This window comes from Citrobacter sp. Cf072, from assembly GCF_030334485.1.
Classification (GTDB): domain Bacteria; phylum Pseudomonadota; class Gammaproteobacteria; order Enterobacterales; family Enterobacteriaceae; genus Citrobacter; species Citrobacter freundii.
In genome coordinates this window covers 1-115,343 of sequence record NZ_JAOWDX010000026.1, presented here as the reverse complement: position 1 = coordinate 115,343, position 115,343 = coordinate 1, and the positions used below count along the sequence as shown (strand labels likewise).

98 protein-coding genes, 1 tRNA gene and 1 riboswitch (1 of these 100 running past the window's edge) are annotated in these 115,343 nt (G+C 51.4%); of the genes, 47 read left to right on the top strand and 52 right to left on the bottom strand.

Annotation, left to right across the window (positions count from 1 at the left end; genetic code table 11):
* A protein-coding gene (locus tag OGX66_RS02175) for a VOC family protein (RefSeq protein WP_003846865.1) crosses the window boundary here: on the bottom strand, positions 1-146 show its beginning. It extends 259 nt beyond the left edge of the window; 146 of the gene's 405 nt are visible here — the first part of the coding sequence; the start codon lies at positions 144-146; its stop codon lies beyond the left edge, outside the window.
* A gap of 396 nt (positions 147-542) precedes the next feature.
* Here OGX66_RS02175 and dsbA point away from each other — a divergent pair, with 396 nt between their 5' ends.
* From dsbA to OGX66_RS02155, 4 genes are all read left to right on the top strand, one after another.
* On the top strand, positions 543-1,166 hold the full coding sequence (gene dsbA / locus OGX66_RS02170; protein ID WP_088902473.1) for a thiol:disulfide interchange protein DsbA: 624 nt from the start codon (positions 543-545) through the stop codon (positions 1,164-1,166).
* 193 nt (positions 1,167-1,359) lie between these two features.
* The gene (cbpA, locus tag OGX66_RS02165) at positions 1,360-2,280 is read left to right on the top strand and encodes a curved DNA-binding protein (protein ID WP_003035957.1); all 921 of its coding nucleotides are present in this window, start codon (positions 1,360-1,362) and stop codon (positions 2,278-2,280) included.
* Positions 2,280-2,573, top strand: coding sequence for a chaperone modulator CbpM (cbpM, locus tag OGX66_RS02160; protein ID WP_003836827.1), 294 nt, complete (start codon positions 2,280-2,282; stop codon positions 2,571-2,573). Before cbpA ends, cbpM begins: the two co-directional genes overlap by 1 nt.
* 121 nt (positions 2,574-2,694) lie before the next feature.
* The gene (locus OGX66_RS02155; protein WP_003846869.1) at positions 2,695-3,381 is read left to right on the top strand and encodes a Crp/Fnr family transcriptional regulator; all 687 of its coding nucleotides are present in this window, start codon (positions 2,695-2,697) and stop codon (positions 3,379-3,381) included.
* Between the two features lie 44 nt (positions 3,382-3,425).
* On the opposite strand, the gene OGX66_RS02150 is transcribed toward OGX66_RS02155, so the two are convergent.
* The 3 genes from OGX66_RS02150 to deoD all read right to left on the bottom strand — a co-directional run bounded on the left by OGX66_RS02150 (position 3,426) and on the right by deoD (position 6,255).
* On the bottom strand, positions 3,426-4,259 hold the full coding sequence (locus tag OGX66_RS02150) for a nucleoside-specific channel-forming Tsx family protein (RefSeq protein ID WP_061548782.1): 834 nt from the start codon (positions 4,257-4,259) through the stop codon (positions 3,426-3,428).
* A gap of 86 nt (positions 4,260-4,345) precedes the next feature.
* Positions 4,346-5,509 (bottom strand): MFS transporter TsgA, encoded by a 1,164-nt coding sequence (tsgA, locus tag OGX66_RS02145; RefSeq protein ID WP_003846872.1) that lies wholly within the window; start codon positions 5,507-5,509, stop codon positions 4,346-4,348.
* 38 nt (positions 5,510-5,547) lie between these two features.
* Positions 5,548-6,255: a purine-nucleoside phosphorylase gene (gene deoD, locus OGX66_RS02140; protein WP_003035940.1), complete on the bottom strand. Its 708-nt coding sequence runs from the start codon at positions 6,253-6,255 to the stop codon at positions 5,548-5,550.
* Positions 6,256-6,572: 317 nt separating this feature from the next.
* Here deoD and OGX66_RS02135 point away from each other — a divergent pair, with 317 nt between their 5' ends.
* The 8 genes from OGX66_RS02135 (at position 6,573) to OGX66_RS02100 (ending at position 13,766) form a co-directional block, all read left to right on the top strand.
* Positions 6,573-7,082 carry a GNAT family N-acetyltransferase gene (locus OGX66_RS02135; protein WP_016149892.1) on the top strand — a complete coding sequence of 170 codons (510 nt, stop codon included), beginning with the start codon at positions 6,573-6,575 and terminating at the stop codon, positions 7,080-7,082.
* 242 nt (positions 7,083-7,324) lie between these two features.
* Positions 7,325-7,548, top strand: a riboswitch (cobalamin riboswitch).
* A gap of 221 nt (positions 7,549-7,769) precedes the next feature.
* Complete coding sequence (locus OGX66_RS02130) at positions 7,770-8,822, top strand: ABC transporter substrate-binding protein (protein ID WP_003035934.1); 1,053 nt, start codon at positions 7,770-7,772, stop codon at positions 8,820-8,822.
* A gap of 66 nt (positions 8,823-8,888) precedes the next feature.
* Positions 8,889-9,956: a FecCD family ABC transporter permease gene (locus tag OGX66_RS02125; RefSeq protein WP_088902475.1), complete on the top strand. Its 1,068-nt coding sequence runs from the start codon at positions 8,889-8,891 to the stop codon at positions 9,954-9,956.
* On the top strand, positions 9,953-10,768 hold the full coding sequence (locus OGX66_RS02120; protein WP_061548786.1) for an ABC transporter ATP-binding protein: 816 nt from the start codon (positions 9,953-9,955) through the stop codon (positions 10,766-10,768). The genes OGX66_RS02125 and OGX66_RS02120 overlap by 4 nt, the downstream gene beginning before the upstream one ends.
* 10 nt (positions 10,769-10,778) lie before the next feature.
* Positions 10,779-11,219, top strand: coding sequence for a pseudoazurin (locus tag OGX66_RS02115; RefSeq protein WP_003035925.1), 441 nt, complete (start codon positions 10,779-10,781; stop codon positions 11,217-11,219).
* 27 nt (positions 11,220-11,246) lie between these two features.
* Positions 11,247-11,798, top strand: coding sequence for a ubiquinol-cytochrome c reductase iron-sulfur subunit (petA, locus tag OGX66_RS02110; protein WP_003846882.1), 552 nt, complete (start codon positions 11,247-11,249; stop codon positions 11,796-11,798).
* Between the two features lies 1 nt (position 11,799).
* Positions 11,800-12,960, top strand: a complete 1,161-nt coding sequence (locus OGX66_RS02105) for a cytochrome b (protein WP_088902476.1) — start codon at positions 11,800-11,802, stop codon at positions 12,958-12,960.
* Between the two features lie 2 nt (positions 12,961-12,962).
* A complete protein-coding gene (locus OGX66_RS02100; RefSeq protein ID WP_008320240.1) occupies positions 12,963-13,766 on the top strand; it encodes a cytochrome c1 in 804 nt (267 codons plus the stop codon).
* Between the two features lie 154 nt (positions 13,767-13,920).
* Here OGX66_RS02100 and OGX66_RS02095 read toward each other — a convergent pair.
* Together OGX66_RS02095 and OGX66_RS02090 are read right to left on the bottom strand one after the other, a co-directional pair.
* A tRNA-Ser gene (locus OGX66_RS02095) sits at positions 13,921-14,008 on the bottom strand.
* Between the two features lie 142 nt (positions 14,009-14,150).
* Positions 14,151-15,779 (bottom strand): ABC transporter substrate-binding protein, encoded by a 1,629-nt coding sequence (locus tag OGX66_RS02090; RefSeq protein ID WP_003035920.1) that lies wholly within the window; start codon positions 15,777-15,779, stop codon positions 14,151-14,153.
* A 271-nt stretch (positions 15,780-16,050) separates the two neighbouring features.
* Between OGX66_RS02090 and yccA the strand changes: the two genes are divergently transcribed.
* Together yccA and tusE are read left to right on the top strand one after the other, a co-directional pair.
* Positions 16,051-16,710 carry an FtsH protease modulator YccA gene (gene yccA, locus OGX66_RS02085; RefSeq protein ID WP_003035917.1) on the top strand — a complete coding sequence of 220 codons (660 nt, stop codon included), beginning with the start codon at positions 16,051-16,053 and terminating at the stop codon, positions 16,708-16,710.
* Between the two features lie 88 nt (positions 16,711-16,798).
* The gene (tusE, locus tag OGX66_RS02080) at positions 16,799-17,128 is read left to right on the top strand and encodes a sulfurtransferase TusE (protein WP_003035914.1); all 330 of its coding nucleotides are present in this window, start codon (positions 16,799-16,801) and stop codon (positions 17,126-17,128) included.
* On the opposite strand, the gene yccX is transcribed toward tusE, so the two are convergent.
* On the bottom strand, positions 17,125-17,406 hold the full coding sequence (gene yccX / locus OGX66_RS02075) for an acylphosphatase (protein ID WP_003035911.1): 282 nt from the start codon (positions 17,404-17,406) through the stop codon (positions 17,125-17,127). The genes tusE and yccX overlap by 4 nt on opposite strands.
* Before the next feature lie 94 nt (positions 17,407-17,500).
* Here yccX and rlmI point away from each other — a divergent pair, with 94 nt between their 5' ends.
* Positions 17,501-18,691, top strand: coding sequence for a 23S rRNA (cytosine(1962)-C(5))-methyltransferase RlmI (gene rlmI, locus OGX66_RS02070; protein WP_088902477.1), 1,191 nt, complete (start codon positions 17,501-17,503; stop codon positions 18,689-18,691).
* Between the two features lie 57 nt (positions 18,692-18,748).
* Positions 18,749-19,066 carry a heat shock protein HspQ gene (gene hspQ, locus OGX66_RS02065; RefSeq protein WP_003035905.1) on the top strand — a complete coding sequence of 106 codons (318 nt, stop codon included), beginning with the start codon at positions 18,749-18,751 and terminating at the stop codon, positions 19,064-19,066.
* Positions 19,067-19,127: 61 nt separating this feature from the next.
* Here the strand turns inward: hspQ and OGX66_RS02060 are convergent, their stop codons facing one another.
* Entirely contained in the window at positions 19,128-19,541 is a 414-nt protein-coding gene (locus tag OGX66_RS02060; RefSeq protein ID WP_003035903.1) for a CoA-binding protein, read from the bottom strand.
* Positions 19,542-19,713: 172 nt separating this feature from the next.
* Between OGX66_RS02060 and csgI the strand changes: the two genes are divergently transcribed.
* Positions 19,714-20,376 carry a curli synthesis inhibitor gene (csgI, locus tag OGX66_RS02055; protein ID WP_003836835.1) on the top strand — a complete coding sequence of 221 codons (663 nt, stop codon included), beginning with the start codon at positions 19,714-19,716 and terminating at the stop codon, positions 20,374-20,376.
* 93 nt (positions 20,377-20,469) lie between these two features.
* Entirely contained in the window at positions 20,470-20,928 is a 459-nt protein-coding gene (gene mgsA / locus OGX66_RS02050) for a methylglyoxal synthase (protein WP_003035897.1), read from the top strand.
* A 32-nt stretch (positions 20,929-20,960) separates the two neighbouring features.
* Here mgsA and helD read toward each other — a convergent pair whose 3' ends face one another.
* Positions 20,961-23,015: a DNA helicase IV gene (gene helD, locus OGX66_RS02045; protein ID WP_088902478.1), complete on the bottom strand. Its 2,055-nt coding sequence runs from the start codon at positions 23,013-23,015 to the stop codon at positions 20,961-20,963.
* 125 nt (positions 23,016-23,140) lie between these two features.
* Between helD and OGX66_RS02040 the strand changes: the two genes are divergently transcribed.
* Both OGX66_RS02040 and yccS read left to right on the top strand, forming a co-directional pair.
* Positions 23,141-23,587, top strand: coding sequence for a YccF domain-containing protein (locus OGX66_RS02040; RefSeq protein ID WP_088902479.1), 447 nt, complete (start codon positions 23,141-23,143; stop codon positions 23,585-23,587).
* 18 nt (positions 23,588-23,605) lie between these two features.
* Positions 23,606-25,759, top strand: coding sequence for a YccS family putative transporter (gene yccS, locus OGX66_RS02035; protein ID WP_032939270.1), 2,154 nt, complete (start codon positions 23,606-23,608; stop codon positions 25,757-25,759).
* Here the strand turns inward: yccS and OGX66_RS02030 are convergent.
* Complete coding sequence (locus tag OGX66_RS02030) at positions 25,737-26,351, bottom strand: TfoX/Sxy family DNA transformation protein (protein WP_003035889.1); 615 nt, start codon at positions 26,349-26,351, stop codon at positions 25,737-25,739. The two genes, yccS and OGX66_RS02030, sit on opposite strands and share 23 nt — an antisense overlap.
* Positions 26,352-26,568: 217 nt before the next feature.
* On the opposite strand from OGX66_RS02030, the gene sulA reads away from it, so the two are divergent.
* Both sulA and ompA read left to right on the top strand, forming a co-directional pair.
* Positions 26,569-27,078 carry an SOS-induced cell division inhibitor SulA gene (gene sulA, locus OGX66_RS02025; RefSeq protein WP_088902480.1) on the top strand — a complete coding sequence of 170 codons (510 nt, stop codon included), beginning with the start codon at positions 26,569-26,571 and terminating at the stop codon, positions 27,076-27,078.
* Between the two features lie 357 nt (positions 27,079-27,435).
* The gene (ompA, locus tag OGX66_RS02020) at positions 27,436-28,494 is read left to right on the top strand and encodes a porin OmpA (RefSeq protein WP_088902481.1); all 1,059 of its coding nucleotides are present in this window, start codon (positions 27,436-27,438) and stop codon (positions 28,492-28,494) included.
* 89 nt (positions 28,495-28,583) lie between these two features.
* On the opposite strand, the gene matP is transcribed toward ompA, so the two are convergent.
* Positions 28,584-29,036 (bottom strand): macrodomain Ter protein MatP, encoded by a 453-nt coding sequence (matP, locus tag OGX66_RS02015; RefSeq protein WP_003035881.1) that lies wholly within the window; start codon positions 29,034-29,036, stop codon positions 28,584-28,586.
* A gap of 185 nt (positions 29,037-29,221) precedes the next feature.
* Between matP and OGX66_RS02010 the strand changes: the two genes are divergently transcribed.
* Both OGX66_RS02010 and fabA read left to right on the top strand, forming a co-directional pair.
* The gene (locus OGX66_RS02010) at positions 29,222-30,982 is read left to right on the top strand and encodes an AAA family ATPase (protein WP_094544804.1); all 1,761 of its coding nucleotides are present in this window, start codon (positions 29,222-29,224) and stop codon (positions 30,980-30,982) included.
* A gap of 68 nt (positions 30,983-31,050) precedes the next feature.
* Positions 31,051-31,569 carry a bifunctional 3-hydroxydecanoyl-ACP dehydratase/trans-2-decenoyl-ACP isomerase gene (gene fabA, locus OGX66_RS02005; RefSeq protein ID WP_003035875.1) on the top strand — a complete coding sequence of 173 codons (519 nt, stop codon included), beginning with the start codon at positions 31,051-31,053 and terminating at the stop codon, positions 31,567-31,569.
* Positions 31,570-31,676: 107 nt separating this feature from the next.
* Here fabA and rmf read toward each other — a convergent pair whose 3' ends face one another.
* The 6 genes from rmf to rlmKL all read right to left on the bottom strand — a co-directional run bounded on the left by rmf (position 31,677) and on the right by rlmKL (position 39,602).
* Complete coding sequence (gene rmf, locus OGX66_RS02000) at positions 31,677-31,844, bottom strand: ribosome modulation factor (RefSeq protein WP_003035871.1); 168 nt, start codon at positions 31,842-31,844, stop codon at positions 31,677-31,679.
* Between the two features lie 256 nt (positions 31,845-32,100).
* Positions 32,101-32,664: a membrane integrity-associated transporter subunit PqiC gene (gene pqiC / locus OGX66_RS01995; protein WP_003035868.1), complete on the bottom strand. Its 564-nt coding sequence runs from the start codon at positions 32,662-32,664 to the stop codon at positions 32,101-32,103.
* Positions 32,661-34,301: an intermembrane transport protein PqiB gene (gene pqiB / locus OGX66_RS01990; protein ID WP_003836843.1), complete on the bottom strand. Its 1,641-nt coding sequence runs from the start codon at positions 34,299-34,301 to the stop codon at positions 32,661-32,663. Before pqiB ends, pqiC begins: the two co-directional genes overlap by 4 nt.
* Positions 34,302-34,305: 4 nt before the next feature.
* Positions 34,306-35,559, bottom strand: a complete 1,254-nt coding sequence (gene pqiA, locus OGX66_RS01985) for a membrane integrity-associated transporter subunit PqiA (protein WP_003035862.1) — start codon at positions 35,557-35,559, stop codon at positions 34,306-34,308.
* 14 nt (positions 35,560-35,573) lie between these two features.
* Positions 35,574-37,481, bottom strand: coding sequence for an ABC transporter ATP-binding protein (locus OGX66_RS01980; RefSeq protein WP_003836846.1), 1,908 nt, complete (start codon positions 37,479-37,481; stop codon positions 35,574-35,576).
* Positions 37,482-37,493: 12 nt separating this feature from the next.
* Positions 37,494-39,602, bottom strand: coding sequence for a bifunctional 23S rRNA (guanine(2069)-N(7))-methyltransferase RlmK/23S rRNA (guanine(2445)-N(2))-methyltransferase RlmL (gene rlmKL, locus OGX66_RS01975; protein ID WP_087879486.1), 2,109 nt, complete (start codon positions 39,600-39,602; stop codon positions 37,494-37,496).
* A gap of 98 nt (positions 39,603-39,700) precedes the next feature.
* Between rlmKL and OGX66_RS01970 the strand changes: the two genes are divergently transcribed.
* The gene (locus OGX66_RS01970; RefSeq protein WP_044700763.1) at positions 39,701-40,807 is read left to right on the top strand and encodes a YcbX family protein; all 1,107 of its coding nucleotides are present in this window, start codon (positions 39,701-39,703) and stop codon (positions 40,805-40,807) included.
* Here OGX66_RS01970 and zapC read toward each other — a convergent pair.
* Together zapC and pyrD are read right to left on the bottom strand one after the other, a co-directional pair.
* On the bottom strand, positions 40,804-41,346 hold the full coding sequence (zapC, locus tag OGX66_RS01965; RefSeq protein WP_003035852.1) for a cell division protein ZapC: 543 nt from the start codon (positions 41,344-41,346) through the stop codon (positions 40,804-40,806). The two genes, OGX66_RS01970 and zapC, sit on opposite strands and share 4 nt — an antisense overlap.
* Before the next feature lie 165 nt (positions 41,347-41,511).
* On the bottom strand, positions 41,512-42,522 hold the full coding sequence (gene pyrD, locus OGX66_RS01960) for a quinone-dependent dihydroorotate dehydrogenase (RefSeq protein ID WP_044701565.1): 1,011 nt from the start codon (positions 42,520-42,522) through the stop codon (positions 41,512-41,514).
* 242 nt (positions 42,523-42,764) lie between these two features.
* On the opposite strand from pyrD, the gene ssuE reads away from it, so the two are divergent.
* From ssuE to ssuB, 5 genes are read left to right on the top strand one after another with little or no spacing between them, the layout of a single operon-like run.
* Positions 42,765-43,340: an NADPH-dependent FMN reductase gene (gene ssuE / locus OGX66_RS01955; RefSeq protein WP_003035849.1), complete on the top strand. Its 576-nt coding sequence runs from the start codon at positions 42,765-42,767 to the stop codon at positions 43,338-43,340.
* On the top strand, positions 43,333-44,307 hold the full coding sequence (locus OGX66_RS01950; RefSeq protein ID WP_270921788.1) for a sulfonate ABC transporter substrate-binding protein: 975 nt from the start codon (positions 43,333-43,335) through the stop codon (positions 44,305-44,307). Before ssuE ends, OGX66_RS01950 begins: the two co-directional genes overlap by 8 nt.
* On the top strand, positions 44,304-45,449 hold the full coding sequence (gene ssuD, locus OGX66_RS01945; protein ID WP_044701566.1) for an FMNH2-dependent alkanesulfonate monooxygenase: 1,146 nt from the start codon (positions 44,304-44,306) through the stop codon (positions 45,447-45,449). The genes OGX66_RS01950 and ssuD overlap by 4 nt, the downstream gene beginning before the upstream one ends.
* A 10-nt stretch (positions 45,450-45,459) precedes the next feature.
* Positions 45,460-46,251, top strand: a complete 792-nt coding sequence (gene ssuC / locus OGX66_RS01940; RefSeq protein ID WP_003035843.1) for an aliphatic sulfonate ABC transporter permease SsuC — start codon at positions 45,460-45,462, stop codon at positions 46,249-46,251.
* A complete protein-coding gene (gene ssuB, locus OGX66_RS01935; protein WP_003035840.1) occupies positions 46,248-47,015 on the top strand; it encodes an aliphatic sulfonates ABC transporter ATP-binding protein in 768 nt (255 codons plus the stop codon). The genes ssuC and ssuB overlap by 4 nt, the downstream gene beginning before the upstream one ends.
* A gap of 71 nt (positions 47,016-47,086) precedes the next feature.
* Here the strand turns inward: ssuB and pepN are convergent, their stop codons facing one another.
* Positions 47,087-49,699: an aminopeptidase N gene (pepN, locus tag OGX66_RS01930; RefSeq protein ID WP_149911504.1), complete on the bottom strand. Its 2,613-nt coding sequence runs from the start codon at positions 49,697-49,699 to the stop codon at positions 47,087-47,089.
* 266 nt (positions 49,700-49,965) lie between these two features.
* Between pepN and pncB the strand changes: the two genes are divergently transcribed.
* From pncB to aspC, 4 genes are all read left to right on the top strand, one after another.
* On the top strand, positions 49,966-51,168 hold the full coding sequence (gene pncB, locus OGX66_RS01925; RefSeq protein WP_003836860.1) for a nicotinate phosphoribosyltransferase: 1,203 nt from the start codon (positions 49,966-49,968) through the stop codon (positions 51,166-51,168).
* A gap of 167 nt (positions 51,169-51,335) precedes the next feature.
* Positions 51,336-52,736, top strand: a complete 1,401-nt coding sequence (gene asnS / locus OGX66_RS01920) for an asparagine--tRNA ligase (RefSeq protein ID WP_032936329.1) — start codon at positions 51,336-51,338, stop codon at positions 52,734-52,736.
* A gap of 600 nt (positions 52,737-53,336) precedes the next feature.
* On the top strand, positions 53,337-54,413 hold the full coding sequence (gene ompF, locus OGX66_RS01915) for a porin OmpF (RefSeq protein ID WP_016149871.1): 1,077 nt from the start codon (positions 53,337-53,339) through the stop codon (positions 54,411-54,413).
* 183 nt (positions 54,414-54,596) lie between these two features.
* A complete protein-coding gene (aspC, locus tag OGX66_RS01910; protein WP_044712521.1) occupies positions 54,597-55,787 on the top strand; it encodes an aspartate transaminase in 1,191 nt (396 codons plus the stop codon).
* 53 nt (positions 55,788-55,840) lie between these two features.
* Here aspC and OGX66_RS01905 read toward each other — a convergent pair whose 3' ends face one another.
* The 7 genes from OGX66_RS01905 to cmoM all read right to left on the bottom strand — a co-directional run bounded on the left by OGX66_RS01905 (position 55,841) and on the right by cmoM (position 66,503).
* Positions 55,841-56,488: an MBL fold metallo-hydrolase gene (locus tag OGX66_RS01905; RefSeq protein WP_003035823.1), complete on the bottom strand. Its 648-nt coding sequence runs from the start codon at positions 56,486-56,488 to the stop codon at positions 55,841-55,843.
* A gap of 28 nt (positions 56,489-56,516) precedes the next feature.
* Complete coding sequence (mepK, locus tag OGX66_RS01900) at positions 56,517-57,065, bottom strand: peptidoglycan L,D-endopeptidase MepK (protein WP_003035820.1); 549 nt, start codon at positions 57,063-57,065, stop codon at positions 56,517-56,519.
* Between the two features lie 177 nt (positions 57,066-57,242).
* Complete coding sequence (gene ldtD, locus OGX66_RS01895) at positions 57,243-58,994, bottom strand: L,D-transpeptidase (protein ID WP_003836872.1); 1,752 nt, start codon at positions 58,992-58,994, stop codon at positions 57,243-57,245.
* Between the two features lie 245 nt (positions 58,995-59,239).
* The gene (gene mukB / locus OGX66_RS01890) at positions 59,240-63,700 is read right to left on the bottom strand and encodes a chromosome partition protein MukB (protein ID WP_003846984.1); all 4,461 of its coding nucleotides are present in this window, start codon (positions 63,698-63,700) and stop codon (positions 59,240-59,242) included.
* On the bottom strand, positions 63,700-64,404 hold the full coding sequence (gene mukE, locus OGX66_RS01885; protein WP_003035809.1) for a chromosome partition protein MukE: 705 nt from the start codon (positions 64,402-64,404) through the stop codon (positions 63,700-63,702). Before mukE ends, mukB begins: the two co-directional genes overlap by 1 nt.
* A complete protein-coding gene (gene mukF / locus OGX66_RS01880) occupies positions 64,385-65,707 on the bottom strand; it encodes a chromosome partition protein MukF (protein ID WP_286510814.1) in 1,323 nt (440 codons plus the stop codon). Before mukF ends, mukE begins: the two co-directional genes overlap by 20 nt.
* Complete coding sequence (gene cmoM / locus OGX66_RS01875; protein ID WP_003035803.1) at positions 65,700-66,503, bottom strand: tRNA uridine 5-oxyacetic acid(34) methyltransferase CmoM; 804 nt, start codon at positions 66,501-66,503, stop codon at positions 65,700-65,702. The genes mukF and cmoM overlap by 8 nt, the downstream gene beginning before the upstream one ends.
* Before the next feature lie 135 nt (positions 66,504-66,638).
* Between cmoM and elyC the strand changes: the two genes are divergently transcribed.
* Complete coding sequence (gene elyC, locus OGX66_RS01870; protein WP_088902486.1) at positions 66,639-67,403, top strand: envelope biogenesis factor ElyC; 765 nt, start codon at positions 66,639-66,641, stop codon at positions 67,401-67,403.
* A 117-nt stretch (positions 67,404-67,520) separates the two neighbouring features.
* On the opposite strand, the gene OGX66_RS01865 is transcribed toward elyC, so the two are convergent.
* The 14 genes from OGX66_RS01865 to OGX66_RS01800 all read right to left on the bottom strand — a co-directional run bounded on the left by OGX66_RS01865 (position 67,521) and on the right by OGX66_RS01800 (position 83,392).
* A complete protein-coding gene (locus tag OGX66_RS01865; RefSeq protein ID WP_003035798.1) occupies positions 67,521-68,414 on the bottom strand; it encodes a YcbJ family phosphotransferase in 894 nt (297 codons plus the stop codon).
* 164 nt (positions 68,415-68,578) lie between these two features.
* Positions 68,579-69,325: a 3-deoxy-manno-octulosonate cytidylyltransferase gene (kdsB, locus tag OGX66_RS01860; protein WP_003035796.1), complete on the bottom strand. Its 747-nt coding sequence runs from the start codon at positions 69,323-69,325 to the stop codon at positions 68,579-68,581.
* Positions 69,322-69,504, bottom strand: coding sequence for a protein YcaR (gene ycaR, locus OGX66_RS01855; protein WP_003035793.1), 183 nt, complete (start codon positions 69,502-69,504; stop codon positions 69,322-69,324). The genes kdsB and ycaR overlap by 4 nt, the downstream gene beginning before the upstream one ends.
* 51 nt (positions 69,505-69,555) lie before the next feature.
* Positions 69,556-70,788 carry a winged helix-turn-helix domain-containing protein gene (locus OGX66_RS01850; protein ID WP_088902487.1) on the bottom strand — a complete coding sequence of 411 codons (1,233 nt, stop codon included), beginning with the start codon at positions 70,786-70,788 and terminating at the stop codon, positions 69,556-69,558.
* Positions 70,789-70,829: 41 nt separating this feature from the next.
* Positions 70,830-71,807, bottom strand: a complete 978-nt coding sequence (gene lpxK / locus OGX66_RS01845) for a tetraacyldisaccharide 4'-kinase (RefSeq protein WP_044701579.1) — start codon at positions 71,805-71,807, stop codon at positions 70,830-70,832.
* Positions 71,804-73,552, bottom strand: coding sequence for a lipid A ABC transporter ATP-binding protein/permease MsbA (gene msbA / locus OGX66_RS01840; protein WP_003035784.1), 1,749 nt, complete (start codon positions 73,550-73,552; stop codon positions 71,804-71,806). Before msbA ends, lpxK begins: the two co-directional genes overlap by 4 nt.
* Positions 73,553-73,588: 36 nt before the next feature.
* Positions 73,589-75,853: a ComEC family protein gene (locus tag OGX66_RS01835; protein WP_088902488.1), complete on the bottom strand. Its 2,265-nt coding sequence runs from the start codon at positions 75,851-75,853 to the stop codon at positions 73,589-73,591.
* A gap of 206 nt (positions 75,854-76,059) precedes the next feature.
* Positions 76,060-76,344 carry an integration host factor subunit beta gene (gene ihfB / locus OGX66_RS01830; protein WP_003035780.1) on the bottom strand — a complete coding sequence of 95 codons (285 nt, stop codon included), beginning with the start codon at positions 76,342-76,344 and terminating at the stop codon, positions 76,060-76,062.
* Between the two features lie 159 nt (positions 76,345-76,503).
* Complete coding sequence (rpsA, locus tag OGX66_RS01825) at positions 76,504-78,177, bottom strand: 30S ribosomal protein S1 (protein ID WP_003035776.1); 1,674 nt, start codon at positions 78,175-78,177, stop codon at positions 76,504-76,506.
* Between the two features lie 113 nt (positions 78,178-78,290).
* Entirely contained in the window at positions 78,291-78,974 is a 684-nt protein-coding gene (cmk, locus tag OGX66_RS01820) for a (d)CMP kinase (RefSeq protein ID WP_003035772.1), read from the bottom strand.
* Positions 78,975-79,145: 171 nt separating this feature from the next.
* A complete protein-coding gene (gene loiP / locus OGX66_RS01815; RefSeq protein WP_286510810.1) occupies positions 79,146-79,907 on the bottom strand; it encodes a metalloprotease LoiP in 762 nt (253 codons plus the stop codon).
* A 138-nt stretch (positions 79,908-80,045) separates the two neighbouring features.
* Entirely contained in the window at positions 80,046-81,329 is a 1,284-nt protein-coding gene (gene aroA, locus OGX66_RS01810) for a 3-phosphoshikimate 1-carboxyvinyltransferase (RefSeq protein ID WP_016149864.1), read from the bottom strand.
* Between the two features lie 69 nt (positions 81,330-81,398).
* On the bottom strand, positions 81,399-82,487 hold the full coding sequence (serC, locus tag OGX66_RS01805) for a 3-phosphoserine/phosphohydroxythreonine transaminase (RefSeq protein WP_003847007.1): 1,089 nt from the start codon (positions 82,485-82,487) through the stop codon (positions 81,399-81,401).
* Positions 82,488-82,699: 212 nt separating this feature from the next.
* Complete coding sequence (locus tag OGX66_RS01800; RefSeq protein ID WP_003847009.1) at positions 82,700-83,392, bottom strand: DUF421 domain-containing protein; 693 nt, start codon at positions 83,390-83,392, stop codon at positions 82,700-82,702.
* Positions 83,393-83,528: 136 nt separating this feature from the next.
* Between OGX66_RS01800 and ycaO the strand changes: the two genes are divergently transcribed.
* The 4 genes from ycaO to pflA all read left to right on the top strand — a co-directional run bounded on the left by ycaO (position 83,529) and on the right by pflA (position 89,820).
* Positions 83,529-85,289: a 30S ribosomal protein S12 methylthiotransferase accessory factor YcaO gene (gene ycaO / locus OGX66_RS01795; protein ID WP_016149860.1), complete on the top strand. Its 1,761-nt coding sequence runs from the start codon at positions 83,529-83,531 to the stop codon at positions 85,287-85,289.
* A gap of 405 nt (positions 85,290-85,694) precedes the next feature.
* On the top strand, positions 85,695-86,552 hold the full coding sequence (gene focA / locus OGX66_RS01790) for a formate transporter FocA (RefSeq protein ID WP_003035756.1): 858 nt from the start codon (positions 85,695-85,697) through the stop codon (positions 86,550-86,552).
* 59 nt (positions 86,553-86,611) lie between these two features.
* Positions 86,612-88,894 (top strand): formate C-acetyltransferase, encoded by a 2,283-nt coding sequence (gene pflB / locus OGX66_RS01785; protein WP_003035753.1) that lies wholly within the window; start codon positions 86,612-86,614, stop codon positions 88,892-88,894.
* A 185-nt stretch (positions 88,895-89,079) separates the two neighbouring features.
* On the top strand, positions 89,080-89,820 hold the full coding sequence (gene pflA / locus OGX66_RS01780) for a pyruvate formate lyase 1-activating protein (protein WP_003035751.1): 741 nt from the start codon (positions 89,080-89,082) through the stop codon (positions 89,818-89,820).
* A gap of 43 nt (positions 89,821-89,863) precedes the next feature.
* On the opposite strand, the gene OGX66_RS01775 is transcribed toward pflA, so the two are convergent.
* A complete protein-coding gene (locus OGX66_RS01775) occupies positions 89,864-91,285 on the bottom strand; it encodes an amino acid permease (protein ID WP_003035749.1) in 1,422 nt (473 codons plus the stop codon).
* A gap of 213 nt (positions 91,286-91,498) precedes the next feature.
* The gene (locus OGX66_RS01770) at positions 91,499-92,647 is read right to left on the bottom strand and encodes an MFS transporter (protein WP_003836902.1); all 1,149 of its coding nucleotides are present in this window, start codon (positions 92,645-92,647) and stop codon (positions 91,499-91,501) included.
* 385 nt (positions 92,648-93,032) lie between these two features.
* On the opposite strand from OGX66_RS01770, the gene ycaC reads away from it, so the two are divergent.
* Positions 93,033-93,659 carry an isochorismate family cysteine hydrolase YcaC gene (gene ycaC / locus OGX66_RS01765; RefSeq protein WP_003035746.1) on the top strand — a complete coding sequence of 209 codons (627 nt, stop codon included), beginning with the start codon at positions 93,033-93,035 and terminating at the stop codon, positions 93,657-93,659.
* A 109-nt stretch (positions 93,660-93,768) separates the two neighbouring features.
* On the opposite strand, the gene OGX66_RS01760 is transcribed toward ycaC, so the two are convergent.
* The 8 genes from OGX66_RS01760 to lrp all read right to left on the bottom strand — a co-directional run bounded on the left by OGX66_RS01760 (position 93,769) and on the right by lrp (position 106,095).
* Positions 93,769-94,632, bottom strand: a complete 864-nt coding sequence (locus tag OGX66_RS01760; protein WP_057102372.1) for a dimethyl sulfoxide reductase anchor subunit family protein — start codon at positions 94,630-94,632, stop codon at positions 93,769-93,771.
* Position 94,633: 1 nt separating this feature from the next.
* The gene (locus OGX66_RS01755; protein ID WP_003035741.1) at positions 94,634-95,251 is read right to left on the bottom strand and encodes a DMSO/selenate family reductase complex B subunit; all 618 of its coding nucleotides are present in this window, start codon (positions 95,249-95,251) and stop codon (positions 94,634-94,636) included.
* 10 nt (positions 95,252-95,261) lie between these two features.
* A complete protein-coding gene (gene dmsA, locus OGX66_RS01750; RefSeq protein WP_048219186.1) occupies positions 95,262-97,706 on the bottom strand; it encodes a dimethylsulfoxide reductase subunit A in 2,445 nt (814 codons plus the stop codon).
* 236 nt (positions 97,707-97,942) lie between these two features.
* On the bottom strand, positions 97,943-99,235 hold the full coding sequence (gene serS, locus OGX66_RS01745) for a serine--tRNA ligase (RefSeq protein ID WP_088902490.1): 1,293 nt from the start codon (positions 99,233-99,235) through the stop codon (positions 97,943-97,945).
* Positions 99,236-99,327: 92 nt separating this feature from the next.
* Positions 99,328-100,671, bottom strand: a complete 1,344-nt coding sequence (gene rarA, locus OGX66_RS01740) for a replication-associated recombination protein RarA (protein WP_003836910.1) — start codon at positions 100,669-100,671, stop codon at positions 99,328-99,330.
* A gap of 10 nt (positions 100,672-100,681) precedes the next feature.
* Positions 100,682-101,293: an outer membrane lipoprotein periplasmic chaperone LolA gene (gene lolA / locus OGX66_RS01735; RefSeq protein ID WP_003831898.1), complete on the bottom strand. Its 612-nt coding sequence runs from the start codon at positions 101,291-101,293 to the stop codon at positions 100,682-100,684.
* Between the two features lie 111 nt (positions 101,294-101,404).
* Positions 101,405-105,466 carry a DNA translocase FtsK gene (ftsK, locus tag OGX66_RS01730; RefSeq protein WP_286510806.1) on the bottom strand — a complete coding sequence of 1,354 codons (4,062 nt, stop codon included), beginning with the start codon at positions 105,464-105,466 and terminating at the stop codon, positions 101,405-101,407.
* Positions 105,467-105,600: 134 nt separating this feature from the next.
* Entirely contained in the window at positions 105,601-106,095 is a 495-nt protein-coding gene (lrp, locus tag OGX66_RS01725) for a leucine-responsive transcriptional regulator Lrp (protein WP_002439523.1), read from the bottom strand.
* 547 nt (positions 106,096-106,642) lie between these two features.
* Between lrp and trxB the strand changes: the two genes are divergently transcribed.
* The 5 genes from trxB to infA all read left to right on the top strand — a co-directional run bounded on the left by trxB (position 106,643) and on the right by infA (position 112,467).
* Complete coding sequence (trxB, locus tag OGX66_RS01720; RefSeq protein ID WP_003035727.1) at positions 106,643-107,611, top strand: thioredoxin-disulfide reductase; 969 nt, start codon at positions 106,643-106,645, stop codon at positions 107,609-107,611.
* Between the two features lie 114 nt (positions 107,612-107,725).
* Positions 107,726-109,492 (top strand): heme ABC transporter permease/ATP-binding protein CydD, encoded by a 1,767-nt coding sequence (cydD, locus tag OGX66_RS01715; protein ID WP_088902491.1) that lies wholly within the window; start codon positions 107,726-107,728, stop codon positions 109,490-109,492.
* Positions 109,493-111,214, top strand: coding sequence for a heme ABC transporter ATP-binding protein/permease CydC (gene cydC / locus OGX66_RS01710; RefSeq protein ID WP_003847023.1), 1,722 nt, complete (start codon positions 109,493-109,495; stop codon positions 111,212-111,214).
* 44 nt (positions 111,215-111,258) lie between these two features.
* Positions 111,259-111,963 (top strand): leucyl/phenylalanyl-tRNA--protein transferase, encoded by a 705-nt coding sequence (gene aat / locus OGX66_RS01705; RefSeq protein WP_032948928.1) that lies wholly within the window; start codon positions 111,259-111,261, stop codon positions 111,961-111,963.
* A 285-nt stretch (positions 111,964-112,248) separates the two neighbouring features.
* The gene (gene infA / locus OGX66_RS01695; RefSeq protein WP_002211347.1) at positions 112,249-112,467 is read left to right on the top strand and encodes a translation initiation factor IF-1; all 219 of its coding nucleotides are present in this window, start codon (positions 112,249-112,251) and stop codon (positions 112,465-112,467) included.
* 79 nt (positions 112,468-112,546) lie between these two features.
* Here the strand turns inward: infA and OGX66_RS01690 are convergent, their stop codons facing one another.
* The gene (locus OGX66_RS01690; protein ID WP_003847025.1) at positions 112,547-113,458 is read right to left on the bottom strand and encodes a LysR family transcriptional regulator; all 912 of its coding nucleotides are present in this window, start codon (positions 113,456-113,458) and stop codon (positions 112,547-112,549) included.
* Positions 113,459-113,566: 108 nt separating this feature from the next.
* Between OGX66_RS01690 and OGX66_RS01685 the strand changes: the two genes are divergently transcribed.
* Together OGX66_RS01685 and OGX66_RS01680 are read left to right on the top strand one after the other, a co-directional pair.
* On the top strand, positions 113,567-114,427 hold the full coding sequence (locus OGX66_RS01685) for a pirin family protein (RefSeq protein WP_003847027.1): 861 nt from the start codon (positions 113,567-113,569) through the stop codon (positions 114,425-114,427).
* A gap of 16 nt (positions 114,428-114,443) precedes the next feature.
* The gene (locus OGX66_RS01680) at positions 114,444-115,121 is read left to right on the top strand and encodes an isochorismatase family protein (protein WP_016149852.1); all 678 of its coding nucleotides are present in this window, start codon (positions 114,444-114,446) and stop codon (positions 115,119-115,121) included.
* Positions 115,122-115,343: the final 222 nt, after the last annotated feature.

The following is a 115,343-nucleotide window of genomic DNA, read 5'->3' as shown; positions in this document are numbered from 1 at the left end:
TGATTGCCAAAGACGAAGGCTTTCCGACCTTGTGCGAAAGTTTCCAACCTCATGCCTAAAAGCTCGACATAAAAACGAACGCAAGCCTCTTCATGATTGGTGGTTAGTACCAGGTGATCCAGGTGGTCGATCATAGTGATATCCATTTGGGTTGCTCGTCTCTGACACTTACCCTATTCATTCACGCGCGACAAGAAAAAGACAATCTACAGGGGTATTTGCAGAACTTAGCGAAATACCTTGCCATTCACGCTTTAAAGGCGAAATGATAATTAATCATATTTTCGTCTTTGTTTATTACACTATAACATTGCTCAAAACACCCCTGAAAATATCACGGAAGTTATCATTCACTATTTACGAAGAATGCCAGAGAATATTTCAATGCCAGCACACAAATAATGCCCGCTACGTACTGATGCGTAAATGAAAGTAAGGGTCAGCGCATTTTCAGGGGATTTCCTTATTATATCCATACGCAATGAATAACGTATTCATTAGCAGATAATTTGTTTATCAAATGTTATTTAGAGTATATGGAAATGAAAAAATATTTATTACCCCTGATTGGGTTACTTTTTACAGTTAGCGCTCAGGCAGCATCATTTACCGACGGTAAAGAGTATATCACCCTGGAAAAACCCGTCGCTTCCGCCCCAGCTGCGCTGAAGTTTTTCTCATTTTACTGTCCTTCCTGTTATCAGTACGATGAAGTTTTTGAAATCACGGATAACGTGAAAAAAGTACTGCCTGCTGATGTCAAACTCACCGAATACCACGTCGACTTTTTAGGTCCGCTGGGGCAAGACATGACGCACGCCTGGTCCGTCGCCATGCTGTTAAACGTACAAGATAAAGTTAAACCGTTGCTTTTTGATGCCGTTCAGAAAAAACAAACCGTTAAAACAGCGGATGATATTCGTAACGTATTTATCAGCGCGGGCATCAGCGCCAGTGATTATGATGCCGCCTGGAACAGTTTTGCCGTGAAATCCCTGACCGCAAAACAACAAGAAATGGCTAAAGCGGTAGATTTAACCGGTGTGCCCGCCATTTTTATCAACGGTAAATATATGATCAATCCAAAAGGACTGAAATCTGACGACCTAAACTCTTTTGTGAAGAGCTACGCGGATACGGTTCGCTATCTGATCACCAAATCCTGACATTTCGCTAATCTCACTTTTCGCACCACACAACAGTCAAAAGCGCTGTTGGTGGTGCGCAATCACATCATTTAGACCAATATCCTTTCTTCCCGGTTGGCATTCGCCGTTATCAGGATTACCCTAAACTTAGCGGTGTTACCTGTTGTCGGGGTACACCTTCTTCAAGTGTTGATTTACACGAGAGAACGCTATGGAATTAAAGGATTATTACGCCATTATGGGCGTGAAACCGACAGACGATCTCAAGACAATCAAGACCGCCTATCGTCGACTCGCCCGTAAATACCATCCTGATGTCAGCAAAGAGACTGACGCTGAGGCCCGGTTTAAAGAGGTTGCTGAAGCCTGGGAAGTCCTGAGTGATGAACAGCGACGTGCCGAGTACGACCAACTGTGGCAGCATCGCAACGACCCTCAGTTCAGCCGTCAATTCCAGCAAGGAGAGGGGCAAAGCTACAGCGCCGAAGATTTCGACGATATCTTCTCCTCCATTTTTGGTCAGCGTGCGCACCAGTCGCGCCAGCGCCCTGCCAGCCGCGGGCACGACATCGAAATAGAAGTTGCCGTCTTCCTCGAAGAAACGCTTACTGAGCATAGCCGCACTATCAGTTACAACCTGCCAGTCTACAATGCGTTTGGCATGGTAGAACGAGAAATTCCTAAAACACTGAACGTGAAAATTCCGGCTGGCGTCGGTAACGGTCAGCGTATCCGCCTGAAAGGTCAGGGCACGCCCGGCGAAAACGGTGGGCCGAACGGTGATTTGTGGCTGGTGATTCATATTGCGCCGCATCCGCTGTTCGATATCGTTAATCAGGATCTGGAAGTTGTCGTTCCTCTGGCGCCGTGGGAAGCTGCGCTGGGTGCGAAAGTAACCGTTCCGACGCTGAAAGAGAGCATCCTGCTGACCATTCCTGCAGGCAGCCAGGCCGGTCAGCGGCTACGCATTAAAGGCAAGGGTCTGGTAAGTAAAAAACATACCGGCGATTTGTATGCGGTGATCAAGATCGTCATGCCACCGAAACCTGACGACACCAGTGCCGCCCTGTGGCAACAACTGGCGGATGCACAAAAGACCTTTGATCCGCGCAAAGAGTGGGGGAAAGCATAATGGCTAACGTTACCGTCACTTTTACCATTACCGAATTTTGTCTGTACACCGGTGTGTCAGAAGAAGAACTGCATGAGGTTGTCGGCTTAGGGGTGATAGAACCCCATGAAGACGAGACGTTTGACGATCATGCGCTGACCGTAATGCGTCGCGCGATGCGCCTGCGTCAGGAGCTGGAACTTGACTGGCCAGGGATTGCCGTTGCATTGACGTTGCTGGAAGAGAACGCTCAGTTACGTCAGGAAAATCGCCTGCTGCGCCAGCGATTGTCCCGTTTTATCAGCCATCCTTAGTGCGTCAGGGCCAGCATGGTGCTGGCCCTTTTATTGTCCGCCCCGCGCTCTTAATGACATTAAGCAGTAGATAGCATACAGTCAGAGATAAGAATTATCTCAAACAATAAGACGTTGAGCCATGCAGCTTAAGCCCCTCACAAAAGGTCGTTTTCACAATATCTGGCAGCAAGATGATGCCTTAATTGAGAAGATATTCCAGGAACTGCTCTCTGAAACGCAGATGATCCACGAAGATGAGTATCTCTATCGCCAGGGACAAGTAGTCGATCGACTTATCATGGTGCAATCAGGCAGAATTTCCCTGCGTTACAGCGCGGAAAATGGTCGCCGTTTTCAGTTGGGCGCAATGGAATGTGATGAGCAACTATTTGGTGAAATGGAGTTTTTTACCGGGTATCGCTGCCAGCTTGATATCGTGGCCGAAGAGCCGTTGACCGTGGCGGTGTGCAGCTGTGATCGTCTTGAAGAAGCGCTAAACCAGCACCCGAGACTGGCGATATTTTTTGCCAGTGCGATGGCGATTGATTATCAGGATATGCTGGAAATCTTCCTGCACCGGATGCTCTACCCTATCGTTCATAACGTGGCGTATGATTTGTATCGCCAGCATCAGAACAAACAGCCGATGGATGGTTTCCATAAAAAATACCAGGAAGCAGAACGGTTCGGCACCACCGATCGGGTCTATCGGCGGGCGGTTAAAGCCCTGACGGATGCCGGACTGGTAACGCGCACGAAGCAAGGACTGGAAATTAAGGATCTGGATGGGCTGCGTAAATTCCTCGGCAATGACATCATTGACTGACACACCATCTCCGTAGAGAAGGTTGGTGTGTCAGTTCAGCGCAATCAGAATTTATAGGTAAGGTTGAAGTAGTGACCGAGTCCGGTGGTGCGCCCTGCTCCGCCATGATTTTCCATCAATGCCATATTGCGGAAATACTTCAGGCCATAACCCACCGCATAATGCTCTGAATGCCAGTAGATACCGTTATACCATTCAATCGCGTTATTGCTGTATAACGGTTGATTAGCAATCTTGTTAGCGGCGAACTGATAGTCAAAGTAACCCTGATAGTTCAGGTAGCTGCCGTTGGCAAAGGTATAGAACGGCGTCGACCAGTTGGTCGAGAACATGTAGCCATCCCACTTGCCTTCGTTATCCGCACCGTAGTTTTCACGCACATAATGCGCATAGATGTTCATTCCCACCAGACCAAACCACGGAACCTTAACATCTGTGCCCAGACCGACATAATGTTCAAATAATTCCCGGTCGCCAATGTTATTTACCGTTGCGATATAGAATTCGTTAAATGGCCCAACGGATAAATCTTTATTTAAAATAGCATCCAGGGAAAACCGTGGGGATATCTTGGCGAAAAAGTTATCGCCACCATGGCGGTCATCCTGCTTGCGGTCAAAAATATCAAAGAAATCGACATAACCATACAGATCGATAATTCCGGAACGCGCCCCAAACTCCAGTTCCAGATAAGTGTCATTACGAATACCATAAGGCACTTTCGCATCCACACTTTGCATTAAGTTCATCTGCATCCAGTTAAAATCATTTTTACGGACGTTGCCATCGGTATAATCAGCAGCAAGCGCTTGCGTACAGCTCATTGCAACGATTGCGCCCAGAACTGTTTTTTTAATCATTGATTTATTCTTCATCATTTTCAATTCCTTTGAGCAAGGTTGAGTGTCGCCTCACCAAATAAATGGCGTGGCGACTGACTATCTAATTAGAGAGGTAAGTGTTATTACTGTGCTTTGTTACGTTTAAGTTTTAATGTACCCATCAACATGATAAAGATTATTAAATATAATACTGGTATTGCGTACATAATTTTCTGCAAGCCCATTGTTTTTTCCATTAGCGCACTGATCGCTGGACTAAACATAGCCCCGGCGCTACCGCTAATTAAAATATATGAAACATTCTGACTACTTGCGCGCTTCACAAATGAAACTCCGTAGGCAATAAAGGAGTTATACAGCGCCGCACAGACGAATCCGTAACTATAAGCCAGATAATCAAGCCCCGAGATGTTTTCTTTCGTTACAATAATGGTCGTAATAACGCAAGCGAGCAAAATAATACTCAACAGGAAATAATGTATCCTCACTCGAGAAACAATAACAGTTGATACTAGCGCCCCAACCAACGCCGCTCCCCAGTATTGCGTAATAATATTACCGGCTTCTTCAAAAGGAATGCCAAATTTGTTCTTCACAAATAATGGTGCCCAAGTCAGGAAGGTATACAGCGCCAGCATACCTAAGAACAGACCAATACCTCCGCTAATAATCCCTGGGTTCCACTCAGACTTCACCGCGTCTGTCCGCTCCTCCGCAGACGCGGTTTCACAGGCAGTAAAACGAGTGAGCGCCACCACACCTAACGTAAGTAAGGCCACCATGCCAACACTTAGATAGCTGTAACTCCATGACATATTGTGCGTCAGGGCGTAGGTGGTGATCAGCGGGAAAACCACGCCTGCGACGTTAAAGGTGGCGTCTTGTACCACCAACATTGTACTTTGAATGCGATCCTGCCATACCGAAACGACAATCGTTCCTGCCACACACAGGCCAATCCCACCGCAAAAGCCCACCAAAGTCATGGCAACCATCACTGGCCATAAGCCGGGGCTTAAGTGCATTGCCAGCGAACAGAGGAACACTATCGAATAGATAATAAACGTCATTCGCTTGACGCCAATTTTTTCTATCAGGAAAAAGGCGGCGATGGTCCCCGCTAATGCCCCACCGTTAAGCAGCGAAAATATCGAGGCAACGGTATTCACATCAGCACTGTAACGTACCGCAATCGGTTCAATCAGCATTCCAAACTGACTGGCAAACCCCGCCATAATAAAATTTGCCAGAAAACTAATCAGTGTAAGTGCTATTTTATTCTTCATATAATGACATCCCTGATTGGTTCAATTAAAAGCCAATGCTAAGCCGTAACGGCTGTATTTAGCGCCAGCTCAATCATATTTTTAAAAGTTAATTGTCGTTCCTCTGCCGTGGTTTCTTCGCCTGTCAGGCAATGATCGGACACCGTTAAAATAGCCAGTGCTTCAATATTAAATTGGTGTGCTAAGGCGTATAAGCCGGCCACCTCCATATCCACACCCAGTACACCAAACTTTTCCAGTGCAGGAATGAGGTTTTCGTCAGGATCGTAATAAAGATCGCCACTGAAAACATTACCGACCTTAATGTCGATTCCGGCCTTCTGTGCCAGCATCCACGCCTGTTGTAGTAATGGGAAGTGAGCGGACGTCGCCATCGTGTAGCCCGCGCTACGTTTTAAATTTGTGACAGAGTCAGTACCGGCAGCGAGAGCCAGAATAATGTCGCGCATTTTGACATGCGGTTGTGTTGCCCCCAGACTACCGACGCGAATAATTCTCTTCACATTAAAATCATGTACCAGCTCATGGGCGTATAGCGTCATAGACGGAATACCCATACCGTGTCCCATCACCGAAACAGGTTGACCAAAATAAAGACCGGTATAGCCCAGCATATTACGCACGTTGGTAACTTCGCGGTAATCCATGAGATAATTTTCGGCAATAAATTTTGCGCGCAGCGGATCGCCCGGCATAATCACAGTTGGCGCAAAATCACCCGCTTTAGCATTAATATGTGCAGTCATAACAATTCCTGAATTATGGGTATTGGAGATATGCAGGGATTGTAACCAGACGTTTGCAGAGGATTGAGGACAAAAGTCCTGCTCAAAGGATCGGCCTCTCATTTCTGAGAGTTAGAGTTGCAGGCTTAGGATGCAGAGGAAAACTATGCCTCGGCAACAGTTAGGAAAAGCAAGACCCAGGACAATAAAAGAACAGATTAGCCCCCAAATCGCTGGTGACTACCGCGTTGGCGCGAGTAGCCATAGCAGCGTCAATATTGTTTTGAAAGTGGTCTTATTGTTATTATCGTATTCCACTCTAAGCTTGGATGCCTGCCATGACCCGATTAAGGTTTAGTGAGATGACTCACGCCGATATACCTGCTGTTCAGTCGTTCCTTATTAAGCATCTTAATTTGTTCTTCAATGCCGGGAGAGTCATGCCTGCTGCCGAAGAAGATATCTTCGATCTCAAGCAGCAGTATATTTTGCAAGAAAGAAATCTATTACTTTGCGCATGGAGTGAAAAACAAGAGCTCATCGCTACACTTGCTGTATGTCAATATGATGATCGTATCACTGAGCTACGTGGGCACTATAATTTGCCTGAAACGGCAGAAATTTGTCGTTGCTACGTGGATGCGCGCTACCGCAGACAGGGAATCGGAAGCCGGTTGTTTGCTTTAGCTCAAATGTTCTGCCAGCAGCAAAAATATAAAACCTTATATCTTCATACTCATCATTTCTTGCCTGGAGGGTATCATTTTTGGTTGCGTAAAGATTTTAGCGTCGTTATGGATATGCAGGATGAATGGCAATTGGTACATATGCAGAGATCACATTATTAAATTAACCCAACGCTAATTAACTGCGTTATTGATAACGATCAATATGATTAAATTGAAAAAATAAAACTGTGTTTATAGTTTGATCAATATCAATCAATTCTCATTTAGCTTTTTATTGTTATTTTCATGTAGACCTCCGAGATAAAGGATTTAAGCATAACCAACTGTAAAATATAACAATTTTAACAGATGTGTGAGGTTTTCCCTATTTATTCATACGGTTGACCTCGTTAACAATTGCCGTTAGAGTCGCTTTTGACAGCATTTCATTACATTTTTGTATATGAATAGGAATATGGTGAGAATTATTCAATTCAATTCCATAACTGCCCCCGCAACTGTAGGCGGATGCAGAATATCCTTGTGTGGTTAATAAGCCACAGGTCACTGTAAAGCTCGTCTTTATGGGAAGGCTGATATTCTGATTACCGTGAGTCAGGAGACCTGCTGTCAACGATGTATACCATTAAGTGGACGGGATGGTCCATGGGATGAATTATTTGACGTAAGCAGTAGTGTATTTATGAATAAGATTTTGGCTAAGTAAGGCTTATTTGCATTTGTTGCATATCTTCATTCTTAAAATTCACGATTTAATGTCATCTATCTTCATGTCTCCTCCCGATATATGGAATGAAATGAGCCATGACCAGACTTTAAGATTCTGGCATCAACGGGACGATGATAATGCACGCTAATTCTACATTTTTCTCTTCTAAAAAAACGCTTCTGGCTATTGTTGGAACCACTGTACTGTTGACTTCCGGTTTTTCTAACGCGGCAAAAACCGAATATCCTCTGACGATTAAAAACTGTGGACGCGATATTACCTTTAATCAGGCACCAACGCGCGTGGCAACCGTGGGTCAGAACAGTACCGAGATTCTCTATTCACTGGGGCTGGCCGATCGCGTCGTGGGTACTTCGTTGTGGTTTGGCCCGGTACTGGATGCTTACAAAGCAGCAAATGAAAAAGTTGCCGTCATTGCGCAAAATATTCCCAGCTTTGAAGGAATTGTGGCTAAAAAACCAGATCTGGTCGCCAGCCAGTTTGAATGGCAAATCGGCCCTGCTGGCACAGTTGCATCATACGAACAGTTTAGTGAACTGAAGGTGCCCGTTTACACCGCGCCAGCTGACTGTGCTAAGGATAACGAAGATGGGGGTGATGGTGTTCGTAAGGGCATGTTTGATATTGCTATGGTGTATCAGGAAGTCGCCGATCTGGCAAAAATTTTTGATGTTCAGGATAAAGGCGAAGCGCTGATTGCCAGCCTTAAAGCGCGTGAATCAGCAGCAAAAAATAAAATTACCGGCATGGATAAGAATGTTTCTGCCGTGTTCTGGTTCTCAAGCGCCGATTTACAGCTCGATCCTTACGTTGCCGGGAAGTTTGGCCCAGCAGCATGGATAGCCCAAACGCTGGGTGTGAAAAATGTCATTGATTCTGCTGAAGAGTGGCCAACGGTGGGCTGGGAAACCATCGCTAAAGCTAACCCTTCTGTCATTGTGCTCGGTGAGATGAGCCGCCGACGCTTCCCGGCAGATGACTGGAAGATCAAGATGGAATACCTCCAGTCCGATCCTGTCACCAAACTGATTCCTGCCGTCAAAGAAAACCATCTGCCGGCCATTGACGTACAGACAATGAATGCCGGGATCAGAACTATTGATGGGGTGGAAAAACTGGCTGACGCTCTGGTTGAATATGGCTTAGCGCATCCGCAGGCTGCTCATTAATCTACATTTTGCGCTATATCACGGCACGGTATAGCGCATCTCCGTTACTCAGGAACGCAGATAATCATGAGTGATTCTCGCAGGATGCGTCGCGCTGTTGGTCAGCTTGCGGTGAGAGTCGGTGGTCATGCCGTTTGGGTCAGTGCGCTGATGTGTTGCGTACTGCTGGCGGGCATTTCCATCGGCGAAACGTTTATCCCCTGGCGGCACGTACTCAGCACGTTGGCAAATCATCTTTTCGATACCCACTATCCTGTCGATGCACTGGATGCCGGGATCGTCTGGAACTACCGACTGACCCGAGCACTGGTCTCAGCCAGCTGCGGCGCCTGCCTGGCTGTTTCCGGCGTAGTGTTGCAGTCGTTGCTACGCAATGCGCTCGCCGAACCTTATCTACTGGGGATTTCTGCCGGAGCATCTACCGGTGCGGTGCTGATTGCGCTCACGGGACTGGGGGCTGGCATCATCAGTATGTCTTTAGGGGCGTTCATTGGTGCGCTGACGGCATTTCTGTTCGTTGCGCTATTGGCGATGGCCGCTGGCGGTAAACAAGGCGGCGGGATTACAACCCAAATCATTCTTGCCGGGATCGCCAGTTCGCAACTGTTCAATGCGATTACGTCGCTTATCATCACCCGCTCAGCAAACGCCGAGCAAGCACGCGGAATTATGTTCTGGTTGTTAGGCAATTTGAGCGGTGTACGCTGGCCCGATGTTGTCTTAGCTATTCCTACCGCTCTGGTCGGTATTGCGCTGTGCTTCTGTTATGTCCGCCACCTTGATGCGTTCTCCTTTGGCGCTGAATCCGCGGCATCGTTGGGCATTCCGGTCAAACGTACCCGCGCAGTACTGATTGCTGCCGTCACCGGCATGACGGCGATTATGGTCTCCATTGTTGGTGCGATCGGCTTTGTCGGTCTGGTGATCCCTCATGCCGCTCGTTTGCTGGTCGGCAACCAGCATCATCGACTGCTGCCGGTTAGTGCGCTTACCGGCGCCATTTTCCTCATTATCGCCGATGTTATTTCCCGCACGTTACTACCCGGCCAGGTACTGCCCATTGGGGTAATCACGGCTTTGGTCGGCGCGCCTGCGTTTTCAATCATTCTGATAAGAGGAAACCAGAACAAATGACGGTAAACCTCGTACAGCCACTTGTTGCCTCTGCGCAAGCCGTTATTGAAGCCTGCAATCTGCGTTGGAAGGTAAAGGGTAAGACGATTGTTGATGATATTTCTCTCCGCGTAACTCCCGGCGAGTTTGTCGGTATCATCGGTCCCAACGGCTCGGGCAAAACGTCACTGATTTCACTGCTGGCCGGTTTGCTGAAGCCGACTTCCGGGCACATCACTCTGCGGCAAAAAGCGCTCCAGCACTATTCGCGGCGTCATCTTGCGCAACAGGTGGCGCTGGTCGAACAACAGGCTGAAACCAGCGAGCGGCTTACCGCTTTACAAGCCGTTTCTCTGGGACGGACCCCCTGGCTTAGCCTGCTCACCCCCTGGTCTGCCAAAGATGACGATATCGTACAAACGATGCTGGAGAAGGTCGATCTCAGTGAATTACAGCACCGCTGCTGGCATACCTTTTCCGGGGGAGAAAAACAGCGCCTGCATATTGCACGGGCGCTGGCGCAGCAGCCGCAATTGTTGCTGATGGATGAACCCACCAACCATCTCGACATTCAACATCAGATTGGCCTGCTGAGTCTGGTTAAACGTGAAAAGCTCACGGTGATTGCTGCTCTGCACGACCTTAATCATGCCGCAATGTTCTGCGATCGCATCATCGTAATGACCTCCGGACAAATGGCGATGCAGGGTAAACCTTGCACCGTTTTTACCCGCGAAAATCTCCATGCCTGGTTTGGTATCGACGCCGTTGTCGAACATGAAGCGGGTAGTGAAAACTGTTTTATTCGTTATCAAAGACCTGATGAATTTTAAGGAAGAATCGATGAAATACCTCAAACAGAGTCTGAAAGTTTTGTGTTTACTCGCCCTCGCCTCTTCAGCCTTCGCGCAAACTCACGAAGTGTTGATGAAGAATCGTGGGTCTGCGGGGCCGATGGTCTACGAGCCGGATTATCTGGAGATCCAACCCGGTGATACGGTGAAGTTTATCCGTAAGCATAAGAGCCACAACGCGGCTTCAATTGCTGAATTGTCTCCAGCTGACTATCCCGGTTTCATGGGAAAAATAGATGAAGAGATCGAGGTGACTTATGACAATCCCGGATTTTACGGCATCAAATGTTCACCGCATTACGCTCAGGGCATGGTGATGATGATTAAGGTTGGCGATACCACGTTACCGGACAGCTATCGGGCATTCAAAGCGCCAGGTATTGCTGATAAGCGCTTTCAGGAAATTTACGCGCGTATCGACAAACAATAATCCGCATTACTCTGGGAGAAATACAAGGTGGCAGATAAAAAACTTGCAGATGGAGAAATCCAGGAACAGCGTCGGGAATGCCTGTGTAAACTGACGAAATTCGTCGGCGCGGCGGGCGTCGCGGCTGCCGTGTGGCCGCTGGTTTCGGCCTTGAGCCCGGATGAGAAAACGCTAGGGGAAAATGAACCGATTGATGTTTCTCTTGCGGGTGTTGCTGCTGGACAAACCATCAGGCGCATATGGCAGGGAAAGCTGATTCTTATTCACCACCGCACGCAGGAAGAGATTGTCGCCGCCAGAAATACCGACTGGCATACGCTTATTGACCCACAGTCTGACAGCGAGAGGGTCTCTGCGGTTCATCCCCAATGGCTGGTGGTTCAAGGGTACTGTCCACATGCCGGATGTGTCCCCAACGCCCAGCCGGGAGGGCTGGGCTGGATTTGTCCGTGCCACGGCTCGGAATTTGATACCTCCGGGCGCGTGACGCGCGGCCCCGCAACGGCCAACCTGGCAATCCCGGATTACGCCTTTCATTCTGATGGTCAGATCGTGCGTATCGGCACTAAGGAAGCCTGACATGATGAGTGAGCGCGTCTATTCGCTTCGCTGGCGAATTCCTTTTCCTCGTTCGATTGCCGGACTCTGGCTGTTCGCTATCGGCGCAATCCTGCTGGTTATGCTCGGCGTGCAGATCCTGACAGGTATCGTACTGGCGATGTTTTACGTGCCGACAGCCGGGCTGGCATTTGACTCCATTATTCATATTATGCGTGCGGTTCGCCACGGAGAACTGATACGCAATATGCATGCTATTGGCGCATCGCTCTTTTTCTTTGCCTGTTATCTGCATATTTTTCGCGGTATGTACTACAACGTGTACCGCAAGCCCTGGACAACAATGTGGTTGATTAGCGTCACGCTGTATATCCTCCTGATGATAACCGCATTTCTTGGTTATAGTCTTATCTGGGGGCAAAAAAGCTACTGGGCGGCAACGGTCATTACTCGCTTTGTCCAGGCCATTCCGCTAGTGGGTGATACGTTATACGCATATTTAGTCGGTAGCCATACGCCGGGAACACCGATGCTTGGCCGCTTTTTTGTTATCCACTTTATTCTTCCTTTTATGATTGTTGTGGCAACGGTTTTTCATATACGTACCGTACAGTCAGCGTTTGCCCAGGCGATGAAAAAGAGGTTCAGCGAGAAAGAGTCCAGGAGCCTGTTGTTCGATTACAAAATTACCGATCTCGATGCCATCAAAATCACCCTTTTTATGATGCTCTTCGCCTGGTTTTTATTCTTTGCTCCGCACTATCTGAGCAGCGCCGATAACTTTATTCCCGCAGACCCAACGATTACACCAGCGATTGTTGCGCCAGAATGGTATTTCCTTCCCTTCTTCTCCATCTTGCGCTGCTTCCCGAATGAATTCGTGGGACTAGCTGCGATGTGCGGTTCGATACTGATTTTCTATTTTCTTCCCTGGCTTGATACCTCCCGGGCTCGTTTTCGCCATTACAGCAAACTGGTCAAATGCGGATTCTGGCTGTGGGTCATCAATGCCTGCTTTTTAGGCTGGTTAGGATCGAAAGCGCTGGTTGGCCCCGACCTTCTTGACGGTTTTCGTAACGAAGAAGGTTGGATACGTGCCGCATCCCAGCTTTCAACGCTGATTTGGTTTGCCTGGTTTTTAATCGTATTACCTTGCCGTCGTTTTCTGGAAAAACAGGACTGATAATGAAACGACTATTGAAATTCAGTGTTCTGTGTTTTTCTCTATTGGGACTGGGCTCCACCTATGCGCAAGAAGCCACGCCTGAACGACAGGAATGGAGTTTCAGCGGCATCAATGGCCAGTATGATAAAGAGCAGCTTCGGCGTGGTCTGCAGGTTTATGAAGAGAAGTGTCGCGCTTGTCACGGCATGAAGCACCTTACCTTTCGAACCTTGACCAGATCCGGCGGCCCGGAACTCACGGAAGAAGAAGCAAGAAGTATCGCTAACGGCTATCAGTTTCCTGAGATTCAGGATGACGGCCAGATGGGTGAGCGGGACGGGACGCTAAATGACAGCTTTATATCGCCATATTTAAACGAGCGGGAAGCTCGATACCTTAATAATGGCGCAGAACCTGTTGACCTGAGCTATATCGTCCGCGCCCGCTCATACGATCGTGGATTTCCGCAATTCCTGTTAGATGCTTTTCTGCCCTACACGGACCAGGGAGCTGATTACGTCTACGCGCTACTCACCGGCTATCTGCCTGACGATCCCGAACTGAAGGCTAACCGCTATTTTCCGGGCGGCGTGATTAACATGCCGAAACCGCTGAATAGCGGAGAGATCCAATGGAGTCCGGCGTCGCAGAAAGCTGAAACTGAGGAGCAATACGCCAGGGATGTTACCGCCTTTCTGGCATGGGCAGCCGATCCGGCGCTCTCTGAACGAAAACAGCAAGGGATTTACGTTATGGGCTATCTGGCTATTATGCTGGGGCTGCTATGGATATTACGACGAATGAAGAGACGTTCGCTCATGTAGCTTTTGCGAGGCGGGGTGATTACTCAGTTCACCAGCATTCAACCGGTCAGCAGCACTGTTGCTCTTGCACGACTAAGACGAGTAAAGGAAGACAAAATATAAACCGAGCAAAACGAAAAAACCCCAAGCTATTTCATAGCTTGGGGTTTATGTTTGGCGGAAGCGTAGAGATTCGAACTCTAGAACCCTTTCGGGTCGCCGGTTTTCAAGACCGGTGCCTTCAACCGCTCGGCCACGCTTCCAATGAGGCGCACTATAAACATCCCGAACGGACCTGTAAAGCACCAATGTGTTCGTTTGCCTGAAAAACAGCCAAAATGTTGTTAATCGACTGAAATAACAACAGATTGACCATTTAATCAGCACAAATACCGACTACAACGCTTAATGTTTTTTGATGTACATATCTTTGGTGTAGTAATTTCCCCGGTTATCCGGCGCAAATCCCCCCACCCACGGCTTCACCAGATGCGTGCGGACATAGTGGTAAACCGGAATCGCAGGGACATCATCACCTAAAAGATCTTCAGCCTGCTGATAGTATTTGCCTCGTTCTTCCAGTGAATTTGCTTTCGCCGCATTACGCATCGCTTCATCAAAGGCGGGATTGCTGTACTTGGTAGTATTCTCGCTATCACCGGTACGGAAAATATTGAGGAAACTTGAAGCATCATCATAATCGGCTATCCACGCATAGCGCACGACGTCAAAATTACCGGTGTGCATAGTGTCCAGCATGGTTTTCCATTCCTGGTTTTGCAGCTTCGCCTCGACGCCAAGGTTTTTCTTCCACATCGACGATGCGGCAATCGCAATACGCTGGTGCGTTTCGAAGGTGTTGTAGAGCAAATTCAAGCTAAGCGGATGCTCAGGACCAAAACCGGCTTCAGCAAGCAGTTTTTTGGCTTCAGCAATACGTTTTTCGAGCGGCCATGACGCATACTCCGGTGCATGCAGTTTCACCCCACCTATTTCCGGCTGGCTGATAACCCACGCTGCTCGCTGCCCCTGCCCCATCACCTTTTGCGCAATGATGTCTTTATCCAGCGCCATATTCAGCGCCCGGCGCACGCGCGGATCATTAAACGGCGCGCGGGTTGTATTGAACTGATAGTAATACGTTGAAAGCTGGGGAGAGACATGCAGTTCATCGCCCATCGTTTTTTTCAGTTGGGCGAACTGATTGACCGGTACGCTATAAACAATGTCGATTTCACCGGCCTTATAGCGGTTTACGTCAGCCGACTCTGAGCTGATGGGCAAATAAGTAACTTTATTAATAACCGTATGCCGATCGTCCCAGTAATGTGGGTTACGCTCGGCAACGATGCGCTCATTGACCACCCATTGCGATAGTTTGTACGGCCCACTGCTGACAAAATGTTCTGGTCGGGTCCACTTGTCGCCAAAACGCCCAATCAGAACTTTATCCAGCGGCACCAACGATGGATGCGCCAGCATCGCCAGAAACGCCGCCGTCGGTTGCGTCAGGGTAATTTCCAGCGTGGTATCATCCAGGGCTTTGACCCCTAGTGTAGCGGGATCTTTATTCCCTTGGGCAATATCAACCGCGTTCGCAACATGCATATTGCCCAGATACGAAGCATAAGGTGAAGCCGTTTGCGGCGAGACCAGACGCTGCCAACTCCAGACAACATCCTGTGCGGTAATCGCAGAGCCATCAGACCAGGTAATGCCCGGACGTAAATGAAAGGTCCAGATAGTATTGTCTTTATTCTCCCAGGATGCCGCAAGGCGGGGCTCGATAGACCCATCCTGATTGACAGCAACCAGACCGTCGAACATATCGCTGATTAAATTAAACTCAACGTTGCTTTCGACTTTATGCGGATCCAGCGATGCCGGCTCACTGCCATTATTTCTCACCAGTTCCTGCTTTTCAGCCAATGCTGTTCCTGCGGGAACATGAGCTGCCCATGCCGCGCCGTTTATTGATATCACACAGGCGGCCAACAGCGTAAACGTAAATACCTTCGATTTGTGTTGAGTCATTCCCTGCACCTTATTGTTCTGTTTTGTGATGACACCGCAATCACTCATAAAGGGATGCAGTAAATAACGCAATATTTTTCAGTGACCTATAAGATGTCGATCTGACATTTTCAAACAATAAGTGGTAACATCTAATTTAGACACTTTTGCTGAAATAATATGCTTAAGTCTGGCGGGTTAAAATGCGTAAAGATGGGTAAAACCGCTGTGTCATTCCCCTTGATTTCATTATCCTCCATCATTAATTACATCTGTCATAAGAGAGTGACTCATGGATCGTATTATTAGTTCTTCGCGCGACCGTACATCGCTACTCAGCACGCATAAAGTGCTGCGCAATACCTATTTTCTGCTCAGCCTGACGCTGGCGTTTTCTGCCATCACCGCAACGGCAAGCACCGTGCTGATGCTGCCATCCCCGGGTCTAATCCTGACGCTGGTGGGTATGTATGGTCTGATGTTCCTGACATATAAAACTGCGGATAAGCCGGTCGGAATTCTGTCTGCTTTCGCATTCACCGGCTTCCTGGGCTACATTCTGGGACCGATTCTGAACACCTACCTGTCTGCAGGCATGGGTGATGTTATCGGTATGGCGCTGGGCGGCACTGCTCTGGTCTTCTTCAGCTGTTCTGCCTATGTGCTGACCACCCGTAAAGACATGTCCTTCCTCGGCGGTATGCTGATGGCAGGTATCGTGGTGGTGCTGATTGGTATGGTTGCGAATATCTTCCTGCAACTGCCAGCTCTGCATCTGGCCATCAGTGCGGTGTTTATTCTGATTTCTTCAGGCGCTATCCTGTTTGAAACCAGCAATATCATCCGTGGTGGTGAAACCAACTACATCCGTGCAACGGTCAGCCTGTATGTTTCGCTGTACAACATCTTCGTCAGCCTGCTGAGCATTCTGGGCTTCGCCAGCCGCGACTAAGTTGTCAACTCGCACTATCCAGCCCCGCTTATGCGGGGCTTTCTTTTTTGGTAAACTGCCGCCAGTTTGACTAACGTAGTGACAAATTATGTTGATCTTTGAAGGTAAAGAAATCAGTACCGATAGCGAAGGCTATCTGAAAGATACCACGCTGTGGAGCGAGCCGCTGGCCGAGAAAATCGCCGAAAACGAAGGCATTACGCTCTCCGCAGAACACTGGGAAGTGGTGCGTTTTGTCCGCGATTTTTATCTGGAATTTAATACCTCCCCCGCTATCCGCATGCTGGTAAAAGCGATGGCCAACAAGTTCGGCGAAGAGAAAGGCAACAGCCGTTATCTCTACCGCCTGTTCCCGAAAGGTCCGGCCAAGCAGGCGACTAAAATTGCCGGCCTGCCGAAACCGGTGAAATGTATTTAATAACGGATACTAAATCCCTTTAGCTCGTCGCCAGGACGATGGGGTTCGCTGAGAACTCTGTCTACCCTGGCGCTTCGCGGCCCCCCGGCTTTCAACCACTTCATCAGTTGTTCCACCCGGTCACTTTCACCGCAGGCGACTACCTCTACGCTGCCGTCATCCATATTCTTCGCGTATCCGGTCAATCCCAGCCGTTGTGCTTCATGCTGGGTGGTGTAGCGAAATCCTACCCCCTGAACCCGGCCATAGACCCAGGCGATTATGCAGACTTTCGACATTGCGGTTCTCCTTATCATCACAGCGCGCGTTGCAAATATGCGTAAAACTCAGGACAATGGCGCCCATTTCTTTGAATTGACAGAATAGTAAATTATGAGTGTACGTTTAGTGTTAGCCAAAGGGCGCGAAAAATCATTACTGCGCCGCCATCCGTGGGTCTTTTCCGGTGCTGTCGCACGTATGGAAGGTAAAGCCAACCTCGGTGAAACCATCGATATTGTTGACCATCAGGGTAAATGGTTAGCACGCGGCGCGTACTCACCCTCGTCGCAGATCCGTGCACGCGTCTGGACATTTGACAAGTCTGAGTCCATCGATATTGATTTCTTTACCCGTCGTCTGCAGCAGGCGCAGACATGGCGTGACTGGCTGGCGAAAAAAGACGGTCTGGACAGCTACCGTCTGATCGCCGGAGAATCCGATGGTCTGCCGGGTGTCACCATTGACCGCTTCGGCAACTTCCTGGTGTTGCAGTTGCTCAGTGCGGGGGCTGAATACCAACGCGCAGCGCTGATTAGCGCTTTGCAAATTGTTTTCCCGGACTGCGCCATTTATGACCGTAGCGATGTTGCGGTGCGTAAAAAAGAAGGTATGGAGCTGACTCAAGGGCCAGTAACGGGCGAGCTTCCGCCAGCACTGCTGCCAATTGAAGAGCACGGCATGAAGCTACTGGTTGATATTCAGCATGGTCACAAAACCGGTTACTACCTCGATCAACGCGATAGCCGCCTGGCCACGCGTCGTTATGTGGAAAATCAGCGTGTGCTGAACTGTTTCTCTTATACCGGTGGATTTGCGGTTTCAGCATTAATGGGTGGCTGCCGTCAGGTCGTCAGCGTTGACACCTCTCAGGAAGCGCTCGATATTGCCCGCCAGAACGTGGAACTGAACAAGCTGGATCTGAGCAAAGCTGAGTTCGTGCGTGATGATGTGTTCAAACTTCTGCGAGCTTATCGCGATCGTGGTGAGAAATTCGACGTCATCGTGATGGATCCGCCGAAATTTGTCGAAAACAAAAGCCAGTTGATGGGCGCCTGCCGCGGCTATAAGGACATCAATATGCTGGCTATTCAGTTACTCAATCCGGGCGGCGTACTGCTGACTTTCTCCTGCTCTGGGCTTATGACCACCGATTTATTTCAGAAAATCATCGCTGATGCCGCAATAGATGCTGGTCGTGATGTACAATTTATAGAGCAGTTCCGTCAGGCCGCCGATCACCCGGTGATCGCTACCTACCCGGAAGGGCTGTATCTGAAAGGGTTTGCCTGTCGCATCATGTAACTTGAAAAGTGGAATATTACCCTTACATAGAGGGTATCTATTTCCCGGGAGGTGACTATGATTGCCAGCAAATTCGGTATCGGCCAGCAGGTCCGCCATTCCCTGTTAGGTTACCTCGGAGTGGTCGTGGATATCGACCCGGAATATTCGCTTGATCAACCGTCAGCCGATGAGTTGGCGGTTAACGACGAACTTCGCGCCGCTCCCTGGTATCACGTGGTGATGGAAGACGATAATGGTCTGCCAGTACATACGTATCTGGCCGAAGCACAACTGAGTAGTGAGCTACAGGAAGAACATCCGGAGCAACCGTCGATGGATGAACTGGCGCGAACAATTCGAAAACAGCTTCAGGCCCCGCGCCTGCGCAATTGATGCAAACACAGACCCGATTAGCTAATCGGGTCTGTGCGTTTTGTTCGGCTACAGATCAACCTTACTTCGCCAGTCCCAGCCGCGGGATCTCAATCGCCGGGCAACGATCCATCACCACCGTCAACCCTGCATCACGAGCCAGTACGGCTGCTTGCTCGTTAATCACGCCGAGCTGCATCCATAGGGTCTTCGCGCCGATGGCAATTGCCTCCTGAGCAACACCCCACGCCGCTTCGGAATTACGGAAGACATCTACCATATCCACTTTCTCTGGTACATCTGCCAGCGTCGCATAGCCCTGCTGCCCCAGCAGTGTTTTTCCGGCAACTTTCGGTGAAACAGGAATAACGTGATAGCCCTGATCGAGTAAATATTTCATAACCCGATAGCTTGGGCGATCGGGTTTATCGCTTGCACCCACCAGTGCAATCGTGCGGGTCGTTGTCAAAATGCCAGCAATATCGGTCTCTTTCATCGTTTTCCTCCAGGCTGTTTAGCAAAGTGTACGACAAACCTGACTTTGCGACCATTCATCCCATACTGGCGCATGAGAGCTAAACTCAAAAATATGTCTATATGTTAGTAAACATGATTATCGAAAAATTTAGATACATCTTATACAGATTTTTTCTGGACAGGAGAAACCTATGAAAGCCGGCATTGTGACAGCCTTAATTGCCCTGTGTTTGCCGGTAACCGTTTTTGCTACCTCTCTACGTCTGTCTAATGATATTGACCTTCTGGTGCTGGACGGAAAAAAAGTCTCCAGCTCATTACTGCGTGGTGCCGAAAGTATTGAGCTGGAAAATGGTCGGCACCAGCTCGTGTTTCGCGTAGAAAAAACCATTCGCCTGTCCAGCCACGAAGAACGTCTGTATATTTCGCCCCCGCTGGTCATCAGCTTTGATACCCAACTCGTCAGTCAGGTTAATTTTCACCTGCCACGTCTGAGCAACGAGCGAGATGCAACGCATTTTGACGATGCCCCACGCGTAGAACTGCTGGATGGGGATTCCATGCCTATACCGGTTAAGCTGGATATTCTGTCAATCACATCCACCGCAAAAATCGTAGATTATGAAATGGAAACAGAGCGCTATAACAAAGCGGCTAAGCATGCGTCTTTACCGCAATTTGCCACGATGATGGCAGATGACAGTTCGCTGCTTTCCGGGGTATCTGAACTGGACCGCGTGCCGCCTCAGTCGCAAACGCTGACTGAGCAACGCTTAAAATATTGGTTTCAACAGGCTGACGCACAAACGCGGAGTAACTTCTTACAATGGGCTGAGAAACAGCCCCCATCGTGACATTTATGTTCGTATACGCATTTTTTTTGTCTTTCTCTTGCAGCGTCAAGTGCTTCCAGTACTCTGTAACAAGGTTAACTTGGGAGCTGTACTATGGAATTAACGACTCGCACATTACCAGCGCAGAAACATATTGCGTTGGTCGCACACGATCACTGCAAAAAGATGTTGATGAGCTGGGTTGAACGCCACCAGCCATTACTGGAAAAACACGTTCTGTATGCTACAGGAACAACTGGAAATTTAATTCAACGCGCGACAGGAATGGACGTCAACGCCATGCTGAGCGGCCCGATGGGTGGTGACCAGCAGGTGGGTGCGCTAATTTCAGAAGGGAAAATTGATGTGCTGATTTTCTTCTGGGATCCGCTCAACGCCGTTCCCCACGATCCTGATGTCAAAGCCCTGCTACGCCTGGCCACAGTCTGGAACATTCCGGTCGCCACCAACGTGTCAACGGCTGATTTTATTATCCAGTCGCCAAACTTCAACGACGCAACGGATATCTTGATCCCGGATTACGCCCGTTATCTTGCAGAACGCCTCAAATAAACGCTAAGCAGGCGGCAACTGCCGCCTGCTTTTCAGGGTTTCCGGGTCACCGGAACGTCTAATTGCTTAAGCTCATCAACAAAACATGATGGCGCGTCTTTGCTAAACAGTAGCCATACCCGATGCCGTGCACGCGTTAGCGCCACATACAGCAACCGCCTCTCTTCAGCATCAGGAAAATCTTCAACAGCCGGGAGTAACGCCTCTTCCATAATCGACTCGCGAGCCGGGGCCGGAAAACCGTCATTCCCGTCATGAAGCCCCATAACAATGACGTAATCCGCCTGCTGCCCTTTGCTGGCATGAATAGTCATAAAATCCAACTGCAGCTTGGGCCAGCGGGTGGCCGCTTTGTCCAGGCTGGCTGGCTTCAGATGATGGTACCGCGCCAGCACCAGAATTCTCTCTTCAGCTTTCACAAAACCCGACAGCTTATCCAGCAACAGATCTAACTGACTTTCATCGAGCAACGTGACAGCTTTTTTATCACCGGTCGTCAGACTGTTCAGCGGTTTCCTGAGCTGATGTGGGTTTTGCTGGATAAACTGGTTTGCGACTTCGCCAATCCGGCTATTAAAACGGTAAGTCGTATCCAGATTACAGCTATCGCCCTCACCAAAATTTTGCTGGAATGCGGTCGTCAGAGAAAGCTGTGCTCCGCTGAACCGGTAAATGGCCTGCCAGTCATCTCCCACGGCAAACAGCGTGGTCTGCGAGTTTTGCTTTCGCAAGGCGGCTAACAGGGCGGCGCGCTGAGGGGAAATATCCTGAAATTCATCGACCAGAATATGTTTCCACGGACTGATAAACCGCCCCTTCTCCAGAATGACAATAGCCTGATGGATCAACCCGGAGAAATCGACGGCATTCTCATCCTTCAGGGCACTCTTCCAGGCCTTGAGCAGCGGCGCCATTAGCTTTATGCGTTTACTGAACAGATCGCGGATCTCCTCCGGAGCATTAGCAATCATCTCCGCCTGTGCTCCACAATGCATCCGCATCAAACTAACCCAGCGATCCAACCGGGAGGCCAGACGGCGCTGTAATTTTTCGTCATCCCAGAAGTTACCTTCGGGTACAGACCACTGCATTTCTTCTTCTAACCATTGTCGCCAGCCTTTAGCCTGAGCCTTTTTCTCACTGCACTGCTGACGCCAGGTCGTTATAAAGAGTTTACTGCGAGCGGCGGCATCATTTTCCAGCTTGCTCACTGTTGGAACTTTTTTGCTACCTTGCGAAATAATGTACAACGCCAGTGAATGGAATGTCCGTGCAGTGACCTCGTCCGTATGCAGACGCTCACGAATGCGGTCATCCATCTCCTGGGCTGCTTTGCGTCCAAACGCCAGCAACAGGATCTGTTCAGCCGCCGCCTCTCCTCGCGCAAGCAACCAACCAGCCCGGGCAACCAACACAGATGTTTTACCGCTTCCAGCCCCTGCAAGTACCAACAATGATTGCTCACCGTTCACTACCGCGCGCGCCTGAGCAGGGTTCAACGGCGAAGATTCAATATGCTGGAAAAACTCAGCATACTCTTCCAGCATTGCCTCGGTGTACGCCTGATTGTGCTGTAAGCGGCAGGCTTCAATGTCCTTCAACCACGCCTGGCATTGACGTAACGCCTCCCGGCAATTTTCAAATTCTTCCAGCCGATTAACCGGGAGCGGTAAAGCGGCAAAGGCACGGCGAATCTGCTGCTGCAGCCCTGACGTTTGTTCGCGCGTCAGCCATTTATTTTCACTAGTACGCGCCGCTATCGCATCCAACTGCTGCTGTAAAACCCCCGCAGCAACGTCACTCATTTCCTGGCTCCACTGCTGCCAGAGTGCATTCAAATGATGATGGAAGCGCTGGGTTTCCGCCCACTCTGTACCGTGAAGACGAACCACCTTCTCATCCGGGAGTACAAACTCCAGCTCGCCCCACACCAGACCACGTTTGCAATGAATAGCCAATAACTGATTGAAGGGAATAAGATACTCGTGACGATCGCCGGAAACTTTAATCCCGGCATTGAGAATAACGGCCCGATCGTAAGGGTGTTGTGCCAGACGTTTTCCAAGAGAAGTAGCTTTCAGTTCCATAAGACTCAAGCGGATCCACACGAAGAGGTTTGCTTATCAGTGTAACCGCCAGAGAAAACGTGCTCCAGCCCAAAAAAACGTTACAATTGCCGAATTCACAGAAAACCAGAGTTAACCGAGGGTTTATGCGTACTGTTCTGAATATTTTAAATTTTGTGCTTGGGGGGTTCGCCACCACCCTGGCCTGGTTACTGGCAACGCTGGTCAGTATCGTGCTTATTTTTACTTTACCCTTGACCCGTTCATGCTGGGAGATAACCCGACTTTCGCTGTTTCCCTATGGCAACGAAGCGATACATGTCGATGAACTGAATCCGGCCGGTAAAAGCGTCCTGTTGAATACCGGCGGCATCGTGCTCAATATTTTCTGGCTGATTTTCTTCGGCTGGTGGTTGTGTCTGATGCACATTGTCTCTGGTATTGCTCAGTGCATAACGATTATTGGTATTCCGGTTGGCATTGCGAACTTTAAAATCGCTGCCATTGCGCTCTGGCCGGTGGGTCGCCGGGTAGTTTCAGTAGAAGTTGCCCGTGCAGCGCGTGAAGCCAATGCACGTCGTCGCTTTGAATAATCAGGACCAATGGCCTTTATGTTAAGTCCTCTGCTCAAACGCTATACCTGGAACAGCACCTGGCTGTACTACGTGCGGATTTTTATCGCGCTATGCGGTACAACGGCGCTGCCCTGGTGGCTGGGTGACGTCAAGCTGACCATCCCTCTCACGCTAGGTATGGTCGCTGCCGCACTTACCGATCTCGATGATCGTCTCGCGGGCCGACTGCGCAATTTAATCATCACGCTGGTGTGCTTTTTTATTGCCTCAGCCTCCGTTGAACTGCTCTTCCCATGGCCCTGGCTGTTTGCTATTGGGTTAACGCTTTCCACCAGCGGTTTTATTCTGCTGGGGGGATTAGGCCAGCGCTATGCAACCATCGCTTTTGGCGCGTTGCTCATCGCCATTTACACGATGCTGGGCACCTCGCTTTACGATCAGTGGTATCAACAACCAATCCTGCTGCTCGCTGGCGCTATCTGGTATAACCTGCTGACGCTCACCGGACATCTTCTGTTCCCCATCCGCCCCTTACAGGACAATCTGGCCCGCAGCTACGAACAATTAGCGCACTACCTGGAACTGAAGTCGCGTCTTTTTGATCCCGACATCGAAGATGAAAGCCAGGCGCCGTTGTATGATTTAGCCCTCGCTAATGGGCAACTGATGGCAACGCTAAACCAGACCAAAGTGTCGCTGCTGACTCGCCTGCGCGGTGACCGTGGACAACGGGGAACACGTCGCACGCTACATTACTATTTTGTGGCGCAGGATATTCATGAACGCGCAAGCTCCTCACATATTCAATATCAAACGCTACGCGATCATTTCCGTCACAGCGATGTGATGTTCCGCTTCCAGCGGTTGATGTCGATGCAAGGACAAGCCTGTTCACAATTGTCTCGTTGTATTTTATTGCGCACGCCTTACCAGCACGATCCGCACTTTGAACGCGTCTTCACCCATATAGATGCCGCACTTGAGCGCATGCGTGCCAGTGGTGAGCCTGCAGATCTGCTCAATACGCTGGGATTCTTACTATCGAACCTGCGGGCTATCGATGCGCAACTGGCCACTATTGAGTCTGAACAGGCTCAGGTACTCTCGCGCAATGAGTCTGAAAATCAGCTTGCTGATGACAGTCCCCATGGATTCAGTGATATCTGGTTACGCCTGAGCCGTAATTTCACCCCAGAGTCCGCACTGTTTCGCCATGCCGTCCGCATGTCGTTAGTGCTCTGTGTTGGTTATGCCATTATCCAGGTAACCGGCATGAATCACGGATACTGGATCTTGCTGACCAGCCTGTTTGTCTGTCAACCAAACTACAATGCCACCCGACATCGCCTGGCGCTCAGGATTATCGGCACGTTGGTTGGGATTGCCATCGGTTTACCGATCCTGTGGTTTGTGCCCTCTTTAGAAGGGCAGCTAATACTTTTAGTGATCACTGGTGTACTGTTTTTTGCCTTTCGCAACGTCCAGTATGCGCATGCCACCATGTTTATCACGCTGCTGGTATTACTGTGCTTTAACCTGCTCGGCGAAGGCTTTGAGGTTGCGCTGCCGCGTGTCATCGATACGCTAATTGGCTGTGCTATCGCCTGGGCGGCTGTCAGTTTCATCTGGCCAGACTGGCGTTTTCGTAATCTACCACGGGTAATTGAGCGGGCGACTGACGCTAACTGCCGCTACCTTGATGCAATTCTCGAACAATATCATCAGGGTCGTGATAATCGTCTGGCCTACCGTATCGCTCGCCGTGACGCGCATAACCGTGATGCTGAACTCGCCTCCGTGGTGTCAAACATGTCGAGCGAGCCGGATGTGACGGCCCAAACCCGCGAAACGGCGTTCCGTTTACTGTGTCTCAACCATACGTTTACCAGCTATATTTCTGCGCTTGGCGCACATCGCGAACAGTTGACCAATCCAGACGTTCTGGCATTGCTGGATGACGCTGTTTGCTATGTTGATGATGCCCTTCACCATCAACCCGCTGACGAGCAACGCGTATACCAGGCGTTAGAAGGGCTGAAGCAGCGAATTCAGCACCTGGAACCACGCCCGGACAGTAAAGAGCCTCTGGTCGTTCAGCAAGTTGGGTTATTGATCGCTCTGCTCCCGGAAATCCGGCGATTACAGCAGCAAATTGCCGCTCTGCCTTCTAATACCCCGGTTCCGGCGTAAGAGAACTTACCCACTCCACCAGCTCCTGGCGACGCGTCGCCGGGAGCGCGGCTTCATGTATCCCCCCTACCGCGCCTTCAAGGGCATAGAGTACTTTTACCGTCAGAGCCGGGTTATTTTGCCGAAGTTTCAGCCAGCACATTTGTGCTCCCAACGACCGCATAGTCCCCTCATCTTTAATTCCAACTTCATTCAGCAGAGTCTCCAGATGAAACGTCATATTTGGCAATTCCCGCAGACGATGCTGGGTAAAGCGACTCTGTTTTTCCTTAACCGCTGCATCCAACGAATATCGCGATAACGACACCAGTTGCTGCTGGTTTTGCCACAGGGCATCGTTCACCTGGTAATAATTAAGTACAAGAGGACGTCCCCGCTTAATAAATGTCAGCCAGACAGGAGAATTTTGTACACAATACTGGGCGCTCTGTTCACAGGCGCGAAGATACAACTCACCATTGGCGACCATGGCAAAGACCGTATCGCCAACCGTCAGACTGTAGCCACCAAACAGTGAGCGATAGTGAATTGTCCCCAGAGAAGCCAGATATTCCTGCGATTTATAGATCCTTGCATAAGAAAGCTCTTTCATAAAAATCCTTTTTAAATCATAACGTAAGCAAATGATTTTCAATAGCGGATCCGTTAATGACGAAAATAGGCAACTTATGCGTATGGGGCAAGATGAATTTTATTTTTCCCGTGACGACGACTAAAAATTGCGAACCTGTTTCCGAAAATAAGGTTGATCTTTGTTGATAGCAGGGTTACTGTATATTCATACAGTGACTCACAGGGCTGGATTGATTATGTACACTTCAGGCTATGCAAATCGTTCTTCGTCGTTCTCTTCCGCATCAAGCAACATTGCGCGCGTTTCATCAGAGAACGCTACCGCTGGGCTTATCAGTGAAGTAGTCTATCGCGAGGACCAGCCCATGATGACGCAACTACTGCTGCTTCCTCTGCTGCAACAGTTAGGGCAGCAATCACGCTGGCAGCTGTGGCTGACGCCTCAGCAAAAATTAAGCCGGGAGTGGGTGCAGTCAGCCGGACTTCCATTGACAAAAGTAATGCAGATTAGCCAACTCTCCCCTTGCAATACGCTGGAATCGATGATTCGTGCGCTACGCACGGGTAATTACAGTGTTGTCATTGGCTGGCTGGCGGAAGAATTAACGGAAGATGAACATGCCGAACTGGTCAAAGCGGCTGACGAAGGTAATGCGATGGGATTTATCATGCGTCCGGTTCGCGCCCAGGCACTTGCGGGGAGACAGCATTCTGGGCTAAAAATTCACTCGAATTTGTATCATTAAGTAAAATTAGGATTTATCCTGGAATTTTTTTTCATGCTTCAATTTGCCTTTGAGCTTTAACGCGTTTTTCGTCCGAACGCCTGTCTCAAGCGGTTTTCAGGAAATCCTCAGTGCATTTAGTCATCAATAAATGTTAAATATTATGTATACAAGCCTTTTTTTTTCATATGCCTGACGGACTTCACACTTGTAAGTTTTCAACTACGTTGTAGACTTTACATCGCCAGGGGTGCTCGGCGTAAGCCGCAGATATCGGTAGAGTAACTATTGAACTGGTCCCCGGGTGAAGGATTTAACCGTGTTATCTCTCTTCGGAGATATTCATGGCGAATTTTGGATGATAACGAGGCGCAAAAAATGAAAAAGACAGCTATCGCAATTGCAGTGGCACTGGCTGGTTTCGCTACCGTGGCGCAGGCCGCTCCGAAAGATAACACCTGGTACGCTGGTGCTAAAATGGGCTGGTCTCAGTACCATGACATTGGTAACAACCAGATCAACAACGTCGGCCCTACCCACGAAAGCCAACTGGGTGCTGGTGCGTTCGGTGGTTATCAGGTTAACCCGTACGTTGGTTTTGAAATGGGTTACGACTGGTTAGGTCGTATGCCGTACAAAGGCGCGACTTACGATGACCACAATAACGGCGCTTTCAAAGCTCAGGGCGTTCAGCTGACCGCTAAACTGGGTTACCCAATCACTGACGATCTGGACGTTTATACCCGTCTGGGTGGTATGGTTTGGCGTGCAGACGCTAAAAACAACCAAGGCTTCAAAGACCACGACACTGGTGTATCCCCAGTATTCGCTGGCGGCGTAGAGTATGCAATTACTCCTGAAATCGCTACCCGTCTGGAATACCAGTGGACCAACAACATCGGTGACGCGAACACCGTTGGTGGTCGTCCGGATAACGGCCTGTTGAGCGTTGGTGTTTCTTACCGTTTCGGCCAGCAGGAAGAAGCAGCTCCAGTAGTTGTTGCTCCGGCTCCGGCTCCAGAAGTACAGACCAAGCACTTCACTCTGAAGTCTGACGTTCTGTTCAACTTCAACAAAGCAACTCTGAAACCAGAAGGCCAGCAGGCTCTGGACCAGATGTACAGCCAGCTGAGCAACCTGGATCCGAAAGACGGTTCCGTAGTGGTTCTGGGCTTCACTGACCGCATCGGTTCTGACGCTTACAACCAGGGTCTGTCCGAGAAACGTGCTCAGTCCGTTGTTGATTACCTGATCTCTAAAGGTATTCCTTCTGACAAAATCTCTGCACGTGGCATGGGTGAATCCAACCCAGTTACTGGCAACACCTGTGACAACGTGAAAGCTCGCGCTGCACTGATCGACTGCCTGGCTCCGGATCGTCGTGTTGAGATCGAAGTTAAAGGCATCAAAGACGTTGTAACTCAGCCTCAGGCTTAAGTTATCGTCTTATAAAAAAACCCCGCTATGCGGGGTTTTTTTTCATCTTTTTCCACTCAAAACAAGCCTCTTGTTACACCAGCCAACCGCTAGTCTTTTCCCAGCAACGCCTGTAAATCCTGCTTCAATGTCGACATTTTGTTCGCGTACTTCTCTTTATGCTCTGCGTCTTCAATCAGCTGCACTATAGTTTCAGAAAGCGTTTTTCCACGCCGCTGCGCAAGACCAGCCAGACGCTGCCAGACCATAAACTCCAGATCGATCGATTTCTTACGCGTATGTTGATGTTCTGCATTAAAGTGCCGCTTACGCCTCGCCCGGATCGTTTGCTTCATACGATTGAGCAGTGCAGGGTTCATGTATTCTTCAATCCAGGCGTTGACCCGAACCGGTTCATTTTCGAGGGTTAGCAACAAATCAACGGCTTCTTTGGCAGCGCTGGCTTCCACATAGCGGGTAATCAACTCCCCCTCGCGATGCTTCTTCACCAGGTACTTCCATTTCCATCCGCTTTCAAGATTTTCAAGTTGTTGATATTTCATTGCGATCTCAATGTTACCGTGTAACTCTTATCAGAATATCAGCTTTTTCGGCATCTGAAGAAAAGAATATCCAGCCTGTGAACTGCCGCGCGTCATCACAACCGTTTCGCGGCGCTTTCCAGGTGTTTAGTGGTGAGGGTTACGGTATAATCTCGTTTTTTACAACAGACTAAAAAACATCAACTTTGACCATTACGAAACTTGCATGGCGTGATCTGGTTCCTGATACCGACAGTTATCAGGAAGTATTTGCACAGCCGCACGTCACTGACGACACCGACACCTTACTTAGTGATACTCAGCCACGTTTACAATTCGCGCTAGAGCAGCTTCTTCAGCACTGGACAACATCCTCGTTCATGTTGGTGAAAGCACCGGAGGAGCTTGAGTATCTCAACCTTATTGCAAAGGCTGCACGTCCCTTGCACACGGATGCAGGAAGCCTGACTGGCGGTCATTACGACATCTCCGGTCACACTATTCGTTATCGTACAGCTGAAAAAGCGGAAGACAATTTTGCGACGTTGACGCAGGTGGTCAGCGCTGACTGGGCCGAAGCTGAACAACTGTTTGGTTGTCTACGTCAGTTCAATGGCGAAATTACGCTGCAGCCAGGTCTGGTACATCAGGCCAATGGGGGGGTGCTGGTTATCTCATTGCGCACGCTGTTGGCCCAACCTCTGTTGTGGATGCGTCTGAAAGCCATTGTCAGCCACGAGCGTTTTGATTGGGTGGCTTTTGATGAGTCTCGCCCGCTGCCTGTCTCTGTTCCGCCTATGCCGCTTAAACTGAAAGTGATTTTGGTGGGCGAGCGTGAATCGCTGGCGGATTTCCAGGACATGGAACCAGAGTTGGCTGAACAGGCCATTTACAGCGAGTTTGAAGATAATCTGCAGATCGTGGATGCCGAAACCATGACGCAGTGGTGTCAGTGGGTCACGCATACTGCCATGCGCAATAATTTGCCTTACCCCGCTCCTGATGCCTGGCAGGTTTTGATCCGTGAAGCCGTTCGCTATACCGGTGAACAGGATACATTGCCGCTTAACCCGCTGTGGATCACCAGACAGTTCAAAGAGGTGGCCCCGTTATGCGAGAGCGAAACCTGCAACGCTGAGCAGTTCAGCCTGATGCTGGCTCAGCGCGAATGGCGTGAGGGATTCCTGGCTGAACGCATGCAGGATGAAATTCTGCAAGAGCAAATCCTTATCGAGACAGAAGGCGAGCGTATTGGCCAGATCAACGCCTTGTCGGTGATTGAGTTTCCAGGCCACCCACGCGCATTTGGCGAGCCTTCTCGTATCAGTTGCGTCGTGCATATTGGCGACGGCGAGTTTACGGACATTGAGCGCAAAGCCGAGCTCGGCGGAAATATTCATGCCAAGGGTATGATGATTATGCAGGCGTTCCTGATGTCGGAACTCCAGCTTGAGCAGCAAATCCCCTTCTCTGCCTCGCTGACCTTTGAGCAATCTTACAGCGAAGTGGACGGTGACAGCGCGTCTATGGCAGAACTGTGCGCATTGATCAGCGCCCTCGCCGACGTGCCTGTTAATCAAAGTATCGCCATTACCGGTTCTGTCGATCAGTTTGGTCGGGCGCAACCTGTCGGTGGTCTGAATGAGAAAATTGAAGGTTTCTTCGCCATCTGCCAGCAACGTGAGCTGACGGGCACGCAGGGCGTTATCATTCCTTCGGCTAACGTCAGACACCTCAGCCTGAATCCCGCGCTGCTACAGGCCATAGAAGAAGAAAAATTCACTATCTGGGCGGTGGACGACGTAACTGATGCGCTGCCACTGTTGTTAAATCTGGTGTGGGATGGCGAAGGCCAGACAACGCTGATGCAAACCATTCAGGAGCGTATTGCCACGGCTACGCAACAGGAAGGTCGTCACCGTTTTCCATGGCCGCTACGTTGGCTGAACTGGATTATTCCGAACTGATCGGACTTGTTCAGCGTACACGTGTTAGCTATCCTGCGTGCTTCAATAAAATAAGGCTTACAGAGAACATGGTAGATAAACGCGAATCCTATACGAAAGAAGACCTTCTTGCCTCTGGTCGCGGTGAACTGTTTGGCGCAAAAGGGCCACAACTGCCAGCACCAAGCATGCTGATGATGGACCGTGTCATCAAGATGACCGAAACCGGTGGCAACTTTGACAAAGGTTATGTTGAAGCTGAACTGGATATCAACCCAGACCTGTGGTTCTTCGGTTGTCACTTTATCGGCGATCCGGTGATGCCGGGCTGCCTGGGTCTCGACGCCATGTGGCAGCTGGTTGGATTCTATCTCGGCTGGCTGGGCGGCGAAGGTAAAGGCCGTGCGCTGGGCGTAGGTGAAGTTAAATTCACCGGCCAGGTTCTGCCGACTGCGAAGAAAGTCACTTACCGCATTCACTTCAAACGTATCGTTAACCGTCGCCTGATCATGGGCCTGGCTGATGGTGAAGTGCTGGTTGATGGTCGTTTGATCTACACCGCAAACGATCTGAAAGTGGGTCTGTTCCAGGACACTTCCGCGTTCTAATCCAGGACTGCGTAGCAGCCAGACATTAACGTTTCTCCGTTTTATCTGGTGTGCAAAAAGGCGAAACCTCCGCTCTGCGGAGGTTTCTTTTATCTAAAGAGACAGAATCAGGCCATTAAAACCCTATCCCCCATGGCTTCTCGCCAGCCTCCCAGCCAGTATGACCTCTGATTCAGCGTCTGATAGGGACACATTTCTTTTGAGCGTCCGGCAATGCCGGCCTGATATCCACGTTGATGTGCCCGTTCCAGGCGATCTCGTTTTTGTCTCTTCATGCCTCGTTTCCCTCATTTTTTGGTCTGGTGGAAAAGAAAACAGTGATTACTAAGTGTGCAATCACACTAAACGAATACCCCTAAACATTAGGCTCGTCAATGCGCAAAATTCACGCCAGTGTCATATTTGTGAGCTAGCCTCTAAATCATTTGTACAAAAATAGTCAGTCAGAACAGCTATCTCCACGGCTAAAAAAATAAAAAAAACCGCCCCGGGCGGTGAGCCAGGGGCGGCATAATTTACAATTATTTAAGCTTATGGGATGCGTTTCAGCTCTTGAGCAATAGCCGTCGCTTCCTGACTCCAGGCGTTAGCAAGAACCTTCACCATCTCATCGTAGCCGTCTTTAGTCTGTACAGCTTCGATGTGGAATGGACGTTTGATCAGTTGTCCCTGATGATTCAGCAACCATTCTCCACTCACGATAACCTTACCATCGTAACGACCGTGGAAGCCGGTTACGGTGACGTTCAGCGTGTCCTGAGTGCTTCCCAGCGGCTGCGAAGCAACAACCCAGCCAGGCAACTGCATGCTGAGGTTAGCAACCAGCGTATTGCGCAATTGCTGATCTAATGGGCTGGCCCAGAGATTATTATTGGCTATAACATATTGCACATCGCTGGTCTGGTAAACCACCCCATTACCGGCCAGATAATCAGGTACCGCAATCTGTTCAACCCACAGCAGACGGTTTCCCTGATTGGCGGAGCTCTGCACACCGCCTTGTGCGATAGGGAGCTGGTAATAGCTTTTATTCTCTCCGCTGGAGCTGCATGACGTCAACCAGACCGCCATCATCACCACTAGCCACTTTTTCATTGTTTCGCCCTCTTCGGCTCTGGATCTTTCTTGTCCTTCGCTTCAAATACCAGCGCATTACTCTTATCGTTCAGCGTTTTCAGTACCGGTTGCAGTTCACGTAGCACCTGATCAAGACGCTGCATATCTGCCACCATCTTGTTGTAGGCCGCAGAACCAGGCTGGAAGCCCTGCATGCTACGATTTAGTTCACGCAGCGTGTTCTGCATATCCGCCGGAAGATCCTGCATCGACTGGCTGGACGTGATCTTGTTCATGTTATCCAGCGTGGTTTGCAGATGCTTCATCGTGCGCTGGCTTTCCGACAGCGTATTGGTTGCCTGCTCAATCATCGGGTTCAGCGGCAGATTATTAATCTTATCCAACGCTTCCATCAGACGCTGTTGGATCTGCGCCAGACCACCGCTCACGGTCGGAATAATTTGATAACCATTAAATTCGCGTACACCAGTAATCGGCGGCTCTTTCGGATAGAAGTCGAGATCGACATAAAGCGCGCCGGTCACCAGGTTCCCGGTTTTGAGCGATGCCCGTAATCCGCGTTTAAGCAATTCCGCCAGATGAGCACCAACATCAGTATCTTCGCCCAGCTGCGCCTTCAGACGTTCTGGTTCGATGCGTACCAGCACCGGAATGCGATAATCATTGTTGAACACCTGGCGCATATTCGGTGAGAAGAAAGGTACTTTACTCACCGTACCCAAGCGGATGCCACGGAATTCCAGCGGCGCACCAGGCTGCAGGCCACGAATCGAATCTTTAAAGAACATCAGATAATCGATATGATCGGTATACAGTGAATCCTGAATACTTTTTTGATCGTCATAAAGATTAAACGCTGACTGTTGTGCGACCGGCTCGCCCTGCTCTAAACCTTCTGGCACATCAAAACTTACACCACCGCCAAACAGCGTGGAGAGCGATCCCATTTCTACGCGCATACCTGCTGAGGTAAGATCTACGGCGATCCCGCTGTCTTTCCAGAAACGCACATTACTTGTCACCAGACGATCGTTAGGCGCATTAATGAAAAGCTGATAGCTGATCGTACGCTTTTGCGCATCAAATGTACTGGTTTCAACCGAACCTACACGATAGCCGCGAAAAAGCACCGGATCGCCCGGACTCAACTGACCGGCTTTTTTGCTGTCCAGAATCACACGGATCCCTTTTGCATCTGGCGGGGCCAGCGGCGGTGAATCCAGCAGTTGGTAATTTTCCAGCTTACTGCCTTTATTGCCAGGCTGCAGTTCAATATAAGCCCCGGACAATAGCGTGCCGAGCCCACTTATACCTTCACGTCCAACCTGCGGCTTCACCACCCAAAAGACAGAATCTTTATGCAGCAGCTTTTCCATTCCGGAGTTAAGGCGCGCTTTAATCTCCACATGGGTCAGATCATCCGTCAGGGTTGCGCTCTCAACGATGCCGACGTCCACACTGCGGCTCTTAATCGTCGTTTTGCCCCCTTCAATACCTTCGGCATTGGTGGTAATAAGCGTGACCTGTGGCCCCTGATGACTGTAGTGATAAAACAGAACCCACGCGCCAATGAGTGCAGTGACGATAGGAAATATCCACACGGGCGACCAGTTTTTTACCTTTTGCACTTTGGCTTCCCCACTTTTAGATTCCATGCTGTCAGGACTCCTCATGGCCTGGTTCTGGTTCACGATCCCACGACAGACGCGGATCAAATGTCATCGCAGAAAACATTGTCATAATGACGACTAAAGCAAACATCAAAGCACCCATTGCAGGATAAATGTTCATTAACCCTCCCATGCGCACCAGCGCAGAGAGTACCGCAATCACAAATACGTCGATCATTGACCAGCGACCGACAAATTCCACAACTTCATAAATCAGGTGCATACGTTCACTGTCGCGTTTGCCGTGCCCTTTGGCGTCCCAGCATAGCCAGGCAATGGCGATCATTTTCAACGTCGGCACCATAATACTGGCGATAAAGATAACTGCAGCCACCGGATACGAGCCTTCGCTCCAGATTAAAACCACCCCCTCAAGTATGGTTGACGGCAGCTTTGACCCGAGCAAATCGGTAATCATAATCGGCAGAATATTGGCAGGAAGATAAAGCATGATTGACGTAAACAGTAATGCCAACGTCCATTGCAGACTGTTTTTACGCCGCACATAACCTTTCGTCTGACAACGTGGGCACACCCGTTCATCAGCGGGAAGTATTGCAGTGCAGCAAGAGCAGGAACGCAGTCCCTGTCGAATACCAGGCACGCCAGGTTTTAAGGCCTGCTTTATGACAGGCATTGGCGCAATATCATCCCATAGCCAGCGACGGTCAACGCACTGAAATGCACGCAACTGTAAAACGCAAAAGAAGCACCACGGAATAAAGCTGCTGCCCACGCCGATATCGCCGTAGGCCATCAGCTTAACAAAGCTCACCAGCACGCCGGCGAGGAAGATTTCTGCCATTCCCCAGCTTTTTAACTGAAACAAAATGCGCGCCAGCCATGCTTTAAGCCGCTCGGGCATCTGAACCCGGTTTACCAGTAGCAGGATCGTCAGCAGGCAAAAGGCCGGAACTAGCTGAACGAATAAGATAAAGAAGGTGCCGAGACTGGCGTAATCTTCAGAAAAGAGCACGCTGGGAATTTGCAGCAACGTCACTTCACTACTCACCCCTGCGACGTTCATATTCACAAAGGGAAAGAGGTTTGACAGCAGCAGCATAAATAGTGCGGCTAAAACATAGGCAGTGGGACGCTGCCGGGGCGCGTCCCACTCAACGGTTAACGTAGTGCCACATCGTGGACATGCCGCTTTCTGACCATGCTCAAGGCGAGGTAACGCCACCAGCATGTCACACTGCGAGCACAAAATATGCTTCGCGGCATGGTGATGTTCGCACATAGGTGCTCCTTTAATTATGCGCCATTCTTCAAAGACTCAAGATACTCCCAGCGCTCAAAGGCTTGCTCAAGTTCTTGTTCCGCTTCGTTCAAATTAGCTAACACCTGTTGCGTTTGCTCGTGAGGCTGACTGAAAAACGCGGCGTCAGCAACCTGAGCCTGTAAGGCTTCCAGCTTAGCTTCCAGTTCTTCAAGCAACGCGGGGAGCTGCTCCAGTTCGCGCTGCAGTTTATAGCTTAGTTTGCTGGTGCCGCGTTTGACAATTTCTGCTTTAGGAGCGGCTGGCTCCTCTGTTTTTTTCGCAACTGGCTGCTTAAACGCCACATACTGCGATTGTTGACTGCGCGCATCATGATAACCGCCGACATAACGACCAATTTTACCGCCGCCTTCGAAGATCCAGCATTCGGTCACGGTATTATCGACAAACTGACGGTCGTGGCTCACCAGCAGCACGGTGCCCTGGTAGCTATCAATCAACTCTTCGAGCAGTTCCAGCGTTTCGACGTCAAGATCGTTCGTTGGTTCATCGAGAATCAACAGATTGCTGGGTTTCAGGAACAAACGCGCCAATAACAGGCGATTACGTTCCCCGCCAGAGAGCGCACGTACTGGCGTCATCGCACGTTTCGGATGGAACAGGAAGTCCTGCAGGTAACCCAGCACATGGCGAGGTTTACCGTTAACCATCACCTCTTGCTTACCTTCAGCCAGGTTGTCCATCACGGTTTTATCGGGATCCAGTTCGGCGCGGTGCTGATCGAAATAGGCCACTTCCAGCTTGGTACCGACGTGAATGCGTCCGCTGTCAGCCTGAAGCTGACCTAACATCAACTTCAGCAGCGTTGTTTTGCCGCAGCCGTTAGGTCCGATTAGCGCGATCTTGTCGCTACGCTGCACCTGCGCGGAGAAATCTTTCACCAGCTGCTTTCCGTCAACCTGGTAATCCACATTCTCCATTTCGAAAACAATCTTACCTGAACGGCTAGCCTCTTCGACTTGCATCTTCGCTGTGCCCATCACTTCGCGACGTTCGCCACGCTCGCGACGCATGGCTTTCAGTGCGCGCACGCGACCTTCGTTACGCGTACGACGCGCTTTGATACCCTGACGGATCCAGACTTCTTCCTGCGCCAACTTGCGGTCAAATTCCGCGTTTTGTAACTCTTCTACGCGCAACGCTTCTTCTTTATCCAGCAGATACTGATCGTAGCTCCCCGGATAGGTCACCAGCTTGCCGCGGTCAAGATCGACAATACGCGTCGCCATATTGCGGATAAATGAACGGTCATGGGAAATGAAAATAATTGTCCCATTGAAAGTTTTCAGGAACCCTTCCAGCCAGTCGATGGTTTCAATATCCAGGTGGTTCGTCGGTTCATCCAACAGCAGCACGCGCGGGTTGCTCACTAACGCGCGGCCCAGCGCCGCCTTACGTAGCCAGCCGCCGGAAAGCGATGCCAGCTCCATGTCTGCTTCCAGGCCAAGCTGTTCCAGTACTTCATTAATACGGTTTTCCAGCTGCCACAGATTGTGGTGATCCAGCTGTTCCTGAACCTTCGCCAGTTCCTGGAGGTTTTTATCACTCGGATCGGCGATCACCAGATGCGAGATATCGTGATAACGCTTGAGGTAAACCGCCTGTTCTGCAATCCCTTCGGCGACAAAATCGTAGACGCTACCCTGCACGTTGCGCGGCGGATCCTGCTGCAGACGCGCCACAACCAGATCCTGCTCATAAATAATACGCCCATCGTCAAGACCCTGTTCACGGTTCAGGATCTTCATCAGCGTCGATTTGCCCGCGCCATTACGGCCAACCAGACAGACCCGCTCGTTATCTTCGATATGCAGTTCAGCATTATCAAGAAGCGGCGCATCGCTAAACGACAGCCATGCACCATGCATACTGATTAATGACATTTAATTTTCCTTTCAGGCTGCGGTAATCAGCCAGCAATTGTGGATCTGACGGTTACGGGCAAAGTCCTGGGAAAGCGTTTTTTGGGTGATTTCTTGTGCTTTCAATCCCAGTTCAGCCAAACCGTCGAGATCCATACGGAACCCACGTTTGTTGTTGGAGAACATGATCGTGCCGTCTTTACGCAGCAAACGTTTCAGATCTTTCATCAGCGCCAGATGATCGCGCTGCACATCAAACGAGTCTTCCATACGTTTTGAGTTAGAGAACGTCGGCGGATCGATGAAAATCAGATCAAACTGTTCATTGGCATCACGCAACCAGCCCAGGCAATCGGCCTGAATTAAACGGTGAGCGCGACCGCTCAGGCCGTTCAGACGCAGGTTGCGTTCCGCCCATTCCAGATAGGTACGCGACATATCAACCGTCGTGGTGCTACGCGCACCGCCCAATCCTGCATGTACGCTGGCGCTGCCGGTGTAGGAGAACAGGTTAAGGAAGTCCTTACCTTTACTCATCTGCCCCAGCATACGGCGCGCAATACGGTGATCGAGGAATAAACCCGTATCAAGGTAGTCAGTCAGGTTCACCCACAGGCGCGCGTTGTACTCGCTTACCTCAATGAATTCACCCTTCTCATTCATCTTCTGATACTGATTCTTGCCTTTCTGCCGTTCACGGGTTTTCAGCACCAGTTTATTGGGCGCGATTTCCAGTACTGACAGCGTTGCGGCAATAATGTCAAACAGGCGTTGACGCGCTTTTTGTGCATCAACTGTCTTCGGTGGAGCATATTCCTGAACCACGACCCACTCACCGTAACGATCCACAGCAACGTTGTATTCCGGCAGGTCAGCGTCATACAGGCGATAACATTCAATGCCTTCCTGACGCGCCCATTTTTCCAGTTTCTTGATGTTCTTGCGCAGGCGGTTAGCATAATCTTCCGCGACCGTGGCAGGCTTGCTGTCCGCGGTGGTCTCTGCAACGTGATAGTTTTTCTGCACACAATCCAGCGGGCCGTTTTTCGCCTTGAACTGCTTGTCGGCACGTAATTGCAGGCTGCTGAGCAGATCCGGAGAGGCGCTGAACAGCGACAAATTCCAGCCGCCAAACTGGTTTTTCATCGTTCGGCCCAGCAGGCTGTGCAGGGCAATCAGCGCCGGTTCGCTATCCAAACGTTCGCCGTAAGGCGGGTTACTGATAACCGTCCCATACGGTCCTTTCGGCAACGGATTGCTCAGTTTGGCGACATCTTTAACGTCAAATGTCATCAGATCGGCGATACCGGCGCGGCGAGCGTTACTGCGCGCTTTTTCAATCACGCGCGCATCGCTGTCGGATCCATAAAAATGCGAGGTATAGTCAGCCAGTCCCTTACGCGCACGCACCTGCGCTTCGGCTTTAACTTCTTGCCAGACGGCTTCGTCGTGCTGCGCCCAACCGCTGAAGCCCCAGTACCCGCGGTGCAGGCCCGGCGCGCGATCGGTTGCCCACATCGCCGCTTCAATCAGCAGTGTGCCGGAACCACACATCGGATCGAGTAACGGGGTTCCCGGTTGCCAGCCAGAACGCATAACAATAGCGGCGGCCAGCGTTTCTTTAATCGGTGCCTGACCCGCGCGATCGCGATAGCCACGCTGGTGCAAACCATCACCGCTCAGATCGAGCGCAATGCTGGCGGTATCTTTGTTCAACCAGACGTTGATGCGCAAATCCGGAGATTCACGATCCACATTCGGACGCGGCATATTTTTACGGGTAAATGCATCGACAATCGCATCCTTGACCTTTAGCGCACCGTACTGGCTGTTACGAATGGTTTCGTTCAGGCCGCTAAAATGAACGGCAAACGTAGCACCAGGGTTAAATATCTCTGTCCAGTCGATTGCCTGAACGCCGAGGTACAGATCAAGATCGCTGTAGACCTTGCACTCTCCCATCGGCAGGATAATGCGCGAGGCCAGGCGACTCCACATCAGGCTCTGGTAAACAAGCCGCGTGTCGCCCTTAAAATGGACCCCACCCTGAACGACCTGACACTCCTGCGCGCCGAGGTTTTCCAGTTCAGTTTTTAACAGCTCTTCCAGCCCGCGGGCCGTACTGGCAAACAGAGAATTCATAATGTCACTTTTACTCCGAGAAAATTGCTGCGCATTATAGCTAATATGGGCTGTATGTCATAAAGTTGAAGGCTTATTTTCATTCGAGGGGCTGTACAGTGGTCACGTTAACCCGACTTTTTATTCATCCGGTTAAATCAATGCGCGGCATTGGGCTCACGCATGCCCTGGCCGACGTCAGCGGTCTCGCCTTTGACCGTATATTTATGATCACTGAACCTGACGGAACGTTCATAACCGCCCGCCAGTTCCCACAAATGGTCCGTTTTACGCCATCCCCATTCCACGATGGGCTGCATCTTACGGCTCCAGACGGCAGCAGTGCACTCGTACGATTTGCCGACTTCGCCACCCAGGATGCGCCAACTGAAGTATGGGGTAATCATTTTACCGCGCGCATTGCGCCAGTGGCTATTAACCAGTGGCTTAGCAGTTTTTTCTCCCGTGACGTGCAGTTACGCTGGGTCGGTCCGCAGCTGACGCGCCGTGTAAAACGACATGTTGATGTTCCTTTATCCTTCGCTGATGGTTATCCCTATCTGCTGGCCAACGAAGCATCCCTGCGCGATGTGCAACAGCGCTGTCCGGCAAGCGTCAAAATGGAACAGTTTCGCCCCAATCTGGTGGTTTCGGGAGCTGGCGCCTGGGAAGAAGATACCTGGAAAGTGATTCGTATTGGCGACGTCATTTTTGATGTTGCAAAACCCTGTAGCCGCTGTATTTTCACTACCGTTAGCCCGGAAAAAGGCCAGAAACATCCATCCGGCGAACCGCTCGCAACACTGCAAACCTTCCGTACTGCGGTAGATAACGGCGATGTCGATTTCGGCCAGAATCTTATCGCACGCAACAGTGGCGTTATTCGCGTCGGCGATGAGGTAGAAATTTTGGCAACCGGCCCCGCCAGAGCGTACGGCGCGGCGGAATCAGACGACACTGCACCCGAACAACAACCTGATGCCACGGTGCTTATTGACTGGCAGGGACAGACCTTTCGCGGAAATAATCAGCAGGTATTGCTTGAGCAGCTGGAAAACCAGGGTATCCGGGTTCCCTATTCATGCCGGGCAGGCATTTGCGGATGCTGTCGAATTCGACTGGTAGATGGCGAAGTTAGCCCGTTGAAGAAATCAGCGATAGGGGACGACGGAACGATTCTGTGCTGCAGCTGTATTCCCAAAACGGCAATCAGGCTGGAGAGCTAAACCGCCTGCTCAAGGCTGAAACTGTCAACTACTGCTTGCGGTTTCAGTCTGTCATTCATTATTTTAATCGCATCGCCAAGCTGCATCGTGCGCCCGGCGATAACCACACCAGGTTGCGCAAGCAGACAAAGCGCGGCGTTTTCACCCGGCTCAACCACTAACAGGTTTACCTGTTCATCGGTATCGCTTAAATCAACACAGGCAGCGTCACCCACGACCGGCGACCAGTTAATACCGTGCGCAACAAAGTGCCAGCTTTTCGGCATTTGCGGTTTGAGATAACGAATCGCCACCAGCGCATTGAGCACCAGTTCCGCTTTTTGTTCTTTGGCTAAATCCAGGTAGCGACATTTTTCTTCAAAGGAAAAATAAAGCGCGGCGTCATCAACACAAAAACCTGACGGAGAAAATGCATCAGGAGTGAGCATTTTACGAGCAAAACGCGAGCGGAATAACATGCCATTGGCTAAATCGAGCATCATACGATCATGCTCTTCATCATAATACCAGCGCCAGTTATCGTCGGGTTTAATTCGCATCAGTTTCTCTCCTTTCCTTAATCATCACCGTTACGACAGTATCCTTTTGCCGCTTCGTTTATTGCCCTAATAATAAAAGCTCAGAATGTTTAAATAAGCAACAGTAAAGGAATATAAAACAACCAGGGCTAGAAATAAAGCCCTGGTTTGTGATTAAGGTAGCATTCAGATATTGCTGACGATTTCTTTTATCAACGGCGGACCTTTAAAAATAAAGCCCGAATAAATCTGTACGAGGGTTGCACCAGCAGCTATTTTCTCACGTGCAGCAATCACCGAGTCGATACCACCAACACCAATAATCGGCAGCTGGCCTTTTAATTCCTGAGACAACTGGCGAATAATTTCTGTACTTTTTAATTGTAATGGTCGACCGCTCAGGCCACCCATTTGATCGCAATTTTTCATTCCTTGAACGAGAGAACGATCGAGCGTGGTGTTAGTCGCAATTACGCCATCAATATTATGACGAACTAAACTGTCAGCAACCTGGATCAGTTCTTCCACAGAAAGATCCGGCGCGATCTTTACCGCCACTGGAACATATTTATGGTGGATCGCTTGCAGATCATTTTGCTTATTTTTAATTGCCGTCAGGAGATCGTCTAGCGCCTCGCCGTATTGCAGCGTACGTAATCCCGGCGTATTCGGTGAAGAGATATTAATCGCGATATAACCCGCATAAGCATAGACTTTTTCCATACAAATCAGATAGTCATCTTTGCCGTTCTCTACTGGGGTATCTTTATTCTTACCAATATTAATCCCCAGAATACCGTCAAAATGCGATTTTTTAACGTTCTCAACCAGGTTATCAACCCCGCGGTTATTAAACCCCATACGGTTGATCAAACCTTCTGCATCGACCAGACGGAACAGACGCGGTTTATCGTTACCCGGCTGAGGGCGTGGCGTCACGGTACCAATCTCAATGGAACCAAATCCCATCGCGCCGAGCGCATCAATGCACTCCCCGTCTTTATCCAGTCCGGCAGCAAGCCCGAGCGGATTCTTAAACGTTAACCCCATACAGGTAACCGGTTTTGCCGGTACTTTCTGGCGCACAAGCGCTTCAAGCGGTGTGCCGGTAATGCGACGTAATTGCTGGAATGTCAATTCATGAGCGCGCTCTGGATCGAGCTGAAAAAGGGCTTTACGAACGAAGGGGTAGTACATGAACTCTCCTGGATTCCCGGTGTGCAAACCGGGGGCGTATTATGTGCGATCGCGAGCAAAAAGGGAATTGACCTGCGGCAATAAATAGCAATCGTTTTCCTGCTTCTGCCGTTTTATTCACTTTTCAACTTTTCTATGCCGTATAAATCATTTCGATAAACAAAATCTCTCTGCCAGACTGCATAAATTGTTATCAATGTTAAGCAAAAGCAAACAATTAGTTATAAGGGGAGATTAAAATTATGCGCGTCATTACTCTGGCGGGAAGCCCACGCTTCCCCTCTCGCTCCAGCGCGTTACTGGAATATGCTCGAGAAAAACTAAACGGTCATGATGTCGAAGTCTTTCACTGGAACCTGCATAACTTTGCCCCAGAAGACCTAATCTATGCCCGTTTTGACAGTCCGGCGCTGAAGACATTTAGCGAACAATTGCAGGATGCAGACGGGCTGATTGTCGCCACGCCGGTCTATAAAGCCGCTTACTCTGGCGCCCTGAAAACCCTGCTCGATCTGCTCCCCGAGCGAGCGCTGGAAGGAAAAGTAGTTTTGCCGTTGGCTACCGGCGGCAGCGTGGCGCATTTGCTTGCCGTCGATTACGCGCTGAAACCGGTACTGAGCGCATTAAAGGCCCAGGAGATCCTGCACGGTGTGTTTGCCGATGATTCGCAGGTAATTGATTATCAACATAAACCTCAGTTTACGCCTAACCTTCAGCAGCGTCTGGACAGTGCGCTTGATACCTTCTGGCTGGCGTTGCATCGTCGCGACGTCCAACTTCCTCAACTGAACACCCTGCGAGGTGCCGCCCATGCTTGATCTTCTCAAGCGTCACACGTCATGGCTGGCACTGAGTGGGTTGTTGTCGTTGTCAACTCTGGGGCATGCCGCAGAATCGGCCCCCGATGCCCTGCGTATTGGTTACCAGAAAGGAAGCGTCAGTATGGTGCTGGCCAAAAGCCATCAGCTACTGGAGAAACGCTATCCGCAGACTAAAATCTCGTGGGTCGAATTCCCGGCTGGGCCGCAAATGCTGGAAGCGCTCAACATCGGCAGTATCGATCTCGGCAGCACCGGTGATATTCCGCCAATTTTCGCCCAGGCTGCCGGAGCCGATCTGGTTTACGTGGGCGTCGAGCCGCCCAAGCCGAAAGCCGAAGTGATTCTGGTGCCGAAAAATAGCCCGATCCAGAGCGTCGCGCAGCTTAAAGAACATAAAGTCGCCTTCCAGAAAGGATCCAGCGCCCACAATTTACTGCTCCGGGCGCTGCAACAGGCTGGACTGAAACTTACCGATATTCAACCGACCTATCTGACTCCCGCCGACGCGCGAGCAGCCTTTCAGCAAGGAAACGTTGACGCATGGGCTATCTGGGACCCCTATTATTCCGCCGCGTTACTGCAAGGTGATGTACGCGTGCTAAAAGACGGCTCAGACCTCAAGCAAACCGGTTCGTTTTATCTCGCCGCCCGTCCCTATGCCGAGAAAAATGGCGCATTTGTTCTTGGCGTACTGGATACCTTTAGCCAGGCCGATGCGTTAACCCTCAGCCAGCGCCAGCAAAGTATTACCCTGCTGGCCAAAACCATGGGACTGCCAGAACCGGTGATTGCGTCTTATCTGGATCACCGTCCGCCAACCACCATTGTGCCAGTCAACGCCTCTGTTGCAGCCCTGCAACAACAAACCGCCGATCTGTTTTATGACAACCGTCTGGTGCCGAAAAAAATCGATATTCGCCAGCGTATCTGGCAACCCACTCAGCAGGCAGGAGAAAAATTATGAGTCTGAACATGTTTTGGTTTTTACCCACCCATGGTGACGGTCATTATCTTGGAACGGAAGAGGGTTCGCGCCCTGTCGATCACGGTTATCTGCAACAAATCGCGCAAACGGCCGATCGTCTTGGGTTTACCGGCGTTCTGATCCCAACTGGTCGCTCTTGCGAAGATGCCTGGCTGGTCGCCGCCTCGATGATCCCGGTCACCCAGCGATTAAAGTTTCTGGTCGCGCTGCGTCCAAGCGTTACCTCGCCAACGGTTGCCGCACGTCAGGCTGCAACGCTCGACAGACTCTCAAATGGCCGGGCGTTATTTAACCTGGTGACCGGCAGCGATCCACAGGAGCTGGCAGGCGACGGCGTGTTCCTCGATCACACCGAGCGCTATGAAGCCTCTGCGGAATTTACTCAGGTCTGGCGGCGCTTGCTGCAAGGTGAAACGGTGGATTTCAACGGCAAACATATTCACGTTCGCGGCGCGAAGCTGTTTTTCCCTCCCGTACAACAACCCCAACCACCGCTTTATTTCGGCGGCTCGTCTGATGTCGCACAAGATCTTGCTGCAGAACAGGTTGATCTCTACCTGACCTGGGGCGAGCCGCCCGAACAGGTGAAAGCGAAGATTGAACAGGTGCGGGCCAAAGCAGCGGCGCTCGGGCGCAAGATCCGCTTCGGTATTCGTCTGCATGTGATCGTACGAGAGACAACGCACGAGGCATGGCAGGCAGCGGATCGTCTGATAGCCCATCTGGATGACGACACCATCGCCAAAGCCCAGGCCGCCTTCTCAAAAACGGATTCGGTTGGTCAGCAGCGAATGGCTGCACTGCACAACGGTAAACGCGACAAACTGGAAATTAGCCCGAACCTGTGGGCAGGGGTAGGACTGGTACGCGGTGGCGCAGGGACCGCACTGGTTGGAGACGGTCCTACGGTCGCAGCACGTATTAACGAGTATGCCGCGCTGGGCATCGACAGCTTTGTGCTGTCCGGCTATCCGCATCTGGAAGAAGCGTACAGGGTTGGTGAGCTGCTGTTCCCGCATCTGGATGTCGCGATACCAGAAATTCCGCAACCGCAGCGCCTGCAACAGCAAGGAGAAGCGGTTGCAAACGAATTCATCCCGCGCAAAGTCGCACAAAGCTAAGGAGCGGCTAATGGCAACGACGAAAAACAGATGGTTATTGCGCCTCGCGCCCTGGTTTTTACCGGTAGGTCTGGTGGCGCTCTGGCAGCTCGCATCATCAATGGGCTGGCTGTCCAACCGCATACTACCCTCTCCGGAGGGTGTTATCGAAGCCTTCTGGACGCTTTCCGCCAGCGGCGAGCTTTGGCAGCATCTGGCCATCAGTTCCTGGCGCGCGCTGATCGGGTTCTCCATCGGTGGATCGATTGGCCTGACGCTGGGACTGATCAGCGGTCTTTCGCGTTGGGGAGAACGCTTGCTGGATACCTCGGTGCAGATGCTGCGTAACGTACCGCATCTGGCGCTGATCCCGCTGGTGATTTTGTGGTTCGGCATTGATGAATCCGCCAAGATCTTTCTCGTTGCGTTGGGCACGCTGTTCCCGATTTACATCAACACCTGGCATGGGATCCGTAATATCGATCGTGGGCTGGTAGAAATGGCGCGTAGCTATGGGTTGTCCGGCTTTTCACTGTTTGTTCATGTCATCCTCCCTGGCGCCCTGCCCTCAATTATGGTCGGCGTGCGTTTCGCTCTCGGGCTGATGTGGCTGACGCTTATCGTCGCAGAAACCATTTCAGCCAATGCCGGTATTGGCTACCTGGCGATGAACGCTCGCGAATTTCTGCAAACCGATGTGGTCGTGGTGGCCATTATTCTCTACGCCTTACTCGGCAAACTTGCCGACGTCAGCGCCCAATTGCTGGAGCGAGTCTGGCTGCGCTGGCACCCGGCTTACCATATAAAGGAGGCTACCGTATGAATACCGCTCGCTTGAACCAGGGTACGCCGCTGTTGCTGAGCGCCGTGACAAAACAATACGCCGCCAATACGGTGCTCAATCAGTTAGATTTGCATATACAGGCCGGGCAGTTCGTTGCCGTGGTTGGCCGCAGCGGTGGTGGTAAAAGCACGTTGCTGCGTCTGCTGGCAGGGTTGGAGTCGCCCACCTCAGGCGCATTACTTGCCGGAACCACCCCACTGGCGGAAATTCAGGATGATACGCGTATGATGTTTCAGGATGCGCGTCTGCTGCCATGGAAGACGGTTATCGATAACGTCGGTCTGGGTCTGAAAGGTCACTGGCACAATGCGGCCCGAGATGCGCTGGCCGCCGTTGGACTGGAGAATCGTGCTCAGGAGTGGCCCGCAGCGCTTTCTGGCGGACAAAAACAGCGCGTGGCCCTGGCCCGGGCATTAATTCATCGCCCTGGTCTGCTGCTGCTGGATGAACCCCTCGGCGCACTGGATGCCTTAACCCGCCTTGAAATGCAGGAGCTGATCGTCTCTTTATGGCAAGAGCACGGCTTTACCGTACTGTTGGTCACCCATGACGTCAGCGAAGCGGTAGCAATGGCCGATCGCGTTTTGCTGATTGAGGACGGAAAAATCGGGCTGGATTTAACGGTGGATATTGCACGACCTCGCCGGATTGGTTCCGTGCGTTTGACAGAACTGGAAGCCGAGGTGTTGAACCGGGTGATGCAGCGTGGCGACAATGAAGTTCAGCTACGCAAGCAAGGTTAAAAATGCCGGATGGCGCTACCGCTTATCCGGCCTACGCGTGAATGGTAGGCCGGACCCATCCGGCAATATTATCAGGCTAACGCTTTGTCAATCTTCTCGAACAGATCGCCGGAGAGATTCTCCAGACCTTTCAGCTGTTCCAGCGCCGCACGCATCTTCGCCTGACGTTTGGCATCATAACGTTTTAAACGAATCAACGGCTCAATCAGACGTGACGCCACCTGCGGGTTGCGGCTGTTCAGTTCAGTCAGCATGTCTACCAGGAACTGATAACCGCTACCATCTTCCGCATGGAATGCTGCCGGGTTGCTGGCCGCGAAGGCACCGATCAGAGAACGGATGCGGTTTGGGTTACTCATGCTAAAAGAGCGATGCTTCAACAGGCCGCGTACCGTTTCCAGCACGTTTCTAGCCGGGCTGGTGGATTGCAGGATAAACCATTTATCCATCACCAGACCGTCATGGTGCCACTTATTGTCATACTCCTGCATCAACGCGTCACGACAAGGAAGCTGCGCCGCGACTGCCGCGGATAGCGCCGCCAGCGCATCGGTCATATTGTTCGCTTCATGGTACTGCTTGCTTACCAGCGTGTCAGCCAGATGGGTTTCGCCAAAAGCCAGGAATCGCAGGCAGGCGTTACGCAGCGTACGCTTGCCAATATCGGCATGCTCAACGCGGTACTCATCAAGATGATTAGCGTTATAGATGGCGAGGAATTCATCCGCCAGCTCGGCCGCCAGCGTGCGGGTTAACGCTTCGCGTACTTCGGTTATCGCCACCGGATCAATGATGTCGAACAGTTCGGCAATTTCATTTACTGAAGGCAGCGTCAGGATCTCTGCCGCCAGCGCCGGATCGATTTTCTCATCCAGCAAAACTGCGCGGAATGCATCGGCCACGTGTACCGGCAGCGACAGCGGTTGTCCCTGCTGATGGCGGGCAACGTTGAGCTTAATGTAGGTCGCCAGCAGGCTTTGCGCCGCGTCCCAACGAGAGAAATCATTACGCGCGTGACGCATCAGGAAGGTCAGTTGCTGATCGCTCCATTTATATTCCAGTTTTACCGGCGCGGAGAATTCGCACAGCAATGCCGGAACCGGCTGGAAGTAGACGTTATCAAAGACAAACGTCTGCTCTGCCTGGGTGACGTTGAGTACGGAATTCACCGGGTGCCCGCCTTTTTGTAGCGGGATCACTTTCCCTTCGTTGTCATACAACTCGAGAGCGAATGGAATATGCAGCGGTTGTTTTTCAGCCTGATCCGGCGTGGCCGGCGTGCGCTGGCTAATGGTCAGCGTGTACTGTTCAGTTGAAGGGTTATAGTCATCACGCACGGTCAGAATCGGCGTACCGGACTGACTGTACCAGCGGCGGAAATGGGAGAGATCAACGTTAGACGCATCTTCCATCGCCTGCACAAAATCATCACAGGTTGCAGCGCTACCGTCGTGACGCTCAAAGTACAGCTGCATCCCTTTCTGGAAGTTAGCCTCACCCAGCAGGGTGTGGATCATACGAATCACTTCCGCACCCTTCTCGTACACGGTCAGGGTATAGAAGTTGTTCATTTCGATGACCATATCCGGGCGGATAGGATGCGCCATCGGGCTGGCGTCCTCAGCAAACTGCAGACCGCGCATGGTACGCACATTGCTGATGCGGTTTACCGCACGTGAGCCGAGATCGGAACTGAACTCCTGATCGCGGAACACAGTTAAACCCTCTTTCAGGCTCAACTGGAACCAGTCGCGACAGGTCACGCGGTTGCCGGTCCAGTTATGGAAATATTCGTGACCGATGACGCGCTCAATATCGAGGTAATCTTTGTCGGTGGCGGTATCGGTACGCGCCAGCACGTATTTGGAGTTAAAGATGTTCAGACCTTTATTCTCCATCGCGCCCATGTTGAAGAAATCCACAGCGACAATCATATAGATGTCGAGGTCATACTCGAGGCCAAAGCGCTCTTCATCCCATTTCATGGAGTTTTTCAGCGAGGTCATCGCCCATGGCGCGCGGTCCAGGTTACCGCGATCGACGTACAGTTCCAGTGCCACTTCACGCCCTGAGCGGGTAGTAAAAGTATCGCGCAGGACGTCAAAATCACCGGCCACCAGCGCAAATAAATAGCACGGTTTCGGGAATGGATCCTGCCACTGAACCCAGTGGCGACCATTTTCCAGTTCACCCTGCGCCACGCGGTTACCGTTGGAGAGCAGGAACGGATATTGCGTTTTATCGGCGATTATTTTGGTAGTAAAACGCGCCAGCACGTCCGGGCGATCAAGATACCAGGTAATATGGCGGAAACCTTCTGCTTCGCACTGGGTACACAGCGCATCGCCTGACTTGTACAGCCCTTCCAGCGCGGTATTCGCCGCTGGGCTAATTTCATTCACGATACGCAGCGTAAAACGTTCCGGCAGTTGATTGATGACCAGAGCGCCCTCTTCTTCTTTATACTCTGTCCACAGCTCGTCGTTTACGTGGATCGACACCAGGGTCAGATCTTCGCCATTCAGGCGCAGGGGCGCGTCGGACGCGCCATGACGGACAACCTGGCTCACTGCGGTGACCACGGTTTTTTCAGCATCCAGGTCAAAGGTCAAATCAATATCAGTAATCTGGTAATCCGGCGCACGATAGTCGTGACGGTATTTGGCTTGTGGCTGTTGTGTCATAAAAAAACCTTTAGCATCTTTAATAGAGTCTCGGCTTCAGTCTATTCCTGTTGCGTAAATCGCGCTACGCAGAATGTTCATCTTTTCAGGCACAAACACCCTTTTTGCTACATTTTTATAACACGTGGCACGAATTGCCCTCGACCAGAAAGAGAGCTTATGGTGTGATCGGGGTTCAATAAATCGCTAAACAGGGTATACTCCAGCGGTTTTCTTAGTTGTTTATTGTACTAAACGCTCCCGTGAGAGGATGCTACTGCGCACCTATGACACAATTCGCTTCTCCTGTTCTGCACTCGCTGCTGGATACAGACGCTTATAAGTTGCATATGCAGCAAGCCGTTTTTCACCACTACTATGACGTACAAGTAGCGGCTGAATTTCGTTGCCGTGGCGATGACCTGCTCGGTATTTATGCCGATTCTATTCGTGAGCAGGTGAATGCTATGCAGCACCTGCGACTGCAGGAGGATGAGTACCAGTGGCTCTCCGGCCTGCCTTTCTTTAAAGCTGATTACCTCACCTGGTTACGTGATTTCCGCTATAACCCGGAACAGGTTTGCGTCACCAATGATAACGGTAAGCTAAACATCCGCTTAACCGGTCCGTGGCGTGAAGTGATCATGTGGGAAGTCCCGCTGTTAGCGGTGATTAGCGAACTGGTACACCGTTACCGCTCACCTGAATCAGGCGTCCCGCAGGCACTCGATGAGCTGGAAAGCAAACTAGTAGAATTCTCTGCTTTAACAAAAGATGTCGATATGTCCCGCTTCCATTTGATGGATTTCGGTACGCGTCGTCGTTTTTCGCGCGAAGTACAGCAGGCTATCGTTAAACGCCTGCAGCAAGAGCCCTGGTTTGTCGGCACCAGTAACTACGATCTGGCCCGCCGTCTGTCATTAACCCCAATGGGTACGCAGGCGCATGAGTGGTTCCAGGCTCATCAGCAAATCAGTCCTGAACTTGCCACCAGCCAACGTGTAGCCCTGGCCGCCTGGTTAAATGAGTATCCTGATCAACTCGGCATTGCATTGACCGATTGCATCACCATGGACGCATTTTTACGCGACTTTGGCGTTGAGTTTGCGACCCGCTACCAGGGATTACGCCATGACTCAGGCGATCCGGTGGAATGGGGTGAAAAAGCCATCGCCCATTATGAAAAACTGGGTATTGATCCGCTGAGCAAAACGCTGGTCTTTTCAGATAACCTCGATCTGAAAAAAGCGATTGAACTCTACCGCCACTTCTCTTCCCGCGTACAGTTGAGTTTTGGTATTGGGACACGGCTAACATGCGACATTCCACAGGTTAAGCCGCTTAATATCGTAATTAAGCTGGTGGAATGTAACGGCAAACCAGTGGCGAAGTTATCTGACAGCCCGGGTAAAACCATCTGCCACGATAAAGCATTTGTTCGTGCACTGCGCAAAGCCTTCGATCTCCCGCATATTAAAAAAGCCAGTTAATCCTTCCAGGGAGCCATTTTGGCTCCCTTATTCGCGTTTATTTCCGAAATCTTTCACTCCAGCTACGAATTCTGCTTGTCTGATTGCAGATGCCAGGTAACATAGGTATCCCCCCCATTATGGGTGGACATGTGTTTATATATCCGACTATTAACAGAGAGAATATTATGAGCGTTGTGCCTGTAGCCGACGTACTCCAGGGCCGCGTAGCCGTTGACAGCGAAGTCACCGTGCGCGGATGGGTGCGTACCCGCCGAGATTCAAAAGCTGGCATCTCCTTCCTCGCCGTTTATGACGGTTCCTGCTTTGATCCTGTACAGGCCGTCATCAATAATTCTCTGCCCAATTACAATCAGGACGTACTGCACCTGACGACGGGTTGTTCAGTTATCGTAACGGGTAAAGTCGTTGCATCACCTGGACAAGGACAGAGCTTTGAAATTCAGGCCACTGAAGTTGAAGTCGCGGGCTGGGTTGAAGATCCTGATACCTACCCAATGGCGGCTAAGCGTCACAGCATCGAGTATCTGCGTGAAGTGGCGCATATGCGTCCGCGCACCAATATGATTGGTGCGGTAGCGCGCGTACGTCATACGCTGGCGCAAGCGCTGCATCGCTTTTTCCACGAGCAGGGTTTCTTTTGGGTATCGACTCCGCTGATCACCGCTTCCGATACGGAAGGTGCCGGTGAAATGTTCCGTGTTTCTACGCTGGATCTGGAAAACCTGCCGCGTAACGATCAGGGTAAAGTCGATTTCGATAAAGACTTCTTTGGTAAGGAAGCGTTCCTGACCGTTTCCGGTCAGTTGAACGGTGAAACCTACGCCTGCGCTCTGTCCAAAATTTATACCTTTGGCCCGACGTTCCGTGCAGAAAACTCTAACACCAGTCGTCACCTGGCAGAGTTCTGGATGCTGGAACCAGAAGTGGCGTTCGCTGACCTGAACGATGTTGCAGGCCTGGCTGAAGCGATGCTGAAATACGCGTTCAAAGCCGTACTGGCAGAGCGTGCGGATGATATGAAATTCTTCGCTGAACGTGTCGACAAGGACGCGATTTCACGCCTGGAACGTTTCATTGACGCTGACTTCGCGCAGGTGGATTACACCGACGCGGTAAGCATTCTGGAAAAATGCGGCAAACAGTTTGAAAACCCGGTTTACTGGGGTGTGGATCTGTCTTCCGAGCATGAACGTTATCTTGCTGAAGAGCACTTTAAAGCGCCGGTGGTGGTGAAAAACTACCCGAAAGATATCAAAGCGTTTTATATGCGCCTTAACGAAGACGGTAAAACCGTTGCTGCAATGGACGTTCTGGCTCCAGGAATCGGCGAAATCATCGGTGGTTCTCAGCGTGAAGAGCGTCTGGACGTGCTGGATGCCCGTATGCTGGAAATGGGTCTGAACAAAGAGGATTACTGGTGGTATCGCGACCTGCGTCGCTACGGTACCGTTCCGCATTCCGGCTTCGGATTGGGCTTCGAGCGTCTGATCGCTTACGTCACCGGCGTGCAAAACGTCCGTGATGTTATTCCGTTCCCGCGTACTCCGCGTAACGCCACCTTCTAAACGTGCGTTATTGTTTCAAAGGCCAGCATTGCTGGCCTTTTTTATACCCTTTTCATGTTATCTGGATACCCATCTCACGTTAAACACAACCATTCAATCCCCTCCACCTGTTACGTAATATTTCATCGCAATACATTTGCACAAAAAATAACCAGTAATTTTATTATGGATTAGCATTTTCTGATTAAATAGTACATTTTTTAGCCTTTCGCACGGCACTCCAGACGTCCAAAAATCGTTATCTGTAAAATCCAAACTTTCCGGTATTACGGAGAAAAAATAACCTTAGCAAAATTAAATATAAGAAAATCATATAAATAGAAATAAAAACGAGAATTTTCAGCTCAGGGGTATCCGAAGTTTGACGCTGTTCACAAAGTTGCACAAAAATAACATTTTGTTACACATTTTTTCTTTTTGAAACCAAATCTTTATATTTGTAGCACTTTGACGGTAGCGAAACGGTAGTTTGAATGGAAAGATGCCTGTCAGACACATAAAGACACCAAACTCTCATCAATAGTTCCGTAAATTTTCATTGACGGAATTTATTGGCGGCAGTGGCAGGTGTCATATAAAAACCGATGAGGGTAATAAATAATGATGAAGCGCAATATTCTGGCAGTGGTTATCCCTGCTCTGCTGGTAGCCGGGGCAGCTAACGCTGCAGAAGTTTACAACAAAGATGGTAACAAGCTGGATATCTACGGTAAAACCGTTGGTCTGCATTATTTTTCTGACAGCGCTGCTGACGATGGCGATCAGACTTATGCTCGTCTTGGTTTCAAAGGGGAAACTCAGATTAACTCCGAGCTGTCCGGTTACGGTCAGTGGGAATACAACTTTGCCGGTAACAACTCTGAAGGCGGCAGTGACGCTCAGAACGGCAACAAAACCCGTCTGGCATTTGCTGGTCTGAAATATGCCGATCTGGGTTCTTTCGACTACGGTCGTAACTACGGTATCGTTTACGATGCTCTGGGTTACACCGATATGCTGCCAGAATTTGGTGGTGATACCGCATACAGCGACAACTTCTTCGTTGGTCGTGTTGGTGGTGTTGCAACCTACCGTAACTCCAACTTCTTCGGTCTGGTTGACGGTCTGAACTTCGGTATCCAGTATCTGGGTAAAAACGAACGTGATGGCAATACCGGTCGCTCTAACGGCGACGGCGTTGGCGGTTCTGTAAGCTACGAAATGGATGGTTTCGGTATCGTGGGTGCTTACGGCGCAGCTGACCGCACCAACGCGCAGGAAAACTCTTTCTACGGCAATGGCGGTAAAAAAGCTGAGCAGTGGGCGACCGGCGTGAAATACGATGCTAACAACATCTACCTGGCAGCGAACTACGGTGAAACCCGTAACGCGACCCGCATCTCAGGTGCTGGTAACAGCGGTTTTGCGAACAAAACTGAAGACGTATTCGTCGTTGCTCAGTACCAGTTCGATTTCGGCCTGCGTCCGTCCCTCTCCTACAACAAGTCTAAAGCGAAAGACGTAGAAGGTATCGGTGATGTGGATCTGGTCGATTACTTCGAAGTAGGTGCGACCTACTACTTCAACAAAAACATGTCCACCTATGTTGACTACAAGATTAACCAAATCGATTCTGACAACAAACTGGGCGTGAACTCTGACGACATCGTTGCAGTTGGTATCGTTTACCAGTTCTAATAGCAGACCTCTTTGTTAAATGCCTTAAAAACAGGACTTCGGTCCTGTTTTTTTATATCTGCCAGCGGATTCTTGCGTCTTAAAAAAACACCTCAGCTTTTCGTCAGTAACGGTTGGCATTTTGTAAATCTACCGTTAACCTGATAGCGGACTTCCCTTCTGTAATCACTATGGAACCTCGTCATGTTTGAGAACATTACCGCCGCTCCTGCCGACCCCATTTTGGGTCTGGCTGATTTGTTTCGTGCCGATGACCGCCCTGGAAAAATAAACCTCGGGATCGGTGTATATAAAGATGAGACAGGCAAAACGCCGGTGCTGACCAGCGTTAAAAAAGCCGAGCAATATATACTGGAAAATGAAACCACCAAAAACTATCTTGGCATTGACGGTATTCCAGAGTTTGGTCGTTGTACTCAGGAATTACTGTTTGGTAAAACGAGTTCGCTTATCAACGATAAACGCGCACGTACAGCACAGACCCCTGGTGGCACTGGCGCACTTCGCGTGGCAGCTGATTTTCTCGCAAGAAATACGTCGGCTAAACGCGTATGGGTGAGCAACCCAAGCTGGCCGAACCATAAGAGCGTCTTTAACTCTGCCGGTCTGGAAGTTCGTGAATACAACTATTACGATGCGGCGAACCACTCATTAGACTTTGATGCGCTGCTGGCCAGCCTCAGCGAAGCTCAGGCTGGCGATGTGGTACTGTTCCACGGCTGCTGTCATAACCCAACCGGTATCGATCCTACGCTTGAGCAGTGGCAAACGCTGGCTCAGCTTTCTGTCGAGAAAGGATGGTTGCCGCTGTTTGACTTCGCATACCAGGGCTTTGCCCGCGGTCTGGAAGAAGATGCAGAAGGTCTGCGCGCATTCGCCGCGCTGCACAAAGAGCTGATCGTTGCCAGTTCCTACTCCAAGAACTTTGGTCTGTACAATGAGCGCGTGGGTGCCTGTACGCTGGTTGCTGCTGATGCTGAAACCGTCGACCGTGCGTTTAGTCAGATGAAATCAGCCATTCGCGCTAACTATTCCAACCCGCCAGCACACGGCGCATCCGTAGTTGCCACGATTCTGAGCAATGAAGCGCTGCGTGCCATCTGGGAACAGGAACTGACCGATATGCGCCAACGCATTCAGCGCATGCGTTTACTGTTCGTGAATACGCTGCAGGAGAAAGGTGCGAACCGCGACTTCAGCTTTATCATCAAACAGAACGGCATGTTCTCATTCAGCGGCCTGACAAAAGAGCAGGTTCTGCGTCTGCGTGAAGAGTTTGGTGTCTACGCTGTCGCTTCCGGACGTGTAAACGTAGCTGGAATGACGCCAGATAACATGGCACCGCTGTGCGAAGCGATTGTCGCAGTACTGTAATCTATCGCGTACAAAAAAGGCCGCAATAGCGGCCTTTTTATTTATCTGCGGTATTACCAGACAGGCATTTCGTCCTGCAGGAACGGGTTATGAAGCCGTTCGTTACCCAGCGTAGAAAGTGGGCCGTGACCCGGAATAAACGTCACGTCATCGCCCAGCGGCAACAGTTTACGTTTAATCGAATCGATCAGTTGGCTGTGATCTCCGCGCGGAAAATCGCTGCGCCCTACGCCACCTTTGAAAATCACGTCACCCGAAATCAGTAACTTTGATTGCTCATCAAAGAAGACCACATGTCCCGGTGTATGACCCGGACAATGCAACACCTGCAACGTCACGTTGCCAACGCTGACCCGATCACCTTCGTTCAACCAGCGATCGGGCGTCAGCGGCTCACAATCGCCCAGACCAAACATGCGGCTCTGCGCAGGGAGACCCTGTAGCCAGAACTCATCTTCTTTTTCCGGACCAATAACCGGTACACCATAATGCTGTGCCAGTTCAGCTGCCGCCCCAACATGATCAAGATGACCGTGAGTAAGCAGGATCTGCATTAGCGTCAGACCGCTGGCATCCACTTCCTGTTTGATTTTCTCGGCATCGCCGCCGGGATCGACCAACGCGGCCAGACGAGTCTGCTCACACCAGATTAGCGAGCAGTTCTGGGCGAATGCAGTGACCGGAATAATACGATAGTTCATACAGCTCCTGTTTCATTAAGCTTATGGATCACCAGTGCCGTGCAGGGCCGGTGTCAATATGCACAAAGTTACTGCTGGGGTAGTATCCTACACCACCTGCGCGCATAGATAACGCAGCTTTGCGAATATTACTTAATGCGATGCCTTCAATATGGAAATCCATGGCCTGCCCTTTGGTGTGGTAGCTTTTCTTGGCCACACCGCGACTGCGCGCACGTAGTTCATTATTGGTATCGACGGAACGATAACCGGAGATCAGCTGTACGGGTTTACGCGTACCCAGCAGGCCCTGCAGACGGAAGAGTTGATCAAACAGTCCGGGGTCAATGGATTTCACTTTATTGGCCCGAAAATCACGGAAAAAGTGGTTAAGTTTTGCTAATTCGTCCTGAATATAGCCCCTGCCATCAAAAAACTCTGCTTTTATTGACTCACCGGTATGCAGGTTATTCAGAGTCAATATACGCGGACGTGGGGTAGAGAGTGTTGCAAACGCAGGCGTAGGCAGGATGGCAGCGCCGAGGGCAATACCACCAAGCGCCAGCAGTTTGCGGCGATTAGCGTCAAATTTGTCCATGGTATTAAGGTCTACAAGGTCAATGTTATCGTATGTATGCTCTAGCGCACGCGGGAAACCTTATCTGGCTAAGTAGTCCACGTCAAGGCTCCCAACCCCAGGAAATACGGGGCTCACAGCCATTTTGCCCCGTTTCCAGCATAACTTACGACAATCATTTTCCTCGAACTGCTTCATTTATCTGATTAATTGCTCGGCTTTTGACACAATTTGTGCGCTGGATCGCGCTGTCAGATCGTAATTGTAAATATCTGTACGATACTGCGTGCGACCATCCGGGCCAACAAATGCGGTCAGATAGTAGAGGTTGACCGGAATATTCTGGCGAATATTCACGTACCGCGTATCCCCTTGCTTCAGGGCATCCGAGATGCGGGTATCATTCCAACCCGCGTCCTGTAGCAGCATATTCGCCAGCTCAGATGCCTTATTCACACGCACACAGCCGGAACTTAACGCCCGCGTATCTTTCTGGAACAGATTGTGGTTCGGCGTATCGTGCAGATAAATAGCGTCCGAACTCGGCATATTGAATTTATAGCGTCCGAGCGAGTTGCGTGCGCCCGGAGCCTGCTGAAAGCGGAACGGCAGATTGGACGCAGTGATGGTGGCCCAGTCAACCTGCCACGGATCTATCGTCTCTTTACTGTTCCAGCCGCGCATTACGGTATAGCCGTGACGTTCAAGATATCCCGGATCATTCCATAACTTAGGCAGAATATCTTTTCGGGCCAGCGTCGGCGGAACGTTCCACGGTGGGTTAACGACCACGTTATTCAGCGCACTACTCATCATCGGCGTTTTGCGATCTGGACGCCCGACAATAACGCGCGAGGCCAGCACCTGATTGCCATTCTGATAATAAACCAGCGAATAGGCAGGAATGTTCACCATGATACCGGTAGACAGCTCACTCGGCAGCAGGCGCAAGCGCTGAATATTTAACGCCAGCACGCCCGCACGCTGAGCAGGCGTTACGTTCAGCCAGTCACGCGTCGCAGGACCTATCGCGCCATCAGCCCCAAGCCCTTGCCACGTCTGAAAACGCTTCACCGCATCGACAAGTTCACGATCGTAAGCGCTACGTCCTTCTTTAGCAGATGTACTGACGGTGGACTCCAGCATTCCCGTACGACGCAAAATTTCACGCAGCGCAGGGATGTCATTACTCCACTCCCCCGGACGTAGCGTCGCGGTACCGGTTAGCTGCGGCCAGGGACGTGTATCACCTACCAGCTTGAGCAGCGATTCATGCATTGCGGCGTACTGCGGATGCTGCGGTGCCAGGCTGGCAACAAACGAAGTTAGTTGACCGTTATCCAGTGCGACCTGCCACTGGTTGATGACAGAAATCGGCGGCGTCGTTAGCGCATAGGGCTTACCGCTGTAAAGCCAGCGATTACCTTTGACAGGGATATTAGCGATAAAGTGCAGATACCCCATCATCGCATCCGAGAGCACAATGTCTCTCGCCTGACCGGTTACTGCCGGATCAGTCAGAAGTGCAACCCAGGTAGTAAACTGCGGCTGAAACCCGGCAATCGCGACCTCGGCCAACTGTTGTTGAAAGGCCTTTACCGCATCACGATTTTCCCACATCGGCTTCATTTCACGTGCGGCATACAGCAATTCCAGCTGGCTCATATACACTGGCGTGAAGCCCGCTGGAAGTTGAGATTGTAATTCGGCGCGGGCTTGATCAACTGACACGCCCTGCGGTAACGGTTGAATCCCCGCCATAATAGCCGTCGCGGAAGATTGTACCTGCGGCTGCGATAATGCTGTTGGCTGTTCACTGACGCTCGCGGAGCTATCGCCAGGGATCATTTCAGGCTCATCGGCCTGCGCATTGAACAGTGGAGCGAATGTTACGGCCAGGCACAAACTGATTGCCGACAGCCGACGACCACACATTTTATTAAGCAACATCCCTTGCCCCCTGTTTTCTTTATCATACTCTATAGCCAGGCACCATAAATCGGGTGTGCAACGCCTGTAGACGCCAATACAACTGAAGTATGACGAGTAAGCCTGCATACCCGTCAGGCTTATCTTCAGTATATAAACTTCGCCAATGTTTTACCTGGTATAATGTAAAGAAGTTAAAAGAAATTGCACCTGCAATTGAGACTTTTCGGAAAAGAAGAAAGGCGGTCAAATGACCGCCTTTCTATTTAGCTTGCCTGCGAGGAGGCATCTTCAGTCCCCGGCAGTGGTTCCGGTAACTGAGGCGCAAATCCGCGCAGCCCCACCACATGAACGTGCTCGGTGTTCTGGAAGACTTTACGCACCAGTTTGTAGGTGGTGCCTTTCTCTGGGCTGATGTTTTCCGGCGCAGCGATAATCAGCTGCATCTGCAAACGCTCACACAGCTCAAACAGAGTCGCAATAGAACGCGCATCGAGTCGTGCTGCTTCATCAAGGAACAGCAGGCGGCAAGGAGAGATGTCTTTCCCGCGCAATCTGCGACCTTCATCTTCCCAGCTTTGCACCACCATCACCAGAATAGACATCCCGGTCCCGATCGCTTCACCCGTTGACAGCGCGCCAGATTCAGCACGCAGCCAGCCGTCAGAGCCACGGTTAACCTCAACTTCCATCTCCAGATAGTTACGGTAGTCCAACAGCTCTTCACCTATGGTTTGCGGCGTACGCTGTCCCATGTCAATCTGCGGATTCAGACGTTGATACAGCTTCGCCAGCGCTTCAGAGAAGGTCAGACGATTGCTGTTAAACAGATCCTGATGCTGCTCATGCTGCTCTGAAAGTACGTCCAGCAAGGTAGCATGCGTTTCACGCACATTGACGTTCAGGCGAACGCTGTTAACCTGGCCAAACGACACACTTTGCAGCCCCTGGTTCAGCATGCGAATACGGTTCTGTTCACGCTGAATGGTCTTACGAATAATGTTCGCCACGCTGCGTGAGCTGATCGCCAGTTTCTGTTCACGAGAGGTTAGCTCTTCCGTCAGACGGCTCAGCTCAATCTCCATCTGTTCGATGGCTTCAACCGGATCGTCGGTACGGATAATATCCTGGCGAATACGTTCACGCAGATGCTGGTAAACCGCGACGAAGAACTGGATTTTGCGCTCTGGGCGTTTTGGATCTTCAGACATACGCAACACATCGCGCAGGTGTTCGTTATCCGCAACCGCCAGACGTAGCGCACCGAGCGCCTTATCCGACATCGAACGCAGTTCGTCACCAGAAAGATAGGCCAACTCGCGACGGTGCAGACGACGTTCCACACCGTTATCTTTCACCATCCGCATGACTGCACACCAGCCGGCTTTGGCGGTGACTACCTGCTCGCGCATTTCATGATAATCACGTTCCAGCTTGCGCAGTCTGCGGGTCAGGTTTTCCATCTCCGCTTCGCAGAAGGTCAGTGCTTTCTCAAGTTGGTTGCGGCGTGCACGGTTGTTGCTGAGCTGCGCATGCAGTTCGTCACGACGGATACGCGCGCGCTCTTCGGCACCGCTGTCCGCACGGACACCAATATCCTGCAGTTCACGTTGTAAATCGTTAAGCAGCTCTTTTTTGGTGTCATAAGAGCTTTTTAGCGATGCCATGACCTGGTTGTACTGGCTTAACTGTGCAGCATGACTGCGCAGCGCTTCACGAGCGCGGGTACGTTCGGCTTCCGCCTGTTCCAGGCGTTCACGCAATTTTTCGTTCAGATCGCTATTACCGCTCAGCATTTCGGCTGAGTCGGAATAACTAAAGTGCGCCCGACGCTGTACGACTTCAGTCAGCGCAAAAGCCTGCTGACGTGCGTCGCGCTGCATCTGCTGGGAATACGTATAGTCTTCCTTCAGCTGTTCAAACTGCTCAGGGTCATTTTGCAGAACTGAAACAATAGGTTCCAGTTTCGCCAACTGATTGCCATGTTGCTGTACAAAACGCGCGGCTTCCTGAGCTTCATCCAGACGCTCGCGAATTTCGTCCACGCGATCGGCCAGCGTGTCATCTGCCAACAGATTCAAGCGCGGCAGCAGGCGGTTCAGCGCGGAGACGCCCTCTTTCGCCTGTTCAAACTGCATACGGCTTTGCTGATTATCATTTTCATGATTGGTCAGCGCACGTTCCAGTTCAACGCGACGGCTATTCAGTTGGCGAATTTCCGCTTCTGGATCGGCTTCAAACGCCACCGACAGATGGCTGCCGATAAAGCGGCTGAACGCCTGATGCAGACGCTGGGTTTTCTGTACATCAAAGGAGAGCGTGGCGAAACGTTCAGACAGCCCTTCACGCTCGGCATGCAGGGTTTCGATACGGCTTTCACGCGCTGCACGACCAAAAATAGGCACCTTCGGGAAGCGGGAATAACGCCATTGACGCTCGGCGGTTTTCACCACCACCGCATTTTCCAGTTCATCAACGCTGAAGACGCTATCATCAAACGACTGCGGATCCCCTTCGATGAAATAGAGATCTTCCGGGCAATCCGTCAGCCCTTCAAGCTGTTCGGTAATTAGTGATAGATCTGGTACCACGATGGCATGGCGCGAAGGACCGTACAGCGCAGAGAAGTACGGGGCATCTTCAAGGCTAACGTCATCATAAATTTCTGACAGCAGCACGCCGCCAAAGCGTTCAGCCAGCGCGTTCAGACGCTGATCTTCCGCACCGCCCGGCTGACTTAAACGTTCAATCTCTTCATCAACCGCATTTTTACGTGCACCGACTTCATCACGCTCAACAATGGCCTCACGCTCGCGCTCCAGCAATTGTTGCAGATACTCGGTCACATCCTGGCTAGAGGTAAACTCTTCGCCACACTGCTCGCTAAGCTGATTCAGGCTATTTTGCGCAGCCAGCCAGACAGGTGCCCGCTTCATCAAATGCTGAATACGGGATTGTAGCTGTTCCTGTTCCTGACGCAGCGTCATACGCTGTTCGCTGGCAGACGAGACGCTGTCCGACAAGGCGGCGATGCGCGCTTCCAGTTCCTGGTGCAGCGCTTCCAGCTCATCGATATCAAACTGTTTACCCTGACGCTTGCAGAATTCGGCCAGCAGACGCTCGGCATCCTGCTGTTCGCGCAGACGCTGCTCCAGTTCGCTCAGTCGCATACGCAATGGCTGAACCTGTTCCGCCAGGTGGCGCTGTTCAACGCCTTCACGCAGCAATTCACGCGCCACGCTCCAGGCTTCACTACGTGCCAGCGGGCCGTTGATAGCCGCCACCAGCTGATAAGCCTGTTCGAACTGGCTATGCGCGGTTTGCGCCACGCTCATTTTTTGTTCAAGCGTTAGCAGTTTTTCAGTGGCTTCCTGCTCTTTGGCCTGGAAAGTCTCCAGCCATTCGGCGGCGCTGTCGGCTGTCAGATCCGGTAGGTGGCAGAGCTCTTTCGCCCGATTTAGGGCCTGAATCGCCTGGGTATACTGGATGGCTCGCGTCTGCTGGACGTCCAGCGCCTGCTGGTAATCGGCAAGCTGGCTTTTCAGCTCATCCACTTCCAGTTCGGCGGCTTCCGCGCGGGCTTCGTTTTCATCCTGGCGGTCAACGGCTTCCGCAACCACCTCATTTTGTTCTTCAAGACGGATCTGCAGTTCTTCGAGATCCGCTTCGTAGCGTTCAATTTTTTCCTGCTGACGCAGCGCGGTTTGCACCAGATTCAGGTGATCGCTCGCGGCCTGATAATCGGCTTCCAGATCGCCTTCGGCGCCGTTATGCTCGCCCAGTTCACGCGCCATATCCACGTGCTTGTACTGCTCTGCCGCCAGCTGCTTACGTGAGGTATACAGTTCACGACGATATTCCAGTGCTTTATCCAGATGGATACGACGTTCGTTGGCATGGCGCATATAATCCGCAGCCACATAGTTGGTCGCTTCGCTGATCAAATGCTTAAACAGGTCGCGGTCAGACTGGGTTACGCGAATCGCTTCAAGCGTCATGCGGTTTTCACGCAGCGCGGCTTCCATATCCTGGAACGCTTTACGGACGCCGCCGTTTTCCGGCAGCAGGTAGTCACGCAGTGAACGGGTAATGGCGCTGGAGATCCCGCCGTACAGCGAGGCTTCAATCAAACGGTAGAATTTACTACGATCAGACGCGGAGCGCAGACGGCGAGCAATGATGCCCAGATCGAACATCAGCGAATGATAATCGGTTATTGAGTTGAACTGCTTAAACTGCACACCTTCCATCTCATCAAGCTTCTCTTTCAGCTCAGGTAGAGACAGTACGCGCGCCTGGCGCTCGTTCAGCGTTTCCGTCACCAGTTGGGTTGGCTGTACCGACATCGGCAGCCCCTGAATGGCAAACGGTTTGATATCCACTTTGCGATCACGACCCGCAACCTGTTGCAGACGCACACCCACGACCACGCGCTGATGACGCGAGTTGAGGACGTCGAGCATTGAGTAACAGACCCCTGCTTTCAGCTTACCGTGCAGACCTTTATCACGTGAACCGCTGGTTGCACCAGCTTCGGTGGTGTTACGGAAATGCAGCAGGGTTAAGTCCGGAATGAGCGCCGTAACAAATGCCGCCATGGTGGTGGATTTACCCGCACCGTTACCACCGGACAGCGTGGTGACCAGCTCATCGAGATCAAACGTACGGGCAAAAAAACCATTCCAGTTAATCAGCGTAAGTGAGCGAAATTTACCGCGTTCAATCATTATTCTTCTTCTCCACTGTCCGGCTGATTCTCTTCGGGCTCATCGTTGAGCTGCAGACGGTTCTCGACCGCCATCGCTTCACCATCACGAATTAAGCGACGCTGTGCTTCACGCGGATCGTCACCGCTACGCACATCCGCGCCAAAGCGGAAGACAGATTCTGTAATACGGAATTTGCTGCTGTCGTGGCCCAGAAACCACACCATGCCTAAGCGGCGCAAGCGGTTGAGCGAAGAACGCACTTTTTCCTGTAGCTTCTGGCGGTCAACGTCAGAACCGGTTGAACGGTTGTTCACCAGCTTCAGCAGTTTGGCTTCATCCGCCAGCGTTAACAGCTCGTCATACAGCTCTTGCTGGGTGAAAATCCCTTCGTTCGCCAGGCGTTCCGGGCTGAGATAGAGATAGCAAAGAATTTTACCCACCATCATGTCCAGTTCAGACAGGACCGAACGCGGAATGAGCGTCGTTGAACGCGGACGAAGGTAAAAGAACCCTTCCGGCGCACGGATCAATTCCACGTTGTAGCGGCTGTAAAACTCTTCAAAATATTCCTGAAAATCCATCAGGAAGGCATGATTATCCAGTTCATCCAGACCGATATGGCGGCCCGAACGTAAGGCGCTATCCAGCGCCGGAAATAACGGATTCGCCAGCGCCTGCGCCAGCTTTACCGGCATCACTTGTTCAATATTTGTCAATGACATGCGCCTGTACCTTGGCTCCGTAATCATTAATCGGCTGCCATTTGGCTGGCAGTCCGGTGAAGTCTGCTTGCGCTACGCCAAGGCGTACCGCCTGATCGATAACAATACGCGCGACGTCGAAATGACGCGCACGTGGGTATTGCGCCAGATACTCGCGCACTACCAAACCGAGATCCAGTGGTGTTTGTCTGGATTTGTAGATAGCCAGCTGTTCTTCGATGATCGCCGCCAGTTGTTCACGGATCTCGTTAAATTCTTCATATTCCAGATCTTCCGGAAGTTCACCGGTGACCTCTTCGTCACGCAGCACCATCTCCTCGTCACGCATATCCAGCAGACGATCGGCGTTGGCATAGGTCAGCGCCCATGGGTCGTCAAAGTAGGTCTGCACGGACTGACGCAGACGCTGGGCGAAGACGCGGTTTTTATCCATATCGATCGCGGTACGGATAAATTTATGCACATGACGATCGTAGCCGATCCACAAGTCAATGGACTGCTGACCCCAGCTAATAATGCGGTCGAGCTTGCTTTGTAAATCAAACACCAGCCGATCAACAAAATGCAAATCATCATGCGTCATTGTGGCGTCCTGGATGCGTAACAGGTTAGCCTGTAGCTTATCCCCCGCCGCCTCCAGCGTATCCTGCAGTTCACGCAGCGTACCAGACGTTTCAGAAAGCAACAGTTCACAGCTGGAAATCGCCGCCCGCCAGTCTTTGTTTAGCAACTGTGCGATGTCGTCTTTTACCTGCTGCTGCTGTTCATCCATGATGCGCTGGGTCAGATCGATACTGTCGAAAATCTCCGCCACCGAGTATTTCAATGGCGCATAGACGTTGCGGTGCCAGTGGAACTCATCGCCACCTTCCGCTGCCACATCCGCCGCGCGCTTCAGTTCGCCTGCAACAATCGACAGTTGCATGGAAAGACGCAGCGTAGAGAACTCGCGCTGACGAATATAGTAATCTGTGATGCCAATCCCGAGCGGCGTTAAACGGTAAATGGCGTTGCCTTCAGCCTGCTCGCTGGTAAAGCGGTTCAGCAGACGTTGACGCACCATATCGTTGATCGCGTTGTTGGCGCGGACGCCGATGGTTTCGCTGGTTTGCTCAAACGCATCACTCACATGGCGGAACGCATCCACCAGTTCACCTTCACTCATCTCACCGTCAAGTCGCTCACCGTTCAATGTGGCGACCGCCAGTAGGAACGAAAGTCTGTCTACCGGCAGAGAGATGGAGAAGTCATTTTTTCTGGCCCAGGCAACCAGTTCGGGGACTGTCTGGGAAAATTCACTCATAGGTTATCCTTGCATCTGCGGCTCGGGCCGGACGTTTAATCGCGGTGACATGAATATAGCGCCCAAGGCTGATATACGGTTCCTGGCGGCAATAGCGCGTTTCTATTTCTGTTAAAGCATCAAAACAGTCATGCTGTTTTTGTTTATCACGCAGATAATCATGAAACACCCTCACGCCCGTTTTACCGGTTATCTCCCAGCCAATCTCCTCCAGCCAGCCATAGACCTGCTGAGGGTCGCGCGGGAAATCGGGAGACAACGTGCGCCGTTTCTTTTTATACATTCCCTGCTGTACATAGCCGAAATTACCGACCAACACATTACGCATCAACAGGCCATTTGCATTGTAGAACATCAGCGATAAAGCACCGCCCGGGCGTAACATCGACCACAATGTTTTTAAGACGGCTTGTGGATCGGCCACCCATTCCAGCACAGCATGAAACAATATCAGATCAACCTGAGAATCCAAATGCTGTGGGATGTCCTGAGCGGCACAATGTATAAAATGCATGTTGTCGCTCACACCTTGCTCTTCTGCCGCCCGTTGCGCTCGCGCCACCATCTCAGCAGAAAGATCGCACAAGGTAACGTGATGGCCCCGCTGCGCCATCAGAATGGCTGTCTGCCCTTCTCCGCCACCCGCATCAAGCACACGCAATGTCTGGCCCGCGTAGTCGGCAAGAAGTTTGTCCAGATCCTGCCAGAGGATCGTCTGGCGAAGCTGACCTTTAGTGGTGCCGTAAATGTTACGGGAAAACTTCTCTGCAATGTCATCAAAATTGCGATCCCGCATCGGGCTCTCCACACGCTGGCTTTAGGGTGACTAAGTAAAACCGCTATTTTGTCACACCCACGCCGAGAATGAACCTTCCTGGTGTAATATCCCTGCAGATCCCCTGCTGTATGGTTAAAAAAGGAACCAAAAAGGATGCTTTTTACGCTGAAGAAAATGATTGGCGGTATGATGCTGCCACTTCCGCTAATGCTCATTATCATGGGTACAGGCCTGGTGCTGCTCTGGTTTAGTCGCTTTCAAAAAACAGGGAAAGTGTGCATTAGCCTGAGTTGGCTGGCGCTGTTACTTCTTAGCTTGCAACCCGTCGCTGATAGCCTACTGAAACCGATTGAGGACAGCTATCCAACCTGGCAGGATACACAAAAAGTGGAATACATTGTGGTGCTGGGCGGAGGGTATACCTGGAATCCTCAGTGGGCACCAAGTTCAAACCTAATCAGCAACAGTCTTCCGCGTCTGAATGAAGGTATTCGCCTCTGGCGTGCTAATCCGGGATCGAAGCTTATCTTTACCGGTGCTGCGGCAAAGAGCAATAACGTCAGTACTGCAGAAGCAGGAGCCCGCGTAGCGCAGTCACTGGGTGTGCCACACGGTGATATCATCACGCTGGATAAACCTAAAGATACTGAAGAAGAAGCCGCAGCGGTTAAGCAGGCCATCGGCAGCGCGCCGTTCCTGCTGGTGACCTCCGCATCGCACTTACCACGAGCAATGATTTTCTTCCAACAGGCTGGACTACACCCGTTGCCCGCGCCGGCTAATCAGTTAGCGATTGATTCACCGCTAAATCCGTGGGAACGCGCGATCCCCTCTCCCGTCTGGTTGATGCACAGCGATCGTGCTGGTTACGAAACATTGGGTCGCATCTGGCAGTGGTTAAAGGGATCGGAGCACTGACAGAAATATTGCCTGACGGCGACGCTAACGCGGCTTATCAGCCCCAGGCGTTCAGCGCAGAATTGTAGGCCGGATAAGGCGCTCACGCCGCCATCCGGCAATGCCGTAACGGGATAGTCAGGCGAGCCACGGCAGCAGTGATTTCGTTGCCAGGTCAAAGTTGGTGCGATTAAAACGTCCGGTGTTGACCAGTTGCGCCACCTCATCCCATAACACATACAGCCAGCGCCGCCAGATGAAGGACTCCGCCACGGGCGCGCGTTGCAGGTATTGCCAAAGCAGGCTTTCCGCCAGCGCGTTATCCATTAAACGGAACAATTCATACTCTCTGGGCGCCCACAGCATCAACCCCGGTCCCACCATGGCCAGTAGCTGATCGCTACGGGCGTCTTTGAGCATGCTACGTAAACTGAAATTACCGTGGATTAGTACGCAGTTATCATTGAATCCTTCAAATAACGCGGGTAAACACTCACGGGTACGAAACAGGATGCGCTTATCCTGCATCGTCAAGCCAGTATTGTTGAACTGATTTAACGTGGTCCACAGCACCTCAACACGCTGGCGATACCAGGATGGCCAGATATTCTCTTGCGTGTTATCCACCATGCCCACGCAGCCACGGCTATCCTGCCGATGCCATGACAGCAGACCTTCTACGATCTGATCTTTTAAATGTTCCCAGCGTTCGGGCGTTCGGGCTGGCGCTTCCACCGGCACACCCCGTAAACGCTCAAGCAGTAACACATCGGGGCCGGGATGCTCTTCGTGGGTTAAGACCCCGTAAATGACGGGCATACGCACCGTACCGCTGCGCGCTAACATGGAGGTTTTCCATGCCAGTTGCTGCGCCATACCTGGCGTGGTGAAACTTCTCGCCATCAGCGGCATCGGATTTCCCTGGCTGTCGTACAGTGACCACAGGGCCGTATCCACTTTTTCATTCACGCATTCTATACGACTGAGTTTTTCGCCCAGCAGGTGGCTGAGTTCGGCACGCAACTGTTCCATTTCAGATTGCCCTCATAAATGCTACTGCTTTCATAATGAGCGTCGGGCAGACAGATGTCACCCGGATGAGATCAATTGATGAAAAGAAAAGTGGAGGGAAAGCGCAACGATACGACACTCCTCCCAAAAATACGCATCAATATGGGGGAGTGCCGTGAGAAAAACTAAGGCATTTCGGCGCGAACGCGCTCGAGATCTTCGGTAGTGTCTACGCCGGTACCCGGGACTTCTTTTGCGACGGCAACGTGAATTTTTTCGCCGTACCACAGCACTCGCAGCTGCTCCAGCATTTCGATATGCTCAAGCGGGCTAGGCTGCCAGTTAACATAGCGGCGAATAAAACCGGCGCGATAGCCGTAAATGCCCAGATGGCGCAGGAAGGTGTCCCCCACCGTTTCCAGACTTTTGGCGAAACGATCGCGATCCCATGGGATGGTCGCGCGTGAAAAATAGAGCGCATATCCTTCAGCATCCAAAACGACTTTTACCGCATTCGGATTGAATGCCTCTTCCGCACTGTGAATCGGAGCCGCAAGAGTCGCCATGCCGACCTGACGTTGCGCCAGATTCTCAGCCACCTGGCGAATAATGACCGCCGGAATCATCGGCTCATCACCCTGTACGTTCACAATAACGGTATCATCGCTAAAACCACATTTCTCGACGACTTCCGCCAGGCGTTCCGTACCAGACTGGTGATCGGCGCGGGTCATGCACACTTCCCCCCCCACCGCTTCTACCGCGCGAGCGACATCCTCGTGATCGGTGGCCACGATGATACGTTCAGCGCCAGATTCACGCGCACGCTCCAGGACATGCACGATCATAGGCTTGCCGTTGATATCCAGTAGCGGCTTGCCCGGCAGACGAGTGGACGCATAACGCGCAGGAATAATGACCACAAAACTCATGATTTACTCTCATCAGCAGTCAGAACGCGGGCTTCGGTTTCCAGTAACACAGGAATGCCATCACGCAGTGGGAAAGCAAGGTTATCCAGTTTACAAATCAGTTCCTGTTTTTCCTGGTTAAACCAGAGTTTGCCATTGCATACCGGGCAGGCAATGATTTCAAGCAGACGATGATCCATAGTTCCTCCAGATGGACCGGATTGTGAATCCGTAAATATTAACATAATCGCTTAATGGGCTGGGTCTATTTCCCAACCATGGCGTGCATCAGCAAATAAACCTTCAGGATAACGTCCCAGCGTCACGCGTGTTGCCAGTTGCCAGCGGGCAAAATCGTCAATCGCCTGAAACAATCCTTTTTGCAAAGTCACCCCAGGCTTAACCCCATCCTGTAACCACAGCGAAATCACGTCCAGCACGCCCGTTTTACGGTGCATTTTGGCATCCATTCGCCCAACCAACTGCCCGCGGTGCAGCAACGGCAAGACGAAATAACCGTACTGACGTTTTGGTGCTGGCGTGTAACACTCCAGCCGGTAGCTAAAATCGAATAGCTGCTCTGCCCGTTTACGATCCCAAACCACCGGATCAAAAGGCGATAACACTGCGCTGTGGGTCGCCGTTAATTTGCCCGCCAGCGCCTGTTCGAGTAGCGGCTGAAGGTGGCTATGCAGCCACAGCGTTCCCAGCCCTTCAACGTCGACAGGAATAATCTGTTGCTGTTCCGCCCGTTCGTTGCACCAGTTTTTTAGCGCCGGGCGCTTCAGGCGGTAGTAGTCTGCCAGCCATTGTTCGCGGAAAATCCCCAGACTGCGGGCGCTGTTATCCAGCATGACGCTTTCAGCATCTTCCTGCGAAAGTGGGTCGCGTTCATCGTCCCAGTGTGGCATGACGCGATAGGTTAAATCATACACTCGCTGGAAATTACGCCGTTCCACCACCATCACTTTCCCGGCAGTGAACAGCCCTTCAAGATGACGCTTCTGCGGTTTCCATTCCCACCAGCCGCTGGTCCCCTTACGTGGATGCTCAAAATCAGCAGATCGTACCGGTCCGTTATGCTGGATGTGCTGGAGCAGTTGCTCAATTTCATGAGCATGTTCTTTCATCCACGCCACTTTATACTTCCAGCCCATATTCTCCGGGGCCAGCATGCGGTGACGTATCAGCATAAAATCGCTGCGCGGCAAAAAGCAGGCCTCGTGCGCCCAGTATTCCATCAGTTCGCCCTGCTGTAACGAGTCGTCCAGCCATTGGGGTGAATAATCGCCTAAACGACTAAACAGCACCAGGTAAGGACTTCGCGCCACAATATTGATGGTATCGATTTGCAGTAACGACATGCGCGAAATAGTCGCGAGAATATCTGCCGGGGTTGCCCGACGGCGTGTTTTTTTCAGCAGACCTTGAGCGGCAAGGTGAAGATGACGGGCATCCGTCAGAGAAAGGTGCGGCAACGACATCTATGGCCTCATAAATGATTCGCTGCCGCAGCGTGAATCAGTTAGCGAGTCAGCGAGATTAAGCTATCCAGCAACATGTCAGGCCGATCGCCTGACAAATGTGCGTCAACAGGTAAATACCACCAGTTTTCATCGGCAAATGCCCGGCACTTAACCGCATCTTTTTCCGTCATCACCAGCGTTTGCCCGGCGTTTACAAACGCACTGACGTCACTGTAGGTCAGAGACTGATGGTCTGCCAGCGCAATGCTTTTTTGCACGCTGGCACCGCATGCTTTCAGCGTGGCAAAAAAACGCGGAGGGTGACCAATGCCCGCCATGGCGACAATATTGGGCAATTGCGCTACATCACGGCGTTCGCCTGTACGTAAATTAACGGCCAGCCCCGGTTCAAGTCGCATAGGGATTTCCCCTGGTTGCGCAACGCCACCGTTAACAATAGTCGCATCCACCGATTTTAGACGACCTGCGCGTTCCCGCATTGGACCAGCGGGAAGCCACCAGCCATTGCCAAACCGACGTTCGCCGTCAATAACCACGATTTCAACATCTCGCGCCAGACGATAGTGCTGTAGCCCATCGTCGGTCACAATAATCTGCACGTCATGTTGGGCCAAAATGGATTTTACCGCATCCGATCTTACCGGGGATACCGCTACCGGCACGCCGGTACGTTGGGCGATCAGCACAGGTTCATCACCCGCTTCTGCGGTAGTGGTCTCTGCGGTCAATAACAACGGATAAGCGGCCGCTTTCCCGCCGTACCCACGCGACACCACGCCCACGCGAATCCCGCGTTGCTGCAGTTGTTCAACCAGCCAAATCACCACCGGTGTTTTGCCATTGCCGCCGGCAGTAAGGTTTCCGACCACCACAACCGGTACTGGCGCGCGCCAAGCGCGTTTAAGCCCAAGCTTGTAGCATAGGCGGATCCCGCCACTCACCAGGCCATAAAGCCAGGAGAGTGGAAGTAACAATCGCCACAGCGGCGATTCACCAGACCAGATACGTGCGATCATTGACCGAATTGCATTTTGTGTAATTGCGCATAGACCCCGCGCTGCTCAATCAGGTCGCTATGGGTTCCGCGTTCGACAATCAGACCATCCTCCACCACGATGATTTCGTCGGCTTGTTCAATGGTTGAAAGACGGTGAGCAATGACCAGAGAAGTACGGTTTTTCTGTAGCTCATCCAGCGCAGACTGAATCGCACGTTCAGATTCGGTATCAAGAGCTGATGTTGCTTCATCAAGGATCAGAATTGGGCTGTCACGCAACAAGGCACGGGCGATAGCGATACGCTGACGTTGTCCGCCGGAAAGCAGGACGCCGTTTTCACCAATCACCGTATCCAGACCATTATCCATCTTGTTGATGAAATCCATGGCGTAGGCCATCTGTGCCGCTTTTTCGATCTGCTCACGGCTGTACATATCGGTACGCGCGTAGGCGATGTTGTTGGCAACCGTATCGTTAAACAGGTGCACATTCTGCGAAACCAACGCAACCTGATCGCGCAGGGATGCCAGGGTATATTCGCGCAGATCGTGTCCGTCCATCAGAATCTGCCCTTCATCAATATCGTAGAAGCGCGTAATCAGGCTGGCGATGGTGGATTTCCCTGAGCCCGAACGGCCAACCAGAGCAACGGTTTTACCCGCGGGAATATTCAGGTTGATGTTACGCAGAGCCGGTACTTCACGTCCCGGATAGGTGAAAGTCACGTTGCGGAACTCGAGATCGCCGGTAGCACGCTCGATAACACGTTTACCTTCATCTTTCTCCTGTTCGCTATCCAGAATCGTAAATAAGGTCTGGCATGCCGCCATACCGCGCTGGAACTGCGCGTTGACGTTGGTCAGCGATTTCAACGGACGCATCAGCGCGATCATTGAGGAGAAGACAACCGTAATTGTCCCTGCCGTCAGGTTTTCCATTACGCTTGGGAAGCTGGCCGCATATAACACGAAGGCCAGAGCCAGAGACGCAATCAACTGGATGATAGGATCGGAGATAGAAGAAGCGGAAACCATCTTCATACCCTGCAAACGCATCTTGTTGCTGACCTTATCAAAGCGCTTGGTTTCGACTTCCTGACCACCAAAAATCAGAACTTCTTTGTGGCCTTTCAGCATCTGCTCCGCACTGGTCGTAACCTGCCCCATAGTGTTTTGCATGTTTTTACTGATGCTACGAAAGCGCTTGGAAACCACACGGATCGCCACTGACACAATTGGCGCCAGTACAATCAGGATCAGTGACAACTGCCAGCTGTAATAGAACATCATGATAAACAGGCCAATGATTGAGGCCCCTTCACGTACCACGGTGATCAGCGCGCCGGAAGACGATGACGCGACCTGCTCTGAATCATAGGTAATACGTGACAACAGCGTACCTGTAGACTGTTTATCAAAAAAGGAGACTGGCATGCCCATCATATGACCAAACAGGCGGCGACGCATGGTCATGACCACTTTGCCTGACACCCATGAGATACAGTAGCTGGAGACATAACTGGTTAAGCCACGAACTATCATCAGCCCAATGACCACCAGCGGCATCCACAGCAGCACCGAACGATCCGTTTTACCAAAACCATCATCCAGTAATGGTTTAAGGAGCGATAACATGAAGGTATCGCTGGCCGCGTTAAGGACTAACGCTATACCCGCCACGATCAGACCCGATTTAAAAGGCGCTATGGTTGGCCATAGTCGGCGAAACGTCTGCCACGTAGAGAGATCTTTATCGTTATGCATTCAAAAAACCAGCATTTGTTAGAATAGCCGCATATTCTACCCGTTATCCTCCGACACGCCAAACCACTGATGATACCAACGAGGTAAAATCTGATCCCGCAAGCTGTGTATTCGCCAGTTTTTTTGGTAAAAATCCAGCGTAATCTGCCCCTGATGTGGTGTATCCAGCCATTGATAATTTTGTTTCCGATAACGTTGCTTCACTTTCCTGGATGGCAGACGCCAGGCATTGTAACGGGATGCAGAGGCTAATGCAGCCTGCCCGTCAACTCGCTGAATGAGTGCCAGTGATGATGAAGTATTGCTGCCATGATGCGGAACCTGCATCACCGTAGACTGCAGATGCTGCCAGTAGTGACTTAGCATTTTTTGTTCAGCGGGAGACTCAATATCGCCGGTCAGCAGAACACTCTGATACCCATCATCAACTTTAACCACGCAGGAGTGGTTATTCCCCTGCCCTGTACTTCCACGCACAGGCCAGTGCGCACTGAAGGTTAACCCTTGCCATTGCCAACGTTCTCCGCGAAAACACGGGAGGTGTCCTTTCCAGCCTAGCGGACTTCTTATCCATAGTGATGGCCAGGCTTGTTGTAAGGAGTGCAACCCTCCCCGGTGATCCATATGTTCATGACTTAAAATGACCCCTTCTGGCTCCAGATTATGCCAACGCAACCAGGGAATAATCAGCTGTTGCGCGCTATCGCCTTCAGGCCATGCCAGACCGGTATCGTAAAGCAGCGCTTTTCCATTACGCACAATCACCATCGCCAGCCCCTGCCCGACATCCAGCATATGCACTTGCCACACATCTGTACGCGGTGCACGCCAAAGCGGCCCACTCAGCAAAAGTAGCGCAGAGAAACAGACCACCGGTAGCGTACGCAAGATATTTAGTCGCCATGCGATAATCATTATTCCGGGTAAAAATGCGAGCCATTGCCAGCGTGCATCAATATTGATCCACCCTTCAGGCAGGCTCCTGAGCCCCCAAAATAGTAGCGCCAGAGAACGATCCGCTAAATACCACAGATTCGATTCAATCATCACCAGTCCGGCTAAATGCACGATCATGCCTGCTAATATCAAGGGTACGGAAATAAACGTGACCAAAGGGACGGCAAACAAATTAGCCGGAAACGAGGTCAGACTAAAACCGTGAAACATTGCGATTTGTACGGGAAGAAGCAGAAGCGTAATACCCAATTGCAGATGAGCCAGCGCCAGAAATTGACGACCAGCACGCGACAGCGGCCAGTCCGGGAGCGGTACCCATTGGTACCAGAACAGCAGTGCCGCAACGGCGGATGCAGACAACCATAGACTTTGCGAAAGAACGGCAACAGGATCCACCACCAGAATGGCTGCCAGACAGCAGATCCATACCGACCATCCGCTCCACTGCCTGCTGCTAAGTCTTAGCGCCCCCCAGACTAGCAGCGCAACAACCGTTCGTAATGCCGGGGGTTGCAGCCCCGTCAGCCAGGCATATAATGTGGCGCAGATAATCCCACCCACTAATGGAACCTGCCAGCAAATCCATCTGGCGGGCATAAAAAATTGTCCCGCGCGAATTATTCCGCCAGCCAGAAGTGCAGCAAACGCAATATGCAGCCCGGAGATTGCCATCAAATGAGCCGTGCCGGTATCACGCATAATCGTTTTCACCTCTTGTGACACGGACAAGCGCTCACCCATTCCCAGACCCAGTATGACCTGCTGCCAGGGATAGTCGGCGAGTACCGTTTTCAATGAGTCGAGAAATCGCGAACGCAAACTGCATTGTGGTGTGATAACCGAAGCCTGTAAGAATCGCCCCGTCAACGGTTGATGCTGCGCCAATGCGTAACGCTGGCTATCAAATCCGCCTTCGTTTAATTGACCGTGTACGGCGCGGACTTTCAACGTCATCGCCCATGTCTGACCCGCACAAACATCACCGGGTAAATACTGTCCGTACAAGACGATTCCTTGTGCAGGAAAGATTCGTCTCCCCTGAAGGTGAGTGATTTGGCCGTAGTGCGTTGTCATATTGTCAGTTCCGGTTATCCGCACAATGGCTTGCTGGTTTTTCTCAGGCAGCGTATTACCGGCCCACAGAGCCTCTTTCGCAGCCAGGATTCCCCAAAGAAAAAACAGCAGGGTTAGTCCGGCGGAACGTATATATTTGTGGGGGAGAAAACAGAGCAGACATGCCAGACAAAATACAATGCTGATACACAACATGCCTGGCAGCGTAGGTAATAGCATGAGTGGGAGAATGCCGAATAATGCACACGTACTCACCGTTGTTATTTTCATCAATAACCTCCCTGTTACAGGGAGTGTGCAGTACTCTTCGACGATTGTCTGGCATCAATTTATCGTTATACGACCTGAGTTCCGCAGACATTTAGTGGGGGTTGTAACGTACAAATTAACTGGGATGAGGATTCCAGGATAGGCGCACAGAAATGAAAAAAGCACCCATGTGGGTGCTTTTCTCGGCGTTAAGTCTCGCTAAAAACTTAACCGTAAATATTGGCGCGGTCGCGCAGTTCTTTACCTGGTTTAAAGTGCGGAACGTATTTCCCTTCCAGATCCACTTTATCGCCGGTCTTCGGATTACGTCCGGTGCGTGGTGCGCGGTAATGCAAAGAGAAGCTGCCGAAACCGCGGATTTCAATACGCTCGCCCTGCGCAAGAGTCGAGGCCATATGTTCCAGCATCTCTTTAACTGCATCTTCAACCGCTTTCGCGGGAATATGAGGTTGCTGGGTTGCAAGTCTTTCAATCAATTCTGACTTGGTCATGATTCCTCCGGTTCCTTAAAGGCATAATTAGCTGCTGCATTGATTAAGGGCGGCCGTAGCCGCCCTTTGTCATTGATTACAGGACGAATCCTGTAATCTGTCAAGCTACTCGTCATCCTTTGTGCCGTTAACAGCACAAAGGATTTAGAGCACTCGATATTACTCGCCTTTAGCTGCTTTGAAAGCTTCAGCCATTGCGTTGTTAGAGAAGTTAGCATCTTCCTGTTTGTTAACAGTTGCGATTGCATCTTTCTCATCAGCTTCGTCTTTAGCACGAACAGACAGGCTGATTGCACGGTTCTTACGATCAACGCCGGTGAATTTAGCTTCAACGTCGTCGCCTACGCTCAGAACCAGAGTTGCATCTTCAACGCGGTCACGTGAAGCTTCAGAAGCGCGCAGGTAACCTTCAACGCCGTCAGCCAGTTCTACGGTTGCGCCTTTAGCGTCAACTGCAGTGACTTTACCGTTTACGATTGCGCCTTTCTTGTTCAGTGCAACCCAGTTGTTGAACGGATCTTCTGCGAGCTGTTTAACGCCCAGAGAGATACGCTCACGCTCTGCGTCAACCTGCAGAACAACTGCTGCGATTTCGTCGCCTTTTTTGTATTCACGAACTGCTTCTTCGCCTGCAACGTTCCAGGAGATGTCAGACAGGTGAACCAGGCCGTCGATGCCGCCGTCCAGGCCGATGAAGATACCGAAGTCAGTGATAGACTTGATTTTACCTTCAACACGGTCGCCCTTGTTGTGGGTTTCCGCGAACTGCTGCCATGGGTTGTTTTTGCACTGCTTCAGACCCAGGGAGATACGACGACGTTCTTCGTCGATATCCAGAACCATAACTTCCACTACGTCGCCAACGTTAACAACTTTGGACGGGTGGATGTTTTTGTTGGTCCAATCCATTTCGGAAACGTGAACCAGGCCTTCAACGCCTTCTTCGATTTCAACGAAGCAGCCGTAGTCGGTCAGGTTGGTCACGCGACCAGTCAGTTTGGTACCTTCTGGATAACGCTTAGCGATAGCTACCCATGGATCTTCGCCCAGCTGTTTCAGGCCCAGAGATACACGAGTACGCTCGCGGTCGAACTTCAGCACTTTAACAGTGATTTCGTCGCCAACGTTTACGATTTCGCTCGGATGCTTAACGCGTTTCCATGCCATGTCGGTGATGTGCAGCAGGCCGTCAACGCCACCCAGATCAACGAATGCACCGTAGTCAGTGAGGTTCTTAACGATACCTTTAACTTCCATGCCTTCCTGCAGGTTTTCCAGCAGCTGATCGCGTTCTGCGCTGTTTTCGGATTCGATAACGGCACGACGGGAAACAACAACGTTGTTACGCTTCTGATCCAGCTTGATTACTTTGAATTCAAGCTCTTTGCCTTCCAGGTGCAGCGTGTCGCGGACCGGACGAACGTCTACCAGGGAACCCGGCAGGAACGCGCGAATACCATTCAGCTCAACAGTGAAGCCACCCTTGACTTTGCCATTGATAACACCAGTAACGGTTGCAGCTTCTTCGTAAGCTTTTTCCAGCGTGATCCAAGCTTCGTGACGTTTAGCTTTTTCACGGGACAGCAGGGTTTCACCGAAGCCGTCTTCTACTGCATCCAGAGCAACGTCAACTTCGTCACCAACCTGGATTTCCAGCTCGCCCTGGGCGTTTTTGAACTGCTCTGCCGGAATGGCGGACTCAGATTTCAGACCAGCGTCAACCAGTACTACGTCTTTGTCGATAGCAACAACAACACCACGAACGATGGAACCCGGACGGGTTTCGATTTCTTTTAAGGATTCTTCAAACAGTTGAGCAAAAGATTCAGTCATGTTTAATCTTCAGGTTTCATATTTAACGTCCACCTGGCTCCATGCCGGATGGGGTTGTTTAACATACCCGCTGTCAATCCATTGCAACGGGGGTACTGCAAATTCGGTCGCACTTAAGCGAGAGCCAGTTTTTGGCGCGCGTATTGTAACGCTTTTTCAATCACTTGCTCAATGCTTAATCGGGTTGAATCCAAAACTAAAGCATCAGCAGCAGGAACCAGCGGCGCTACAGCACGGTTACGATCGCGATAATCTCGTTCTTCGATCTCGGCCAAAAGGCGTTCAAAGTTAACACTAAAGCCCTTCTCCTGCAACTGTAGCATACGTCTATGCGCACGTTCTTGCGAGGAGGCGTCCAGAAAAATTTTCACCGGCGCATCCGGGAACACCACGGTCCCCATATCACGTCCATCAGCAATCAGACCTGGGGTTTCGCGAAATGCGCGTTGACGACGTAAAAGCGCTTCACGCACGCGAGGAAACGCCGCGACCTGAGAGGCGGCATTCGCCACTTCCTGGGTACGGATTTCACCGCTGACATCCTCACCTTCAAGAATGACTTCAAGGTTGCCGTCTGTTGAGATAAAACGCACATCCAGGTGTGAGGCAAGCGGTACCAGAGCATCTTCAGAAGTGACATCAACATGGTGATGTAACGCTGCGAGCGCCAGTACGCGGTAGATCGCGCCTGAATCTAACAGATGCCACTGCAATGCTTCCGCCATTGCCTTGCACAAGGTGCCTTTTCCTGCACCGCTTGGGCCATCAATGGTAATAACCGGGGCAATTGCCGTCATCTTTTTCTCCTTAAACGGGCGTACATTAACGTGAACGCCGCGCATTATACGCGCCAACGCTAATGATCGTTAATACAGAGTGTAAAAACCCGATTAGTCTGTAACGATATGTGGAAGAATTGCGCAATTATAGCGGGCTGGCGAGAAACCAGCCCGGAAGATGGCACTGTTTTACTTTTTATCTGCTGCGATACGTTCACGCATATGCTGAGCGCGATCGTCAGATGCCGGATGAGAATCCATCAGTGATTTTGCATGGCCTGCGTCCATCGTGGCAAACTTATCAAACGCAGTCACTAACCCCTGACGGTCAATACCGCGTTTTTTCAGCAAATCATAGGAAAAGTCATCCGCATCCGATTCCTGGCTACGGGAGAAGGCTGAGTTAATCACACCTTCCGCCAGATCGCCCAACTGAGACTGGGAAAGCTGAGAAGCGACGCCGCTGGTCGCAGAAATAGCATCGCGCGCAGCAAGTGTGGCATACGCGGTCTGCATTGCTTTACGTGAGTGCCCTAAAGAAACATGGCCCAACTCATGACCCAGCACGCCTTCAATTTCATTGTCGGTCATCAGGTCCATCAAGCCCGAATAAACACGTACACATCCATTCGCCATTGCCCAGGCATTGATATCACTGGTCATATAAACTTTATAGTTGACCGGCGTTCCATCAATGTTATTACCCAACGCTTTCGCAATTTTATTCAGACGCTTAGTGTATTTGCTTTTTGCGCCCGCCAGCTGGTTTTCACTATCCATCTGCTTACATGAGCTGTTAGAGAGGGATTTGACATCAGCATCGGTAAGCGTCGCAGCTTTATAAGCTGCCATACCAGAACTGGCAACAAGGTCGCCATTTACACCATTTTTATAACCTGCCAGCAACGTAGCGGAAACAGTCAATGCCAAAAAGAGTGATTTATTTTTCATGCTAATCTTCCGATGATATTTATAATAAAAACAAATAAATAAGTTAAATCATCCACAAGTTAGCATTAGTTGTAAGCGTAAAAACAGTGCGGTTACGGACACAGAAACGCCAGTCCGGGGACCGACGTTTCGTGAGGATCAGGCAGGAGTACTAATACGCGCCAGCTGTTCGAAATAATCCGGGAAGGTTTTGGCGGTACATTTTGGATCAAGAATGGTCACAGGCGTGTCAGATAGCGCCACCAGCGAGAAACACATCGCCATGCGGTGATCGTTGTAGGTCGCGATGTCCGCAAATTGCAATGTTGCAGGCGGGGTGATGCGGATAAAGTCATGCCCCTCTTCCACTTCCGCGCCCACTTTGCGTAACTCCGTCGCCATCGCGAACAGACGATCGGTCTCTTTGACGCGCCAGTTGTAGATATTACGTAATGTTGTGGTGCCTTTCGCAAACAGCGCCGCCGTTGCAATGGTCATCGCCGCATCAGGAATATGGTTCATATCCATATCCACTGCGTTCAACTCGCCGCGAGTACAGGCAATAAAATCGTCGCCCCATGTAATGGTAGCACCCATTTTTTCCAGTACATCGGCAAAACGAATATCACCCTGCATGCTGTTACGGCCAATCCCGGTAACTTTTACCGTACCGCCTTTAATGGCACCCGCCGCGAGGAAATAGGAAGCGGAAGAAGCATCGCCTTCAACCAGGTATGCACCCGGTGACTGGTACTGCTGCTGCCCCTTCACGACAAAGCGCTGGTAGTTTTGATTTTCAATTTCAACACCAAACGTTTTCATCAGGTTCAGTGTGATATCAATGTAAGGTTTGGATACCAAGTCACCTTTAATTGCAATCGTCGTATCCTGCGGCGCAAGCGGCGCAGTCATCAGCAGCGCAGTGAGGAACTGGCTGGAAACGCTACCGTCTACCTCAACCTGGCCTCCGGTAAAGCCACCGCGCAGACGTAAAGGTGGATAGTTTTCCTGCTCCAGATAGTCAATTTTGGCTCCGCCCTGGCGCAGCGCATCAACCAGATGGCCAATCGGGCGCTCTTTCATGCGCGGTTCGCCCGTCAGCACGATGTCATTGCTGCCCAGACATAGCGCTGCGGCCAGCGGGCGCATGGCGGTTCCGGCATTACCAAGGAACAGTTCTACTGAGCCTTGCGCATGTAATGCACCACCATTGCCAATAATCTCGCAGCGGGTACGATCAGCAGAAAGGGTATAGCTAATCCCTAACACATTCAGAGCATTAAGCATATGGCGAACATCATCGCTGTCCAGCAGGTTGGTCAGGACAGTGGTGCCATTGGCTAATGCGGCCAGCAGCAAAGCGCGGTTAGAAACACTTTTGGATCCAGGCAGATTGATTGTGCCATCCACCCGCGCAATGGGTTGTAACGTCAGGGATTCCATGAAACTCGACTCTCAAAAACAGACATAAAAACCCCACAGACGGGCTGTGGGGATGAAAAGTACAGCAGATTAGCCGCGACGGCGTTCAAAATCGACCATGAAATCGGTCAGTGCTTTTACACCTTCAAGCGGCATTGCATTGTAGATGGACGCACGCATACCGCCGACCACACGATGCCCTTTCAGCGCATGCAGGCCCGCGGCAAAAGACTCTTCCAGGAACAGTTTATCCAGTGCGCTGTCAGCCAGCTGGAACGGTACGTTCATGCGTGAACGGTTGGATTTCGCCACATCGTTACGGTAGAAATCGCTGTTATCAATTACGCCGTACAGCAGTTCCGCTTTTTGCTGGTTAATCTTATCCATTGCATTAACACCGCCCTGCTTTTTCAGCCATTTAAAGACCAGGCCAGACAGATACCAGGCAAAGGTTGGCGGCGTATTGAACATGGAATCGTTGTCATTCAGCACGGTATAGTCGAGGATTGACGGGCATGATACATGAGCTTTACCCAGCAAATCTTCACGGACGATGACAATCGTCAGGCCGGCCGGGCCGATGTTTTTCTGTGCACCGGCATAAATTACGCCATAACGGCTAACGTCAAGCGGTGCGGAAAGAATGGTAGAGGACAGATCCGCCGTGACCACAACGTTGCTGGCAAAATTCGGCGTTTCATCGATCGCAATGCCATCGATAGTTTCGTTCGGACAATAGTGCAGGTACGCCGCGTTATCAGAAAGCTGCCATTCACTCATCGGCTTAACAGCACGCAGGCCGTCCACGGTGACTTTGGCATCAATAACGTTTGGTGTGCAGTATTTTTTCGCTTCTTTAATTGCACTGGCGGCCCAATAACCGGCATCGACGTAATCCGCGGTGGTTTTATCCCCCAGAATATTTAACGGGATACCCGCGAACTGCCCACGACCACCGCCATGGCAGAACAACACTTTATAGTTGGAGGGGATGCTAAGAAGATCACGAAAATCCTGCTCCGCTTCCTCGGCGACCTGGATGAATTCTTTGCCACGGTGGCTAATTTCCATCACCGACGTGCCAAGACCGTTCCAGTCGCGAAGATCCTGTTGAGCCAGTTTAAGTACTTCTGCCGGTAGCATTGCCGGACCTGAACTAAAATTAAAGACCTGAGCCATTTCCCCTCACCACGTTGTGTTGTTGTCCAATCAACATCCTGTCATTGACGATAATCCGGTGACAGACATTGGTATAAGTTATTCCTGTGGATATCGGTTTTATCATTCAGTGACACGCGCCGCAATGGGTAAAACTGACCAGGGTAAAAATGTGTCATTGGTCACACAACAGAATCTATCGGATTGACGGGTAAAAACCGAGATTTTTGCTGTCAGGTAACCCGTTTTGCCCGACTGGCCTTCGACCATTCTGGATTTGCACAGCGTGGACATAATTGATGATCTCCGGCGTTCATTTGCACCACTTCGCTACAACGTATACAGGCATAGTCTCCTGCTTCAGGCATTACTTTAAATCGTTGCGTACAGTGCTTAGGTAAAATACTGAGCCCCGGCTTTACGTCTTCATCGGCAAAGAAGTAGACGCTGATTTGTCCATTCGTCTCCAGAATAGCCAGTTTTACCTGTCCCAATTGCTCCACGCCGTTCAAACGCAGTTCCATAAAGAATTCAAATTCCGTCATATTGGCACTATTGAGCTTTGACCATGCCAGCTCGCCGTCTTCAATGATCACGACGGGTTTGCCCTCCAGCAGGTCCTCCATTTTTTCACTATGCGCCATCAGCCACATCACCAACCGATACAGCACAGCAAGAGTAATAAAAACCACCAGCACTGGCAGCATCGGGACATCGTCATAGAATGCCACGTCTCCCGCTGCAGAACCCAGCGTAAGGATGATCAGCACTTCAAAAAGCGACATCTGGCGTACGCCGCGACGTCCGGTGATTTTTAAAAACAGAAAAACCAATATAAAGGTGTAGAGGCTGCGTAACGCAACTTCCCCCAGAAAATCCATGGGCACCTTATCAAGCGCCATACGGTGCAAATCGAAAGCTTTCATTAATATGCTCTAAACGTGGTTGGTTGTAAGAAAGCATAGCCAATGCTTTTATTTACGCCTGAGCTCCGGCGGCGATAGCGCCGTTCATTGAAAACCCGTATCATTGCGCGCTTTCCGTACGACAAAAGTGATTTTCATGACGCAAACATTTATCCCCGGCAAAGATGCCGCTCTGGAAGACTCCATCGCTCGCTTCCAGCAAAAATTGCTCGACCTCGGTTTTCAAATTGAAGAAGCCTCGTGGTTGAATCCCGTCCCTAACGTCTGGTCTGTACATATTCGCGACAAAGAATGCGCGCTGTGCTTCACCAACGGTAAAGGCGCGACGAAAAAAGCGGCGTTGGCTTCCGCGCTGGGCGAATATTTTGAGCGTCTGTCGACTAACTATTTCTTTGCAGATTTCTGGTTGGGCGAAACTATCGCCAATGGCCCGTTCGTGCATTATCCGAACGAAAAATGGTTCCCGCTGACAGAAGAAGACGATGTACCAGAAGGTTTACTGGATGCACGTCTGCGAGCGTTTTACGATCCAGATAACGAACTGACTGGCAGCATGCTTATCGATCTGCAGTCTGGTAATGAAGAACGTGGCGTCTGCGGCCTGCCGTTTACCCGTCAGTCGGATAACCAGACTGTCTATATTCCGATGAATATTATCGGCAACCTGTATGTTTCTAACGGCATGTCCGCGGGTAACACGCCTAACGAAGCGCGCGTTCAGGGCCTGTCTGAAGTCTTTGAGCGTCATGTGAAGAACCGCATTATTGCGGAAAGCATCAGCCTGCCGGAAATCCCGGCCGAAGTCATGGCGCGCTATCCGGCAGTGGTGGAGTCCATCGCCACACTGGAAGCTGAAGGTTTCCCAATTTTTGCCTATGATGGCTCGCTGGGCGGCAAGTATCCGGTGATTTGCGTTGTCCTGTTCAACCCAACCAACGGTACCTGCTTCGCTTCCTTCGGCGCACACCCGGATTTCGGCGTGGCGCTGGAGCGTACCGTCACTGAACTGCTGCAGGGCCGTGGTCTGAAGGATCTTGATGTCTTCACCCCACCGACCTTCGACGATGAGGAAGTGGCAGAACATACCAACCTTGAAACTCACTTCATCGATTCCAGCGGTTTGATCTCATGGGATCTGTTCAAGCAGGATGCCGATTATCCGTTCGTTGACTGGAATTTCTCTGGCACCACGGAAGAAGAGTTCGCCACCCTGATGGCCATCTTCAATGCTGAAGATAAAGAAGTGTATATCGCTGACTATGAGCACCTGAGCGTTTACGCGTGCCGCATTATTGTTCCGGGAATGTCTGACATCTATCCGGCAGAAGATCTGTGGTTAGCTAACAACGCTATGGGCGCCCATCTGCGTGACACCATTCTCTCTCTGCCGGGCAGCGAATGGGATAAAGAAGACTATCTCAATCTGATCGAACAACTGGATGAAGAAGGGTTTGACGACTTCACCCGCGTACGCGAGCTACTCGGTCTGGCGACCGGTGCGGATAACGGTTGGTACACCCTGCGTATTGGCGAGCTTAAAGTGATGCTGGCGCTGGCCGGTGGCGATCTGGAGCAGGCGCTGGTGTGGACAGAATGGACGATGGAATTTAACGCCTCCGTCTTTAGCGCGGAACGTGCAAACTACTATCGCTGCCTGCAAACATTGTTGCTGCTGTCTCAGGAAGAAGACCGTCAGCCGCTGCAATATCTGAATGCGTTTGTCCGCATGTACGGTGCCGAGGCGGTTGAAGCGGCAAGTGCGGCATTGAGTGGCGAAGCGCCATTCTACGGGTTGCAAACCGTTGATAACGATCTGCAAGCTTTCCCGGCGCATCAGTCTCTGCTGAAAGCCTATGAAAAACTGCAGCGCGCGAAAGCGGCACATTGGTCAAAATAATGACAGTCAGCCTGCGCTAAGTAGGCTAAAAGTATTGTCTGGGATATATTACGGGGCGCTTTAAGCGCCCTGTTTTTTTATTTTGGTCAAATCGGAAAATAAATGTAAAAACAAGGTTAAATATTAGTAGTTGATATTAAAAAAATTAGCATATTAATGTGGTTTTTTATCTCAATTACTCCATTTTAATTAACCGTCTGACAGGAGACAAAAAGAAAAAATTCAACTCACTTTATAATTTTTAAAATTTATTTTTACATGGATAATCAACAAGTTACTCCGTAATCGCATAAAAACCATGCGTCTTGCGGGCCTATAAGCCAGGCGAGATATGATCTATATCAAATTCTCATCTATAATGCTTTGTTAGTATCTCGTCGCCGACTTAATAAAGAGAGAGTTAGTGTGAAAGCTGACAACCCTTTTGATCTTATTCTACCTGCTGCAATGGCCAAAGTTGCCGAAGAAGCAGGCGTCTATAAAGCAACGAAACATCCGCTTAAGACGTTCTATCTGGCAATTACTGCCGGTGTATTCATTTCAATTGCCTTTGTTTTCTATATCACCGCCACAACCGGTACCGGAACTATGCCTTTCGGCATGGCAAAATTAGTAGGTGGTATCTGCTTTTCCCTGGGGCTGATTCTTTGTGTTGTCTGCGGCGCAGACCTCTTCACCTCAACCGTATTGATTGTCGTAGCAAAAGCCAGTGGTCGTATTACCTGGGGCCAATTGGCTAAAAACTGGCTTAACGTTTATGTCGGTAACCTGGTGGGTTGCTTGCTCTTCGTGCTATTGATGTGGCTTTCCGGCGAATACATGACCGCCAACGGCGCGTGGGGGCTCAACGTCCTACAAACAGCCGACCACAAAGTGCACCATACTTTTGTTGAGGCGGTAAGTCTTGGCATCCTGGCTAACCTGATGGTGTGTCTGGCCGTATGGATGAGCTACTCGGGCCGCAGCCTGATGGACAAAGCGTTTATCATGGTATTACCGGTCGCAATGTTTGTTGCCAGCGGTTTTGAGCACAGTATCGCAAACATGTTTATGATCCCTATGGGTATTGTAATACGCGATTTCGCCACCCCGGAATTCTGGACCGCAGTTGGGTCTTCTCCGGAGAATTTTTCTCACCTGACCGTGATGAATTTCATCACCGATAACCTGATTCCGGTTACGATCGGTAACATTATCGGCGGCGGTTTGTTGGTCGGGTTGACATACTGGGTCATTTATCTGCGTGGTAACGATCATCATTAATCTGATGATGCCCATTACACGCAGTAAATAAAAAATCCACTTAAGAAGGTAGGTGTTACATGTCCGAGCTTAATGAAAAGTTAGCCACAGCCTGGGAAGGTTTTACCAAAGGTGACTGGCAGAATGAAGTAAACGTACGTGACTTCATTCAGAAAAACTACACTCCATATGAGGGTGACGAGTCCTTCCTGGCTGGCGCAACTGATGCGACCACTGCACTGTGGGACAGCGTGATGGAAGGCGTTAAACAGGAAAACCGCACTCACGCGCCTGTTGACTTTGACACCTCCGTTGCTTCTACCATCACTTCTCACGACGCAGGCTACATCAACAAAGCGCTCGAGAAGATTGTTGGTCTGCAGACTGAAGCTCCGCTGAAACGTGCGATCATTCCGTTTGGCGGCATCAAAATGGTTGAAGGTTCCTGCAAAGCGTACAATCGCGAACTGGACCCGATGCTGAAAAAAATCTTCACCGAATACCGCAAAACCCACAACCAGGGCGTATTCGATGTTTACACCAAAGACATTCTGAACTGCCGTAAATCCGGTGTTCTGACTGGTCTGCCAGATGCGTATGGCCGTGGCCGTATCATCGGTGACTACCGTCGCGTTGCGCTGTACGGTATCGACTACCTGATGAAAGACAAATACGCTCAGTTCGTCTCTCTGCAGTCCGATCTGGAAAACGGCGTAAACCTGGAAGCAACTATCCGTCTGCGTGAAGAAATCGCTGAACAGCACCGCGCTCTGGGTCAGATCAAAGAAATGGCTGCTAAATATGGCTGCGATATCTCTGGTCCGGCTACCAACGCTCAGGAAGCTATCCAGTGGACTTACTTCGGCTACCTGGCCGCAGTTAAATCTCAGAACGGTGCAGCAATGTCCTTCGGTCGCGTATCCACCTTCCTGGATGCTTACATCGAACGTGACCTGAAAGCAGGCAAAATCACCGAGCAAGACGCACAGGAAATGATCGACCACCTGGTCATGAAACTGCGTATGGTTCGCTTCCTGCGTACTCCTGAATATGATGAACTGTTCTCCGGTGACCCGATTTGGGCAACTGAATCAATCGGTGGTATGGGCGTTGATGGCCGTACTCTGGTTACCAAAAACAGCTTCCGCTTCCTGAACACCCTGTACACCATGGGTCCTTCTCCGGAGCCGAACATCACCGTTCTGTGGTCTGAAAAACTGCCTCTGAACTTCAAGAAATTCGCCGCTAAAGTGTCCATCGACACCTCTTCTCTGCAGTACGAGAACGATGACCTGATGCGTCCGGACTTCAACAACGACGACTACGCTATCGCTTGCTGCGTAAGCCCGATGGTTGTTGGTAAACAAATGCAGTTCTTCGGTGCGCGTGCAAACCTGGCGAAAACCATGCTGTACGCAATCAACGGTGGCGTTGATGAAAAACTGAAAATGCAGGTTGGTCCTAAATCTGAACCGATCAAAGGCGACGTTCTGAACTTCGACGAAGTTATGGACCGCATGGATCACTTCATGGATTGGCTGGCTAAACAGTACGTCACTGCACTGAACGTTATCCACTACATGCACGACAAGTACAGCTACGAAGCCTCTCTGATGGCGCTGCACGACCGTGACGTTATCCGCACCATGGCGTGTGGTATCGCTGGTCTGTCCGTTGCTGCTGACTCCCTGTCTGCAATCAAATATGCGAAAGTTAAACCGATTCGTGACGAAGACGGTCTGGCTATCGACTTCGAAATCGAAGGCGAATACCCGCAGTTTGGTAACAACGACTCTCGCGTTGATGACATGGCGGTTGACCTGGTAGAACGTTTCATGAAGAAAATTCAGAAACTGACTACTTATCGTAACGCTATCCCGACTCAGTCTGTTCTGACCATCACCTCTAACGTGGTTTATGGTAAGAAAACTGGTAACACCCCAGATGGTCGTCGTGCTGGCGCGCCGTTCGGACCGGGTGCTAACCCAATGCACGGCCGTGACCAGAAAGGTGCTGTTGCCTCTCTGACCTCCGTTGCTAAACTGCCGTTTGCTTACGCTAAAGATGGTATCTCTTACACCTTCTCTATCGTTCCGAACGCTCTGGGTAAAGACGACGAAGTTCGTAAGACCAACCTGGCGGGTCTGATGGATGGTTACTTCCACCACGAAGCGTCCATCGAAGGTGGTCAGCACCTGAACGTGAACGTCATGAACCGTGAAATGCTGCTGGATGCGATGGAACATCCGGAAAAATATCCGCAGCTGACCATCCGCGTTTCTGGCTACGCAGTACGTTTTAACTCCCTGACTAAAGAACAGCAGCAGGACGTTATCACTCGTACCTTCACTCAGACCATGTAATTGGTTTTGACTGAAATCGTACTTTAAAAAGCGTACAATAAAGGCTCCACGTAAGTGGGGCCTTTTTAATAGCCTGCTTTGTCAGCCATCTATACTTATGGATAGCAGCCAAAACAGACTCGACACAGTTAATAACTGTGCACTAACACTGGCCCCGGATGGGCCACACCTGGAGAAACACCGCAATGTCAGTTATTGGTCGCATTCACTCCTTTGAATCCTGTGGCACTGTTGATGGCCCGGGCATCCGTTTTATTACCTTCTTTCAGGGCTGCCTGATGCGCTGCCTGTATTGCCATAACCGCGACACGTGGGATACGCACGGCGGTAAAGAAGTTACCGTTGACGAATTAATGAAAGAGGTGGTGACCTACCGCCACTTTATGAACGCCTCCGGTGGCGGCGTGACAGCGTCTGGCGGCGAAGCTATCTTGCAAGCTGAATTCGTACGTGACTGGTTCCGGGCCTGTAAAAAAGAAGGTATTCATACTTGTCTGGATACTAACGGTTTTGTTCGCCGCTACGATCCGGTGATCGATGAGTTGCTGGAAGTCACCGACCTGGTCATGCTCGATCTCAAACAAATGAACGATGAAATCCATCAGAATCTGGTGGGTGTGTCTAACCATCGTACACTCGAGTTCGCGCGTTACCTGTCCAACAAAGACATCAAAGTGTGGATCCGCTATGTTGTCGTACCTGGCTGGTCTGACGATGACGACTCCGCACACCGCCTTGGCGAATTTACCCGCGATATGGGCAACGTTGAAAAAATCGAGCTGCTGCCTTACCACGAGCTGGGCAAACACAAATGGGTGGCAATGGGCGAAGAGTACAAACTCGACGGCGTTAAGCCGCCGAAGAAAGAGACCATGGAGCGCGTGAAGGGTATTCTCGAGCAATATGGACATAAAGTGATGTATTGAGTTTTATGGTGGGTAACAGATACGTTACCCACCTGACTCTGCCTTAACGCCCTCTTCTCGCCAGTAACGGGAAAATCAATCCCAGTCCAACCAGCACAAATGGCGTCACAATATTCAGCGTGAGCTGGAATGTCCACTCAGGGGTGAAGGCTTCCATTTTCGGGAAAATCCCGGTCAGACAGGCAAATGCGGTAAAGGCAAAGCACCAGATCCCCACGGTCATCGCAAGCGATCGGTTGCGAATAAAGACATATTCTGATTTATATTTTTGCGCCAGACGAATAACGGCAATGAATGCCACAAATACCCATAAATAACGCAATGGCATCACGACAGAGTTAAGATTCAATAGCCATTTATACAGATTGTTCATGTCGCCAATTCCCAGTGTTGGCAACATAATCAGAATCGCCACCAGCACCAGCGTCAGAATATAACCATTTACCGGCGTACCGGAAGCGTTGGTTTTACACAGGCTCTCGGGAATATATTTACGATCAGCATCACCCAGCAGAACTTTAAGCGGTGCATCAATAGAAAATACCAATGCCGCAATCTGTCCCAGCGTATTGGCAATCGCGTAAATAACCATCAGCGAATTACCCATACCATAATACTCACCCAGTTTCTGGAAGGCGTAATATTGACCATTCGTCATCAGATCATCTGGAATATGCCGGGAGTCAAACATCATTCCCATAGCCAGCGACCCGAGAATCGCACATACCGCCACCATAACAGCCAGAACGAGCATCCCTTTCGGAAATTCTTTGCCCGGATTACGTGTCTGATTAACGTATGGCGAAATTTTCTCCGCGCCGCCCACGGCAAAGACCAGCATGGAGATCGTGGTAATGTAGGTAAAATCAATGTGCGGGATAAACGATTCCCAGGTGATATTAGTTGTCGCTATCTGCACATCCGTAATTGCAGGCGCAGTTACCGCCATCACGACATACAAAATGGACATCACAAACATCGCGATGCCTGCAACTGACCCAACAATTTTCAGCGATTTCATGCCACGGGACGCAACCCACATGAAAAAGACAAACAGCGCCAGTGTCAGCCCCTGCAACGCCACGACGGTGTACTCTTTAATCAACGAACCATCGCCCTTCAGCGCCCATCCCAGCGCAATCAGAATAGCCTGCGGTTTTTGCGCCAGATAAGGAATATGCACAACCCAATAGGTCCATGCAGCAAGATAGGCCAGCCCTGGCCCCATGGTATGTTTAATCCAGGTACTGACGCCGCCTTTACCCTCTTTAAAAGTTGAGCCAAGCTGCCCGACGATCAACGCATAAGGTATAAAATAGAGCGCGAAAATAAAGATCCAAGAGGAGACAACAACTAATCCCTGATTGGCATAGTTGTTAACGACGTTGCCAAAACCCCAAACGGTAATAAAAGACATCAATGCAATGTTGTACCATCGCAATTGTTTTTCCTGCACACCAGCCATACGCAATCCTTCGTGGAAGCTTTATGATTATAAATAAATGAGGCGTGGGATTATGCGCGGTAAAATGAGCGAGCGGAAACGGCAGGATGTAAAACTATAACCTTCTGCACACTTTATTTTCAGGAAAGAAGTGTGTGATTAAATAATGCAGGTTCCCATAAAGCATACATAAACAGTATGTATGGGAACCTGTTCATATTCTGTTAAATCAGGTCAAATGTGCGCAATAGAATTGGGTGTATGGCCCGTTTTACGCAACAGCATCAGTAAATAAATAAACGATACGCTGGCGATCATGATAAACAGCAAGCTATCTGAATAATTCTGCATCAGCATCGCTGTAAATGAAGGACCCAGCAGACTGCCCACGGTATAGCTCAATAACAATGCCTGATTCATGGCGACCAGCTGATGATGCTCCACCTTTTCACAGGCCCAGGCCATCGCGACCGGGTAGAGGGTAAAGCCTGCCGCACCCAACATAAACAACGCGGGCGCCATCGCCGCCTGATTCAGCATGGCGATACTCCCGACGATCACCACGAAGACCTGGACGCGTAAAACCAACAGACGTCCCAGCTTGTCCGCCAGACGGCCAATCGGCCATTGCCCCAGAATACCAGCACTTACCAGGACCGCCATCCAGAAACCAATGCTGGCATTACTCACCCCCTGATGATTGAGATACAGCGGCATCAGGCCATACAAAGACCCCAGCACAATCCCGGAAATAATACAGCCATTCACGCCCAGACGCGCCTGGCGGAGTTTCAGCATGGAGACAATAGGCGTAGACTGCTGCTCATCACCCTGCTGATTGGCAATGCGCGTAAATAGCAGTGGCAAAACACCCGCCAGGATAGTACCCGTCACCCACGGCAGGACGTTCATCAATTCCGTGGATACTTTACTCACCAGCAGTTGGCCTAAAAACGTCCCCACGTAATAGATCATCATATAGGCGGCAAGCAAACGTCCGCGATTACGCGAAGTCCCGCTGCACATCAGCGCGCTTTCCACCACCACCCAAATCATGGCGCAGCCAACACCAGCGATAAAACGCCAGGTCATCCAGCTCCAGAATCCCACCATAATCCCCAGCCCGACACAGCCCGCGGCAAAAATAAGCGAGGCGATATAATAGCTGCGGTTAAAACCAAGGTGTTTTATTAAATACCCTGTCAACAACGTCCCTACCAGATTACCGGTAAAGTAGGACGAGCTCACCACGCCTACCTGCCAGGTGGGAAGATTTTCATGGGCGAGCCAAAGCGGGACGAGCGTGTTTAACACGGCGATCGCCAGGGTCAACAGAAGTAGCCCGCACAGCAATAGCATGACGGGACGGGTATAGGTGGACATGAATAAAAACCGTGAGGAAGTTCAAATTTCATGCGCATCATGCCACTGCTAAAAACATTGTCAATCGGCGTAATCAGAGGGCTGAGGCGCTTTCTGGTCGATCGATTTGCATTACTGATTCTTAATGTGAATAGATAAAAAATACAAAATCACATCTGCTTGTTTTTATTGATCTAAAACAAAAATCTCGCGTTACGTTCAGTCGAAAAATTTCATGGATTACCCTTACTTTTATTTCTTACTAAACTCAATGCGGGATGCTGAGCTGCATTGTCTTCAAAATAGAACAGTGAGTTCTTATTTAGGCATCTACTCCAGATATCGTTCTTTTCGTAGACTTAAACTCATCAAATTTCCCCCACTGATGCTGAACAGGAGAAATATCATGACTAAACCTTACGTAAGACTTGATAAAGATAATGCGGCAGTACTGCTGGTCGACCATCAGGCAGGCCTGCTCTCTCTGGTTCGGGATATCGATCCCGATAAATTTAAAAACAACGTGCTAGCCCTGGGTGACTTAGCAAAATACTTCAACCTCCCAACCATTCTGACAACCAGTTTTGAAACAGGACCAAACGGGCCGCTGGTACCGGAACTGAAAGCGCAATTTCCCGATGCGCCCTATATTGCTCGCCCAGGAAACATTAACGCATGGGATAACGAAGATTTCGTGAAGGCAGTGAAAGCGACCGGCAAAAAGCAGCTGATTATCGCTGGTGTCGTGACGGAAGTTTGCGTCGCCTTCCCTGCGCTCTCAGCTATTGAAGAAGGCTTTGACGTCTTTGTGGTAACCGATGCTTCAGGCACATTTAATGAAATTACCCGTCATTCAGCTTGGGATCGGATGTCTCAAGCAGGCGCTCAGTTGATGACATGGTTCGGAGTAGCGTGCGAGCTGCACCGCGACTGGCGCAACGATATCGAAGGTCTGGCAACGCTGTTCTCGAATCACATTCCGGACTACCGCAATCTGATGACCAGCTACGACACGTTAACTAAGCAGAAGTAAAACCAGGGCGAAAGCCCTGGCCTGACATATTGCCTGATGACGCGCAGCTTTAAGGCCTACAGATCTGTAGGCCTGATAAGACGCAAACCGCCATCCGGCATAGTTTGGATTAACTCGCCACCGCCATACCGACTGTCATATGCAGCCCGTAGAACACGCCACGACCAATCAGCTCGCCGACTAACAGCAAAATAAACGCCACGGAAAGCAGCGGAACAGCAGGCTGGTAGCCCTTCACTTGCGGTACAATCCAGCAGCACAACGCTAATGCCAGCGCCACAATCCGCCACGCCATCAGCGAGCCGTAATCCGGAACCAGCGCAGAAGCCTGTTGAACAGAACTGTGGATCGTCGCCAGTTCAGCCCCCTGCATGACAGACATGATGGCGCTTACGACCAGAGCAAGCACTGAAATTGCCGGCAGCAGGCGCATCGCCCAACCATCCACGCCAGCAATTCTCAGTAACAGATACCCCAGCAGCGGACCGCCCATAAACATCGTCAGGAAGAAGCCCAGCGGAGTCCAGACGCTGTACCAGGTCGGCACAGTATCAATGGTGTTATAAACGCGTACCATCATCCAGACAAAAACCACACCCAGCACCATGGTGACAACTAACCACAGATTGCGTAATGCGGGCGACATTTTTTTCAACGTGGCCAGCAACCAGCCGATACCACCAACGGCAAAGAAGATTGAACCGCTGGCAATTTCGTTACTCAACGCCGAAGACCCAACGCGATTGAGCGAGTTAAAGGCGCGCATCGGCGAGCCCAGGTGGAGCATAGAAGCAATGAAGCCAATGCCCATTAATACCCACAATCCAAACATGCAGGCAATCACGCGCTGCTGCGATTCTGGACGCAAGTCACCTTTCATCAACGCCAGCGCAAGAACGATAAAGCCACCAACCACACACTGTCCGAAGACCGTGAAGATCATCAGCGGCCATTCATGCCATCCACTTCCCATCTTACACCTCCTTCGGATTGGCCAGATAACCTGTGGTATCCCCGGTCGGGCGGCTATTGGCGTTAGGTTTGATGACAATACTCGGTTTGGTAAAGTGCGCGCCCGGCAGTGGCGCAACCGCAGCCAGGGTGCCATGCTTTTTGCGCAGCTCTTCAATCGGACCAAAATCCAGCGCACGCAGTGGGCAGGATTCGACGCAGATAGGTTTTTTACCTTCAGCGACGCGCTCATGGCAGCCATCGCATTTAGTCATATGCCCTTTTTCAGCATTGTACTGCGGCGCGCCGTAAGGACAGGCCATGTGGCAATACCGACAGCCAATGCACACGTCCTCATCGACAACGACAAAGCCATCTTCACGTTTGTGCATCGCGCCGCTCGGACACACCTTGGTACAGGCTGGGTCTTCGCAGTGGTTACACGCAATGGAGAGGTAATAGGCAAAGACGTTCTGATGCCAGACGCCGTTATCCTCCTGCCAGTCACCGCCTGCATACTCATAAATGCGGCGGAAGCTGACCTCCGGGGTTAAATTTTTAAAATCTTTGCAGGCCAGTTCGCAGGTTTTGCAACCGGTGCAACGGCTGGAATCAATAAAAAATCCATACTGGGTTGTCATCGGTTACTCCTTACACCTTTTCAACCTGAACAAGGTTCGTGTGTGATGGGTTCCCCTTCGCGAGAGGAGACGGACGCTGGGTCGTCAGGACGTTAATACAACCGCCCTGGTCCACGCGTTTTGCGTCCGGGTCATACCACGCCCCTTCGCCTAGTGCCACCACGCCAGGCATCATACGCGGCGTTACTTTCGCCTCGATGTGCACTTCACCACGATCGTTAAAGATGCGCACCTTGTCGCCGTTGTTAATGCCGCGTCTCTGCGCATCCATCGGGTTGATCCACATTTCCTGACGGCAGGATGCTTTCAGAACATCAACGTTGCCATAGGTAGAGTGGACGCGAGATTTGTAGTGGAACCCGGTCAATTGCAGAGGGAATTTCTCCGCCAGAGGATCGTTTATGCTTTCAAACCCTGGGGTATAAATCGGCAGTGGATCAATCACATCACCTTCCGGCAGTTCCCAGGTCGCCGCGATCTCGGCAAGTTGCTGCGAATAAATTTCGATCTTACCTGACGGAGTAGTCAGCGGATTGGCGTCAGGATCCTCACGGAACGCCTTGTACGCCACGTGATGCCCTTGTGGGTCGCGCTGTTTAAAGATCCCCTGCTTGCGGAATTCTTCAAACGTTGGCAGTTCAGGAATTGCTTTGCGCGACTGCTCGTACAGATGACGCATCCACTCTTCCTGAGTGCGACCTTCTGTAAACTGCTGCTCAACGCCTAGGCGTTTCGCAAGCTCGCTGGTCATCTGGTAGATAGTCTTGCATTCGAAGCGTGGTTTGATCGCCTGATCGGTGAAAATCACATACGACATATTCCCGCAGGAGGCATCCAGTGCGAAGTCCATCTGCTCCGAAGCGGTACAGTCCGGCAGCAAAATATCCGCGTATTTCGCCGAGGAGGTCATATGGCAGTCGATGACAACGATCATCTCGCACTTCTTATCATCCTGTAGGATTTCGTGTGTGCGGTTGATGTCGGAGTGCTGGTTAATCAGGCAGTTACCCGCATAGTTCCAGATCATCTTAATCGGAACATCGAGCTTATCTTTACCACGAACACCGTCACGCAGCGCCGTCATCTCCGGACCTCGCTCAATGGCGTCCGTCCACATAAACATCGAGATACTGGTTTCTACAGGGTTTTCCAGCGTAGGCATACGTTCAAACGGCAAACTGTATGAGCCCTCACGCGCCCCGCTGTTGCCGCCGTTAATCCCAACGTTACCGGTCAGAATAGCCAGCATAGAAATGGCGCGGGTCGCTATTTCACCATTAGCATGACGCTGCGGTCCCCACCCCTGGCTGATGTATGCCGGTTTAGCGCTACCGATTTCACGTGCCAGTTTGACGATTCGTTCAGCAGGAATCCCGGTAATTTGCGCTGCCCATTCCGGGGTCTTGGCAATACCGTCTTTGCCCTGCCCAAGAATATACGCCTTATAGTGACCGTTTTTCGGTGCATCTGCCGGTAAGGTTTTCTCGTCGTAACCTACGCAATATTTGTCAAGGAACGGTTGATCAACCATGTTTTCGGTGATCAGAACATACGCCAGCCCATTTACCAGCGCGGCATCCGTACCTGGACGGATGGGGATCCACTCATCTTCACGACCCGCACCAGTATCCGTGTAGCGAGGATCGATAATGATCATGCGGGCATTGGATTTCTGTCGCGCCTGTTCAAGGTAATAGGTTACCCCACCCCCGCTCATACGGGTTTCACCTGGGTTATTCCCGAACAGGACCACCAGCTTGCTGTTTTCAATGTCTGACGGGCTGTTACCGTCTGCCCAGCCGCCGTAGGTGTAGTTCAACCCGGCAGCGATTTGCGCTGAAGAGTAGTCACCGTAGTGGTTCAGGTAGCCACCACAGCAGTTCATCAGACGTGCTACCAGCGTTTTGCCCGGTGGCCAGGAGCGTGTCAGGGTGCCGCCCAGCGTACCTGTGCCGTAGTTCAGGTAGATAGACTCGTTGCCGTAGTCTTTGATAAGACGCTGCATATTGCTGGCAATGATATCGTAGGCTTCATCCCAGCTGATACGCTCAAATTTACCTTCGCCACGCTTGCCGACGCGTTTCATCGGGTATTTCAGACGATCGGGATTATAGACGCGACGACGCATGGAGCGACCTCGCAGACAGGCGCGTACCTGATGCAAACCGTCGTAGTTGTCATCACCGGTGTTGTCGGTTTCAACATACTTTATTTCACCATCTACCACGTGCATACGCAGAGGACAGCGGCTACCACAGTTCACCGTACACGCGCTCCAGATGACTTTCTCACTGGCCTGTGTTGGATTAAGGGCTTCTGCAGCATTTGCAATACGGGTAAATGGCAGGGTAAACGCGCTACTGGCCACCGCCAGTCCGCCTATCGCCGTCGTTTTCACCAAACCTCGGCGACTAACCTCAGCTGCCAGCATGGCATCGGGGATCTTAGTTTTCATAGTGGCTCACTCTGCTGCTCACAATCAACAAAAGGCAAATATCCGTTGTATAGATTTTTATATAACGTTACTATCGATATAAAGACTGGTAGATACTGAATTTGCGAAAAGACAGAGATAAATACTGACTTTCATTTGAAGGCAGTATTACTCCTATGGAGGTAGATGTTATTGTCCAGCGTCAAACAGGCATAAAAAAAGCGCCCGGAGGCGCTTTTTTAGCAGGGAAAGGTAGCTTAGCCGATGAATTCCAGGCCATTCATGTACGGACGCAACACTTCCGGAACCTGAATGCGGCCATCAGCCTGCTGATAGTTTTCCATTACCGCAACCAGCGTACGTCCTACCGCCAGACCAGAACCATTCAGCGTATGTACTAAACGGGTCTTTTTGTCGGATTTACTGCGGCAACGCGCCTGCATACGACGAGCCTGGAAATCCCACACGTTGGAGCAAGAGGAGATTTCGCGATAGGTGTTCTGCGCCGGGATCCACACTTCCAGATCGTAGGTTTTGCATGCGCCGAAGCCCATGTCGCCAGTGCACAGGATGATCTTGCGATACGGCAGACCCAACAGTTGCAGGACCTTCTCAGCATGACCGGTCATCTCTTCCAGCGCGTCCATAGAGTCTTCCGGGCGAACGATCTGCACCATCTCAACTTTATCGAACTGGTGCATACGGATCAGACCACGGGTATCACGACCGTAAGAACCTGCTTCAGAACGGAAGCACGGCGTATGCGCAGTCATTTTGATCGGCAGCGCATCTTCGTCGATGATTTCGTCACGTACCAGATTGGTCAGCGGCACTTCTGCCGTTGGGATCAGCGCATAGTTGCTGCTGTCAGCTTCTTCATCCAGCGGACGGGTGTGGAACAGATCGCCAGCAAATTTCGGCAGTTGGCCTGTTCCGTACAGCGTGTCATGGTTAACCAGATACGGAACGTAGTTTTCGCTGTAACCATGCTGTTCGGTATGCAGATCCAGCATAAACTGAGACAGCGCACGGTGCATGCGTGCGATCTGGCCTTTCATAACAACGAAACGAGAGCCAGTCAGCTTAACCGCCGCGGCGAAATCAAGACCCGTGTGCATTTCACCCAGAGTAACGTGATCGCGCACTTCGAAATCAAACTCACGTGGTGTACCCCAGCGGCTGACTTCGACGTTGTCATTTTCATCTTTACCCACCGGAACTTCGTCCGCTGGCAGGTTAGGAATGGTCAGCGCAATATCGCGGATCTCGGCCTGTAAGTTATCAAGTTCAGCTTTCGCGGCATCCAGCTCTTCGCCCAGTTTGTTCACTTCCAGACGTAAAGACTCGATATCTTCCCCGCGCGCTTTTGCCTGGCCGATGGATTTCGATCGAGAGTTACGCTCTGCCTGCAGGTTTTCAGTTTGTACCTGCAGAACTTTACGACGCTCTTCAAGAGCGCGCAGCTTATCTACATCCAGCTTAAAGCCCCGGCTTGCCAGTTTTTCTGCGACTGCGTCTGGCTCATTACGCAGCAGATTGGGATCGAGCATGCTTATCCTGTGCTTATCGAATTAAAATAGGAGAAAGTGACCACAGCCTGCGGTCACAGGGATACAGAGACAACATTACCGCAACGATAACACTAACGGTAGCGTTTTATAGGGCTATTTTGATCCTGTCCGGCGAGCCAGGCGAGCTTTTCGCCAATCTTGCCCTCAAGACCTCTGTTTGTGGGGTGATAATAGCGCGTTTGTGCCATTTCCTGCGGGAAGTACTCTTCTCCGGCAGCATAGGCATTTGGCTCATCATGGGCGTAACGATACTCCTGACCGTAGCCCATCTCCTTCATCAGCTTCGTCGGCGCATTGCGAAGGTGAACCGGCACGTCGTAATCCGGACGTTCACGTGCATCAGCCAGCGCAGCTTTGAAGGCGGTGTAAACTGCATTACTTTTCGGCGCGCAGGCCAGATAAACAATCGCCTGAGCAATCGCACGTTCGCCTTCCGCTGGTCCCACACGGGTAAAGCAGTCCCATGCGGAAATTGCCACCTGCATGGCGCGAGGATCGGCATTGCCCACATCTTCAGAGGCAATTGCCAGGCAGCGACGAGCAACATACAGCGGGTCACCGCCTGCACTAATGATGCGCGCATACCAATAAAGCGCTGCATCCGGTGCACTGCCGCGAACCGACTTATGTAATGCGGAGATGAGATCGTAAAAACGATCGCCTTTATTATCGAAGCGTGCGCTGCGCTCACCGGCAATTTCAGTGAGCAATTCTGGTTTCAATACACGCTTGCCAGAATCATCAACTTCGGCCATATCGGCCATCATTTCCAGCGTATTCAGCGCCCGGCGCGCGTCACCATTAACCAGTTCGGCAATAGCCCGACGCGTCTCTGGCGGCAGTACGATATCCTGGCCGCCGTAACCCCGCGCTTTATCTGACATCGCCTGGTCCAGCACCTGTTCAATATCGTCGGTGGTTAACGATTTCAGTAAGTAAACGCGTGCGCGTGACAGCAGCGCCGAGTTCAGTTCAAACGAGGGGTTTTCGGTGGTGGCGCCAATAAACGTGATGGTACCGTCTTCAATATGCGGTAAAAACGCATCCTGCTGGCTTTTATTAAAACGGTGAACTTCGTCGACAAACAGGATCGTACGCCGACCAGCGTTACGATTCTGACGCGCACGCTCAATCGCTTCACGAATCTCTTTTACACCAGACGTAACCGCCGAAATGCGTTCGACATCGGCGTTGGCGTAACGGGCAATGACTTCGGCAAGCGTAGTTTTTCCCGTCCCCGGCGGCCCCCATAAAATCATGGAGTGCAGGTGCCCCGCCTCGATAGCGCGCGGCAAGGGTTTACCCGCAGCCAGCAAATGCTGCTGGCCGATATACTGCGCTAAATTTTCTGGCCGCATACGTGCGGCCAGTGGCTGAAAGGTATTATCAGAAAAGTCGAGCGACAGATTGCTCACTCACACGCCTCTACTTACGTTGATCGTCAACCGTTACACCTTGCGGCGGGGTAAAGGTGAATTTGGAAGGTTCAATCGCACCATTCTGCTGAGATTTCAGCTGATAGCTGCTGCGCTGATCGTCTTGCTCAACGGCGCTAAACTGATGGATCGTCCCGTCACGCCCAACATTGATCGTAAACTGCTTCAGGTTACCGCTGCTGGTTTTTGGCGTCAGCACGAAATCATCGCCGTTTTGCTTAATGTTGTACTGCTGCCAGTCACTGGCCTGGTTACGCGCGATCAGCATGAACGGCGTATTGCCCGTGGCGTCTTTCAGCCAGGTCGCGGTCGCCTGTTCAACAAACGGGTTAAAGAACCACAGCGTTTTCCCATCGGAAACCAGGATGCTCTCATCAGGCTGGGTCATATGCCAGTTAAACAGATTAGGACGTTTAACCCATAAATCACCCTGACCTTCCTGCACCGCTGCGCCGCTGCCGTCCGTGACCTTCTGAGTAAAGCTGGCATGGAAGCTACTGACTTTATCCAGACGGCTTTTCAGGTCGCTGGCAGCGTCAGCCCAGACGCTGCTCACCACAAAGCTCGACAGTAATGCACAGGTGATTGCGATTCTTTTCATCGTTATTCCTCAAAATACGTCACTCCCAACGGGGAGATCCCTCTGCTATCCATTTCAGGCCAAAAATCAGCATGAGGAAAGTAGAAAATACTGAATTACTTAACTTTGCAATCATTCGAAGGGCGGCGGAGCCAGCACTTCACGATTACCATTATGCCCTTGTTCGCTGACAATACCCTGCGCTTCCATCTGCTCGATGATGCGCGCCGCTCGGTTGTAGCCGATGCGGAACTGACGCTGGACGCCGGAGATTGAGGCTTTGCGTTTCTGGGTCACAAAGTTTACCGCCTGATCGAACAGCGGATCCAACTCTTCGCCACCATCAAAACCGCCACCGCCTCCTTCGCTTTCGCTGTCAGAAGTAATGCCGTCGACGTATTGTGGACGACCGCGCGCTTTCCAGTCCTGAACCACTGCGTGAACTTCTTCATCGCGGACAAAGGCGCCGTGAACACGCACAGGGATCGTCGAGTTCGGTGCGGAATAAAGCATGTCACCCATACCCAACAGCGATTCCGCTCCGCCCTGGTCAAGGATGGTACGCGAGTCAATTTTACTGGACACGGTAAAGGCGATACGCGTTGGAATGTTCGCTTTAATCAGTCCGGTGATAACGTCAACCGATGGTCGCTGGGTTGCCAGCACCAGGTGGATCCCCGCCGCACGCGCTTTTTGCGCCAGACGAGCAATCAGTTCTTCCACCTTTTTGCCAACCGTCATCATCAGGTCGGCGAATTCATCCACCAGCACAACAATATACGGCAGTTTTTCCAGCACCGGATGCTGAACATCCATACTGTCACCCGGTTTCCAGTACGGGTCCGGAATCGGACGCCCCATGCGGGCGGCTTCAGCGATTTTCTCGTTATAACCGGCAAGGTTACGCACGCCAAGCGCCGACATCAGCTTGTAGCGACGTTCCATTTCATTGACGCTCCAGCGCAAGGCGTTAGCAGCATCTTTCATATCGGTCACGACTTCGGTCAGCAGATGCGGAATGCCTTCATAAACCGACAGTTCCAGCATTTTCGGGTCAATCATGATAAAGCGAACGTCTTCCGGCTGCGCCTTATACAGCATGCTGAGGATCATGGCGTTCACCCCAACAGACTTACCGGATCCGGTTGTCCCTGCTACCAGCAGGTGCGGCATTTTTGCCAGATCGGCCACCACCGGTTCGCCCGCAATATCTTTACCCAGCACCACAGTCAGCGGAGATGAGTTATCACGGAATTTAGCGTTATCCAGTACTTCACGCAGATAAACGGTTTGACGTTTTTTATTCGGTAACTCCAGTCCGACATACGGTTTGCCTGGAATAACCTCGACCACACGTACCGCTGCGGTCGACAATGAACGCGCCAGATCTCGCGACAGATTGGAAATACGCGCCGCTTTAACCCCAGGAGCCAGATTAAGCTCAAAGCGGGTAATCACCGGGCCTGGAGAGTAGTTCACCACATCGGCTTTAATGCGGAAATCCGCCAGACGCGCTTCCACCAGACGTGCCATTTGCTCCAGCGCGAACGTATCTATCGGCTCAACCTCGCTCGGCGGCAGTGTAAGCAGATCTAACGATGGCAGCGGCGTGCTTGGACGGTGCGCCGGACGGCTGTCGCCATTACGCATCAGCAGCGGATGGATCAGACTATCCTGCGGCGGCGGCGTAACAGGCTGCGCTGGCTGCTGATAATGCTGCTGCGGTGCAACAGGCTGCGCCGGCTGCTGATAATGTTGCTGCGGTGCGACAGGCTGCGCCGGCTGCTGATAATGCTGCTGCGGTGCGACAGGCTGCGCCGGTTGCTGATAATGCTGCTGCGGTGCGACAGGCTGCGCCGGCTGCTGATAATGCTGCTGCGGTGCAACAGGTTGCGCCGGTTGCTGATAATGCTGCTGCGGTGCAACTGGTTCCTGGTACTGCGGCGCAGGCTCCGGCATCACGCCAGGCGTAAACAGTGGCTCATGCGGCCCCTCATCTACCAGCGTTTTCATTGGCGAAAATTCAAAGTCATCGAGCGAGAACGGATTCGCTCCGGCAGGCTGTTCACCGGAATAGCGCTGCTGCTGAGAAGAAGCAAACTGGCGAGCCAGTTCCGCTTCTGCGGCTGAATCTTCGTCATCAGTCTGGTGGGTATCGTCCTGATACTCTTCGCCATAACGATGCTGCTGCGACTGAGCGAACTGGCGTGCCAGCTCGTCCTGCTGCATTGCATCCATTTCATCGTCATTGTACGCATCTGTATCAAGCTGCTCTTCGCGCGCTTTCTCTTCAGCCATACGCTGTGACGGCAGTTTGATGCCATACGACGCCAATTCCCGGCGAGTAGGCACGCGCACACGATTTGGGCGCGGTAACTGCGGGCCAATCCCCTCTTTCACCTGCGGACGCGGCGCACCGCTGCCCGCAAGGCTAAAGACAGGTGCAGCTGCTGCTGCACCCGCCCCTAAAGCGGCGCTTTTTACACCGGCAGCCAGCGGTGCAACAGCAGCAACAGACTCAACGGGCGGTATGGATGCAGTCGTCGGCATAGATGGCGTAGACGGTTTAATACGCTCAGGCTCCTGAGCAGGTTCTGGAATCGGCTGATACCATGCGGCCAGTTGCTCACGCTCACGCGCACGTTTCTCTTCGACTTCTTCAAAGTAATAGAGCGGCGGACGAGTCGGTTTAACTTCTTCAACCACGGGCTCAGGTTCCACCACAAGCGGTTGTTCAACCACAGGCTGCTGGAACGTAGTGCTCTGTTGAGGGATTGATTCCTGCTGATAAACAGGTTGCGGCGCAGGCTCCGGCTGATAAGCAGGCTGCTGGAATGTGGCGTTCTGTTGAGAGGTCGGATCCTGTTGATAGACAGGCTGCAGCACAGGCTCTGGCTGATAAACAGGTTCCGGCTGCGGCGCGACTGGCTGCGCATAAACAGGTTCCGGCTGCGGTGCGTAACATTGCGGCTGCGGACTCTCCTCCACAACCGGCTGTTGCCATGGCTCATACGGCTGCTGCACCGGAGGTTGCGCGTACTGGGCTGAATGCGGATAACCTTCAGGCGTTGGTGCAATCGCGGCATCACCGGTTTGCGGGCCTGGTGCGGATTGCCAGGCTACGGCTGGAGCCGGTTGCTCCATAACAGTGTTGGTCACGGGCGAGGTTTGCAGCAACGGATCTACCGGCGCGCTCCAGGCCTGAGCGGACGTTGTAGCTGCAGCTGCTGCAGCCACAGGCTCGGTCACCGAGTGGCCGTTAAGCAGTGGGTCAAGCTCGTCATATTCAGGCAGCGTCGCGCGATTGCCGGAAAACAGCACATCGTTAGGATCGGCAACCACGCCACGGGCGCTGTATTCAATTTCGTCTTCATCATCCATGCGTTTGCCGGAGAACAGCGCCGCATCGGTATGACGACCAAGCGGGTTGGTAAATTTCTCTGCCAGACGCTTACGGCGCGCTAACGCACCGCGCAGAATACGAGCCCGACGCGATTCATGGGGTTTGCCATCAGCGGCATCGACAGACTCTTCTTCATCTTCATATTCTTCGTCATCGACCCAGGTATCGTCGCGGCGGGTACGGTTGCTGGCAAACGTCAGGATATTGAGTAACCAGCCGCCCAGTTTTTCCGCAATGCTCACCCATGACCAACCGGTGAAAAGCGTTAATCCCGCCGCCCAAATGCACAACAACGTCAGCGTGCCGCCGCTGCTGTGCAGTAAGGGTTGTAGCGTAGTGCTGAGCAGACTGCCGATCACGCCGCCAGAGGCGAAATACCAGATGTCATCGGCGTTAATTGCGGCCAACCCGCAGGAAGTGAGAATCAGCGCCAGGACGCCAATAATGCGCAGCGAGACGGCAAAATAATCGACGTATTCGTCGCTGGCCTGGTGTCGCCAGGCAAACCAACAACCGCCAACAATGATGACGGGAATGGTGTAGGCCATGACGCCAAAAATAAAGAACAGCGTGTCCGCCAACCATGCTCCGGGTATTCCCCCCAGATTATGGATAGGTTCATGCCATGCGGTTTGTGACCAACTGGGATCCGAAGGGTTAAAGCTGAGTAAGGCAGCCATCAACCAGACGGCAAAAAGGGCAATAAGGATCAGTAGCGCTTCCAGAAGTCGGCGCCCGCTGCTTAACTTCGTCAATGTGACGTCTTTGTCTTCAGTGTATTCCTGGCTCAAAAACGGCTCTCCAGGTTTCAGGCTTTTCCTGCCCGATGCTAAAACGGACAACAGCACCGGGTTACCCCGGCACTGTTGCTGTATGGATTAACAGGAGTGTAATCAAACTGCGTCGATTTTGCACCTGTTCCGTGTTAGCGCGTCTTAATTACCAGACGATTGCTCTGTTTGACTTCTTCCATGACTACATAAGTACGTGTGTCATTCACGCCAGGCAGACGCAGCAGGGTTTCCCCCAACAGCTTACGGTATGCCGACATATCCGGTACGCGTGTTTTCAGCAAATAGTCGAAATCACCGGAAACCAAATGACACTCTTGAATTTCTTCAAGTTTTTGTACTGCAGAGTTGAATTGTTCAAACACATCCGGGGCGCCACGATTCAGAGTAATCTCAACAAAAACCAGAAGTGATGCATCCAGATAATGCGGGTTTAACAGCGCTGTATAGCCCTGAATAAAACCCTGTCTTTCCAACCGACGCACACGCTCAAGGCAGGGCGTTGGTGAAAGTCCCACACGTTTAGAAAGCTCGACGTTAGAAATACGCCCATCCTTTTGCAGCTCATTAAGAATGTTACGATCGATACGGTCGAGATCTTTGCCAGGGCGCTTCTTACTATCTACCATTATTATTGTCTCTCTGTATTCCTTCCCTACTCCTGCCTGACTCTACCAACATCACTGTTCAGAGTCGCTACCCATCAAAATAAACCGCAACCCAGAGGGATTTTCGGTTCGCAATGTCTGGGTTTATGGTGAGAAGACCGTTGCCTGTCGGCGGCTATCGACATCACGAATGGCATCTGTCCACACCATGCGTAGATTTCGCTAACACGGTAAACATGGTATCTACATGCATGATTATGCAGCACATACATGACACAGTTTTTTTCTTCCTTGAATGTTTTCGCAAAACAGCAGGGGATTGTCAAAGCAAAACATCGATTTTTAGTACAACATGCCAGTTATTCATTCGCAGTGATGGAAAATCGTCATTTTATCACCTTATAACTGACCGATTTTAAGTAGAAATCGTTATAGTATTACGGCTAATCACCCCGTTCATCGGTTTCTGCTATTACACATATTGTTAACAAAATCGCCATACTCTTTTTTTACGTCTGTAAATTCCCTACAATCCTGCTCATTGCCTGCCAACAACTATGGGGATCTCATGGGCGCAACCAAACACAGTAAACTTCTTATTCTGGGCTCTGGCCCTGCGGGATATACCGCTGCGGTCTACGCTGCACGCGCTAACCTGCAACCGGTACTGATTACCGGTATGGAAAAAGGTGGTCAGTTGACCACAACAACAGAAGTGGAAAACTGGCCTGGCGATCCGCACGATCTTACTGGCCCGCTACTGATGGAGCGTATGCACGAACATGCGTCCAAATTTGACACTGAAATCATTTTTGATCATATCAGCAAAGTTGATCTGCAAAACCGTCCTTTCCGTCTGACCGGCGACAGCGGTGAATACACCTGTGACGCACTGATCATCGCCACCGGCGCTTCAGCACGTTACCTGGGTCTGCCTTCAGAAGAAGCATTCAAAGGCCGTGGCGTTTCCGCCTGCGCGACCTGCGACGGTTTCTTCTACCGTAACCAAAAAGTTGCGGTGATCGGCGGCGGCAACACCGCTGTTGAAGAAGCGCTATATCTGGCGAATATCGCATCTGAAGTGCATTTGATTCACCGTCGCGACAGCTTCCGCGCGGAGAAAATTCTCATCAAACGTTTGATGGATAAAGTTGAAAACGGCAACATCGTGCTTCACACCCACCGCACGCTGGAAGAAGTGACCGGCGATCAAATGGGCGTAACCGGACTGCGTCTGCGCGATACGCAAAACACTGACAACGTAGAATCACTGGACGTTGCCGGGTTATTTGTCGCTATCGGTCACAGCCCGAATACCGCTATTTTCGACGGTCAGTTGGAACTGGAAAACGGCTACATCAAAGTTCAGTCCGGTATTCACGGCAATGCCACTCAAACCAGCATTCCGGGTGTCTTCGCAGCCGGTGACGTGATGGACCATATTTATCGCCAGGCGATTACCTCTGCGGGCACGGGCTGTATGGCCGCGCTTGATGCAGAACGTTATCTCGACGGTCTGGCGGACGCTTGCAAATAAGTTTTACAAATCAGTAACAAAAGTAAAAAAGGCGACTATAAGTCGCCTTTATTTTTGCCTCGTTGTAACATTGCCCTGCCCAAAAATTCCAATAACTCACCTGCTAAGCGTGCAATGAATAAAACCCGTCAAAAAGAGCTGACCCGCTGGTTAAAACAGCAAAGTGTAATTTCCCAACGATGGCTGAACATTTCGCGCCTGTTGGGGTTCGTGAGCGGCCTGTTAATTGTCGCTCAGGCCTGGCTCATGGCCCGAATTCTGGACCATATGATCATGGCCAATATTCCCCGAGAGGCGCTTCTGCTTCCTTTCATCGTGCTGGTATTGATTTTCATCCTGCGGGCATGGGTCGTCTGGTTACGCGAACGGGTCGGGTTTCACGCAGGGCAGCATATTCGCTTTGAAATTCGCCGCCAGGTGCTTGACCGTCTGCAACAGGCAGGTCCGGCCTGGATACAAGGCAAACCGGCCGGGAGTTGGGCCACGTTGATCCTGGAGCAGATTGACGATATGCATGATTACTATGCACGTTATCTGCCGCAAATGGCGTTGGCCGTATGCGTCCCCTTATTGATCGTGGCGGCGGTATTCCCGTCAAACTGGGTGGCCGCCCTTATTCTGCTTGGAACTGCCCCGCTGATCCCGTTGTTTATGGCGATGGTTGGTATGGGTGCTGCCGACGCTAACCGCCGCAATTTTCAGGCTCTTGCTCGCCTCAGCGGCCATTTCCTCGACCGCCTGCGTGGCATGGAGACGCTAAGAATCTTTGGTCGCGGTGAAGCCGAAACGGAAAGCATCCGCGCTGCGTCACAGGATTTCCGCCAGCGCACTATGGAAGTCCTGCGCCTGGCTTTCCTGTCATCCGGTGTCCTTGAGTTCTTTACCTCCCTGTCCATCGCACTGGTCGCGGTTTACTTCGGTTTTTCCTACCTTGGCGAACTCGATTTTGGACACTACGGCACAGGTGTCACATTGGCTGCCGGCTTCCTCGCGCTCATTCTGGCGCCGGAATTTTTCCAGCCCCTGCGCGATCTGGGCACGTTTTATCACGCCAAAGCACAAGCCGTTGGTGCAGCAGACAGTCTGAAAACCTTCATGGAAACCCCGCTTGCACATCCTGAGCGTGGCGACATTGAGCTGACAACAAAAGACGCTGTTTCAATTGAAGCACAAGATCTGGTCATCACCTCGCCGGAAGGTAAAGTGCTTGCAGGCCCGCTCAACTTTACCCTGCCAGCGGGCCAACGTGCGGTGCTGGTTGGCCGCAGCGGTTCCGGCAAAAGTTCGTTGCTCAATGTCCTGTCCGGATTTCTCTCTTATCAGGGATCGCTGCGAATTAACGGCTTTGAACTACGCGACCTGTCGCCTGATTGCTGGCGCAAACAGCTGTCCTGGGTTGGACAAAATCCGCAGCTCCCTGCCGCCACGTTACGCGATAACGTGCTGCTCGCTCGCCCCGATGCCAGCGAAGAACAGCTGCAGGACGCACTCGACAGCGCCTGGGTCAGTGAGTTTTTACCGCTACTGCCGCAGGGTGTAGATACACCAGTAGGCGATCAGGCGGCTCGACTTTCTGTCGGACAAGCGCAGCGCGTTGCCGTGGCTCGCGCCTTACTCAACCCGTGTCAGTTGCTGCTGCTTGATGAACCCGCCGCCAGCCTGGATGCACACAGCGAACAACGCGTGATGCAAGCGTTGAACGCAGCGTCACGCCGCCAGACTACGCTGATGGTGACACACCAACTTGAAGACCTTGCCGACTGGGATGCTATCTGGGTGATGCAGGAAGGACAGATCGTTGAACAAGGCACTTATGCCGAACTTAGCGCAGCCAACGGGGCGTTTGCGACATTACTGGCTCATCGTCAGGAGGACATCTAAATGCGCGCTTTGCTACCTTATCTGACGCTGTATAAACGTCACAAATGGATGTTAACCCTGGGGATCGTTCTGGCGATCGTCACACTGTTGGCAAGTATTGGTTTGCTGACGCTTTCCGGTTGGTTCCTGTCGGCTTCTGCTGTGGTGGGTGTCACCGGGATTTACAGTTTTAACTATATGCTCCCTGCCGCCGGGGTACGCGGTGCGGCAATCACCCGCACCGCGGGCCGCTATTTCGAGCGACTGGTCAGCCACGACGCGACGTTCCGCGTGCTGCAACATTTGCGTATATATACCTTCAGCAAACTGCTGCCGCTCTCTCCTGCTGGCCTGTCCCGTTATGGACAAGGTGAATTGCTTAATCGCGTGGTGGCGGATGTCGACACGCTCGATCATCTCTATTTACGCGTGCTCTCCCCGCTTGTAGGCGCTTTTGTCGTCATCATGGTGGTCACGCTGGGGCTAAGCGTTCTCGATTTCACGCTAGCTATTACTCTCGGCGGTATTATGCTGCTGACCTTATTTATCTTGCCCCCACTCTTTTATCAGGCAGGTAAAAGCACCGGGCAAAGCTTGACGCATTTACGTGGGCAGTATCGTCAGCAGTTAACATCCTGGCTGCAGGGCCAGGCTGAACTGACCATCTTTGGTGCCAGTGAACGTTACCGCGCCCAAATGGAAGCCACCGAGTTGCAGTGGCATGAAGCTCAACGACGTCAGTCTGAATTAACGGCGCTATCACAGGCGGTCATGCTGTTAGTCGGCGCACTGGCAGTGGTTGTGATGTTATGGATGGCCTCAGGTGGCGTAGGTGGCAATACCCAGCCGGGTGCGCTGATCGCGCTGTTTGTCTTCTGTGCGTTGGCCGCATTTGAAGCATTAGCCCCCGTCACCGGCGCGTTTCAGCATCTCGGACAGGTTATTGCCTCTGCGCTGCGCATCACCGAACTGACTGAACAGCAGCCAGAAGTCACCTTCCCGGATGCCGGTTCCCCGGTTTCTGAGCGGGTCACTCTCACGCTACGCGATGTATCATTCAGTTATCCGGGACAAGCACAAAAAGCGCTCGACACCCTTTCCCTGCAGGCTCAGCCCGGTGAGCATATTGCGATTCTCGGTCGCACCGGATGCGGTAAGTCAACGTTACTGCAATTGCTCACCCGCGCATGGGATCCGCAGCACGGCGAAATTCTGATTAATGAGCAGCCGATTTCAGCCCTCAGTGAAACTACGCTGCGCCAGAGCATCAGCGTCGTGCCACAGCGCGTGCACCTTTTCAGCGCGACGCTTCGCGACAATCTTCTACTGGCGGCACCGCACGCCAGTGATGACACATTATCCGCGATGCTGTGCCGCGTCGGTCTGGACAAACTGCTTGAGGGTGATGGACTCAACGCCTGGTTAGGCGAAGGGGGTCGACAGCTTTCTGGTGGCGAACTTCGTCGTCTGGCTATCGCTCGTGCCTTATTGCACGATGCCCCACTGATGCTGCTGGACGAACCGACCGAAGGGCTTGATGCAACAACAGAAAGCCAAATGCTTGAATTAATTGGCGATGCCATGCGTGATAAAACCGTACTGATGGTGACACATCGTCTGCGCGGCTTGTCACGTTTTGATCAAATAATAGTGATGGACAACGGACACATTATTGAGCAAGGTAATCACGCAGATTTGTTAGCCCGGCAGGGGCGTTATTACCAGTTTAAGCAACGTCTGTAAGCTATTATTGAACGATCAAACTCACGTAGTGGAGTTTCGCAGTCATGCGCCTGGTGCAATTGTCCCGCCATTCTATAGCCTTCCCTTCACCGGAAGGCGCTTTACGCGAGCCTAACGGTTTGTTGGCGCTTGGCGGCGATCTCAGCCCAGCCCGACTGTTAATGGCCTATCAGCGCGGAATTTTCCCGTGGTTTTCACCTGGCGACCCCATCCTTTGGTGGTCGCCCGATCCACGCGCCATTCTTTGGCCCGAGAAATTTCATCTCAGCCGCAGCATGAAACGCTTTCATAAAAACTCGCCTTATCGCGTGACGCTCAATTACGCGTTCGGTCAGGTGATTGAAGGCTGCGCGAACGACCGGGAAGAAGGCACCTGGATAACGCATGATGTAGTGGACGCCTACCATCGCCTGCACGAACTGGGCCATGCGCACTCCATTGAAGTGTGGCGACAAAATGAATTAGTGGGCGGTATGTATGGCGTGGCGCAAGGTACACTATTTTGTGGCGAATCAATGTTCAGCCGTCAGGAAAATGCGTCCAAAACCGCACTGCTTGTTTTTTGCGCTGAATTTATCCGTCAGGGCGGAAAATTAATCGACTGCCAGGTATTAAATAGCCACACAGCTTCGCTGGGCGCCGTCGAAACCCCTCGTCGGGAGTACCTTGAACACCTGAGCAGACTGCGCCAGCAGCGGCTACCGAGCCATTTCTGGGTTCCCAGGACGTTATTTTCGCCTCAGGGGTGAATGTTTTCGGCACATTTTTTGTCGGGGTGTTATAATTGTCGCGCAGAGTTGGTTTAGCCCATTACCCCGCCGCCGTTAAGGAACAGTTCGCGTCAGGCAACGCCTATCGTTTATCTCCTCGTTCCCTTACACGTTGCGCTTTAAGTGCGGCTTTGCCGTGTGTGGTTAGAGTAATGCGCCAAACCCGATTTGCTGTGTTTTAAACGCACAAATCTTTACTTATTAAAAGAACTTCGGCATTATCTTGCCGGTTCAAATTACGGTAGTGATACCCCAGAGGATTAGATGGCCAAAGAAGACAATATTGAAATGCAGGGTACCGTTCTCGATACGTTACCTAATACCATGTTCCGCGTAGAGTTAGAAAACGGTCACGTGGTTACTGCACACATCTCCGGTAAAATGCGCAAAAACTATATCCGCATCCTGACGGGCGACAAAGTGACTGTTGAGCTGACCCCGTACGACCTGAGCAAAGGCCGCATTGTCTTCCGTAGTCGCTGATTGTTTTTAACGCCCGAATGGCGTCCAGATAATAAAAGGTCGGTTTAACCGGCCTTTTTTGTGGGCTGAGGATATGTGTTTAATCCTCAATCATCCGCGCATATTCTTCCGTTAAGAAATCTACTAAAGCGCGCACTGACGGCAATAATCCCCTGCGTGATGGAAAGACTGCGTGAATAATTTCTCGCTTCGGTTCCCAACCGTCGAGCAACGCCACCAGTTCACCCGCGGCTAATTGATCTTTTACCATCAGTTGCGGAAGCTGCACTACCCCCACACCGGCAACTGCGGCTTCACGTAGCGCCAGCATATCGGTGGTAATCATTCGCGGCGTGAAATGCACCTCTGCCCGCGCGCCCTGCGGGCCAAATAACTCCCAACGATGTACATGTTTGCCCGAGGCGAGACTCAAACCAGGCCAGCGAGTCAGCTCCGCCGGAGAGTGTAGCGCCCCCATTTGCTCGATTAACTGCGGGCTGGCATACAAACGATGCCCCCTGTCCGCCAGCACACGCATCACCAGGTCGCTATCCTCAAATGGTCTGGGCCTGACGCGAATCGCCACGTCCAGACCTTCTCCAACGACGTCAACACGACGATTTGTCGCCTCCAGTTGCACTGATACGTCAGGATAACGCGCCATAAAACGAGCAAGCATCGGCCCGATATGCACATGCAGTAACGTGACCGGGCACGTCAACTTCACCACGCCACGCGGTTCAACCTGTAACGCGGCAATGGCATCCTGCGCCGCCTGCGCTTCAACCAGCATCGCCTTACAGTGTTCGTAAAAGGTTTGCCCCACTTCCGTCACGTTAAACTGGCGGGTGGTTCGCTGAATCAGTCGAACTCCCAGCCTCTCTTCCAGTTGCGCTATCCGTCGGCTTAGTTTTGATTTCGGTTCATCAAGCGCCCGACCCGCCGCCGCGAATCCTCCTTCCTCTACAACATGCACAAACCATGCAAAATCATTGAGATCTGGCTTCGTCATCTAATTGTCCTATTTATGAGACAGTGAGAACTATTTTAGCTACTACTCAGTTCGCTGTCATGAATATAAGCTTATTCACATCAAGATAACGCCACTGAGGAGACACAAATGAAACACGTAACAGGCGTCTACACCGCACCTCGCCCGCACTGGGTTGGCGATGGATTTCCGGTTCGCTCGATGTTTTCTTACCAGTCTCATGCTGAGCAACTAAGTCCGTTCCTGCTGCTGGATTACGCCGGTCCACATACGTTTACGCCGGGTAACGAAAAACGCGGCGTAGGCGAGCACCCTCACCGTGGTTTTGAGACGGTGACCATCGTTTACAGCGGCGAAGTTGAACACCGTGATTCAACTGGTCGCGGCGGCATTATCGGCCCCGGCGACGTGCAGTGGATGACTGCGGGTGCAGGAATATTACACGAAGAGTTCCATTCACCAGAATTTACCCGTCAGGGCGGCGAACTGGAAATGGTACAGCTGTGGGTCAATCTGCCAGCAAAGGACAAAATGGCCGTTCCGGGTTACCAGGGCATCAACAGCGATGTGATCCCCTCTGTCGCCCTGCCTGATGAAGCAGGAAGCGTTCGGGTGATTGCGGGCAGCTATCAGGATACAAAAGGCCCGGCACATACCTTCTCGCCGCTGAACGTTTGGGATATGCGTTTACAACGTAATCATCAGCTCACGTTGTCCCAGCCGGAAGGATGGAGCACTGCGCTGGTGGTATTGAAAGGGAATATCACCGTAAACGGCACTACGTCTGCCAGCGAAGCGCAACTGGTGGTGCTGAGCCAGCAAGGGAAAACGCTGCATATTGAAGCCTCCAGCGACGCCAGCGTGCTACTGCTTTCTGGAGAACCGTTGAACGAGCCGATTGTAGGTTACGGTCCGTTTGTAATGAACACGAAACAAGAAATCGCTGAAGCCGTACGCGATTTTAACTCCGGCCGCTTTGGCCAAATCTGAATCGAAGGAGAAGAATATGTCCAGTCCTGCAAACTTTAATGGTTCACGTCCGGTCATCGATGTAAATGATTCCGTCATGCTGCTTATCGATCATCAGAGCGGGTTGTTCCAGACCGTCGGCGACATGCCAATGCCAGAACTGCGTGCGCGTGCCGCCGCGCTGGCTAAAATGGCGACCCTGGCGAAGATACCGGTGATTACCACGGCATCCGTACCGCAGGGACCTAACGGCCCGCTGATCCCTGAGATCCACGCTAATGCGCCACATGCCCAATACGTGGCGCGTAAAGGCGAAATCAACGCCTGGGATAACGAAGACTTCGTGAAAGCGGTAAAAACAACAGGTCGCAAGACGCTGATTATCGCCGGTACGATTACCAGCGTGTGCATGGCTTTCCCGGCTATCAGCGCGGTTGCGGAAGGCTATAAGGTCTTCGCAGTGATCGACGCTTCCGGTACTTACAGCAAAATGGCGCAGGAAATCACCCTGGCTCGCGTTGTTCAGGCTGGCGTCGTGCCGATGGATACCGCCGCCGTCGCTTCTGAAATTCAGGGCACATGGAACCGTGAAGACGCCGCCGAATGGGCGGAAGTGTATACCAAAGTCTTCCCGGCTTATCAGTTGCTGATCGAGAGCTACAGTAAAGCCCAGGAAGTCGTGACCAACGGCGAAAAACTGGACTCTCAGCGCTAATCCTATCCTCCGCGCCTGCCTGGGCGGAGGAATATGTATATTGCGTAACCAAACGAGAGTTAACACGTAAATTCTGCTTGACCGTTTTAGCGCAACTCCCTATAGTAGCGCCCCGTTGCCCCCCAAGCGGTCAGGCAGCAATACAATATGGTGAGGTGTCCGAGTGGCTGAAGGAGCACGCCTGGAAAGTGTGTATACGGCAACGTATCCGGGGTTCGAATC

Excerpts from the sequence above, each read along its gene's own strand:
- dsbA (WP_088902473.1), top strand. The coding sequence starts at position 543 with ATGAAAAAATATTTATTACCCCTGATTGGGTTACTTTTTACAGTTAGC.
- cbpA (WP_003035957.1), top strand. The coding sequence starts at position 1,360 with ATGGAATTAAAGGATTATTACGCCATTATGGGCGTGAAACCGACAGAC.
- cbpM (WP_003836827.1), top strand. The coding sequence starts at position 2,280 with ATGGCTAACGTTACCGTCACTTTTACCATTACCGAATTTTGTCTGTAC.
- OGX66_RS02155 (WP_003846869.1), top strand. The coding sequence starts at position 2,695 with ATGCAGCTTAAGCCCCTCACAAAAGGTCGTTTTCACAATATCTGGCAG.
- OGX66_RS02150 (WP_061548782.1), bottom strand. The coding sequence starts at position 4,259 with ATGATGAAGAATAAATCAATGATTAAAAAAACAGTTCTGGGCGCAATC.
- tsgA (WP_003846872.1), bottom strand. The coding sequence starts at position 5,509 with ATGAAGAATAAAATAGCACTTACACTGATTAGTTTTCTGGCAAATTTT.
- deoD (WP_003035940.1), bottom strand. The coding sequence starts at position 6,255 with ATGACTGCACATATTAATGCTAAAGCGGGTGATTTTGCGCCAACTGTG.
- OGX66_RS02135 (WP_016149892.1), top strand. The coding sequence starts at position 6,573 with ATGACCCGATTAAGGTTTAGTGAGATGACTCACGCCGATATACCTGCT.
- OGX66_RS02130 (WP_003035934.1), top strand. The coding sequence starts at position 7,770 with ATGCACGCTAATTCTACATTTTTCTCTTCTAAAAAAACGCTTCTGGCT.
- OGX66_RS02125 (WP_088902475.1), top strand. The coding sequence starts at position 8,889 with ATGAGTGATTCTCGCAGGATGCGTCGCGCTGTTGGTCAGCTTGCGGTG.
- OGX66_RS02120 (WP_061548786.1), top strand. The coding sequence starts at position 9,953 with ATGACGGTAAACCTCGTACAGCCACTTGTTGCCTCTGCGCAAGCCGTT.
- OGX66_RS02115 (WP_003035925.1), top strand. The coding sequence starts at position 10,779 with ATGAAATACCTCAAACAGAGTCTGAAAGTTTTGTGTTTACTCGCCCTC.
- OGX66_RS02105 (WP_088902476.1), top strand. The coding sequence starts at position 11,800 with ATGATGAGTGAGCGCGTCTATTCGCTTCGCTGGCGAATTCCTTTTCCT.
- OGX66_RS02100 (WP_008320240.1), top strand. The coding sequence starts at position 12,963 with ATGAAACGACTATTGAAATTCAGTGTTCTGTGTTTTTCTCTATTGGGA.
- OGX66_RS02090 (WP_003035920.1), bottom strand. The coding sequence starts at position 15,779 with ATGACTCAACACAAATCGAAGGTATTTACGTTTACGCTGTTGGCCGCC.
- yccA (WP_003035917.1), top strand. The coding sequence starts at position 16,051 with ATGGATCGTATTATTAGTTCTTCGCGCGACCGTACATCGCTACTCAGC.
- tusE (WP_003035914.1), top strand. The coding sequence starts at position 16,799 with ATGTTGATCTTTGAAGGTAAAGAAATCAGTACCGATAGCGAAGGCTAT.
- yccX (WP_003035911.1), bottom strand. The coding sequence starts at position 17,406 with ATGTCGAAAGTCTGCATAATCGCCTGGGTCTATGGCCGGGTTCAGGGG.
- rlmI (WP_088902477.1), top strand. The coding sequence starts at position 17,501 with ATGAGTGTACGTTTAGTGTTAGCCAAAGGGCGCGAAAAATCATTACTG.
- hspQ (WP_003035905.1), top strand. The coding sequence starts at position 18,749 with ATGATTGCCAGCAAATTCGGTATCGGCCAGCAGGTCCGCCATTCCCTG.
- OGX66_RS02060 (WP_003035903.1), bottom strand. The coding sequence starts at position 19,541 with ATGAAAGAGACCGATATTGCTGGCATTTTGACAACGACCCGCACGATT.
- csgI (WP_003836835.1), top strand. The coding sequence starts at position 19,714 with ATGAAAGCCGGCATTGTGACAGCCTTAATTGCCCTGTGTTTGCCGGTA.
- mgsA (WP_003035897.1), top strand. The coding sequence starts at position 20,470 with ATGGAATTAACGACTCGCACATTACCAGCGCAGAAACATATTGCGTTG.
- helD (WP_088902478.1), bottom strand. The coding sequence starts at position 23,015 with ATGGAACTGAAAGCTACTTCTCTTGGAAAACGTCTGGCACAACACCCT.
- OGX66_RS02040 (WP_088902479.1), top strand. The coding sequence starts at position 23,141 with ATGCGTACTGTTCTGAATATTTTAAATTTTGTGCTTGGGGGGTTCGCC.
- yccS (WP_032939270.1), top strand. The coding sequence starts at position 23,606 with ATGTTAAGTCCTCTGCTCAAACGCTATACCTGGAACAGCACCTGGCTG.
- OGX66_RS02030 (WP_003035889.1), bottom strand. The coding sequence starts at position 26,351 with ATGAAAGAGCTTTCTTATGCAAGGATCTATAAATCGCAGGAATATCTG.
- sulA (WP_088902480.1), top strand. The coding sequence starts at position 26,569 with ATGTACACTTCAGGCTATGCAAATCGTTCTTCGTCGTTCTCTTCCGCA.
- ompA (WP_088902481.1), top strand. The coding sequence starts at position 27,436 with ATGAAAAAGACAGCTATCGCAATTGCAGTGGCACTGGCTGGTTTCGCT.
- matP (WP_003035881.1), bottom strand. The coding sequence starts at position 29,036 with ATGAAATATCAACAACTTGAAAATCTTGAAAGCGGATGGAAATGGAAG.
- fabA (WP_003035875.1), top strand. The coding sequence starts at position 31,051 with ATGGTAGATAAACGCGAATCCTATACGAAAGAAGACCTTCTTGCCTCT.
- rmf (WP_003035871.1), bottom strand. The coding sequence starts at position 31,844 with ATGAAGAGACAAAAACGAGATCGCCTGGAACGGGCACATCAACGTGGA.
- pqiC (WP_003035868.1), bottom strand. The coding sequence starts at position 32,664 with ATGAAAAAGTGGCTAGTGGTGATGATGGCGGTCTGGTTGACGTCATGC.
- pqiB (WP_003836843.1), bottom strand. The coding sequence starts at position 34,301 with ATGGAATCTAAAAGTGGGGAAGCCAAAGTGCAAAAGGTAAAAAACTGG.
- pqiA (WP_003035862.1), bottom strand. The coding sequence starts at position 35,559 with ATGTGCGAACATCACCATGCCGCGAAGCATATTTTGTGCTCGCAGTGT.
- OGX66_RS01980 (WP_003836846.1), bottom strand. The coding sequence starts at position 37,481 with ATGTCATTAATCAGTATGCATGGTGCATGGCTGTCGTTTAGCGATGCG.
- rlmKL (WP_087879486.1), bottom strand. The coding sequence starts at position 39,602 with ATGAATTCTCTGTTTGCCAGTACGGCCCGCGGGCTGGAAGAGCTGTTA.
- zapC (WP_003035852.1), bottom strand. The coding sequence starts at position 41,346 with ATGCGAATTAAACCCGACGATAACTGGCGCTGGTATTATGATGAAGAG.
- pyrD (WP_044701565.1), bottom strand. The coding sequence starts at position 42,522 with ATGTACTACCCCTTCGTTCGTAAAGCCCTTTTTCAGCTCGATCCAGAG.
- ssuE (WP_003035849.1), top strand. The coding sequence starts at position 42,765 with ATGCGCGTCATTACTCTGGCGGGAAGCCCACGCTTCCCCTCTCGCTCC.
- OGX66_RS01950 (WP_270921788.1), top strand. The coding sequence starts at position 43,333 with ATGCTTGATCTTCTCAAGCGTCACACGTCATGGCTGGCACTGAGTGGG.
- ssuD (WP_044701566.1), top strand. The coding sequence starts at position 44,304 with ATGAGTCTGAACATGTTTTGGTTTTTACCCACCCATGGTGACGGTCAT.
- ssuC (WP_003035843.1), top strand. The coding sequence starts at position 45,460 with ATGGCAACGACGAAAAACAGATGGTTATTGCGCCTCGCGCCCTGGTTT.
- ssuB (WP_003035840.1), top strand. The coding sequence starts at position 46,248 with ATGAATACCGCTCGCTTGAACCAGGGTACGCCGCTGTTGCTGAGCGCC.
- pepN (WP_149911504.1), bottom strand. The coding sequence starts at position 49,699 with ATGACACAACAGCCACAAGCCAAATACCGTCACGACTATCGTGCGCCG.
- pncB (WP_003836860.1), top strand. The coding sequence starts at position 49,966 with ATGACACAATTCGCTTCTCCTGTTCTGCACTCGCTGCTGGATACAGAC.
- asnS (WP_032936329.1), top strand. The coding sequence starts at position 51,336 with ATGAGCGTTGTGCCTGTAGCCGACGTACTCCAGGGCCGCGTAGCCGTT.
- ompF (WP_016149871.1), top strand. The coding sequence starts at position 53,337 with ATGATGAAGCGCAATATTCTGGCAGTGGTTATCCCTGCTCTGCTGGTA.
- aspC (WP_044712521.1), top strand. The coding sequence starts at position 54,597 with ATGTTTGAGAACATTACCGCCGCTCCTGCCGACCCCATTTTGGGTCTG.
- OGX66_RS01905 (WP_003035823.1), bottom strand. The coding sequence starts at position 56,488 with ATGAACTATCGTATTATTCCGGTCACTGCATTCGCCCAGAACTGCTCG.
- mepK (WP_003035820.1), bottom strand. The coding sequence starts at position 57,065 with ATGGACAAATTTGACGCTAATCGCCGCAAACTGCTGGCGCTTGGTGGT.
- ldtD (WP_003836872.1), bottom strand. The coding sequence starts at position 58,994 with ATGTTGCTTAATAAAATGTGTGGTCGTCGGCTGTCGGCAATCAGTTTG.
- mukB (WP_003846984.1), bottom strand. The coding sequence starts at position 63,700 with ATGATTGAACGCGGTAAATTTCGCTCACTTACGCTGATTAACTGGAAT.
- mukE (WP_003035809.1), bottom strand. The coding sequence starts at position 64,404 with ATGTCATTGACAAATATTGAACAAGTGATGCCGGTAAAGCTGGCGCAG.
- mukF (WP_286510814.1), bottom strand. The coding sequence starts at position 65,707 with ATGAGTGAATTTTCCCAGACAGTCCCCGAACTGGTTGCCTGGGCCAGA.
- cmoM (WP_003035803.1), bottom strand. The coding sequence starts at position 66,503 with ATGCGGGATCGCAATTTTGATGACATTGCAGAGAAGTTTTCCCGTAAC.
- elyC (WP_088902486.1), top strand. The coding sequence starts at position 66,639 with ATGCTTTTTACGCTGAAGAAAATGATTGGCGGTATGATGCTGCCACTT.
- OGX66_RS01865 (WP_003035798.1), bottom strand. The coding sequence starts at position 68,414 with ATGGAACAGTTGCGTGCCGAACTCAGCCACCTGCTGGGCGAAAAACTC.
- kdsB (WP_003035796.1), bottom strand. The coding sequence starts at position 69,325 with ATGAGTTTTGTGGTCATTATTCCTGCGCGTTATGCGTCCACTCGTCTG.
- ycaR (WP_003035793.1), bottom strand. The coding sequence starts at position 69,504 with ATGGATCATCGTCTGCTTGAAATCATTGCCTGCCCGGTATGCAATGGC.
- OGX66_RS01850 (WP_088902487.1), bottom strand. The coding sequence starts at position 70,788 with ATGTCGTTGCCGCACCTTTCTCTGACGGATGCCCGTCATCTTCACCTT.
- lpxK (WP_044701579.1), bottom strand. The coding sequence starts at position 71,807 with ATGATCGCACGTATCTGGTCTGGTGAATCGCCGCTGTGGCGATTGTTA.
- msbA (WP_003035784.1), bottom strand. The coding sequence starts at position 73,552 with ATGCATAACGATAAAGATCTCTCTACGTGGCAGACGTTTCGCCGACTA.
- OGX66_RS01835 (WP_088902488.1), bottom strand. The coding sequence starts at position 75,853 with ATGAAAATAACAACGGTGAGTACGTGTGCATTATTCGGCATTCTCCCA.
- ihfB (WP_003035780.1), bottom strand. The coding sequence starts at position 76,344 with ATGACCAAGTCAGAATTGATTGAAAGACTTGCAACCCAGCAACCTCAT.
- rpsA (WP_003035776.1), bottom strand. The coding sequence starts at position 78,177 with ATGACTGAATCTTTTGCTCAACTGTTTGAAGAATCCTTAAAAGAAATC.
- cmk (WP_003035772.1), bottom strand. The coding sequence starts at position 78,974 with ATGACGGCAATTGCCCCGGTTATTACCATTGATGGCCCAAGCGGTGCA.
- loiP (WP_286510810.1), bottom strand. The coding sequence starts at position 79,907 with ATGAAAAATAAATCACTCTTTTTGGCATTGACTGTTTCCGCTACGTTG.
- aroA (WP_016149864.1), bottom strand. The coding sequence starts at position 81,329 with ATGGAATCCCTGACGTTACAACCCATTGCGCGGGTGGATGGCACAATC.
- serC (WP_003847007.1), bottom strand. The coding sequence starts at position 82,487 with ATGGCTCAGGTCTTTAATTTTAGTTCAGGTCCGGCAATGCTACCGGCA.
- OGX66_RS01800 (WP_003847009.1), bottom strand. The coding sequence starts at position 83,392 with ATGAAAGCTTTCGATTTGCACCGTATGGCGCTTGATAAGGTGCCCATG.
- ycaO (WP_016149860.1), top strand. The coding sequence starts at position 83,529 with ATGACGCAAACATTTATCCCCGGCAAAGATGCCGCTCTGGAAGACTCC.
- pflB (WP_003035753.1), top strand. The coding sequence starts at position 86,612 with ATGTCCGAGCTTAATGAAAAGTTAGCCACAGCCTGGGAAGGTTTTACC.
- pflA (WP_003035751.1), top strand. The coding sequence starts at position 89,080 with ATGTCAGTTATTGGTCGCATTCACTCCTTTGAATCCTGTGGCACTGTT.
- OGX66_RS01775 (WP_003035749.1), bottom strand. The coding sequence starts at position 91,285 with ATGGCTGGTGTGCAGGAAAAACAATTGCGATGGTACAACATTGCATTG.
- OGX66_RS01770 (WP_003836902.1), bottom strand. The coding sequence starts at position 92,647 with ATGTCCACCTATACCCGTCCCGTCATGCTATTGCTGTGCGGGCTACTT.
- ycaC (WP_003035746.1), top strand. The coding sequence starts at position 93,033 with ATGACTAAACCTTACGTAAGACTTGATAAAGATAATGCGGCAGTACTG.
- OGX66_RS01760 (WP_057102372.1), bottom strand. The coding sequence starts at position 94,632 with ATGGGAAGTGGATGGCATGAATGGCCGCTGATGATCTTCACGGTCTTC.
- OGX66_RS01755 (WP_003035741.1), bottom strand. The coding sequence starts at position 95,251 with ATGACAACCCAGTATGGATTTTTTATTGATTCCAGCCGTTGCACCGGT.
- dmsA (WP_048219186.1), bottom strand. The coding sequence starts at position 97,706 with ATGAAAACTAAGATCCCCGATGCCATGCTGGCAGCTGAGGTTAGTCGC.
- serS (WP_088902490.1), bottom strand. The coding sequence starts at position 99,235 with ATGCTCGATCCCAATCTGCTGCGTAATGAGCCAGACGCAGTCGCAGAA.
- lolA (WP_003831898.1), bottom strand. The coding sequence starts at position 101,293 with ATGAAAAGAATCGCAATCACCTGTGCATTACTGTCGAGCTTTGTGGTG.
- lrp (WP_002439523.1), bottom strand. The coding sequence starts at position 106,095 with ATGGTAGATAGTAAGAAGCGCCCTGGCAAAGATCTCGACCGTATCGAT.
- trxB (WP_003035727.1), top strand. The coding sequence starts at position 106,643 with ATGGGCGCAACCAAACACAGTAAACTTCTTATTCTGGGCTCTGGCCCT.
- cydD (WP_088902491.1), top strand. The coding sequence starts at position 107,726 with ATGAATAAAACCCGTCAAAAAGAGCTGACCCGCTGGTTAAAACAGCAA.
- cydC (WP_003847023.1), top strand. The coding sequence starts at position 109,493 with ATGCGCGCTTTGCTACCTTATCTGACGCTGTATAAACGTCACAAATGG.
- aat (WP_032948928.1), top strand. The coding sequence starts at position 111,259 with ATGCGCCTGGTGCAATTGTCCCGCCATTCTATAGCCTTCCCTTCACCG.
- infA (WP_002211347.1), top strand. The coding sequence starts at position 112,249 with ATGGCCAAAGAAGACAATATTGAAATGCAGGGTACCGTTCTCGATACG.
- OGX66_RS01690 (WP_003847025.1), bottom strand. The coding sequence starts at position 113,458 with ATGACGAAGCCAGATCTCAATGATTTTGCATGGTTTGTGCATGTTGTA.
- OGX66_RS01685 (WP_003847027.1), top strand. The coding sequence starts at position 113,567 with ATGAAACACGTAACAGGCGTCTACACCGCACCTCGCCCGCACTGGGTT.
- OGX66_RS01680 (WP_016149852.1), top strand. The coding sequence starts at position 114,444 with ATGTCCAGTCCTGCAAACTTTAATGGTTCACGTCCGGTCATCGATGTA.